We start from the raw sequence: 114,341 nt of genomic DNA on the forward strand, positions 1-114,341 counted from the left end.
GCCGTGCCGTTGGCCCAGGCCGCCCACTCGGGGGAGACCCGCACTTCCGGCGGCAGGCCGAACACGGAGCCTCCGGGCGTCGCCCGGTGGGGTGCGGCCTGGGCCCGGGCCACCGCGACGGGGCGGCGCAGCAGGGAGGCCACGGCCACGGAGGCGTTGTCCACGATCCGGTTCACCGCCATGTCGGCGGCCCGGCGGTCGAGGGCGGGGGGCCGCTCGGTGCCGGTGGCCGTCTCGGCCAGCTTCCAGGCGAGCTGTTCCTCGCGCGGGAGACGGTCGGCGCTGGGATGGACGCGTACCTCGTGCTCGATCACGGAACTCCTCGGGTGCGGAAATCGTCGGGTGCGGAAATCGTCGGGTGCGGAAATCGGGCGCTTCGATGTCTCACCCTTTCCCGCTTTCGGAGCCGGGTCGACCGCTCCAACCTGCGGAATCACTCCCGGGGAATCCTGCGAATCTGCGAATCTTGCGAAAGAGGCGAGTGCTACCTTCGCAAGAGAGGACCAGGTGGAAAGGGACGCTGTCGCCCATGGGACGTACGGTCGGACGCAAGATCTACGCCCACGCGAAACTGCGCAGACTGCGGCGCGAGCGGGGCATGAACCAGGTGGAGCTGGCCCGCGCGCTCGACCTGTCCACCAGCTACCTCAACCAGATCGAGCACAGTCAGCGGCCGCTCACCGCACCCGTCCTGCTGAAGATCGCGGAGGTGTTCGGGGTCGACCCCGAGTTCTTCTCCGAAGCCCATGAGGAACGCCTCACCACCGATCTGCGGGCCGCCCTCGCGGACGAGGCCGGCGGGGTCTCGGTGGCCTCCCAGGAGATCGCGGACATGGCCCGGGACCACCCGGACATCGCGAAGGCGCTCGTGGCGCTCCACCACCGCTACCGCGACGCGGCCGAGCAGGCGGCCGCCCTGGCTCCGCCGGGAGACTCGACCGCCGCGGTGCGCGCCGAACCGCACGACGAGGTAAGGGACTTCTTCTACGCCCACCACAACCACTTCGACGAGCTCGACACCGAGGCGGAAGCCGTCGCGGCGAACCTGCGCGGCGGCTCCGTGTCCCGTACCGCGGACCGTCTCGCGGAAGTCCTCGCCACCCGGCACGGAGTGACCCTCCTCGACGGCGCCCCCGACCGCTCCTCGGACGCCCGCCGGTTCGACCGCGACCGGGGCCTCCTGTTCCTGTCGCCCTGGCTGACCGACGCGCAGCGGGCCTTCCAACTCGCCACCCAGCTGGCGCTGCTGGCCCACGGCCCGCTGCTCGACTCCCTGGTGGACGACACCGACTTCGACTCCGAGGCATCCTCGGGGCTGGCCAGGGTCGGGCTGGCGAACTACTTCGCGGGCGCCCTCCTGATGCCCTACGGGCCCTTCCGGGCGGCGGCCGAGGAACTGCGCTACGACATCGAGCTGCTCCAGGCCCGCTTCGGGGTCGGTTTCGAGACGGTCTGCCACCGGCTGAGCACCCTCCAGCGCACCGGGCAGCGCGGGGTGCCGTTCTCGTTCCTGCGGGCCGACCGGGCCGGGAACATCTCCAAGCGGCAGTCCGCGACCGACTTCCACTTCTCCCGGCTCGGCGGCACCTGCCCGCTGTGGACCGTCTACGAGGCGTTCTCCGCCCCCGGCCGGATCCTCACCCAGGTGGCCGAAATGCCCGACGGAAAGAGGTACTTCTGGATCGCGCGGACCGTGACCCGCGGCGCCCACGGCCATCGCGCACGACGGGCCGAGTTCGCCGTCGCGCTGGGCTGCGAGCTCCGCCACGCGTCCCGGCTCGTCTACGCCGAGGGCCTCGCGGTGGCGGATCCGTCGGCCGCGACCCCGATCGGCCTCGGCTGCCGGATCTGCGAACGCCGCGACTGCGCCCAGCGGGCCAGGCCGCCGGCCGGCGGCCGGCTCGCGGTGGACCCCGACCGTCAGACGTACGTCCCCTATCCGGTGTTCACGGGCGGATGATCTCGAATCGCCGTCCGATATCTGGAACGCTCTGCCCATTCTTTAGTCCGGCCGCCTAGTGTGGACCTCGCAGCTGGTTCGCCCCCGTCCGCCAGGCGGGAGGCGTCGTAAGAGGGAACCCGGTGGGAATCCGGGACTGCCCCGCAGCGGTAAGTGGGAACGACCGCCGTCATAAGCACTGGGACCGGAACCGGTCCTGGGAAGCGACGGCCAGTAGGTGTCTGCCCGAGTGGCCGGCGTGCCCATGAGTCCGAAGACCTGCCCGTTGCCCGAGCGCGAACGATCGCGCCCGGTTTCCCGGTGACCTCGTGGGCGGGTCGGCGTGCTTTCAGGCGGATCCTCCCCGTCGCGTACCCGTACGTACGTGACCGGCGGTCCGCCCGTTCCGGCACCCTTCGCGCCTTCGGCCCCCACCGGGTCCATGGAGACACGCTCGCGAAGGAGAGTTCCGTGACCACCGAGTCCGCAGCCGCGGCAGTACAGGCCACCGTCCACGGCTACCCCCGCCAGGGTCAGAACCGCGAACTGAAGAAGGCGATCGAGGGCTACTGGAAGGGCCGCGTCACCGCGGACACCCTCCGGGAGACCGCCCACGAGCTGCGCCGGGCCAACCGGGCCCAGCTGGCCGAAGCCGGCATCACCGAGGTTCCGACCGGGGACTTCTCGTACTACGACCACGTCCTGGACACCACGGTCATGGTCGGCGCGATCCCCACCCGACACCGGGCCGCCGTCGAAGCCGACGCCCTGGACGGCTACTTCGCGATGGCGCGCGGCACCCAGGACGTGGCCCCGCTGGAGATGACCAAGTGGTTCGACACGAACTACCACTACCTGGTCCCCGAGCTCGGCCCCGACACCGTCTTCACCGCCGACTCCACCAAGCAGGTCGCCGAACTCACCGAGGCCCTCTCCGCGGGGCACGCAGCCCGGCCCGTGCTGGTCGGCCCGGTCACCTACCTGCTCCTGGCCAAGCCCGCCCCGGGCGTGGCTGCCGACTTCGAGCCGATCACCCTGCTGGACCGGCTGCTGCCCGTCTACGCCCAGGTGCTGGCCGAGCTCCGCGCGGCCGGTGCCGAGTGGGTCCAGCTGGACGAGCCCGCCCTGGTGCAGGACCGCACTCCGGCCGAGCTGAACGCCGCGGCCCGCACCTACCGGGAACTCGGCGCCCTCACGGAACGCCCGAAGCTGCTCGTCGCCTCGTACTTCGACCGGCTGGGTGAAGCGCTCCCGGTGCTGGCGAAGGCCCCGGTGGAGGGCCTCGCCCTCGACTTCACCGATGCCGCGGCCGCCAACCTCGCCGACCTCGCGGCGGTCGGCGGGCTCCCGGGCAAGCGCCTCGTCGCGGGCGTGGTCAACGGCCGCAACATCTGGATCAACGACTACCAGAAGTCGCTGACCACGCTCGGGACCCTCCTCGGGCTCGCCGACCGGGTCGACGTCTCCGCCTCCTGCTCCCTCCTGCACGTGCCGCTGGACGCCGGCGCCGAGCGCGACATCGACCCGCAGGTGCGGCGCTGGCTCGCCTTCGCCCGCCAGAAGACGACCGAGATCACCACGCTCGCCCGCGGCCTCGCCCAGGGCACCGACGCGATCACCGCGGAACTCGCCGCGAACCGCGCCGACCTGGCCTCCCGCGCCACCTCTCCGATCACCCACGACCCCGCGGTACGGGCCCGCACCGCGGCGATCACCGACGCGGACGGGCGGCGCCCCCAGCCGTACGCCGACCGCGCGGTCGCCCAGCGCGCCCACCTGGGGCTGCCGCTGCTGCCCACCACCACGATCGGCTCGTTCCCGCAGACCGACGAGCTGCGCGTAGCCCGCGCCGACCTGCGGGCCGGGCGCATCGACACCGCCGGCTACGAGGAGCGGATCAAGGACGAGATCCGGGAGGTGCTCGCGTTCCAGGAGAAGACGGGCATCGACGTGCTCGTGCACGGTGAGCCCGAGCGCAACGACATGGTCCAGTACTTCGCCGAGCAGCTGACGGGATACCTGGCGACCCAGCACGGCTGGGTCCAGTCCTACGGCACCCGGTACGTGCGCCCGCCGGTCCTCGCCGGGGACATCTCCCGTCCGGAGCCGATGACCGTGCGCTGGACGACGTACGCCCAGTCGCAGACGGGCAAGCCGGTCAAGGGCATGCTGACCGGCCCGGTCACCATGCTCGCCTGGTCCTTCGTACGCGACGACCAGCCGCTCGGCGAGACCGCCCGCCAGGTCGGACTGGCCCTGCGCGACGAGGTGAACGACCTCGAAGCGGCCGGAACCTCGGTGATCCAGGTCGACGAGCCCGCCCTGCGCGAGACGCTTCCGCTGCGCGCCGACGGCCACGCCGACTACCTGGCGTGGGCCACGGAGTCCTTCCGGCTGACGACCTCGGGCGTGCGGCCGGAGACCCAGATCCACACCCACATGTGCTACGCGGAGTTCGGCGACATCGTCCAGGCCATCGACGACCTCGACGCCGACGTCATCAGTCTGGAGGCCGCCCGCTCCCACATGCAGGTCGCGACCGAGCTCGCCGAGCACGGCTACCCCCGCGAGGCCGGCCCCGGCGTCTGGGACATCCACTCCCCGCGCATCCCCTCGGCCGCCGAGGCGGCGGCCCTCCTGCGCAAGGGGCTGGAGGCCATCCCGGCGGAGCGGCTCTGGGTCAACCCCGACTGCGGTCTGAAGACCCGCGGTTGGACCGAGACCCGCGCCTCTCTGGAGAACCTCGTCGCAGCGGCTCGCGAGGTCCGCGCGGAGACCGGCACCACGACCGTCTGATCCGCGTTCGGGTCGGAACATCCCCGACCGATGTTCCGACCCGAACGCGGGGACGTTCCCCCACACATGTCACAAAGGAGAGTGCGGTGACTGCGAAGCCCGCAGCCGCGGCAGCCGTCGTGAGCGCCGTCGACGGTCTGCCCGACTGGGACCGCTGCGCGGTCATGGGTGTCGTCAACGTGACCCCGGACTCCTTCTCGGACGGGGGCCGGTGGTTCGACACGGCCGCCGCCGTCAAGCGCGGCCTGAGTCTGGTGGCCGACGGCGCCGACCTGGTCGACATCGGCGGCGAATCGACCCGTCCCGGCGCCGCCCGCGTCGACGAGTGCGAGGAGGTGCGCCGGGTCGTTCCCGTCGTGCGGGGGCTGGTCGCGGAGGGTGTCCTGGTGTCCGTCGACACCATGCGCGCCGCCGTCGCCCGGCGGGCGGTCGAGGCGGGCGCGGTCCTCGTCAACGACGTCAGCGGGGGCCTGGCCGACCCCGCCATGATTCCGGCCGTGGCGGCCTGCGGCGTCCCCTTCGTCCTCATGCACTGGCGCGGATTCAGCCACGACATGAACAGCCGTGCCGTCTACGGGGATGTGGTGGCCGAGGTCGTCACGGAACTCCGCGACCGCATCGACGCCGCGGTCGCCGCGGGCATCGCCCCGGAGCGGCTCGTGGTCGACCCGGGACTCGGCTTCGCCAAGGAGGCACGGCACGACCTCGCCCTGGTGGCCGGGATGGCGGACCTGCGGGCCCTGGGGCGACCGGTCCTGGTCGCCGGTTCCCGCAAGCGGTTCCTCGGACACGTCCTGGCGGACGCGCACGGGACGCCGCCCCCGGCCCACCACCGGGACGCGGCGACGGCCGCGCTGTCGGCCATCGCCGCACACCAGGGCGCCTGGGCCGTACGCGTCCACGACGTACGGGCGACGGCGGACGCGGTCAGGGTCGCGCGCGCCGTCACCCCGTCGACGCGGACAAGTCCCAACAAGGAGACCGGCGTTCATGCGGGTTCTATGCTTGGGTTGTGACAAGCGAAGGCCGAGAGAGCGACGCCGGATCGGCTTCCGGCGCGAACGCCTACATCGGACGCGCCTGGCTCGTGGACGCGGTCGGGGAGTGGACGGCCTCAGGAGCGCGGCACTTGCTCCTCACCGGAGGGCCGGGAACCGGCAAGTCCGCTGCCGTCGACCACTTGTGGGGCAACAGCGGCGGCTGCGCCGCGGTGCACCGGTGCCGCGCCAACGACCGGCGGACCTGCGACCCGGTGCGGTTCGCCGAGTCGCTCGCCGAGCAGTTCAGTGCGTCCTTACCCGGGTTCGCCGACGCGCTCATGCGGGTCAGCACCGAACTGTCGGGACGCCAGGGCGAGGTGCGCATCGAAGGGTCCGCGTCGGCCGAGACGGTGTTCCCCGGGGGAACCGTCATCGGCGTCAAGGTCACGATCTCCAGCGTCTCCGCCGACGAGGCGTTCGACAGGCTGGTCCGCAGGCCCCTCGAACGGCTCGCGCCGGACCCCTGGCCCCTCGTGGTGATCGACGCCCTCGACGAGGCGCTCACCTACCGGACGCACCGGACCATCGCCGAGCTCGTCCTGGACGCGGTGGACGGGGTGCCCCTGCGCTTCGTCGTCACCTCTCGGCCCGACCAACGCATCGTCCGGGCCATCGAGGCCCGAGAGGACGCGGTCGCGCTCGATCTGGTCGCCGACGCACCCGATCCCGACGCCGACCTGGCGGAGTACGCCCTCCACCGGCTGTCGGCCGCCATCGGGGACCCCGCCGAACGCGAGGCCCTGGCCCTGCGGCTGGCGTCCGGCGGCGCGGGGAACTACCTGTACGTCTACCACCTCACCCAGGAGCTGATCACCGGCGTACGCGACGCCGGCGCACTCGAAACCGGGCCCGCTCTGCCCGGCGACCTCGAGGGCGTCTACGAGCAGTTCCTGCGCCGCGAGATCCGGCCGATCGGCAACACGGCCGCGGAGGAACGCTGGCGCACGCAGTTCCGGCCGCTCCTGTCCGTTTTGGTCGCGGCCCAGGGGGACGGCTTCACCACCCCGCAGCTCGCCGAGATCCTCGACGAGACCGCACGGACCACTCAGGACGCCGTCCAGGACCTCGGCCAGTACCTGGTAGGGGCCCCGCGCGGCCCCTGGACGCTCTTCCACCGCTCGTTCGCCGACTTCCTCCTGAAGGGTCTCGACCCGCGCCTCGACGTCGCGGAAGGACACGAACGCATCGCCGCCCACGCCTTCGACCAGTGGGAAGGCGCCTGGGCCGGCTGCGACGACCCGTACTACCTGGGGCATCTGCCGCACCACCTGATGACGGCCCTGGAACAGCCGGACCTGACCCGTTCGCGCGCCCGGACCCTCCGCGACCGGCTCTACGGTCTCGCGTGCTCCGCGGAGTTCCTCGCCGGTCAGCGGGCCGCGGCGCCCCACCGTGAGCCCCACCTGGGCACCCTCGCCCTCGCCCTGGAGTCCTCTCTCCGCGTGGGCGAGTACGAACGGGTCACCGCCCTGGCGCTCGCCTCGGCCCGCGCCCAGATCGAAGCCGACGCCCTCACCCCCACGGAGGCCGCCCTCAGGTGGGGTGTCGAGGCCGGAGCCGCCAAGGCGCGCACCTATCCCCAGGACGTCTCCCTGGTCTGGCATCTGCTGATCCTGGCAGCGGTCGGCTCCCGGGATCCCGGCAACCTGCCGCAGGTGGTGGATCTCGTACGGCGCTCCGGATTCGGTGTCATCGACCCGACCTGGTCCTCCTCCGTGGCAGCGCTCCTCGCCCCGCTGATGCCGGAGATGGACTTCGAAGGATGGAAGGCGATCCTCGACATCGCCGACGATGAACTGCTCGGATACCTGGCGTTCTTCCTGAGCGAGAGCGACAGCGGGGATCTGTGCATCTTCCCTGTTTTCAAGGTGCAGGAGGCGATCGTCCGGGCCCGGGCCGCCATGGAGGTCGTCTCACAGCTGGCCCTGGCCGGAGAAGACCTCGACGACCTGCCCGAACTCTGCGGGTACGTGATGGATGCGCACGAGTCCCACGAGCCCCACACTCGGGAAGGGAACCCGCACAAGTCCTATCTCTCCATGCCGGAGGTGCCCAATTCCGTCCTCGTGACAGAAGCCGCGCGGGGTCGATTCGATGTCGTGTACGCCGAGTTGACCGATCCCGTGCACAAGTACCACTACCGGCTTGACGCGAACGGGGTCTTCCTCGCCCGGATCGTCGAGGCGGCGGTGAGCGGCGACAACGAGGCGGCGTCCGTGCGGGAGCTGGGCGAACGGCAACTCGCTGACGGCACGGACCCGTGGGCGAGCCTGTACTACGCGAGGTTCCTCTTCGGCAAGGGGGACCCACGCGCGCACCGGTTCCTCGACCTGGCGGTCGAACGGGCCGACGCAGGCTTCGACGACGACTTCATGTGGGAGATGTACCGGGGGCACGTCGATCCGTTCCACGGTCCCTGCGACGTCGGTTTCAGGCTCGCGCTGATCCGGACGTTGTGCTCGTCCGGACGGTTGACCGAGGCCAGAGCCCAGGCCGATCAGATCATCGAGGCGGACCCCGCCGAAGTCGTCCGGGCCTTGTCGTACGTCAGTCGGGCGGAGACGGACACGGACCGGGCGGACGAGATCCTGGAGTCGGCGCGGCAGACCGCTGCGGCCGTGCCGGGCGACCTTCGCACCCAGGCGATGCTCGTCCTCGTCGACGGCGATCACGAGAGGCTGACGGGTGCGGTCGCCCGTTCCCTGGTGCGATCCCACGGCACGTCCATGGACTCCGCGGCCCTGTCGTGCCTGGCGTGGGCATCGCACGTGCGCGGCGACCGCGAGCGGGCGGCGTTGCTGGCCGGGCGGGCCCACGAGATGTTCACGGCGAAGCCTCAGAAGCGCCGCCTGCCGCGGACCAGGGACCGCATCGTCAAGAACCTCCTGCGCGCCCGGCGGCCGGACGAGGCCCTCGCGGTGCTCCGGACTCCGACGACGCATGTCGGCTCGATGCTGCTCCGTCTCCGGCCCGATGTCCGTCGAGATCTGATCCTGGGCGGAGAGCTCGAGGAGTTCGACCTGTTGGGCGGCGCCCAGGGCGAGTCGGACGAAAGGGCCACCGCATACCACTCGGCGCTGCAGGCGCAGGCCCTGACGGTGTGCTACCTGCGCGCCAAGGGCGATGTCGAGGGAGCCTCCCGCACCGCCGCGGCCGCTCGCCCCGGGCTCACCACGATCGTCGAAGCCCTGGAGGAAGAGGCACGGCACGGTCCGCGGAGCCACCTCGATGCCACCCTGAGCTACGGCAGCGAAGCCGAGGCCGCCCACGTGGCCATGTCCGCCATCGATCTGGGCGAGCCCGAGCTGGCCCGGACCTCCTTGCAGATCATGGAAGGCTGGGCCGGTCGGGCGCGATGGGCGGCGGCCGGCTGGGATGCCTTCCGCGGGTACTACGCCCGCGACGTCGAACACCTGCAGGATGACGACGCCACGCTGCACCGCGGGTCCCTCCTGGCCGCACAGCTGGCAGAGGCCCATCACCACGCGGGCGACACCGAACGGGCGAAGGCCTCGTTCGCCGAGGCCGAGCAGTGCGCATCCGGGATGACCGATGCGCACTGGCAGGCGAACACCTTCCGGTACATCGCCGAGACGGCGGCCCGGGCGGGCTGGTACGCCGAGTTGCGCGGGCTCCTGCCGTCGGCGACGCAGGTCCGCGGCGCCGCGCTGTCCTCCGTCGCCGAGATCCTCGTGGTGAAGGCGCTGAACGGCGACCGCGAGGCCAGGGACGAGTTCGACGCCCTCCTGCGGTCACGGACCCTCGCCAACTTCGACCACCCGGACCTGTTGAGCCTGCTGGCCGTCCTCAGCCGGGATCCGGCGGTCGAGGACCTGCTCCTCGCCGCCTTCCCGGATTCCTGAGCCTCGTCCCGGTCCCGGACGGGACCGGGACGAGGCTCAGGTGTCAGCCGATCTCACCGACGTCCAGACCGATGGCCTGCCCGCCCTGTTCGACCGAGTCGGCGCGCACGGTGCCCTTGACCGTGCCCGAACGCACGGCACGGGCCCGGACCGCGGCCACGTAGCCGCGCACCTCCTTGACCGAGACTTCACCGGTCAGGTCGATGGCGGTCCCCGCCGTCGACTCGCCCTTGAAGACGATCGGCTGCCCGTAGATCGATTCCAGGGTGCGCCTCAGGGCGTCGACCAGCTCGACGGTCGAGGCGTCGCCCGGGTCGATCTCGTCCACGCCCTGGCCGTACTCGCTGAGCGCCTGCCGCAGCTGCCGCAGCTCCGGCTCCAGCTCCCCGGCGCGTTCCAGGTCCACGCGGAGCGGCGCCGCCTGCGGGCGCTCGAACAGCTCCCCGGGGAGCTCGACGGCTTCCGCTCTGCGTTCCCTGCGCTGCCTCAGCACCTCTCCGGCCTGGACATAGAGGAACTTGACCCCCTCGCTGAGCGCGAGTGCGCCGAGGGCCGCCAACGTGATGGGATCCGGCAAGAGTTCACTCCCTTTCGGATGGATGCGCCCATCCTCCCCCGCCCGCACCCCGGGCATGCCGAAACGTCCGAACGCGGCAGGGCGGCCTCGGCGTCGTCGAGGTACATGTGCACCCCGTTGTAGATCACGTCGCCGGCCACCACCAGGCCGAGGTCCGGCACGTGCAGCACCGCGCTGCCGTCGCGGTCCGCGTGCCCCACTTCGACGATGTCGAGGTCGTGTCCTTCGAGGCACGCCCGTGCGTATAGCGATCGCTTTACTTCACGAGATCCAGGCCACGCCCACCCCGTCGGATGTAAAGCGCTCGCTATACTTCCGGGTATGGGGGCATCGACATCAACCGCGGGGGCGGCCCGTGGCGGGCGCGGGGCGCGTGAGCGGATCCTGCGGGCCGCGGAGGAGCTCTTCTACACGCGCGGTATCCGTGCCACCGGTGTGGCGGCCCTCATGGAGGCCGCGCACGTCTCGCCCCGGACCTTCTACGCGCACTTCCCGACCAAGAACGCGCTGGTGGAGCAGTATCTCCGGCGATTCGAGTCGGAGAACCCGATCGCCGCTGAAGCGGAGCTGGACCGCGCCGACTTGGCCCCGGCCCGGCGACTGCTGGCGATCTTCACCCCGGTCGAGGGCGACGCGTCGACGCCCATCCGCGGATGCCCCTTCCACAACGCCGTCGTCGAAGGCGCCGGCGAGCTCCCGGAGGTCGCCCGCCTTGCGCAGCGGCACAAGCAGGCTTTCCGCGATCGCCTCGTGGCCGTCGCCGCGGAGGCCGGAGCGGCCGACCCGGAGGCCCTCGGCCGGCAACTCGCCGTGATCTTCGAAGGGGCGAATGCGCTGGCGGCGTCCTGCAACGACAACCGGGTGTTCTCCGATGCCCGGCGAGCCGCCGAGACGCTCCTGGCCGCTGCCCTGGGCCTCGCGTCCGGAGGGTGACCCGGGGCGGCCGGCAGACCCCGCCGCACCCAGCGGTCTAGCATGAAGAGCGAGACTTCATCCCCAGGCCCGGGCCACAGCGGCAGGGAGGCCGGTATGGCGTTCGACACGGCTGGTTTCGAGCAGGTGGACGGCGGCCGTTACATCCCCATCTCCGAGCACGGCCTGATCGGCGATCTCCGTACGACCGCCCTGGTCGGCACGAACGGCACCATCGACTGGTACTGCTGCCCGCGCTTCGATGCGCCCAGCGTCTTCGGGTCCATCCTCGACGCCGACCGCGGCGGGTCGTTCGAGTTGGCCGCCGAGGTCCCGAGCCGCACCAGACAGTTCTACTTCCCCGACACGAACGTGCTGATCACACGGTTCTTCGCCGCGGACGGGGTGGCGGAGATCCAGGACTTCATGCCCGTGGTCGACGAGTCGCGCGAGGCGGCCCGGCACCGGCTGATCCGGCGGGTGATCTGCGTCCGCGGAACCCTCCCGTTCAGAGCCCGGATCGCCCCCCGCTTCGGCTACGGCGCCGAAGCGCACACCGCGCACCTCGAAGGCCACACGGCGGTGTTCCGCTCCCCGTCGCTGACGCTCGCGCTGACCGCGACCGCCCCCCTGGAGAGCGACGGCCTGGACGTGTGGTCGCACTTCAAGCTCCTCGAAGGCGAGTCCCACGTCTTCGCCCTCGACCAGATCGGCGACGGCCTCCCACCCCGGTCGTGCCCGCGCGCCGAGGCGCAGGAGCAGGCCGAGGCGACCGTCCGGTTCTGGCGCCACTGGCTGGCCGGCTCCCGCTACCACGGGCGGTGGCGGGAGATGGTGAACCGCTCCGCGCTGGTGCTGAAGCTGCTCACCTACGCGCCCACCGGTGCGATCGTCGCCGCGCCGACCACCAGCCTGCCCGAGCAGATCGGCGGCGAGCGCAACTGGGACTACCGCTACGTCTGGGTCCGCGACGCCGCCTTCTGCGTCTACGCGATGCTGCGCCTGGGCTTCACCTCGGAGGCCGAGGCGTTCATGGGGTTCATCTCCGAGCGGGGCATCCTGCGGGGCACGGGGGAGACCGGCCCGTTGCAGATCATGTACGGCATCGACGGGCGCACCGACCTGCCCGAATACGAGCTTTCGCACCTGGAGGGATACCTCGGCTCCGCACCGGTCCGGGTGGGCAACGCCGCCACCGGCCAGCTCCAGCTGGACATCTACGGTGCCCTGATCGACTCGATCTACCTCTACGACAAGTGGGGGCAGCCGATCAGCAGCGACCGCTGGGACGAGGTCGGTGCCGTGGTGGACTGGCTGTGCGAGCACTGGGACCAGCCCGACGAGGGGGTGTGGGAGACCAGGGCGGGCCGGCGGAACTTCGTGTACTCGCGGCTGATGTGCTGGGTGGCGCTGGAACGGGCGATGCGCATGGCGAACCGCCGTGGTCTGCCGGCGGACCTGCCCCGCTGGCGGGAGTCCCGGGACGCGATCTACCGGCAGATCATGCGGCGCGGCTGGTCGACCGAGCGCGGTGCGTTCGTCCAGGGGCTGGACGACCACGTGCTGGACGCCTCGCTGCTGATGATGCCGATGGCCAAGTTCATCTCGCCCACCGACCCCAAGTGGCTCTCCACCCTGGACGCGCTCACCACGGACCTGGTCTCCGACTCGCTGGTGTACCGGTACGACCCGACCGCCAGCCCGGACGGCCTGCACGGCCCCGAGGGCACCTTCTCGATCTGCTCCTTCTGGTACGTGGAGGCGCTCGCCCGGGCAGGCCGGCTGGAGGAGGCCCGGCTCGCCTTCGAGAAGATGCTCACCTACGGCAACCACCTCGGGCTGTTCGCGGAGGAGATCGGGCCGACCGGAGAACAACTGGGCAACTTCCCGCAGGCCTTCACCCACCTCTCGCTGATCAGCGCCGCCTTCAACCTCGACCGCGCGCTGGGCTGACACGGCATCACCGCCGGGACGTGAACGACGGGAGTTCGACATGAGCGAAGAGCTCGACTGGAACGCGAAGACCATCGCGGAGTTCCGGGCGAACGAGGGCAGGGTCGGCGGGGCCTTCGAAGGCGCTCCGCTGGCCCTCGTCCATCACCGAGGCCGCAAGAGCGGGCAGGAGCGGGTCAGCCCGATGATGTACCTCCCGCACGACACCGACCCGGACGTCGTCTACGTCTTCGCGAGCAAGGCCGGAGCACCGACCGACCCGGACTGGTACCGCAACCTGATCGCCGCCGGTGAGGGCGCCGTCGAACGGGGCACCGAGACCTACCGGGTGACCGTCCGCGAGGTGACCGGCGCGGACCGCGACCGCATCTACGCCGAGCAGGCGGGGCGCTACCCCGGCTTCGCCGAGTACGCACGCAAGACCGCCGGCATCCGCGTCATTCCCGTGCTCGAACTCCGGCGGGCGTAGCCCACACCCTGCGGAGCGGGGAATCCCGTGCGGCTAATCTCGGCCATGGCGTGAATTGGTACTCACCGAAAGACCGAGGAAGTATGGCTACTCGTTTCTCCGCGGCGCGACGCCGTGGGAGAGGGCCCAGGCGCGCGCTGAGGGCGGCTCCGGCAGTACGGGCCGTGGTGGCCGTCGTCCTGGCAGCGGGTGCGCTCAGCGCCTGCGCCGCCGATGAGGAGGTTCTCCAGTACGGGACCGATTACGGCAATCACGAACCGCTGGGCGTCGTCGGCTATCCCACCTCCGACTCGCTCCGGATCACGCAGAAGCTGATCTGGCGGCTGTCCGACGGCCGGACCGACGAACTGGAGTCGCTCGCGGCCGATGCCGACGACGACGCGGTGAAGGGTGAGGTCGAGAAGACCGCGCAGAACTGGATCCAGGCCTTCGGGAAGGGGGCCGGGGGAAAGGTGACCGCGGAGTTCTACGACGAGGGGTCCGTGCGGCAGCTCGTCGTCGTGTACTTCCACGACACCGCACAGATCAAGGGGTTCTCGGTCCGCCTCACAGGCCCCACCGGGGAGGGCGGCTGGCGCGTGACCATGCGCGAGCCGGACCCGAAGGAGGTCGCGGTGGTTCCCGACTGGATTCCGAGGACACCCGGGGGCCTCGGCTCGAAGACACCACTGTGAGATGGCCCTGGATCCCGCGCCGGCTTACTGGGGGCACCACGTGTGGTGCTTCACCGCGCCTGCGAGGCGGCCGTAGTTCCAGGCCGCGTCGAACATCCAGCGCCCGCGCCCGGCGGCGGTGGCCAGGTGCGGCACGCGCAGGGCCAGGCGCGCCCAGGTCCGCGCCTCGCCGGCCAGGCTGCCCGGCGGGATCCCGAGGTGACGGTACTGGGCGTACAGCCGGGCGTAGGAGCGCCCGTAGCCGGACCGCTGCCTTGCCAGGGCGCGGAGGTCCCCGCGGAGCCGGTAGTGCATCACGGCGTCGGGTGCGTAGGTGAGGGAGCGGGAGGCGAGTTGGGCGCGCCAGCAGAACTCGACGTCGTCGTGGCTGCCGGTGTAGGCCTCGTCGAAGCCCCCGAGGTCGCGGTAGACGGATGTGCGGACACCGAGGTTCGCCCCGGTCGCGTAGGGCAGGAAGCGCATCGTCACGGGAAGGGAGTGGAGTTCCGGGTCACCGCGCCAGGCACGGACCGCCGGCGGGTTCAGACGCGTGAGATCCAGCCGTCCTCCCACCACGTCGGCCCGCCCGAGTGCTTCGACCATTCCGGAGATCCAGCCCGGGGCGGCCTCGTCGTCGCAGTCGCAGAACAGCACCACGTCGCCGGTCGCGGCCCGCACCCCCGTATTGCGGGCGTAGCCGATGCCCGCTCGGGCGTGGGCGTCGACGAGCCGGACGAAGGCGTGGCGCCCGGCCCAGCGCCGGGCGATCGCCGCGGTGGCGTCCGTGGAGCCGTTGTCGGCGACGAGCACCTCGTAGGGAGCGGCGAAGTCCTGCGCGACCAGGGCGGCGAGCTGGGCTTCGAGGTACGGGGCCGCGTTGCGGGCGGGGATCACCACGCTCGCCGTGGGCCGGGCCGTCATGCGGACAGCCATTTCTCGAGGGACGTGGCGAACCAGGCATGGCCCTCTTCGAGGGGGTGTCCGCCGGGGCCGCGGGCGAGACCGTCGGGCATTTCCAGGAACGAATGGCCGGGCCGGGGCGGCAGTCCGCCCCAGACCGTGTCCTCGCGCAGCATGCGGGTGAAGGGCCGGGCGAGGTCCGGAACCGTCCCGGTGAGCGGGAACGCGAAGGCGTACCGGGCGTGGAAGCCGCCTTGCCGGAGGAAGGCGTCCAGCAGTGCCCAGTCGAGGAAGAAGTTGGCGAGCTGGCCCTCCTCGGACCAGAGGTGATCGTAGAAGGCGCGGGACGGCTTGTGGCCGGCGTCCTGCCGCCAGGGGCCGATCCGCTGCCATCCGCGGTCGCCGGGCCCGTCGGCCGGTCCGGTGCGGACCTCCGGTTTCTCGCGGGGCGCATGGTATTCGTGACGCGAGGACTGGGTCCATGCCAGGAGCACCATGACCTCCTGCGGCCGGAGCCGGCGCTCGGCGCAGACGTCGGCGAGCCGGGCCGCGGTGCTTCTCACGACGCGCCGGTTGGACGAGCCGTCCCGCGCCAGGTTGAACACGTCGATCCCCAACGCTGTCCCCAGGAGGGTGGGCCACGCGTGGGACGCGGGATCGGGCAGTTCCTCGCCCCGGGTGCAGCTGCAGCCGTTGGTGACCAGAAGCTTGACCACGGGTGTCCTCAGTAGACGGGAAGGCCGGTGTGCCCGGTGAACCTGCGCACGTCGTCGGCGGAGTTCAACAGGGGTTCTCCTCTTCCGTTGAGACTCGTGTTGAGCAGGACCGGGCAGCCTGTACGCGATTCCCATTCCTCCAGCAGTGCGTACAGGCCGGGGTGCTGGGCCCGTTCCACCGTCTGGACCCGGCTCGTGCCGTCGTGGTGCACGATCGCCGGGTAGTCGGCCGGCGACCGGCACTGGGCGGTGAACTGCATGTACGGAGAGGCCGCCACCGGAAGATCGAACAACTCGTGGGCCCGTTCGGCCCTGACCACCGGCGCGAACGGGCGGAAGCGCTCCCGTCCTTTGATCTCGTTGACCTTGTCCTTCATTCCGGCCGGGCGGGGATCGGCGAGGATCGACCGGTTGCCCAATGCCCTCGGGCCGAACTCGCCCCGGCCGTTCGCCACGCCCACCAGACCGTTCGTGCCGAGCTCGCGCAGCAGCTCGGCCACGGGGTAGTCCCCTGCCAGGGGCGTGCCCAGGTACGGGCCCGGCCAGGCCAGCGTCTCGCCGCTCACGGCGGCCACGGCGCCGATGCTCGACCCCGCGTCACCCGGGGTGGGGAGGATCCAGACGCTGTCGAAGCCGGCCTCGCGCGCGAGCAGGCTGTTCGCCACGCAGTTGAGGGCGAGGCCGCCCGACAGGACCAGGTTGCGCGAACCGGTCTGCTGCCCGGCCCAGGTGGCGGCGCCGAGCAGCACGGTCTCCACGACGCGCTGCACGCTTGCCGCGAGGTCCGGGGCGGCGGCCCCGGGCAGCCAGTCGCCGATGCCGCGGTGGACGTTGCGCTTCAGCCGGAACGTCGGCGGGGTGAGTTCCACCAGGTCTTCCAGGATGGCGTCCACGTGCAGGGGCCGTCCGTAGGCGGCCATGCCCATGATGATGTACTCGTCCTCGTTCGGCCGGAATCCACAGCGCCGTGTGAAAGCGCTGTACAGCAGCCCGAGACTGTGGGGATACGACCGCCGGTGGAGGGTGGACAGAGGTCCGCCCCGGCGGGCGTGCCCGATCGTGAAGGTCCGGAACTCGCCGATGGAGTCCGCGACGACGACCGCCGCCTCCTCGAAGGAGCTGGTCGCGAAGCCGGCTGCCGCGTGGCTGCTGTGGTGGTCCGCGTAGGCGATCTCCGGGAGGGGGAACGGCAGGCGCAGGGCTGCCAGGTAGCGCCGGGGGAGGTCCGACGCGGATGCCGCGTGGTTCCATTGGCCCGCTCTGACATGGCGCAGCTTCTTCAGGAGGGGACGCTCGTACCAGGCGATCCGGTCCGGTGGGCCGAAGGCCGCCGCCTCGTCGAGCAGGTCCGCGTGCAGAAAGGGGTCGTTCCTCCTGCGGGAGTAGCGGTCGGAATGGCCTGCGAAGACGACCCGTCCGTCCTCGACGACGGCCAACGACGCGTCATGTGACAGGGCGGATATCCCCCAATAGCGCATGGCCCTCCCTTGAAACCGGGAACCCGCAACCTGGAACCCCGGACGGCTGCCTATTTGTACAGAAACGGGTCGTTCCGTCGCAGCTTTCGCCGACGCATCCTGCGCCGGAAGGGCTCGGTGATCCACGCCAGGAGTCTGCTCATCGGCACCTCCGCCTGAGTCCCCGGGACGGGCCTCCCTCCCCTACCCCATCGAACGTTCATCCATGCGCGCCCCAACGGCACCCGTCCGCCGCCGCGTGCGGTGTGTACAGCTCGCGGAGGGGCGGGGATACTCCTCCGGGGCCCACACGGAGGTGCAGCGTTTCCGATGCCGAGGCAACGATTTCTGCAAGGCCACCGCGGGCAGGGCGCGCTGCGCGTCGTGTACGTCACCAACCAGATTCCCCTGCCGGCCCACAGCGGAGGGCAGTTGCGCGAGGCGGAACTGCTGAAACGGATCGGCCGGACCGCCGATGTCGATCTGTTCGTCCTCACCGAGCACTACGACCGCGACGCCGCCAACGCCCCTCTGATGACATCGCTGTGCACCGGCGTATGGGTGCACGAGAGCACGACACCGCTCGGAGCGAGACCCCCCGGCACCGTCCCGGAGAGGGTGTGGCGGTACCAGTCACCCGCATTCGACGCCTGCCTGCGCGATGCCCTGGCGTCTCGTCACGCCGACATCGTGCACGTCGAGGGGTACTTCCTCGCCGAACACCTGCCCCGTGATCCGGCCCTGCCGGTGGTACTCGTCGAGGAGAACATCGAGTACCTGATCGACCGCCAGGTCCAGGCCGACGGCGGGCGGGACGCCGCCTCGTGGCAGGCCGCACGGGCCAGGGAGCTGCGCGCCTGGGCCGGGGCCTCGCTCGTGGGCGGCGTCTGCGAGGAGGACGTGGCGGTGATGGTACGGGACGTGCCGGACCTGCCGGTCGCCGTCATGCCCAACGGAACCGACCACCTGGCGCGCACCGCGTTCCCCCGCGAGCACAGGGCCGAGGGCCGGCACGTCGCCTTCATCGGGAACTACACCTGGGCTCCCACGCTCCAGGGGGCGTGGAGCCTCGTCCGGGAGATCTGGCCGCGGGTGCACGCGCGCATGCCGGCCGCCCGGCTGTCGCTCGTCGGTGCCGGGATGCCGGATGATCTCCGCGCCGCCGCGCCGGCGGCCGGAGGGGTCACCGTGGTCGGGGAAGTGGCCTCCGTCCTCCCGACGCTGGAAGCCGCCGACGTGTTCGTGTGCCCTGTGTGGACGGCCTCGGGAGTCAAGGTCAAGATGATCGAAGCCATGGCCGCCGGATGCCCGGTGGTCTGCTCCCGCCCGGCACTGCGGGGACTGCTCCCCGCGGCCCGGACGGCGGTGGCCGTCGCCGACGACCCCCGGAGCATGGCCGACGCCATCGTCGCGCTGCTCCAGGACCCGTACGGAAGACGGCGGCTGGCCGCTCGTGCGGTACGGGCACTGGACTCGCTGCCGACCTGGGACCAGGCGGCGGAGACCCTGCTCCGGAACTGGCTGTGCCTGTCGGCAGCGGGTTCGGTCCGATGAGGATCGCCCTGCTCACGCTGCACACTCCGCTGAACTTCGGGTCGGCGCTCCAGGCGTACGCGCTGTGCCGCATCCTGCGCGAGGACGGCCACGACGTCCGGCTGGTGGACTACCACCGACCCGGCGAGCGCGGTCTCGCCCTGGCCGGGAAACGCTTCACCGACGGGGACCACGTCCTGCCGGTGCGGCTGTGGAACGTCGTCGATCGCGGCAGGGAAGCCGCCGTGGCCCGCCGCCGCTTCGCCGCCTTCCAGCGCCGGACCACGCTGACGCGTCGCTACACCAGCCCGGAGCAACTGGCGGCTCGTCCCCCTGTGGCGGATGCCTACCTCACGGGCAGTGACCAGGTGTGGAACAGCCTCTACAACGGAGGCGTCGACCGTGCGCTGTACCTCGACTTCGGACCTCCCGCCCTCCGGAGGGTGTCCTACGCATCGAGCTTCGGCCTGGACGCGATCCCGGACGCGGAACGGGAGATCACGCGCACGCTGCTCGCCCGCTACACGGCCGTCTCGGTGCGCGAGCGCGGCGCGGTGGACATCGTGCGGGGGCTGGGCGTGACGGAGTGCACGCAGGTCCTGGACCCGACGCTGCTGTTGTCCGGCGGCCAATGGGCGGACATCGCGGAAGTCCGCCGTGGTGTGCCCGAACCCTACGTACTGCTCTACTCGGTGGAGGAGGACAGGATGGGGGAGGCGTTGCGGATCGCGCGACACGTGGCACGGCAGCACGGTCTCCCGGTCGTTCAGGTCACCTTCGGCGGTCGCCGCAGGAGGATCCGCGGAGTCGACCGGACGTCCTACTTCACCACCCCGCAGCAGTTCCTCGGCCTCTTCCGCGGGGCCGGCTACGTGGTCACCAGTTCCTTCCACGGAACCACCTTCTCCGTGAACTTCAACAAGCCCTTCGTGTCCGTCGCCCCACCGCTCTTCGCCTCACGGGCCGAGGACTTCCTGGCATCGGTGGGGCTGTCCGACCGCTTCGTCACGGACGGGAGCCGTGAACTGCCACCGCACGACATCGACTACGCCCCGGTCAACCGGGCACTCGACCACCTACGGAACCACTCGCGCCGCTACCTCAAGGCGGCGCTGCCGGAGCCGGCACGGAACTGAGCCGGGGGAGAGGAGCACGGAAAGCATGGGACGGATCCTCGTCACCGGAAGCCGAGGTCTCATCGGATCCGCGCTGGCCAGAGCCCTGACCCGGGCCGGCCACGAGCCCGTGCCCTACGATCTGGCGGCTGACCGCCGTCAGGACGTCACCGATCCGCGTGCGCTGAGCGAGGCCGTGGCGGGCTGCTCGGGCATCGTGCACCTCGCCGGCGTCTCACGGGTCGTCTGGGGGGAGCGCGACCCGGCCCGCTGCCGACGGGTCAATGTCGACGGCACCCGCAACGTGCTGACCGCGGCGGCGAACGAAGCGGGCACGCCACCGTGGGTGCTGTTCGGAAGCAGCCGCGAGGTGTACGGCCAGGCCGCTCGTCTCCCCGTACTCGAGTCGGCTCGGCACGCTCCGCTCAACTGCTACGCCCACTCGAAAGCGGAGGCGGAGTCCCTGGTGCGAGCCGCACGCGCGTCGGGGCTGAGCGCCTCCGTCGTGCGGTTCTCCAGCGTGTACGGGTCGACGGCCGACCACACCGACCGCGTCGCCCCCGCCTTCGCCCGACTGGCGTCGCAGGGCACCACGCTCCGGGTGGACGGCGGCGACACCACCCTGGACTTCACGCACCTGGACGACGTGGTGGGCGCCCTCGTGCGGATGACCGAGATCCTCTCCGCGGGCGACCGCCTGCCGACGCTGCACCTGGTCTCGGGCGACGGGACCAGGCTGGCCGAACTGGCGCACTTCGCCGTGGCCACCGCGGGCGGTGGCCGGGTGACCCTGGGCCGGCCCCGCACCTACGACGTCGAGAGGTTCGTCGGAGACCCGGACAGGGCCGAACGCGTCCTCGGATGGAAGGCGCGGGTGGGTATCGAGGAGGGCATGCGACGGCTGATCGAGGCCTTCGCGACTCCTGGCGGGTCCGGACCGGGGGAGAGCCGGTAACCCGGGGACCCCGACCCGTACGCGTACCCGTAGCCGTACCGGGCTACTTGGAGGGGACGGCGTCCTTCGGGGAGGTGTGCCAGTTGGTGACGACCGGCTTGTCGACGGTGATGGTGGCGACCGGGAGGGAGACCGGGTCGGGGTCGTTGGCGCCCACGGCGACGATGATGCTGTCCAGTTCCTTGCCGCCGTTCGCGCTGGTGGTCTTCGGGTTCACCCCGGCGTAGGCGGTGGTGTTCCCGCTCAGCGTGATCTGCTTGCCGACGACCTGTTCCGCGGGACCGGCCTCCGTGCCGTCCGAACCGAAGGCGACGACGGGAAGGGCGGCGGGCAGGACACAGGTGATCCCGGGCTTCGCCTTCGCGGTGATCAGGATGTATCCGCCGGCCTGGGTCTCGGACTTGGTGCTCCAGGAGATGTCGTTGGCGCCGCAGACCTGCCCGACCGGCTTCCGCTCGCCGTCGCCGGTGTCGGCCCCGGAGCCGGCCCCGTCCTTGGTGCCCTTGGCGGTCGCGGTCGGCGAGCCGGACGGGGCGGCCGCGCCGGCGGACGCAGTGGCGGGCGCGGAACCCTGCGTGCCGCCGGCGCCCGGGGCCGCGTCCGAAGCCGCGTCCGTGTCCTGGCATGCCGTCAGCAGCATCGCTCCGCCCATGAGGGCCGCGGTGACGAGGAAAGCCTTACGACGGTTGCCAGACATGAGATGAGTCCCCTTTTGAGGTCCGTGGTCGCGGCCGGAGCGGTTCGGCTCCGGTACTGCTCGATCACTATGAGGGGACCGCGAGCCGCGGGGATACCGGCGTCTTCGTTCCAGGACAACGCTGTCGCAGATCGGTGACATGATCGCGACGAGCGCCGTCGGCTGGCCCCAGCCGTAGAGGCCGGGGGCTGCGGATGTGGCGCCGGTTGAGCGCGACGAGAACCAGGGGCGCGACGAGGTACAGCTTCGTGGTCTCTCTCCTGCGCGCCGGACCCGTGCCGGACGCCGACGAGATGATGTCAGCCGCCCGTGGAACGCCTTCACCGCGGGCCTGTGATCCCGGGCGAACGGCGACATGGGCAGACCCGACGCGCGCCGGTGCCGGCCTCGGTGGGTGTGTGGCCGCCGAAGGTCGTCGAGGACTTCGTCAAGTAGCCGGCACCGGGGCGTGCGGGGCGTGCCGGGGCGCGCCTTGAGAGACGGGCCCGGCCGCCCCGGCGGCCCCCGCCGACCAGGCCGCGGGAGATCGCCGAAGGCATCGACGGGCTCCACCGGCGTGGGTGGCACGGCGTCGGGCGCGGGCGGCGCCCACGCCAGGACGGAGTTGAGCGCGTGCAGATCACACACCCAGTCCAGCAGCTCGTGCCCGCCCGTTTCTCCGACCGACACCACGACACCACCCCTCACCTGGTCACCAGGGTTCCGAGGCTACGGATGCCGGGCTAGTGAAACTCGTAGGGACGGGAGCCGGCGGCCGGGGGACGGACCGGCCTAAGGCCTGTCTGATAACTGATCTTGTGGCAGGTCGAGGTGAGTTGCCGCAGGTGGATGGGCGTGACCTGCCCGAGAGATATGGGCCGTGGCAGACCGTCTGGTCGTACGCCGCCGCGGACGACCACGGAGTCGTCGAAATCCGGGATGAAGAGTGACATGGCGGCTCCTGGTGCTCCTGGTGCGCGGATGGCGGAACACCCCAGTCGATCCCCCCAGGGCGCGCCGCGCACGCCCCGGACGGCCGTGTGTCAGCTCGGGCGCTCGTAGTTGGTCAGGACGCAGCCCTCGACCTGGGCCTTCTCCAGCCGGTAGCCGGCCGGCGCGGTGAAGCCGGTCTCGCAGTTCAGGTACAGGAACTGGAGCTGGTGCAGCCCGCGGCGGACGTTCGCGTTGTTGGTCTCCACGGCGATGTTCGTGCCGACCAGCAGCTTGCTCGCAGTGGCCTTGAGGCGCCCGTCGTCCTTCAGGTCGGCCAGCTGTGCCGCCTTGGCCTTGGTCTGGAGGGTCTTCATGTCGGAGACGGTGTCCAGCCAGTTCAGGTTGTGCGCGCGCTGCTCTCCGCCGAGCTGGCCGCAGACCGCTCGCTGCTTGACGCCCCAGGCGCTCGCGGGGCCGTCGACGACCGGCATGTAGTCGATCGACTGTACCTGCTCGTCGGTGACCTTCATGCTCGTGCAGTCGACCGTGTGCGGGCTGACGAGCTGCTTCAGCTCGGCGATGCTGCCGGCGCTCGGCAGGCCCAGGCTGCCGGTGGAAGGCTGGCCCGGCTTCGCCGCTCCCTCGGTGGAGGGGTCGCGGACCGCCCCGCGGTGGGGACTGCCCTGGCCGTCGGGGCTGTTGACGTAGTCGGTGAGGAAGCAGCCCTCGACCAGGGCCTTCTCCTTCTTGAACCCCTCCGGGACGAAGACGTCGGGGTTGCAGCTCAGGATGCGCAGGTCGGAGTTGGGCGGGTCGACCAGGGACACGGCGGTGGCGGTCTTGAGCGCGGTCAGGGCGAAGGTCTTGCCCACGACCGTGCGGCTGGCGAGGTCGGTGTCGCCCCGGCCCTCGGCTAGCAGCTTCGCGGCGTGGTCCTTGGCGGCCTGCTGGAAGGCCTTCATGTCCGGGGTCAGGAAGAGGACGATCTCGCCCCGCGCCTTCTTGTCCGTGCAGACGCCGCGCTCCGTGATGCCCCAGTCCCCGGCGCCGATGAACCCGCTCAGCGGCACCCGGCTGTCGTTCGGGTCGGTGCTGAGGTTCTCGCAGGACGTGTACTGCTGTACGTGGGCCTGCGCCCCGGCCAGCGTGGCGGCCGTGGGGGAGGCGGGGGCGGCGCCCGGAGCGCTCGCGGAGGGGCTCGCGGCGGGCGGGCCCGGCTTGGGGGAGTCCTCGCAGGCGGTGGCGAGGGTGGTGAGCGCGGCGAGGGCCGCGGTCGCGGCGGATATCCGCTGGAGGCGCATGGGTGTCTTCCGTCGGCTGGACACGGCACGGGGGGATGGCGTGCCCATGCTAAGGCCACCTGTCTGGAAATTGATCTTGTGGCAGGTCGAGGTGAGTTGACGGAGGCGGCGTGGGAGTGGATGGAGCCCTTGTTGCCGCAGGTGGATGGGCGTGGTCGGCCGTGGCGTGATCACCGGCAGGTGGTCAATGGTGTGCTGTGGCGTTTGGACCGGGGCTCCGTGGCGTGACCTGCCCGAGCGGTATGGGCCGTGGCAGACCGTCTATTGCGGCGTCGGGGCATCGCCGTCACGATCCCCGAGCGCCGCGACCAAACAGCCAACCGCCGGCGCCGAGGGTGCCTCGGCGGCCGGCCGCCCGCCTTCGACAAGGAGCTCTACCGCGACCGCAACGTGGTCGAACGATGCTTCGCACGCCTCACGCAGTTCCGCGCGATCGCGACGAGATTCGACAAGCTTGCCGACCGCTACCGTGCCGGCGTCGTCCTGGCCTCGCTGATCCTCTGGCTCCGCGAACCAGCCCGTGATCATTTGTCAGACACTGCCCAGAGCCGTTCCAGCGGCACGCCCGCGTACGCCTCCCGCAGCGCGGTGACCACGGGGTCGTCGGTGCGGAAGACGACATCGTCCACCGACGCCACCGAGCGCACCCCGATGGCGGTGTTCGTGGCGAACGCGGCCCGCATCGACCGCAGCAGACGGTCCGTCACCGGCGCGGTGACATGCCGGCCGTGCGCCGACCGGAGCAGCCGCATCGTGACCCCCTGCAGTACGTCGGCCTCGGGCCACACCACGGTCCCGGCCGCGTCCACGAAACCCACGTTCCAGGTGCAGCCCTCGGAGACCAGCCCGTCGGCACCGGTGAACAGCACGTCGTCGAACCCGGCGAGCCGCGCCGCACGCCGCAGCCGCAGCTGCCCGAAGAGTGCCACGTGCTTCACCGCGGGCGCGTCACGGTGGTACGTGAGCCGCTGCACCCGCAGCGGGCCCCCGGCGCCACCCGCGGGCCGCGTGGTCACCAGTACGCAGGGCGAGGCTTCCCGCTCCGGGGCCGCGAGGTCCAGCCCCGGAGAGAACACCGTGACGCGGGCGGTGCACCGTCCGGCGAACCCGCGCACTTCCCGCCGTACGCACTCCCGCACCCAGTCGGGATCCAGCTCGGCGCCGAAGACCGTACGGCAGTCACCGACCAGCCGGTCGAGGTGCAGCGCGAGCCCGCGTACCGCACCGTCCTCCACGACCATGGTGGTGAAGTGCCCGTAATTGGTGAGCGCCAGGGCCTGCAGGTCGGCGATGCCGACGGGGGACCCGTTCAAGGTAGCCATGCCCGCAGTCTGCCGCCGCAGGCCTGGTGAATCGCCCAGGTTGCACGGCGCAGCGCAGCGCCGCCGACCCTACTTGGCGTCGATCTCGGCGATCAGGCCCTCGACGAGGCCCTGGATCTCGTCGCGGATGGGGCGGACGGCCTCGACGCCCTGTCCGGCCGGGTCCTCGAGCTGCCAGTCGAGGTAGGTCTTCCCGGGGAAGTACGGGCAGGCGTCGCCGCAGCCCATCGTGATGATGTAGTCGGAGGCCTGGGCGGCCTCGGGGGTGAGGACCTTCGGCTTCTGGTCGGAGATGTCGATGCCCAGCTCGGCCATGGCGGCGACGGCCGAAGGGTTGATCTGCTCGCCGGGCACGGAGCCGGCGGAGCGGACCTCGACGCGGTCGCCCGCGAGGTGGCGCAGGAACCCGGCCGCCATCTGGGAGCGGCCCGCGTTGTGGATGCAGACGAACAGGACGGAGGCTGCTGGGGTGGAGGGCATCTGTTCTTCCCTTGGTTCTTGCTTGGGCGAGGTGACCGATAGGTGACCGAGAGGCGACCGATGTGAAAGTATCAGCAGATGCTGACATCAGTCGACACTGATCTGATGCGGGTGCTGGCCGACCCGCTCAGGCTCCGGATCGTGACCCTGCTCGCCCACGAGACGCTCTGCACCACCCACCTCGTGGAAGAGACGGGGGCCAAGCAGACGAACCTCTCCAACCACATGAGGGTGCTGCGGGAGGCCGGGGTCGTGGACACCGAGCCGTGCGGGAGGTTCACCTACTACCGCCTGCGCCCGGAGGTCATCGAAGCCCTCGCCGGCCGGTTCGCCGCCCTGGCCCAGACCGCCCGCGTCACCGCCGAAGCGAACCTCAAGCGCTCCTGCCCGTAGCTTTCGCACTCCGCCTCACCTGCCCCCGAGGAGAACCAGCCGTGACCGCAACCCAGCCCGTCGGCACCCCGATACCCGCCGACGTGCCCCAGCCCGCGCCCGGCGCGACCCCGCCCCGCTCCCCGCTGATCGCCCGCGCCGCCGCCGAGCTGGTCGGCACCGCGGCCCTCGTGGCGGTCGTCGTCGGCTCGGGCATCCAGGCCACGCAGCTCACCCAGGACGTGGCCCTGCAACTGCTGGCCAACTCCACCGCCACGGTCTTCGGGCTCGGCGTCCTCATCGCGCTCCTCGGCCCGGTCTCCGGCGCCCACTTCAACCCGGCCGTCACGGTGGCCGAGTGGTGGACCGCCCGCCGCGGCGGCTCCGGCGTCACCGCCCGCGAACTGGCCGTGTACGTGCCCTCGCAGATCCTCGGCGCGATCGCGGGCGCGATCCTGGCGGACGCGATGTTCGGCGAGCCGCTGGTCAAGTGGTCCACCCACGACCGCTCCGCCGGGAACCTCCTCCTCGGCGAGGTCGTCGCGACGGCCGGCCTGATCCTGCTCATCTTCGGCCTGGCGCGCACCGACCGCCTGCGCTTCGCCCCGATCGCGGTGGCCTCGTACATCGGCGCCGCGTACTGGTTCACCTCCTCCACCTCCTTCGCCAACCCGGCCGTCACCATCGGCCGCGCCTTCACCGACACGTTCGCGGGCATCGCCCCGGCCTCGGTGCCCGGTTTCATCGGCATGCAGCTCGTGGGCGTCGTGCTGGGCCTGGCCCTGGTGGCGGTCATCTTCGTACGGCGTCGCCAGACGACCTAGTGCCGTATCCGACAACGTTCGCCTTGTCCCAGGGTGATGTTCGTGAGGGGGCGGTTCAGGTTCGGGGCGCGATTTCTTCGAGGTCGTCGATGGTGCCGGACATGACGGCCCGGATGTGTTCGGTGAGGTGTTCTGCGGGCCAGTCCCACCAGGCGAGGGCGAGCAGGCGGGCGATCTCGTCGTCGTTGTAGCGGGTGCGGATGAGTCCGGCCGGGTTGCCGCCGACGATGCCGTAGTCGGGTACGTCGTCCACGACGACCGCGCCGGAGGCGATGATCGCGCCGTGCCCGATGCGTACTCCGGGCATGACCATGGTGTGGTAGCCAAACCAGACGTCGTTGCCGACGACGGTGTCGCCCCTGCCCGGCAGGCCGGCGAGCAGGTCGAAGTGCTCGCTCCAGGAGCCGCCCATGATGGGGAAGGGGAAGGTCGAGGGGCCGTCCATCCGGTGGTTGGCGCCGTTCATGATGAACCGCACCCCAGTGCCCAGCGCGCAGAACTTCCCGATGACCAGTCTCTCGGGCCCGTAGTGGTAGAGGACGTTGCGGGTCTCGAACGCGGTCGGATCGTCGGGGTCGTCGTAGTAGGAGTACTCCCCGACCTCGATCAGCGGCGAAGTCACCAGAGGCTTGAGCAGGACCACCCGCGGCTGGTCGGGAAACGGGTGGAGCACCGTCGGGTCCGCAGGAAGGCGGTTCATGGGAGTCGCTCTCGGTCGGCAGCAGCGGTCGAATGCCCCCATTCTGCGCATGACGCACGGCCACTCCGACGCCATGCCGCCAACTTCCCGCCCCGGGGCTCGCACGCTGCAAGAGGCCACTTGGACAGGGAAAACGCAACTTCGACACGGCCCGCAGAGGCAGCTACCTTCACCTGGTCCTCGGCGATCGCCCACGGTCGCACAGGAGTTCCCAGGGAGACGCATGCCCCATCTTGCTCTGTACACATTCGGCGTCCTGAAGTTACCTCTCGCCGATCCCGCACCCCTCACGCGCGAGTTCTACGACACGGGTGAGGCCGTCTACCGGAAGATCGGTCAGCACCCCGGATACCTGGGGCGTGCCGAACCGGCAGGCACTGACCGGGGCATGCTCTTCGGGGCGGACTGGGGCGCATGGGGAGAGTTCGCCGTACCGACCTGGTACGACAAAGGCCGTACGGTGGACACCACCGCCCTGGCCACGACCCTCTCCCTCTGGACCGACCTGCGCCCCGCCTTCGACGCCGTCTACACCGGTCTGCACCGTGAGGCGCTGAACAGGCGTTACGACTGGTTCGAGAGGACCGGGCAGCCGAATTACGTGTGCTGGTGGGTCTCCGACGGCGTGATACCCACCTGGCAGGACGGGGTTTCCAGGCTGGAACACCTCCACGACCACGCCTCCGCGCCGCACGCCTTCACCTTCCACCACTCGTTCGCCCCGGACGGAACTCCGACCAGCATCAAAGACACCGGGCCGAAGAGCGATCACGTTCACTGACACGGAAGCCGGCACTGGGTTCGCCGGGGCGAACGCCGCCTGGTACGGCACTAGGATCACGGGCATGCCCATCCGTTCGGCCCGGCGTCCGCAGCCGGCGCTCACCGCCCTCCTGGCCGGTGTCCTGCTGCTGTGCGCGTACTTGATGGCAGGGCCCGGCCATGCGGACATGATGCGGCGCATGCCCGCCGCGACGGACGGCATGGTCACCGGTTCGGGCATGCCCGCGATGGCGAACGGCTCGGGCCCTTCGCACGGGTCCGTCATCGTCTCGGATACGGGCGGTGACAGCTGCCCGGCGATGGCCATGGAATGCCCGCTGGCCTCCGCCCAGTCCCCGGCTCCCGTGGTCTTCGCCGGCCCCGGCGCCGCCCTCGGAGCGGAGGCGCCCGTGGGCGCCGCGCGGTCGGCGCGGCCCGCGCGCGTCTCCTGTGCCTGGCCGCGGGCCCCGGATCCCGTCGCACTCCTCTGCGTAAGCCGGACCTGAGCAGCCCGGCCACCCGCCCCGTGCCTTGAGGAATCCTCACGGACCCTTGGCCGGCGGGTGTCCTGCCATGTCCTCACTCCGGCTTCCCCTTTCGCAGAGGAGAGCTCTTCTCCATGGCTTCCACCAGCACCCTCTTTCTCGCCGGTGTCACCACCGGTCTCTTCGCGGGCGGCGCCTCCTGCGCCGCCGTCCAGGGCGGTCTCCTCGCCGGCGCCGTCGGCCGCCGCACCACCGCATGGCCGGCCGAAGCGCGGGAGCGCAGCGGGCTGTTCGCGCCCGTGACCGCGTTCCTCGGCGCCAAACTCGCCTCCCATGCCCTGCTCGGGGCCCTACTCGGGCTCGTCGGCGCCGCCGTCCAGCCCGGCCCGCAAGCCCGCGCGATCCTGCTCGTCGCCAGTGCCGTCCTGATGGTGGTGTTCGCGCTCGACATGCTCGGCGTCCGGGCCGTGCGGTACCTGGTGCCGCGGCTGCCCGCCTCGTGGGGGCGACGGGTGCGCCGCTCGGCGAAGTCCACCGCCGTCACCACCCCGGCCGTCCTCGGCTTCCTGACCGTCCTGATTCCCTGCGGGGTGACCTTGAGCGTGGAGCTGATCGCCGTCACCTCCGGCTCCCCGTACGCCGGGGCGGCGGTCATGGCCGGCTTCGTCCTGGGCACCGGACCGCTCTTCGCCGTCCTCGGCTTCTTCCTGCGCTCGGCCGCCAAGCTGTGGCAGGGCCGCCTCACGTGGGTCACCGGCGTCGTCGTCCTGCTCGTCGCCCTGTGGACCCTCGGATCAGGACTGCGTCTGGGCGGCTGGTGGCCCACAGCCACCCCGCAAGCGGTCGCCGCGAGCGTTCCCGCGGAGACGGTACGGACGGCCCCCGACGGCACGCAGACGATCACCGTCCAGGCCCGCACCAACTCCTACACCCCTGCCGCCGTCAGCGCCCGGGCCGGGGTGCCCACCAAGCTCGTCGTCGCCACACACGGCACGAACGGCTGCGTCCGCTCCTTCGTCGTCCCCGACCGAGGCGTCCAGGAAGTCCTGCCCGTCACCGGCGAAACCGTCATCGACCTCGGCACTCCCAAGACCGGCACCCTGTCCTTCACCTGCGGCATGGGCATGTACGGCGGCCGGATCACCTTCCACCACCCCGACCAGACCCCGGAGGCCGCCAAGTGAGCACCACCCGCATGACCTTCGCCATCACCGGCATGCACTGCAACAGCTGCGGCCTGCTCATCGACGACGAAGTCGAGGAACTCCCCGGCGTCACCGCCAGCACCACCGACGTACGCACCGAACGCACCGTGGTCGAGTGCGCGACGCCCGTGGACCCGGATCAGGTGATCGCCGCCATCACCGAAGCCGGATACCAGGGCCGCCACCTCGGCTGAACCTCCCAGGGCCTCGTCCGGCTCGGCAGGCCGGCCGCGGCCGTCGGGGTCCTCTACTCGGGCGAGGCGTTCAGCTGATCCGCGGGCTGCGGCGCTCCAGCAGGACGACGTCGCGCCACACGCCCCGGTGGTGCCCGATCCGCTCGCGGGTGCCTATGACGCGGAAGCCGGCCCGCGCGTGGACGGCGAGGCTGGCGGTGTTCTCCGGGAAGATCCCGGACTGGATCGTCCAGATCCCGGCGGCCTCGGTCGACTCCACGAAGGCCTTCAGGAGCCGGCCCGCGACACCGCGGCCGCGGGCGGCGGGGTGGACGTAGACGGAGTGTTCGACGACTCCGGCGTACGCGCGGCGGTCGGAGACCCTGGTGGCCGCGATCCAGCCCAGCACCGTGCCGTCGGCGTCGAGTGCGGCGAAGCGGTGTTCGGGCAGCTTCGCGGCGTCGAACTCCGCCCAGGTCGGGGCCGTGGTCTCGAAGGTGGCGTTGCCCTCGTCGATACCGGCCCGGTAGATCGCCAGGACCTCGTCCGCGTGGACGCGGGTCAGTGGTGCGATGGTGACGGTGCCAGTGGTGGTCATGCGGTGGCCGGGTGGGTGAGGAGTCGGCCCATGGCCGCGAGGACGGACGGCTCGACCCGGTAGTAGACCCAGGTCCCGCGCCGCTCGGAGGACAGCAGCCCGGCCTCGCGGAGCTTCTTCAGGTGGTGGGAGACCGTCGGCTGGGAGACGCCGACGTCGGAGATGTCGCACACGCACGCCTCCCCGCCCTCATGGGATGCCACCAGGGAGAACAGCCGCAGCCGCACTGGATCGCCGAGGGCCTTGAACATGATCGCGGTCCGCTCGGCTTCCTCGGCCGTCAGCGGACGCTCCGACAGCGGCGGGCAGCACGCCGCCGGAGTTTCCGACGGGGGCAGTGACAGCGGCAGCGGCAACGCCTTCGTGGTCATGCGTCCATCATCCCTACAACTTCGACAGATGTCTATGTTGACGAACGTCGATATCTGGTGTCACGCTGGAATCCAGGACATCGACAACTGTCGAATCAAATGGGAGCCCCGTCGTGAACACATCCACCGAAGTCCTGCCCGTCGTCGTCATCGGCGCCGGCCCCGTCGGACTCGCCGCAGCCGCCCGCCTCGTCGAGCGGGGCATCGAGCCCCTGGTGCTGGAAACCGGGCCCGCCGCCGCGACCGCGGTGCGGGCCTGGTCGCACGTACGGCTGTTCTCCCCCTGGGGCGAGGTCGTCGACCCGGCCGCCGAGAAGCTCCTCGCGCCCACCGGCTGGGTCAGGCCCGACCCGGTCACCTATCCGTCAGGCGGGGACTGGGCGGAGCGCTACCTCCAGCCCCTCGCCGACGTACTCGGCGCGCACGTCCGCTACGACGCGACCGTCACCGGCGTCTCCCGAGCCGGCCGCGACCGCGTCGTCGACGCCGACCGCGAGAGCCGGCCCTTCGTCGTCCAGTACGAGACGGGCGGCGGACGGGAGCAGCGGGTCCTGGCGCGCGCCGTCATCGACGCATCCGGTACCTGGTCCACTCCCGGCCCGGCCGGCGGCAGCGGACTGCCCGCCCTCGGCGAGAAGGCGGCCCAGGACCGGATCTCCTACCGCGTCCCCGACCTCGACGACCCCGCCGTCCGGGCCCGATATGCCGGCAGGCGCACGGCCGTCATCGGCTCCGGCGCCTCGGCCTTCACCGCACTCGCCTACCTCGCCGATCTCGCCACGAACGAGGAGCGGGGCGCGGGAACGCACGCGGTGTGGATCCTGCGCCGAGGGATCTCCGGCTCCACCTTCGGTGGCGGTGAGGCCGACCAGCTCCCCGCCCGTGGCGCCCTCGGCCTCGCTGCCAAGGCCGCCGTGGACGGCGGGTACGCGGACGCGGTCACCGGATTCCGCACCGACGCCATCGAACGCGACGGCGACGGACGCATGGTGCTCGTCGGGGACGACGGCCGCCGCCTGGACCCGGTCGACGAGATCATCGCCCTCACCGGCTTCCGACCCGACCTCTCCTTCCTCGGCGAGCTCCGCCTCGGGTTGGACGCGCGCCTCCAGGCCCCGACCGCGCTCGCCCCGTTGATCGACCCCAACCGGCACTCCTGCGGCACGGTCTCCCCGCATGGCGTGCACGAGCTCTCCCACCCAGACAAGGGCCTCTACCTCGTCGGCATGAAGTCCTACGGCCGCGCCCCCACCTTCCTGGCCATGACCGGCTACGAACAGGTCCGCTCCATCGCCGCGCACCTCGCCGGTGACCACGAGGCCGCCGGGCGCGTCGAACTCACCCTCCCCGAGACCGGAGTCTGCGGCGGCGCCGGCCTCTTCGACCAGCCCGAAGCCGCGGATGACACCGGCGGCGGCTGCTGTGCGGCCCCGGCCACGCTCACCGTCGGCGTCGGCGCCCCGACCCGTTCCGGCGGCTGCTGACCGAAGCGACCGCGCGCGCCCGGGCGCGGGGCCGGGGAACGGCTGCGAACGTGCGCGGACGTCGGCTACCTTCCCGGGGTGGAGCACCAGGACGAGACCAGGGCGGCCTACGACGGGGTCGTCGAGCTGTACGCGTCGTTGTTCGCCGATCGGCTGGAGACGCAGCCGTTCGCGCGGGCCATGATCGGCACCTTCGCCGAGCTGGTGCGCGGGACGGGGAACCTGCGGACGGCCGACGTCGGCTGCGGTCCCGGACATCTGACGGCCATGCTCCACGAGTTGGGCCTGGACGCCTTCGGGCTCGACCTCTCCCCGGCCATGGTCGACCACGCCCGACGGGCCCATCCGGCGCTGCGGTTCGACGAGGCGCGGATGGAGGCCCTGCCGGTCGAGGACGGCGCGCTCGGCGGCGTGCTGGCCCACTACTCGATGATCCACACCCCGCCCGGGGAGCTGCCCGCGCTGCTCGCGGAGCAGGTGCGTGCCCTGGCACCCGGAGGCCTGCTCCTGGTCTCGTTCTTCGGCACGGACGGCCCGGACCCGGTCCGCTTCGACCACAAGGTGACGCCCGCCTACAGCTGGCCGGTGAACCGCTTCGCCGAGCTGCTGGCCGACGCCGGCCTCGTCCCGTTCGCCCGACTTCTCCACGACCCGGCCTCCGAACGGGGCTTCCTGGACGCCCACGTGATGGCCCGGCGCGGCCAGGTCGTCTCCGGTGGGTCGTGGAATCGGTTGGGCGTGGGCGAAGTCGTGCCGCGATGATGTGCGGGTGTTCCACGAAGATCTCAGCGAGTACGACTACCAGGACGAGGATGCGTTCACGGACAGGGAGTCGGGCTTCTATGCGCTGTGGTATCGCCCGGCGTACACCCGCCTGAACGTCGGTTGGCTGGAAGCCGGCAAGCCGTACGCGACGGGGACCGTCCCCACAGCGTTCGTCGAGAAGCTGAAGGCTGTTCAGGAGGTCCAGTGGATGAACGTCTGCCTTGGCGTCCACGAGTGCGACCTGTGTCCTGAGGACGAGGCTCCGGAAGGGAACGGGGAGGTACGGATTCCGGGCGGGCCCGGAATCGCTTATGCCGCTCCGTTCCTGATCACGCACTACGTCACCGCCCACGGCTACCGGCCGCCGCAGCCCTTCGTGGATGCCGTTCTCGCTGTCGATATCGACGCATGGGCCGCCGCACGGTGGCCCGACGTCCCCTTTCCCTGGGTTCCGGATGACGTGGAACGCATGCTGGAGTAGCGGTGAGCGAGGGTTACGTGGGCCCGGTACTTCCTTGCCTCGCGAGGAAGTACCGGGCCACGGCCGGGCTGCTACTTCGGCATGAGGACGGTGTCGATGATGTAGACGTTGGCGTTCGCGGTCTTCACGTTGCCGCACACCACGGCGGCGGTGCCGTTGACCTTGTAGGCCTCGCCGGAGCCCTTGGTGGTGACCATGCCCTTCTGCAGGGTTTCGAAGGAGCCGTTCTCCAGCTGCTTCGGGGTCAGCTCCTGGCCGACGACGTGGTAGGTGAGGATCTTGGTCAGCAGCTCCTTGTCGGCCAGGACCTTGTCGAGGTCGGCCTTCGGGATCTTCGCGAAGGCGTCGTTGGTCGGGGCGAAGACGGTGATGTCCTTGGCGTTGTTCAGGGTGTCCACGAGGCCGGCCTGCTTGACCGCGGTGACCAGGGTGGACAGCGCAGGGTTGTTGGACGCGGCGGTGGCGACCGGGTCCTTGGCCATGCCGTCGAAGGAGCCCGCCCCCTCGCGCGGTACGCCGGCACAGGCAGGGCCGAAGGGCTGGTCCGCCGTCATCGCGTCCCCGCCGGGGGTGCTCTCACCGGTCTCGGACGAGTTGCCGGCGGTCGCGCCGGGCGCGGTCTTGGTGTCGCTGGAGGCATCGGAGCAGGCGGCCAGGGAGAAGGGCAGCAGGACGGCTGCGGCCACGGCGATACCGGCACGGCGGATCTGAATGCTGTTCATGATCGGTTGCTCCTTGGGAGAAGGTTCGCATTGATGCGGTGGTCGGTGGTCGGTGGTCGGTGTTCGGTGGTCGGGGGGTTCTTGCCGGACCGCGCGTCGGGTGAGGCCGGTCCGGTGGTCTCAGGGGACGGTGACGAAGACGCTGTGCCAGCCGCTCGCCCCGTCGGGGATGGTCCGGGCGCGCTGCTCGGTCTGGACCGCTCCCGTGCCGTCGATGGCGCGGACTGAGAGGGTGTGCCCGCCCGTGGTGGCCTGCCAGCGGTGGGACCACTGGCGCCAGGTGTCGAGGCTGTCCTGGGCGGCGAGGTCGGCCTCCTGCCAGGGCCCGTCGTCGACGCGGACCTCGACGCGGGTGATGCCGCGGTGCTGGGCCCAGGCGACTCCGGCGATCACGACGGTGCCGACGGCGGGGCGGGCGAACGGCTTGGGGGTGTCGATGCGGGACTGGGTCTTGATCGGCGCCCGGCGGGCCCATGCGCGTTTGACCCAGTACGGGTCGTACGCGTCGAACGTGGTGAGCTCGATGTCGGTGATCCACTTGCACGCGGAGACGTATCCGTACAGGCCCGGGACGAGCATCCGGACGGGGAAGCCGTGGTCGAAGGGCAGGGGCTCTCCGTTCATTCCGACCGCGAGCATGGCGTCGCGTCCGTCCATGACGTCTTCGACGGGGGACCCGAGCGTCATGCCGTCCACGGAGCGGGCGACCAACTGGTCGGCCCTGCCGCCCTTCGACGGCGGCTTGACACCGCATTCGGACAGCAGGCCGGCCAACGGAACACCGAGCCAGCGGGCGTTGCCGACGTACGGGCCGCCCACCTCGTTGGACACGCAGGTGAGGGTGATGTCCCGTTCGATCAGCGGGCGGGCCAGGAGCTGGTCGAGGGTGTAACTACGGGGGCGGGGCACGCCCTTGCCGTGGACGCGCAGCGTCCAGGTGCCGGCGTCGACCTTCGGGACGACCAGGGCGGTGTCGACGCGGTAGAAGTCCCGGTTGGACGTCGTGAAGGCGCCGATCCCCGGAACCTTCAGCTGCGCCCCGGACGGAACCGGGGGAGCCGGTGAGGCGGGGGCGGGCAGGGTGAGACGGTCGCGGGAGGCGAGGGCGCCCCGGCCGCGCTGCCCGGACAGCGCGCGGCCCAGCGCACCTGCGCCGGTGGCGGCCACGGCCGTCGCGGTCGCCGCGGTGAGGAACCCCCGCCGGCTCCAGCCGCCCCCGGTGCCCTCAACACCCGACGGGGAGCCGGCGGGGGTGGCTTTGCCCGCCAGGACGTACAGGACGGCAGCGCCCGCGAGCGTGCCGACGAGCGAGGGCAGCACATCGGCGGCCCCTTCGGAATCGGGCCTGCTCAGGGCAGCGGCCGCGCCGACCAGCCCGAACACCAGCACCCCGGCCGCCCCCGCACGCCGATACCGCAGGGCCAGAACACCCAGGGCGACCGCGAACAGGGCCAACAGGAGCAGGATGCCGAGCTGGAGGACCAGCTTGTCGTTCTCGCCGAAGGTGCGGATCGCGAAGTCCTTCACCGCGGCCGGGGTCCGGTCGATGACGGCGCCACCGACCACCGTCACCGGTCCGGCGGCCGGCCGCAGCAGGCCGGCGACCAGCTCGGCCACGGCCAGCGCGGCGAACCCGGCCAGAAGCCCGGCCAGCGCGCCACGAGCGGCGCGGACGATGGTGGTGCGGAAGCTGCTCACACCCCGCATTCGGCTCCGCCCACCCGGCGGATTGGTCTGTCACCCGAACGAGTGGCGGCCCCCGCTGCGAAGGCCGTCTGGGCTTGACTGCGGGGTCCGCCTCAACTCCACCTCAGGCACAGTTGGTTGTCCATCCGGCGGCGGCACCCGTCGCTCGCGGTCGACGCCAAATGGAATCCAGCCACCATCTGGCCGGCAGTCGGCTGCGTCACGTCACGGAACCGGGAGATGGTGAGGTCCGTACCGGAGGCTGGTGGTGACTCCACCCGGCTGTGACCGGCTCGCTTCACGGAGGGCACGTGCCGCAGGACATCGAGTTCCACCTCCCCTTCCCGAGCTCCGTCAGCCCGGATCTGGAGGGCGCGCGGCAGCGCAATCCGGCGTGGGTGCGGCGGATGGGGCTGGTCGGGGAGGGCCGCTCGATGGAGTGGTACGCGTCGTGGGACATGCCGCTCCTGGCCGCCCACGGTTTCCCCTACGCCCAAGGCCCGGCCCTGGACGTGTGCACGGACGCGATGGCGTTCTTCTTCGTCTTCGACGACCAGTTCGACGGTCCGATCGGTCGGGACCCCGCCCGCGCCGCGACCGTCTGCCGGCAACTGATCGACATCGTGCACGGCGCCGCCCCGGCCGCGGGGGCGGATGCGTGCGCGGTGGCGTTCGCCGATCTCTGGGCGCGTTGCGGCGACGGCGCGCACCCGGGCTGGGTGGCCCGTACCGCGCACGAGTGGGAGTACTACTTCGCCACCCAGGCTCACGAGGCGATCGGCCGGCTCCGCGGCACTCCCGCCGACATGGAAACGTACCTGCAGGTCAGGCGGGGCATAGCCGGCACCGATCTGCCCCTGTCCCTGGGCGAGCGGGCCGCCGGCATCAGCGTCCCCGCTGCCGCCTTCCACAGCCCGCAGCTGCGCATCATGCGCCAGGCCGCCATCGACGTCACCTTCATGTGCAATGACGTCTACTCGCTGGAGAAGGAGGAAGCCCGCGGCGACATGGACAACCTCGTCCTCGTCGTCGAGCACACCCGGCGGTGCACGCGCGAGGAAGCCATCGCGGTCGCCCGCCGAGAGGTCGAGGGGCGCGTCGAGCGGTTCCGGGAACTCGCCCGCCAGGTCCCGGCCATGTGCCGACAGCTCGGTCTCACCAGCCGTGAGCGTACGGCCGTGGCCACGTACGTCGAGCTCATGGGGGCCTGGATGAGTGGCTACCACGCCTGGCAGACCCAGACCCGCCGCTACACCGGCGCACTGGAGACCATCCCCCACACCGGACCCGGCCACTTCGACGAGATCCTGGGAAAATGAGCGGCCAGGACCCCCTGGTGGCGATCGGGGGAACACGGCTTGCTCAGATGCAGACAATGTCCACCCATCCGCGAGCACTTCCGCTACGAAGTACGGGCAGAGATCCATACGGCCCTGTGGCGGGTCCGTCCCACCGGGGCGGGCCGGACCGCTCGAGGAGAAGGACTGCCATGCGATGGACACCCCACCCCGGGGCGGCCGGCCCCGGCCGCCCCTTCGCCTGGTCGCGACGGCCGGAGTCCGCCCGGTGAACCAGCCCCTCCCGTCCGGTGCCGCGGCGCACTCCGGCCGCGGTGACCTCGCCGACCTCGCCGGGGTCATGGAGAGGGTCGCCCACGGTGACAAGGAGGCCTTCTCGGCCCTCTACGACGCCCTCGCGCCCATGGTCTTCGGGATCGTGGTCAGGGTCGTGCGCGACCGGGCCCAGTCGGAGGAGGTCGCGCAGGAGGTGATGATCGACCTGTGGCGGCAGGCCGCCCGCTACCGGCCGGAGTCCGGCAGTGTGAGCACGTGGGCGGCGACCATCGCCCACCGGCGGGCCGTCGACCGGGTCCGCTCGGCGCAGGCCGCCGCCGACCGTGAGCACGCCCAGGCCGCCCGCGAGCACCGTACGGCGTTCGACGAGGTCGCCGAGCAGGTCGAGACCCGCCTGGAGAGCGAGCAGGTACGGCGCTGCCTGCGTGGCCTGACCGAGCTCCAGCGCCAGGCCGTGACCCTGGCCTACTACGGGGGCCTGACCTACCGTGAAGTCGCCCAAACGCTTCGCACGCCGCTTCCGACCATCAAGACACGCATGCGCGACGGGCTGATCCGGCTTCGCGACTGCATGGGGGTGACCGCGTGAAACACCACGCAACCGATGTCCATGACCTGGCCGCCGCGTACGGGCTCAACGCCCTGGACACCGAAGAGCGCGAGGAGTTCGCCGCGCACTTGCCCGGGTGTGAGACATGCCGGCAGGACACGGCCGACTTCGAGGCCACCGCCGCACGTCTGGCGGCCGCCGCGGCCCAGGCCCCGCCGGCCGCGATGAAGCAGTGGACGATGGCGACCATCGACGGCGTCCGCCAGCTCCCGCCCCGCGTCCCCGCGACCTCCCCGGTCTCCTTCCGCGGCCTGCTGCGCCGCAAGGCAGTCCCCCTCGCCCTGGCCGCCAGCCTGGCTGCGGCCGCGTCGTTCGCCGGCCTGGCCGCCTGGCAGAACCAGGAGAACCGGGAGCTCGAACAGCAGGCCCGGCAGAGCGAGCAGCGGCTCGACGCCGTGACTACCGTTCTGGCCGCTCCGGACGCCCGCACCGTCCACGGCCGGGCCGGCAACGGAGCCCTCACCACCGTCGTCGCCTCCGACCGCCAGAACAGGGCCGTCTTCACCGCCACCGGCCTGCCCGCCCCTGCCCAGGGCAAGACGTACCAACTGTGGCTCGACCACGGCGGAACCATGAGCCCGGCCGGATTCATCAGCCAGGACGGCACCGTCCTGCTCGACGGAAACACCGCCGACGCGCGTGCCGTCGGCCTCACCCTCGAACCCGCCGGAGGATCCCCGCAGCCCACCACCAACCCCCTGCTCCTGATGTCCATCCGCGCCTGAACCACCGTCGCGCCGGGCGGCGAAGGCGCCTTGCCAAGCGAGTAGTTAGCTGCCATATTACTTACATGACGCGGAATGAGGTCGACGGCGAGCTCCCCACCCTGGACCAGGCGAGGCAGCAGATCGAGCACTACGGCCTGGAGGTCGATCCGCAGGCGGTACTGGTCGCGGTGCGGCTGATCTCCGCCGGCGCGAGGGTGGGACGGGCGGCCGAGGCGCACTTCGCCCGGTTCGGTCTCTCGACGGGGCGCTACCGCCTGCTCGCCGACCTCGAAGCCCACGGCGGGGAGAAGTCGCCTTCGCGCCTCGCGGTCGACCTCGACGTCTCCAGGGCCACGGTCACCGGCCTGCTGGACGGCCTCGAACGCGAGGGCCTGGTCGCCCGGCGCCCGTCCGCGGAGGACGGACGCGGCACGGTGGCCATCCTGACGGCCCGCGGTGCGCAGCGCCTGCGCGATCTGGCACCCGAGCATTTCGGGCGGCTGGAGGCGATGGTCGGCGGGCTTTCCGTCGAGGAGCGCGCGGTGTTCCTCGATCTGCTCGCCCGCGTGGTGCGCGGCAGTGCGGCCCTGGCCGCCGACTGATCCGACGCGCGGCCGGTGTGGCCCCGCCCCTCCGGGCAGGGCCTTTCTTTTGCCCCGATAGTTAGCCAGCTAATTACATTCCCTACCTCACACGAGCGAGAAAGAGGCCGGCATGCCCGCAACGAAGGAAAGAACCAGCCGAAGCCGGGCGACTCCCCGGCCGTTCGTCCTGTGGCGCGAAGTGCTGACCGCCTACGCCGCCCCCGCACTGATGGCGGGCACCGCCGGAGTCCTCACCGGGCAGCGGGACCTGGCCGTGGCCGCCTGCACCTCCATAGCCGGCACCTCCGCCATGGTGGCGTTCCTGGTGGGTACCTGGCTGCGGCACGGCGGGCGGCCCCGACGGTGGACCATCGCCGTACCGGGCGCCGCCCTCACCCTCACCCTCGTCATCGCGGCCACCGGTACGGCAGCCCTGCTCGGGTGGTTCGCCGCCCAGTGGCTGCCCGCCCACACCCCCGTGCCCGCGACCGCCCGGCTGGAGCGGCTGCGCATCGACCTGCCCCTCTCCGCGGCCCTCGCCACCACCATCGTCACCCTGCGCTGGCGAAACACCACCGCCGGGCAACCCACCAGGAAAGAGGACACCCGATGATCGTCGTCATGGGAGCGACCGGAGCAACCGGCAACGCCCTGCTCCACAGCCTCCTCGCGCTCGGCACCCCCGTCCGGGCACTGACCCGCACCCCGCACGAGCCGATCCCCGGCGTCACCGGCGCACACCGCCCGCCCCTGGAAGTCCGGTACGCCGACGCCCGGGACCCCCACTCCCTGCGCACCGCCTTCGAGGGCGCGAGCCAGCTCTTCCTCGCCATGGCCAACAGCCCCGCCCAGGTCGAACTTGAAACCCGCGTCATCGACACGGCCGCCGACACCGGCATCGAGCACCTCGTCAAGATCTCCGCACCCGCCGCCGAACCCGACTCCCCGGTCGCCATCTCCCGCGGGCACCATGCCGTGGAGGAACACGTGCGGGCACTCGGGATGAAACACACCCTCCTGTACCCCTACGCGTTCATGCAGAACCTCCTGCGCCTGGCGCCGACCGTCGCCCAGGGCGTCATCCTCGGCGCGATGGGTGAGGCCCCCTGCAACTACGTCGACTGCCGGGACATCGGCGATGTCGCCGCCGCCGCGCTCACCAGACCCGACATCGCGGGCGGCAGCTACGTCCTCACCGGGCCGGAAGTCGTCTCCCACCCCGAACTCGCCCAACGGTTCAGCACATTGACCGGTCGTCGGGTCCGCTACGTGAACCTCGCCCCGGACGAGTTGCGCGCCGACCTCATCCACCGCGCCCACATGCCCGGCTGGCTCGCGGACCACGTGACGGAGATCCAGGAACTCGCCGTCGCCCGGCCCGAAACCCCCACCGATACCGTCTCCCGGATCCTCGGCCGCCCGCCCCGCACCCTCGACGCCTTCCTCCACGAAAACCGAGACCACTTCGGCCGCTAGCCCGACGGCCCACCCGACCCGGTGCCCGACCCGACCCGACCCGGGCCGGGCACCCGAGGCATCTCGGCCACGTCAGTGGTGACGGGCGAGTTTGACCGCGGAGACGAGGAGGACCAAGGCCAGCAGGGGGATGAGTACCAGGTCCGGGAACACGCCCAGGAGCAGCCCGCCCAGCACCGCACCGGCGACGGAACCCGCGACCATGACCAGGGTGAAGCGCAGGTTCGCGCCGAGCACCGCGAAACTGCCGTCACGGCTGTAGCGGGCGAAGGCCACGAGCATGGTCGGCAGGGACACCAGCAGGGAGAGGCTTCCGGCGGTCTTGATGTCGACCCCGAACAGCAGCACGATCGTCGGGATCAGCAGCTCGCCTCCGGCCACGCCCATGATCGCCGCGACCACCCCGATGCCGAACCCGGCCACGACCCCGCACGGCACCTGCGCCCACAGCGGCAGGGCCAGCGCGTCCAGGGGGGTCGTGTGCGTGACCACCAGGGCGGCCGCCATGAGCACCATCAGGGCGGCCAGCACTTTGTAGAGGGTCGCGCTGCGCATGCGTACCGCCCAGGTCGCTCCGACCCAGGCGCCCAGCAGGCTGCCGGCCAGCAGGTTGACCGCGACGGGCCAGCGTGCGGCCACCTCGGCGGCGGGGACCGCTGCCAGCCGGGCGGGCAGCGCGACCAGGACCACGACCAGGCTCATGGCCTTGTTCAGGATGACGGCCGAGAGCGCGGCGAACCCGAAGAGGCCGATCAGCAGGGGCAGGCGGAACTCCGCGCCGCCCAGCCCGATCATCCCGCCCAGGACGCCGATGGCCGCTCCCGCACCGAACACCACGGGTGTCGAGTGCTTCGAGCGGAGGGGAACGAGGTCCTGGGCGGCGGTCACGCCGGGCATCCTCGCCGGTGGCAGCCCCTGCCCGCTACGGCACGGTGCCATCTTCGGGTGAAGGCACCGGGTGTCCCCTCAGGCTTGGTCCGGACGTCCGAGCAGCGGCAATGCCGTCGCGGCCACCGGCGGGGGCCTGCGGCTGAGCCGTGCTTCCGGGGGTCAGGGTGTTGCCGAGCGGGCCTCCCGGGCGTCGCCGAAGTCCCACAGGCAGACCACGGAACGGTCACCGCCGGTGGACCGGACCGGGGCGTTCACCTCGGACAGGAACGAGGTCAGGTACGGCTGCCGGCCCGCCCACCGGGCCGCGAACCACGAGCCGACGTCCTCGCGCAGCAGCAGCTCGGCCATCGGCGGGCTGCACACCGCGAGGACGTCGCCGGGCAGCGTGGTCAGCCGGGCCCAGCCGACCCGCGCGGCGTCGGCGGGCAACCGCAGGGTGCGGTCGGGGGCCGACTCCCCGGGCGTGAACACCGCGCTCCACGCCCCGTCCCGCAGCCGCAGCAGCGCGCCGTCACCGACGCCGAAGGCCAGGTGCTCGCGTTCCCGGCCGTCGCCCAGCCGGGTCAGCAGCCCGGTCAGTGCCACCTCGATCGCCGCGTCATCGGCCTCGCCCCCCGGGCCCTCGCCCCGGGTGACCAGGCGCATCGAGTGCGCGACGCCCTGCAACGCCGTACGCAGCAGGGCACCGAGGGCGCCGTCGTCGCCGTCGGGCCGGTACAGCTCACGCCCCAGGCCCTCCCCGTACCGGCCGACCTGCGCGGCCAGGCTCCGGCAGGCGCGGTCGGCCGCCGACTGCGACCAGCGGCCGCGCGGGCTGCCTGCCGCCACCGCGCTGAGCAGCGTCGGCGTGGGGATCTCCTCGGCGAAGCGCAGGAGGACGGAGTCACGCCGGTGTTCACCGTCGTGCCGTGCGCGGTCGCCGCGCGCCGACGCGGCCCGCACCACCACCGGCCCGAGGTCGGCGCCGTCCACGCTGCTGTCGGCGGTCGTGTCCCGGCCCAGCGGCAACTGCCGGGGGATCGCCGGGGAGACGGGCTCGGGGCCCAGCGGACCCTCCGCGTGGGCCTCGGCATCCGCCAGACGCCGCTCCAGCTCGTGGATCCGGGCCAGGGCCTGGGTCTGGGTGTCGTCGCGTTCCCGTGAACGCCGTCGCACCTCTTCCTCCCGTTCCCGCAGCCGCGTCAGGAGCTCATCCCGTTCCTTGCGCAGCGCGAGGGCCTCCTGCGCGGCGGCGGCCGCATCGGCCGCCTGGGCCTGCGCCTCCGTGAGCAGTCCGCGTACCCGGCCGAGTTCGAGATCGCGGCCCTGCATCAGGCCGGTCGCGTGGTCCGCGGCCTGGCGGGCCTGCTCCAGCTCCAGGCGGGTGCTCTCCAGCGCGTCCAGGGTCTGCGGTGCGTCCCGCACCGTGATGGTCGGGGACAGGGGGAGGGGCAGCGGCCTGCGCCGCAGAACGGTCAGCCGCGCCGTGAGCGCGATGTTCGCTACGACGGACAGCACCAGGAGGACGATCAGCCAGGTCGTGGTGGTCATGGCGAAGAAGCTCCCCGAGAGTCGAACGGATCCTTGGTGTCGGTGTCTGTGCCAGCGCTGGTGGAGGTCTGTGCGCCGGGTGGTTCGAAGCTCCGTACGGCCCGCTCCGCCAGCGGCCCCGCGGCAAAGACCTCCAGCTCCTCCCACAGACGCTCGGCGTCGTTCTCCCCGGCCCGGGCCGGCCGCGCGCCCGCCGGACGGCGGCAGTCGAGCCGTACGCCGTGGAGCGCCGCACGGAAGCGACGCCGCGTCAGCTCCCCTCCGGTGCGGGCCACCCGGTCCAGCGCGGGCCCCAGCACCGTGTCGCACAGCTCCGGCATCCCGGACATCGCCCAGTCCGCCCGGGCCTGTTCCAGCGCGGTCGCGGGCCGGCCCCGCGGCCGGCGCAGGATCCGCAGCGCGTGCTCGGCCTCCGCGACCGCGACGGCGTGTACGGCCAGGTCCCGCGCCGCGGGCCCGACGGTCACCGGCGTCCGGCCGCGCAGCCAACTGCCCAGCGCGGCCGTCGCCTCGGGGCCGCGCCGCCCGGCGGTGGTCGCGACGAGCACCACCTCGGCCCGGTCCCCGCCCGGCCGCCCCCGCTCCAACAGGGTCCGGAACAGGGCGGGCAGCGGCTCCCGGCCCGCCAGCGCGGTGTCCGGGGCGGCGGCCAGCACCAGGTGCGCGGCGTCCAGCACCTCCGCCAGGTGCGCCGACGGCCCGCCGCCGGGCGGTACGGGCAGGTCGGTCACCTCGATGCGCGGGCGCCCGCGGCCGTTGACGTCGGCGCCCGCGCCCGGCCAGGGCAGCGGGTCACCGTGGAACAGGAACGGGAGGCGCACCGGGACCTCCACCACCGCGCGCGCCGGTCCGGGAGCCGGGCCGGCGCCCGCCGCCGTGACGTCCTGGATGCGCCGCCAGGCCCGTTCCACCGCCTCCTGGCCCACGTACCGGGTCCGGAAGAACGTCCGCTGCCGCTGCGCCGCCCGCACGCGCAGCCAGGCGGCCGTGCCACTCCGTGCCAGTTGCGCCCGGCCGAGGTGCTCGGGCCGGGCCAGCAGCGCCCTCGCCAGCCGGTTCAGCGCCCGCACCTGTGCCTCGGTGAGCCGCAACAGGGGCAGGTCGGCGGGCTCGTGGACGTACGTGAGCGGTACGAGGTCGCCCGCGCCGGGCGGTCCCGGCGGGCGGACCCCGGTCAGGAGCGGCACCAGCCGCTGAAAGGAAGCCGGGCCGGAGCCGGGGCCGGGGCCGGCGTCCGCGCGCAACACCGCCACGCGCACCGTGACGAGCGGCCCGCCGGCCCCGTCGCGCGCGGCCGCGTCGTACACGGCCGCGATGTCGGCCACGAGCTGCGGCGAGAGCCCGTTGCCGCGCCCCGTCGCGGACGCGCCGAGCAGCTCGCCGACCTGCCGGGCCCGGCGGTCCGCGCCGGACGGTCCCGTCCCGCCGGCGCTCACGGGGCGGCCTGCCGTCCGTACTGCGTCACCGGGCGGATGACGACCCGGCCCTTGCGCTCGTTCCTGGTGTAACTGCTCTTGGGCTTCAACGGCGTCCACACCACCCACTGCACCAGCGGCTCCTCGGCCTGGCCGACGCCCGGCACGGTCTGCTTGACGGCGTACGACTCGAGGTCGTGCTTGCGCCACTGGCCGACGGGCTTGAGTACGAGTTCGTACCCGGCGCTCTCGGCCAGCGGTGCGAGGATCCGCGAGACGGCGGTACGCCACTGCCACCACCAGCTGCCCGGGGCGGCGGGCCGTTCGTGCACCAGCCCGCCGAGGACCATGTCGAGGTTGTGGGCGGCGCCGAGCCGGCCGTCGGCCGGCCAGCCGCTCGCCTGGGACGAGCCCGCGCTGCCGAGCAGCCGGTCCAGGTGCTGGCGGTAGCGCACCCGCTCGTCCTGCGGAGCCAGGCTGGACGGCTGCTCCTCGACGAGCGCGGCGACGTGGAGTTCGGGGTCCAGTTCCACGAGGCGGAGCGCCTGGTCGGCCCGTACGGCCCACGCCAGCCGGGGGTCCATGGACGGCAGGTCCATGACGGCGCCGGCTGTTGTGCCGAGGCTCAGCAGGACCTCCGCGGGGACGCGGGAGGCGGCGGTCCGGGGGGACACGATGGTGAGCGGGACGCGTTCGGCCGGGTAGAGGCCCTGCGGCAGGCCGGGCACGATGACGTCCGGATCCGCGGAGTCCTCGGCGGTGACGGCCAGCCCCGCGGCCGCGGCGGCCTCGTCGGCCCGCGCCCGCCATTCCGTGCGGGGGGCGGCGGGCAGCCGGAGCAGGGCCATGTGGACGCGCTGCCAGGTGGCTGCGATGCGGGCGGAGGCGGGGGCGGTGGCCGGGGGGCCGGCCGTGGCGGACTGCGGCGAGCGGGGCAGGTAGCGGATCTGCTCGGCGAAGAGTTCCGCTTCGAGCAGGCCGAGGGCCTCGGCGAAGCCGGCCAACGGGTCGGGGGCGGGCTCTGCCTTGGCCGGCGCCCCGGCCTCGCCGCCGGTTCCGGTTCCGGTCGTGCCCGGGCGGGTCGGGGCATTGCCGGTCGTTGCCGGCTCCGTTCCGTTGACTGCGGTGGCCGTCCCGCCGGGTTCGGCTGCCGCCGCGCCGGCCGAGCCCGTTGCGGAAGGGCCCGTCGGGGCCGGCCCGGCGGCCTGGTCGGTTGCGACCTGTCCCAGGGGGCCTGGACCGGTGTTGCCGGGCTGCGACTGCGTCGTGCGTGCGGGGTCGGCCCCCGAGGCGCCCGTCCCGCCGGTACCGCCCGCCCCAGTCGGGGCGCGGTCGGGATCGGTGCGGTCCGGATCGATGCGGTCCGGATCAGTGAGGTCCGCCGCGGCCGGCGGGCCGGCTGCGGCCGACGGCAGCTTCGCCCCGGGGCGGGCCACGGCTTCGGCGGCACCCGCCAGGCCCGCGGCAGGACGGTCCACCGCGGCGACCACCCCGCCGCCAGGCGGCGGACCGGCGGCGGCTGCCGCCGCCCACAGGGCGAGCTGCAGTGCGGTCCGTGCCGCCTCGAACTGGTCGAAGAGCTCCTTCGCGTCGTTCGCGTACGGCGGCTGGTGGCGGCCCGCCTGCCCCAGCTCCTCCCAGCACCGGTCCAGCGCGCCGAGCATCGCCTCACGGCACTCCGACGGGGTGGCGAGCACCACGGCCGCCGCCTCCGCGAAGCCGCTCAGCGGCGCCCACACCGCTTGCGCGCCGGCCGGTACGCCTTCGTCCGCGCCGCTCATCAGTGCCTCCCGCTGTTCGGGTCCCAGTGGTGGTTGAAGTCGCTCTGCGGCGGATCCATCCGCCGCCCCAGCACCCGCCCGGGATACCGCTGCACCTCGCGCAGCGTCTCGGCGGGCACGTACGGAACCACGCCGCGGTGCACCCGCAGCCGTCCCCGGGCGTCGAGGGTGGCGTGGTGCCGGCCCTGCTGCGCCGCGCTCAGCCGGCCCAGGAACACCGGGTCGCCGTCGCCCCGGTCCAGGTGGAACTCGTACGTGTAGGTGTGGTTGGCCTCCAGCGGCGGGACCGGGATCGCCGCGACCCGGCCCGGTAGCGGCAGCTCGTCGGCGTCGACGGTTTCGTGGAAGGACTCCGGCAGATAGCCGGCGGCAGCCGACTGCCGGCCGTCGTCCCCGAGGACGACGGTGACTCCGGTGGCGCCGGTGGCAGCGGCCGGCTCCGTCGCCGGGAACACCTCGGCCAGCTGCCGCACCCCGTTCTCGTCCACGCCCGTCGCGACGCAGATCCGGCCGGGCACCGAGCACTCCGGCAGCTCCGGGTCGAAGGACAACCCCGGTACCAGCCCGTCGAGTTCCAGCCCCAGCCCGCCGACCAGCAGATGGGCCGGACCGTTGCACAGCAGGATCGACGCGACCAGCCGGTGGTCCATCTCGATCTGGTAGCGGACCCCGCGGCCGCTGCCGCTCGGCGGGCGCCACACCGAGGCGAGCGGGTCGAAGCCCTCGTCCTTCGCCGTCAGCGCGAGGTCGAACACCCCCCACTGGATGGAGTCACCGGAGCCGATGTCGCGGTGCAGCTCCACGACCCGGCTCAGCGCGTTCCACCCCGTACGCACCCCCAGCCGGCCCGAGGAGTCCAGCTCGATGAAGGGATCGCCCGCCCACAGCAGCGGATTGACCCGGCCCATCTGCCCGACCGGGCCGAAGTCGCAGGGCAGGCTGGAGAACAGGCCCTGGAGCCTGATGTCCAGATCGCTCATCCGGATCGAGCCGCCGGTGCGCCCGCTCTTGCTGTTGTTGTGTTCGATCTGCCCGGCCCGGTTGCGGACCGAGTGCGCCCACGCGGCCCCCAGGGAGGTGGCCTGCTTGGCGAACTCCCGCTCGACCGACAGCTCCGTGGCCTCGTGCCAGCCCAGCCCGGCCCTGCCGTCCGCCTCGTCCTGCCGCAGTGCCGCGACGACCTGCTCCTGGATCTGGTCGAGGGCGCTGGTGCGCCCCGACAGCACCACCTGGTCGAGCACCGGCTCCGGCAGCGGGTCCAGGCCCTGCTCCGCGCGCTCCGCGTTCTCCTCGTGGATCCGGCGGAACGAGCCGCGCACCAGATCGGCGCCCAGCTTCGCCGCCCGCCGCAGCACCGGCCGCATCAGCTTGCGGAACTCGCCGGCATCGAGGGTGATCGGGCCGCTGACCGTACCCAGGGAGTGCGGCGCGGCCCGCAGGATCGCGTCCACGTCCTCGTGCTTGAGGACGGCGTCCGTGGCGCCCGCCGCTCCCAACTCCCGCTTCTTGCGCTCCGCGAGCCGCCACAGCAGCCGGAAGCGGGTGGAGCGGGCCTCCCGCTCGGCCGGGTCGCCCACGCCGGCCCAGTCCGTGGGCAGGCACTCGGACAGGATCTGGCGGATGTCGTCGGCGACGATCGTGTCCAGCTGGTCCGCGGCCTGTTCGGTGACGGTCTCGGCGAGCGCGCGCCGCTCCACCCGCGCGCCCTTGCCCGTACCCGTACCCGCCGCATCGGCCGCCGTGCCCGTGCCCGTCGCATCCTGCGAGCCGTCGTGCGAGCCGTCCTCCTGCTCCTGGCCGGGCGAGCGCAGCTCGTCCACCAGCCGGGCCTTGATCCAGTACAGCACCTGGAGCGTCAGCAGGTCCCCGCCGAGCCGCTCGTGGCCCGTGGAACCCAGCAGCTCCGGCTCCAGCCGGTAGTCGCGGCCCGCGACGAACTCCTGTTCGCCGGTGAGCTTCGGGGTCTGGTCGACCAGCGTCAGCCGCAGCAGCGCCACGTCGGTGGTACCGCCCCCGATGTCGATCACCAGCATGATGCGGTGCCAGGTCGGCGGATCGTCCCCGACCCGGCGGCACCGCGCCCGCAGCGCCTCCAGGCCCGCGTTGAGGTTGTCGGTCAGGTCCCGCATCAGGAAGTACAGCCCGGCGGCGAGGCCCTCGTCGTAGTCCATGACGGTCATCGGGCCGCCCAGAGCGTGGCTGACCAGCTCCCTCAGCCGCTCCTTGACCTCGGGCAGGACCGTGGTCGGATACGTCACCACGACCGTCGGCACCCGGCTGATCGTGCCCAGCGCCGGGTTGTACGTGGTCGCCTCGGCGCCCTCCACCAGCAGCCAGTACATGTGCTGCGTGAGGTGGTCGGCGGACAGGTCGCTGCCCGCCACCGGCTCCGGCTTGAGCTGGAGAGCGGCCCGCTTGATCCCCGTCAGCCCGCGGGTGTCGTCCCCGCACAGCTCGAAGCGGCGCGCCCGCGGGTCCTCGGGCACCTCCCCGCCGGGGTACTCCCGCTCCCGCTCCCGCATCGCGCTGGCCGGGGCGTGGGTGCGCTGCCCGGTGCCGTCCGGGTAGTCGACGGGCCGGATCCCGTGCCGTTCCAGCGGCGGAGTGCCGATGACCGTCGCATAGCCGGCGTGCAGCCGCCGGTTGAGCCACTGCCGCAGCTCCGGGTCCGCCTGCTCACGGATGCTCTCCACCCGCAGCATCAGCGCGTCGGCGGCGTCGGCGTCCGCGACCCGCGCCAGTGCCGCGCTCCCCGTGATCCCGGTGCTGTCCCGGCGCGGCAGCGTGACGGTGCCCGCGAGCAGCGCCCGTACCTCCTCGCGCCAGGCGGGCGGCGCGTCGGCGGGCGGCCCCAGCAGCTCCTCCAGCATGGCGGACAGGGACCTCGCCTGGGCCGGGTCGACCAGCCGCTGCTTGACCTTCTTCTCGTCGTGCAGGGTCGCGGTGGACGCCGTCGTGCCGAAGTCCACGACGACGAACTCGTGCTGGTGGCTGCTGCCCGCCAGGTCCCGCAGCGAGAGGTACTCGTCCTCCTCGGGCACCTGCGGGACCGGGCCGGGCTCCTCGCCCGGCGGCGCGAACTCCAGCATCACCGCGCCGTGCGCCGTCTCGGCGCCCTGCGAACCGGCGTAGTCGACGCTCCAGTAGACGTCCAGCCGCAGCGGCTCGCCGTCCGGCGCCGCCGCCGGCCCGGTGTCGGGATGCACCAGGGCCGTGGGCAGCAGCGCGTCGGAGGACAGCGTCCGCGGCCCGTCCACGGTGATCGGGGCGAACTCCTGCGGCACCCAGCAGGCCTGGAGCGCGTAGGCCAGCTGAGCGGGGATCAGGCTCCCGCTCTCGGCCCGGATCTCGATCCGGGCGGGCAGGTGGACCGTGACGACCGCGCGGCCGCCCGCCTCCTGCTCCTGCTCCAGCACCACCTCGGGCAGCGGGATGCCGTCCGGGCCGGCGTAGAGGCGGAAGTGCTTGCGGCCCAGCGCGACCACCCCGGAGGCGGCGCCGGTGTGCGGGGCACGGAAGGTGATGTTCAGTGCGGCGCTCATGTCAGTCGGTGCTCCAGGCTCGGATGAGGACGTCGATGGGCTGGTCGGGCTCGGCTCCGTCGTCGTCGCCGTCGTGCGGTGCGGCGGAGGAGGCGAAGGACGGACGCGGCGGCCTCACTTCCGTCTCCTTGGGCAGGTACTCGCCCGCCTTCGTGTACAGGTCGACGAGGTCCTTCTCGATCAGGGCGAGGGCGCGCCCCAGGTACTCGGTGACCATCCGGGCGGCCGCGTCCGCCGTGTGCTGGCGCAGCTGCACCACCAGCAGCGGATGCCGCTCGCGCTCCTCGGACTGCGGGTCGAGCAGCGGCATCCGGTGGTGCCAGGGCAGGGCGTGCGGGGAGCGGGCCGGGAACCGGGCCTCCTGGTCCCCGGGGGTGGGGCCGGGGGAGGAGAGCAGCTCGGTGATCCGGTCCGTGGCCGTCACCGGATCCAGCGCCGTCCACAGGTGGTCCAGTTGGTCGTCGGCCTTCTGCGCACTGCCGCGCAGCCGCGTGAACAGCTCGCTGAGCGCGGCGTCGGTGGCTCCCTCGGCCATCCAGGCACGCAGCGGTGCGAACTCCTCGCGCCAGTACGCCGCCCAGTTCTCGAACCAGGTACGCAACTGGTCGCGGCCCTCGTCGGTACGGCGGTCGACCAGCGAACGGAACTTGTCGAGGAAGGTCTCCGAGGAGTCCGCGGAGGCGCCGTCGGTACCGGTTCCGGTGCCCGCCGGCGTGGCGGCGGCCACCGCCGCGCGGCCCGGACGCTGCTTGATCGGGATGCCCTCGCTGGACGGCGGCTCGCTGCGGGGCACCAGATGGTGCCGGTCCCGCTCGGCCCGGCCCAGCAGCTCCTGCCACTCCCGCCAGTCGAACACCTCGTCGCGCACCGCCTCGGCGGTCTCGTTCCGCCGGGGCGGCCGCCCGCCCCCCTCCTGCGCGTCGGGCCCGCCGTCCGGCCCGCCCGGCAGGCCCCCGTCGCGCAGCGCGTGCAGGGCGGGCAGCATGCGGTCGAGCAGCCTGCGGAACTCCGTCAGCCTCTGCGACAGCTCCCGGTACTCCTCCGACCGGCCGCCGCCTCCCGCCCGCCGCACATGCCCGCGCAGCACGGTGAGTTCGCGCGCCAGCTTGTGGTGCGAGCTCTGCGCGCGCTCCAGCTTCTGGGCGAGCCCGTGGCGCCGTACGTGGTTCTCGATCAGCGTGCGCAGTCGCGTGATGCCGCCGTCCTCGTCGTACGCGCGCAGCCGCGGCGTCCACGCGTTGGCCGGTTCGGCCGCCGCCAGCCGGGCCGCGATCGGCTCCCACCGCCGGGTGCCCGGCGGATCCAGGTCGCGCAGCGCCGCGCTGATCCGGTCCCGGGTCTCGAGGGAGGTCGCGGTGTACGAGAGCTCGTGCGCGCGGATGGCGCTGACCGAGGACACCACGACGATGCCGTCCTCGCGCTGCGCCACGAACTTGTTGCCATAGACGTGGACGCCGTTGATCTCGGCGGCGTGCGGCAGCAGCTTCTCCAGCGGCAGCGGTCCGTCGGGGTACTGGCTGAGCGCCGGCGGCTTCGCAAGGTCGAAGGCGTTGGCGGCGACCAGGGCGGCACTGGCCAGCGCCTGCGGCTGCCGCCCGTCCTCGGTCAGCATCTCCCAGAACGCGGAGGCGCCCTTGGACTCCGCCCGCGAGGCGCTGAGCACCAGCAGGATCGTGTGCACGTTCACCAGCTCGCGGCGGCTGAGGAAGGTGTCCCGCCCGTACGAACCCGCCGCCCCGATACCGGGGAAGTCCAGCAGCCGTACGGTGTGGTCCTCGGCCGTGAGCCCGCCGATGTCCCAGTGCTCCGGGGACAGCGAGACCTGCTGCGTCACCCGCTCGATCAGCGGGAAGGCCCGGCGCAGCGCGTCCGGCGCGGTCTTCTCCTGCTTCAGCTGCGCCATGTCGAAGGGCTGCACGGTCCGCTTGGGCGGCGTCTGCGGAGTGCGCCGGGCCGCCTCCAGTACCAGGGCCGCGCGGATCGACTCCGTGGCCACCCCGATGGGCTTGCCCAGCAGGTCCCGCTGGCTGAGGGCGGCGTCCCGGATCCGGCACAGCTCGGTGACGGCGTCCCGGTGCGCCGCGGAGATCGTCTCGTACGCGACCGGGCCGGTGGCCGACGGCCACAGCCGCGGGTACCAGGCCTCGAAGGGCGCCCAGCCGCGCGGGTCGGTGACCGGGTTGTAGCCGCCGAGCATCTCGCCCGCGCCGAGCTTCGGCTGCTTGGCGTCCAGAGTGGCGACGAGTTCGCCGAGGATGGCGCCCACGCAGGCGGCGAGCTGCTCCTCGTCGAGGAAGGTGATGTCGGTGGTCGACGCGACGGCCGTCGCGCTGCCCGGTGCGCCGCGCGTCAGCTCCAGCACGGTGATGTTGCCCGTACTGGGGGCGGCCTCGACGGGCAGCAGGTCGGGCTTGCCCAGCAGGGTGCCGAGGAGGAGGGACTTGCCGACGGAGTACTCCCCGACCACGCCGATGGTGACCGGCGCGTCGAGCCGGGAGGCGAGTTCGCCGGCCAGTGCCTGGACACGGTCCCGTGACGCGTGTGCCTCGGGTGTGTCGGGGACGTCCTGCTCGCTGAGCATGGTCAGGGTCTGCTGGGCGAAGAGCCGGAGGTCGGTGAGGCTCAGGTTTTTCGTCGTGGAGGTCACAGCGATCCACACTCCGTCGAGGCTGTCGGGCCGTTGGGCCGTTGGGCTGTCGGGCTGTTGAGGGGGTGTCCGGGGTCAGGACAGGAGGAAGAAGAGCTCGATCCGCGCGGTGCCGGAGGGGATGCCCTGACCGCTGTCGTGATAGCCGCGGATGATCTTCTCCGAGTACGGGGGGAAGAACTGCGGTGCGGCCTGGGGCAGCAGCTTGGCCACCGCCGTGGCGTACGTGTCGCTGCGGCCGGTGTCGACGGAGCCGGCGGAGCCGGAGCCGGTGCGGACGGTGCCGAAGACCATCACGAAGGCCGCGGTCCGGCCCTCGTAGCGCTTGATCTCCTGGGTGATCTGCCGGGTGAGTTCGGCGGTCTCGGAGGAACGGCCCGAGATCAGGGCGTCGGGGTCGAGGTGGATGCCGACGGAGACGGTGACCGGGTCGAGCCCGCCGGGCCGGGAGGTGTCCGAGGGGGTGGGGGAGGGGCTGCGGCCCGGATCCGCCGTGGTCGTGGTCGTTGGCGTCGGGCCCGGGTTCGGGTCCGGTGCGGCGGCCGGCACCTCGCTGCCGAGCACCACGAGCACGATCACCAGCAACAGGTCCGCGAACAGCCACCCGGCGAGGTAGGTGCCGCCCGGACGCCCCGCGTCCCGGCTCACCGCGCCCCCTCCCCGTCTTCCCCGCCCCGCGCGCCGTCGCGCTCCCACCCCGGAGCCCCGCCCCGGTCCAGGTCGGGGCCACCTGCGGCGAGCGCGTTCTGGCCGGCTCCAGCCGTGTCGTTCCGGCCTTGGCCGGGGGCGTCCGCGCCATGCGCGTTCCGGCGCGCATCCGCCGTGTCGTTCCGGTACTGGCGGGGGTCGTCTACGCCGTGCGTGTCCCGGCCGGCAGCTTCCGTGTCGTTCCGGCCTTGGTCGGGGGCATCCGCGCCATGCGCGTACCGGCCCGCGTCCGCCGGGTTGTCCGGGGCCTGGTCCGGGGCGGCTGCGCCGTGCCGGGTGGGGGCGGGGTCGGTGACGGCGAGACCCGCCTCGCGGAGGGCCTCGGTGAGGGTGCGGAGCGTGTCGTGGAACTCCGTCACCGCGGCGCTCAGCTGGGCCTCGTACAGCTGGCGACCCGCACGCAGATCGTGCTGCGTCGTCTGCTGGGCGGCCACGGCGTCCCGCAACTCCTCGATGCGGTCGGCCAGTTCGTCCGAGACGGCGCGAACCTCCTGGCGCAGCGAGGCCGCGAGGGCGGCGACCGCCAGCTCGTAGGCCATGCCGATCCGCTCGGCCCCCTCGGACGCGGAGGCCTCCAGCGAGGCGGGCAGCGTGGTCAGCGAGCGGTCCAGGCCGTGCACGGCCGAGCCCAGCAGCTGCGTCGACTCGGCGAAGGACCCGCGCGCCGCCGTCAGCGCCTCGCGGACCTCCTGGCCCACCCGGTCCATCGACTCGGCCGCGTGCCCGGCGGCGGTGGACTCCCGCTCCTCCGCCGCCACCGCGACCGCGTCGAACCGGGACGCTACGGACTCCCCGGCCGCGCCGATGAGTTGCGCCGCGTCCCGTCCGGCCGTGACGAACGATTCCGTGACCGACGTACGCAGGGCGGTGACGGCCGCGTCGACGCTCTCCGCCAGCAGCCGGCTCCCGGCGGCCACCTCGTCCGCCGCCGCCGTGGCGCTCTCCACCGACGTACGCATCTGCGTGGTCCCCGAGCGCAGCGCGCCCGCCGCGGAGTCGAGGGCTGCCGTGGCGACGACGCTGCGGCCGGCCGCGCTGTCCGCCTGGACGACCAGGTTCCGGGCGCTCTGCTGGACGGTGGCGGCCTGGCTCAGCAGGTCACGCAGCCGCTCGGCCGCGCCCTGGAGTTCGGCCGTGAACCGTCCGGGCGAGGCCGCCGCGGCGCCGGCGGCCAGCGCCTGGGTCTGGGCGAGCGCCCCGGACAACCGCTGGGACAGCAGCCGGCGTTCGCTCTCGTCTCGCTCCTCCCAGCGGTGCCGCAGCATGGTGGCCGTGGCCAGCGCCGACAGGGCCAGGACCGTCCACAGCGCCATCATGTCGAAGCGCAGCACCGGCCACAGCTGTCCGTCGAAGCCCTGCTGCCACAGCGTCAGGAACGAGCCCTGTGCCGTGCTGCCCGCGTCCCGCATCCGCTGGTACGCCCAGGCGGCGGCGCCGAGCCCGAACCAGGTGATCAGCAGCGGTACGAACACCAGAACCGTGGGCAGGACGCCCAGCCTGCGGCCCCGCGCGGCGTCCTTGTCCGGGCCCGGGGCCAGGGCGTCGGGCCCGCCGTACGCCGCGACCAGGCCGCCGCCCGCCCAGACCTCCAGACCGGAGCCGCGCGCCACCGCCTCCGCCAGCTCCCGCAGCGCGGTGCTGTGGGAGCCGGCCCGCGGGTGGGCGGCCAGCTCCCGCAGCTCCGCGGCCAGCGCCTGCGGATCCCGATGGGTCGGGCCCGGTATGACGGACGGCCGCGCCGGCGCCCGCCCCCGCGCGCGCCGGAGAGCGCGTTCGAATGTGCCTCTGCTCACTGCACCAACCCCCCAAGCGCGTTGGCTGTCGCGGACCACTGTCGCCGGGGGAGCGCCACGAGAATTGGTCAGGTGACGCATTTTTGGACACGGTGCGGGCCGATGTGAGCCTGGTGCGGTCCGAATGCGGTCCGATTGCGGGGCGGGGCGGGGGAGGGCCGGGGGAGGGCCGGGGAAGGGCCGGGGAAGAGGGCTCAGCCCGTCTCGGACAGCGGATCGTCCTCGTCCGGCGCCGCCGCCGGCGCGGGCGCGGGCGCCGGGCCGTGTCCGGCCAGCGGTGCGCGGTAGGGCCCGGTGGACGGTTCGGCCCGTGGCGGGCTCGGTTCCAGCGGCGGCCGCTTGGGCCGGGGCGGCCGGGGTCCGCGCGGGGTGGGGACCCCCGGGAGCAGGTTCTCGGCGGCCGGCCAGCCGCTCTGCCCCGCGATGGCCCGCAGGATGCCGGGCTCGCGGACGATGACCCCCCGGTACTTGGTGGCCACCGCACCGGCGGCGCGCAGGCTGCGCAGGGCGCGCTGCACGCTGGCGTCGGAGATCCCGGCGAGGGCGGCGAGGTCCGCGTGGCTCAGCGGTACGTCGATCCGCAGGCCCTCGGGGACGGTGCGCGCGTAGCTGCGTACCAGGTTGTCCAGGGTGCGGGCGAGGCGGACCGTGGCCGTGCCGCTGCTGGAGTCGATGCGGTGGCGCGTGGCCCCGCGCAGCTTGCCCGCCACCGACCGCTGTACGACCTCCGACGCGGTCGGGCTCTCCCGTAAGAAGGAGCGGAAGGCGGCGGCGGTCAGGACCCGGGTGACGGTGGGCCGGACCGCGACCACGGTGGCGGACCGGGGCTGGCCGTCCAGCGCGGAGATCTCGCCGACGATTTCGCCGTGCACGCGCAGGGCCAGCAGTACGGTGGCGCCGTCCTCGGCGCCGCCGAAGACCTTCACGCAGCCCGAGGTGATCAGCAGGGCCGTCGTCTCGGGGCCTCCTTCCCTTATGAGGGCTTCCCCGACGCCGTACGTGACGACCCGGCCGAGGCCGATCAGCGTCTCGCGGTCGTCGGCCGCCAAATTGGCCATGACTGTGCCCCGGGGCCAACGACTCATCGCGGTCGTGTGGTTCCTGGAGCTGGACTGGGTGTGTGTACGCATGGGAGCCCCCCTCGGCTTTCACGCCCGCTCGTGCACGGGCGGTGCCAGTGCGAGGAACTTAACGCACGCGGAAGTTGTCCGGGGATGAGATGGACAGACCGGATCAGGTAGCGCGCCGGGCTGGTGGAGCGAGACATTCCCCATCTGCACCACAGACCACAGTCGACCTCAACGTGCCTACTCACCAGTCAAGTTGTTGCGGCCGTAGGCCCCTCCGACGCCTTCGGTGCCGCCGGATCCCCGCAACCCGGGCGTGCGCTCGCATTCCCTCACCTGACCGGTTCTCGACTGCCGCCCTCCGCCACGATGAGGCTCCCGGCGCGGGGAGCGCCGGGCCAGGGAGCGGGACGACGTCACCCAGGGGGAGTCGTGGCCAACGGCAGGGGCACCGCCCGTGCGGGGCGAGGGGAGCGGGAGTGGTCGCTCGCCGTCGACTTCGGCACCTGTTTCACCACGGCGGCCACGTTCGGGGACGAGACCGCCGAGGGTGCCGTCGGCCCCCGCTCCCTGGAAATCGAGAACAGCCGCTGCCTGCCGGCCCTGGTCTGCCTGGACGACAGCGGCGCCCTCCTCACCGGCCGCGCCGCGCAGCAGCGCGCGGCACACCACACCGACCAGGCCGAACGCGCCCCCAAGCGGGCCCTGGCCCGGCAGTCGGCGGTGCTGCTGGGCGGCCGGACCGTCCCCGCCGCCGAACTGGCCGCCGCGGTCCTGCGCCGCGTGTACGCCGAGGCCCGCGCGGCGCACGAGGGCCGCGCGCCCTCCCGTACCGTCCTCACCCACCCCGCCCGCTGGGGAACGGCCGAACGCGGCAGGCTCGCCGACGCCGCCGCCCGCGCGGGCATCGCCGACCCCGGCTTCCTGCCCGAACCGGTGGCGGCCGCGCTGCACCACGGCCAGGTCCACGCGGTGCCCGAGGGCGGCGCCGTCGCCGTCTACGACCTCGGCGGCGGCACCTTCGACACCGCGGTGCTGCGCCGTACCGCCCGCGGGTTCGACACCGTCGCCATCGGAGGTGACCCCTACCTCGGCGGCGAGGACCTCGACGAGTGCCTGCGCGACCTCCTCGCCGAACGGGCCGCCGACCGCGACCCCGACCCCTGGCACGCCCTCTGGGACGACCCCGGGCCGCCCGCCGCCGCCCAGCGGGCCGCGCTCGGGCGGGAGCTGACGGCGGCGCGCGAGGCCCTCTCGCAGACCGGCTCGGTGGACCTCGCCGTGCCCGGCTACCCGCAGCCGTTCCTGATCCGCGCGCACGAGTACAGCGCCGCCGCCGAGCCCCTGCTCACCCGCAGCTACGAGCTGCTGGCGGCCACCATCGCGGACGCCGGGCTCGACCCCGCGGACGTGCACGAGATCGTCCTGACCGGCGGGGCCAGCCGCACCCCCCGGGTGTCCGACCTGATCGCCGAGCGGACCGGCCGGCTGCCGCTGCTCACCGCCGACCCCAAGTCAGCCGTCGTCCTCGGCGCCCTGGCCGACCTGCCGGCGACGCGAACGCCCGGATCGACGGAGGCGGCGCGGCCGCCGGACGCGGACGGCGATGCGGCGGCCCCGGGCGGGCGCGTCCGGCGTTATCTGAACCCGGACGGGGACCTGGGCTTCCGCTTCGTGCCGCACTCCTGACACCGACATCCCCGACACCGACATCCCCGACCACCGCCTCCCTCACCCACCCGTACCCCTGACCCACCCGTATCCCGTACACCCGCCCTTCCCACGACGCCGAGGGAGCCCGATGGACATCGTCATGCTGGGCCACAGCGCGGCAGGCAAGACCACCTACGTCTCACTCATGTACGCCGCGATGCGTGACGGCATCCAGGGCTTCAGCCTGCGCACCGACGACCTGCACGTCCACGGCGCGCTGACCTCCGCCGCCGAGTCCGTGCTGCGCGGCCGTTACCCCGGCATGAGCAGCAGGCGCCAGGTCTTCGACTTCGTCCTGCAGTACCAGGGCCGCGACGTGCTGCCCTTCCGCTGGCGCGACTACCGCGGCGGCGCCCTGACGGAACGCCAGGCCGACAGCCCGCAGGCCGGGCAGCTCCAGCAGGACCTCGTCGAGGCCCAGGGCATCGTCGTGTTCGTCGACGCCCACCAGCTCCTGACCGACAGCGGGTCCCACCGGTACACGCGCCGGATGACCGTCCTGGTGCAGCGGGCGCTGGAGGCCCGCGGCGACCAGCTCACCCCGCTCGTCCTCGCCTTCACCAAGAGCGACCTGCTCGACCTGGACCGGCCGGGACTGCTGGACCGGCTCGTGGAGCCCTTCGACGCCCTGATCGCCGGAGTGGCCCGGACCCAGCACCTGCGCGGCGCCGTGGCGCTGGTGGCCTGCGGCCCCGAACCGGTCAACGTGGCCGTGCCGGTGCTGTGGAGCCTGCACTACGGGATCGTCGGCCGGGGGCTGGCCCTGCACTCCTCCATCGAGGACTCCCTCACCTCCGCCCGGCGGGCCGCCGCCAACGACACCGCCTGGGACCGGATCTCCAGCTGGTGGAAGGAGGAGAGCTCCTGGGCCGAGATCAGCGCCCGTCACGAGCGCGCCGCCCAAGCCGAGTACGAGCTCCTGGAGCCCCTCTTCGAACCGGCCGAACGCCTCGCCGGCCTCCTGGAGGGCGTCCCCTGCTTCTGAGCCCGTTGCCCTCGAACCCGTGTCCGTCCCGCGCCACCGAAACGGGAGAACTCCACGCATGAGCGACCACCGGATCACCATGACCATGCTGGGCGCCACCGGCTCCGGCAAGACCACCTACCTGCACGGCATGTACGCCACCCTCTCGATGGGCCTGCGCGGCTACTTCATGTACGCCACCGACCCGGACACCGACCTCGACCTCGCCGAGGCCTGGGAGAAGCTGTGCGCCGACGGCAGACTGCCGGCGCCGAACAACGAGGACCCGACCGACTACGAGTTCGTCCTGCGCCACGGCGTGACCTCGCTGGTCGACTTCGACTGCCAGGACTTCCGCGGCGGCGCGGCCACCCAGCGCGGCGGCGAGGGCGCCCCCGCCGACATCGCCACCCTGACCGCACGCCTGGAGCGCTCCGACAGCATCTTCCTCGTCCTGGACGGGCAGCACGTGGGCCGCTGGGTCGCCGACGACACCCCGGCCCACCTCAACCCCGCCGCCGACCCCATGAAGATCGCCCGCTTCTCCCGCGCCATCTCCAACGTCTGCGACCAGCGGCGGCAGCGGGGCGAGCCCTCGCCCTCGATCGTCGTGCTGGTCACCAAGGCCGACCTGCTGGGGACGATCTCCGGGCTGCCCACCCACGAGGCCCTGGAGAAGACCGCGCGCAACCTCTCCAAGCTGGTCAAGGTCATCGACTCCGAAGGCGTCACGGCCATGCTCTGCCCCGTACAGCTCGGCAGCTTCGGCGGCGCCTCGCCCGTCACCGTGGACCCGACGCTCGTCGACCCGCAGAACCTGCACCACCCCATGATCTTCGCCCTGTTGCACTACCTCGACGAGGGCATCGTCCGCCACGGCGAGGAGCACGTACGCGCCGTGGAGCGGCAGCTCGACGAACAGGCGCAGGAACTGGCCGGGTTGCGCAGCGGCGGCAAGATCAGGAACTACTTCAAGAAGGGCGAGATCAACCGGGTGGACGCCGAGATCGCCGCCGGCCGCGAACTGCACGGCGAGGCGCAGGCCCGGGTCACCGCCGCCCGCGTCCGCGCCGAACAACTCGTCGAGGAGCTGCGGTACATGCCCATCTACCGCTCCGGCAAGCTCCAGATCGGCTGACGGCGATGTCCACGGAACACACCGAAGGGCACGGCGGCCCCGGACCGCAGCCGGGCGGCCGCTGGTCGGCCGTCGTCTACGGCCGTACGTACCGGATCGACCGCTGGTGGCGGGCGCTGCCCGACGGGGCGACGCCCGGGGGACCACTCGGACGCACGGTCCTCGCCCTGGTCGCCGGCGGTACGCGGCTCGACGACGCGCCCCGCTTCGTCCTCTACCGGGGCAGGTACGGGGTTCTGGTCGGCGTCGCCTGCCCGGTGCCGCTGCTGGGCCCCGAGATGGCGCACGACGAGCACGGCAGGCCGCTGTACGGGTTCGTCGGCTGGCACCACCCGGACCGGGCAGCCGCGCACGACCTGCCGGGCCTCGACGAGTTGGAGGCGTCGTTCCCGCACTGGGCGGGCGCCACCTACCGGACCTGGGCCGCCCCGGTCTGGGACGTCGCCCTGGCATCGGACGCGCAGACCCTCACCAGCACCGCGGCGGCGGCGCCCTGGGCGGAGCGCGGGCGGCCGGCCGACCCCGCCGCCGCGCGGCACTGGCTGCCGGCCCTTCCCGCGGACGTCCACCTGCTGCCGGCGGGGCACGCACACGGCCTGTGGGACGCCGCCCTCGCCGCCGGGCCGATGGCGGACTGCGTCCTGACCACCGGCTGGCAGCGGTCGCGCGACGCCCGCGAGCCGGGTCTGACGCACGCCTGCTGCGCGGACGTCACCGCGTACCGCCGTACGCCGCGCACGGCGGCACCGGCCCCTCCGGCCCCTGCCCACGCCCCTGCTCCGGCCGCCGCCGCGAACCCGAAACCGAAGCCGGCGCGGGGGACGGAGCGCCGCCCCCGGGAGGAGGCCCGGAAGAGCTTCCGGGCACGGGCGAACGAGGTCTGGCGGTCCGTGGTCGACGGGGACCGCTCCGACGAGCGGCCACCGGCCCCGCGCCCCCGGCCCGCGCCGCAGCACCGTACCGTCCGTCGTCCCGCCGACACCGGGTCGTACCTGACGGGCAGCGCGGCGTACGAGCCGGAGCCGCCCGCCCCGGGTCTCCTCGGCCGCCCCCGCGAGGTGGACGCCGAACAAGCCTCGTTCGAAGGCTACTTCGGCGCCTTCGGCACCCCCGCCGCCGATGCCGGCACCCCACCCGCCGCCGGCTCGGCTCCCGGCTCGGCTCCCGGGTCCGATACCGGTTCCGGTGAGGTCCCCGGCCCCCGTACGGCCAACAGCCCGGGCGGCGGCGCAACTCCCGCCACCGGCGGGCCGGCGGGCCGCGACGCCCGCCCCGGCACGCCTTCCGGCCCCGGTGGCCCGGCCGGGGCGTGGGGCGCCCTCGCCCCCGACGCGGGCGGCCGAGCCGGCACCGGCACCGGCCCCGGTGCAGCACCCGCCGCCGGCGCACAGGACGCCGCCGGCCCCGCTGCCGACCCCGACCCCGACCCCGACGCCCCATCGGATTCCGGCCCCGGCGACCCGCACCGCTCCCACCCAGGAGGGTCCGCATGACCGACAACCACCCTGCCCACCCCCGCGCCGCCGAGGTGCTGCGCCTCGTCGGGGACGCCGCCGTCCTCCTCGACCGCGCCGCCCGCTCCGACGCCGCGGACGGCTCCCACGGCTCGTCCCCCGACGGCGCGCCCGTCTCCCCGGAACTCGCCGCCGCCGTCCGCGCCGAGGCGGCCCGCATCCGGTCCGGCGCCGCCTCCCTCGTCGTCGTCGGTGAGAAGAAGCGCGGCAAGAGCTCCCTGATCAACGCCCTGATCGGGCACCGGGGCCTGCTGCCCGTGGAGGTCGACGTCGCCACCGGCGTCCACCTCGTCGTCCGGCACGCCGAAAGGCCCACCGCCGTCGCCCACCTGACCGGCGACTCCGCCCCGCTCACCGTCGATCCGGCCGACATCGCCGAGTACGCGGCCGTCGACCCCGTCACCCAGACCGCCCGCCGCGACGACGTCCACCACGTCGAGGTCGGTGTCCCCGCACCCCTGCTCGCCTCCGGGCTGACCCTCGTGGACACCCCCGGCGTCGGCGGGCTCGTCGCCGGCCACGCCCGGATCACCATGGCGACCCTCTCCCAGGCCGACGCCCTGATCTTCGTCGTCAACGGTTCCAGCGAGCTGACCGCGTCCGAACTCCGCTTCCTGGAGCAGGCCACCGAACGCATCGCCGAGGTGGTCTTCGTCCTGACCCAGACCGACAAGTACCGCGAGTGGCCCGCCGTACTGGAACGCAACCGTGCACTCCTCGCCGAGCACGCCCCCCGCTACGCCGCCGCCCCCTGGTTCCCCGTCAGCAGCCGGGCCAAGGAGGACGCGGACGCGGCGACCGCCGCCGGTGACCGGGAGACCGCCGCGCGCCGCCTGGAGGCCAGCGGCTTCGGCCCGCTGACCGAGGCGCTGTCCGGCCGGATCGCCGAGGAGGCCGCCGGGCTGCGGCTCGCCAACGCCCTGCACGTCACGCTCTCCGTGCTCGCCCCGCTCGCCGCCGTACAGGAACGCCGGCTGCGCTCCCTCGCCCAGGACCCCACTCTCCAGGAAGAGGTACGCGGCCACCGCGACGCCCTGCGCGCCCTCCAGCGTTCCGACGCCACCTGGCGCGGCAACCTCCGCCAGGCGGCTCGGGAGCTCGAACGCAGGCTCCGCGTCGGCTTCCAGCGCAACGTCAACGACCTGCGCCAGCTCGCCGAGGAGAAGATCGCCGCGTCCTCGGGCCCCGACCTCGCCACCGAACTGCCCCGGGACCTGGAGGCCGGCGTCGAGGCCATCTGGCTGGACCTGGACAATGCCACGCGGGACGGCGTCGCCCGGCTGGTCGCCCTCATGGAGCACCAGTGCCGGCTGGACGCCGGTCCGGCCGTCGCCGAACTCGCCCTCGCCCGCCCCGAACGGCTGGACGCGCTCCCCACCCTGGTCAGCACCGGCCACGACAACAGCGGCGCCCTCGCCCTCGTCGAGCGGGTCATGCCCGCCTGGGGCGCGGGCGGTCTCGCGGCCACCGTGACGGCGCTGGCCACCGGCGGGGTCCTGCTGCCGCTCGCCGCCGGATTCGGCATGATCGCGCTGCTCTCCAACCGCCGCAAGCGTCGTACCGACCTCGGCCGGGTACGCGGCGACGCGATGCGCTACGCACACCGCATGGTGGCCGAACTGACCACCGAGATCCCGCCGGAGATCACCCGCACCGTCGACGACGTCAGCGAACGCATCGCCTCCCGCATCACCGACCAGGTCTCCGCACAGCGCGCGCTCCTGGAGGGCGAACTGGAAGAACTCCAGCGCAACCTCGCGGCCGACCGCGAACAGCTCGCCAAGGAACGCGAACGCGCCCGGCGCCGCGCGGCCGCCCTGGGCGAGCTGATCACCCGGGGCCGTGATCTCGCCGCCGCCATCGGCCACCCGGCCGCCGCCGCGGCCGCCGCCGCCGTCCCGGAGCCGAAGCCGGACTCCGCATGACCGCGGGCCGCCCCGGCGGCCCGGCCGCGGTTTCCGCGGACGCCCCGCGCCGGGCCGCAGGCCCATGGGCGCTGCCCGGCGGGTCCGGTGCCGTCGTCGGGGCCGGGTCCGGGGTGCTTGCGCTGCCCGCGGCCCTCGGGCGGGTGGTCGCGTGACCGCCCCCGCCGGGGTGTCCGCGGGTGAGCTGTGCGGGCGCGTCGACGCGCTGTGCGGGGCCGCCGCTCCGTACCTGCCGCCCGACGCGCCCGTCGCCGCCGTGCTGGCCGCCGTACGGCTGCGGCTGGCCGAACCCGGCCTGCGCATCGCCGTCGGCGGCCGGATGAACGCGGGGAAGTCCACCCTCGTCAACGCCCTGCTCGGGCGCCGCCTGGCCGCCACCGGGGCCACCGAATGCACCACGCTGGTCGCCTGGTTCCGCGGCGGTGTGCAGAACCGCCTGGAGGTACGCCGGACCGACGGCCGCCGCTACCACGTACCCGGCCGCCCCGGTGGCGGTGTCCCCCGCGACCTGACCCTGCTCGGCTCGACCCGCGAGGAGATCGAGGAGATCGTCGTCGAGACCGCCGGCGGCCAGGACCCGGACCGCCCGTGGATGCTGGTGGACACCCCCGGCATGGACACCCTCAGCGGACTCGACGGCATCGCGCTGCGCGCGCTCGGCGCCGCCGACGCGCTGCTGTACGTCATGCCGCACCCCGGCGCCGGGGACGCGGAGGCGCTGGAGGCGCTGCGCCGCCAGGCGCACGACCGGATGACCGCCCTCAACGTCGTCGGCGTCCTCAGCCGCATCGACGAGCTCGGCGACGGTACCGGCGACCCCTGGCCCCGGGCCCGCCGCGTCGCCGCCACCTACACCGCCCGGCTGACCGGCCTGCTGTCCGGTGTCGTGCCCGTGGCGGGGCTGCTGGCGCAGACGGCGCTGGGCGAGGAGTTCACCGAGGCCGACGCCGCCTTGCTGCGGCGGCTCGCGACCGCGCCGCGCGAAGACCTGGACAAGGCGCTGTACTCCCCGCAGGAGTTCCTGCACTGGGCCGACGGTCCCCTCGACATGCCCGGCCGCGCCCGGGTACTGGACCTGCTGGGCTGCTACGGCATCAGCGCCGCCGTGGACGCCGTACCCACCCTGGCCGGTCCCGGCGCCCGGCCCCTGCTGGCGGCGCTGCGCGAGGCTTCGGGCATCGACGCGCTCGTCGACGAGATCCGGCAGCGCTTCGTCGCGGCCGCCGACCGGCTGCGGGCCGCCGCCTCCCTCGGCCTGCTCGACGAGGCCGCCCGCATCGCGCTCGGTGACGTCGCCCTCGCCCCGGCGGCCCGCCGCGCCCTCGACGACCTGCGCGCCGGCGTCGCCGCCCTGCGCCGCCACCCGCTGCTGCGGCAGACCGAACTCGCCCCGGCGCTGGCCGACTTCGCGGCCGGGCGGCTCCGCCTGTCCGGGCCCGACACCGAGGCCCTGCTCCGCCTGGCCACCGGCACGACGACGGCCGCCTGCCTCGGCCTGCCGGAACCGACCCCCGGTACGACCGCATCGGGATCGGCATCGGCCTCGGCATCCGCGCACGCGGCCCGTACGGCAGCCGAGGCGGCGGCCCGGTGGCGGCAGCTGGAATCGGGGCCGTCACGGGTCCTGCAACGCCACGCCCGCACGGCCCGCGAGCTGTGCGAGGAGCTCTACTTCAGGGCCGCCTCGACCTGATCCTCACCACCGGTCATGGCCGTGGTCGTCGTCCCAGTCCGCCACGGGATGCGGGTCGGGCTCGTGGCCGTTCTCGCCGTGCACGTAGTCCGAGACCGAGGTGTAGCCCGTCCCGTCGGCCGACTCGATCACCTCGTTCTCGGAGAGGTGCCCGTCGTCCCAGGTCTGCTCGCCCTCGTGGCCGTCATGGCTCATGTCCGCCAACTCCTCGCCGATCCGCTGGACGTGTTCCTCGTGCTGGTCGTGTTGGTCGTGCGAGTCCGTGGTGTGGCCCTCGGGGTCCCGCTGGTGCTGTGCCCTGACCAGCATGTACGTCCCGGACACGCCGAGGGCGGCGCCGCCCGCCCGTACACCGCGGCCGCGCCGGGCCGCACGCGCGCCCGGCGGGGGAACCGCCACCCCGAGGGGAGCCGTACGGCCCCGGGGCAGCACACTGATCCACGCGTCCGAGGAGAACCGCTTCTCCGGGATGTCCACCCGCACCGGACGGAACGCCGAGCCGGTCAGACCGCCCGCACCGGTCGCGAAGGTGTCCGCGTACAGGTCGGCCGACACGATCAGCGCCATGTCGCTGCCCGCCGACTCCGCGAGCGCCGTACGCAGTTCCGCGGAGTCCAGCAGCCGCGACGCCAGCTCCACCGACCAGGCGACGAAGCCCAGCGGCGCCCGCTGCACCGACCCCTGCGCGAGCGCGGCGCGCAGTCGGATCTGCTCGTCGGCCGCCGCCCGGGCGTTGAGCACGGGCAGCATGTCCCGCAGCCCCTGCACCAGTCCGGGCACGGCCTTCGCCTCGTCCACCCCGGCGGGCAGCAGGAGCAGTTGACCGTCGCCACGGTCCTGCCGCTCGCACCCCTGCCAGCGCACTCCGCCCCGCTCACAGGCGTAGTCCAGCGCGTGGGCGACCCCGTCCTGCACCCGCATCTGGGCCTGATGGCTGCGCCCGCTGTACTTCTCCACGTCCACGATCAGACACAGTCGGCGCTGTCTGCCGCCCTGTGCGCCCATCCCGCGGCCCGCCATCGGCACCCCCCACATCGAGCGTCCGGCAGGCCCAGGCTAGCGCCCCACCACGACCCTGCGGAGCCCTTTCGCCCCAGGTGCCGCCGGGCCGTATCCGAGCAGGCTCAGCGCGACCGCGCACGCCGAAGGCGCGGTGCAGGAGGCGGCGTTGACCGCATTGCGGCGCATCGGGGACGTCCGGGACGGCGCGGCCCGGGCGAAGATGGCCCAGGTGCTCACCGCTACCGCCACGCAGGCGCACGACGACGCGTCCGTGCGCGTGGAGCAGAGCAGGCCGCGGCAACGGGGGTCCAGAGGCTGCGCGTGGTCTTCCCCCGCCCGCCGCGGAACGGATCCCGCCCCGGGCGCCGGCTCGCCCGCGCGGCTCAGCGCCGGCCGAGGACCGCGTCCAGTCCGAACTCGAACCGGTCGTCGAAGGAGTCGGCGGCGAGGTGGTCGAACGTGCGGTGGAGGGCGGGGTGGCTCGCCTCGGAGACCGCCTCGGCCAGCCGGTTGCCGAGGGGCTGCCGCGCGGCCGCCTGCTCCTCCTGGGTGAGGCCCAGGGTGAAGTAGATGGCCGCCCATGTGGTCCAGGCGGCCTCCCGCTCGCTCCGGCCGCCGTCCAGGAGCGAGCCGACGATCGCTTCGGCCAGGCTCAGGGTGTGCGGTTCGGCGGCGTAGGTGCCGACGACCAGGGCCGCCCCGTCCCGGTGGGCGAGCAGGGCGCGGCGGTAGCGGCGGACCAGCTCGCCGGCGCGCCGGTCCGGCTCCTCGGGCAGGCCGTCCAGCGGGACCTCGCCGACCACCGCGTCCGCCATCAGCTCCAGCATCCGGGCCTTGGTCTTCACGTGCCACAGCACGGTGTTCATCCGTACGCCGAGCCGCTCGGCCACCGCCCTGGTGGACAGCGCCTCCAGCCCCTTCTCGTCCAGCAGTTCCAACGCCGCCCGGATCACGCTGCCGGGTTCGAGCCTGCCGCCCGCCGCTTGCCTGTTGGTCATTGACCTAGTTTACTGCGGACAGAGGTTGTTGGTCACTGACCAAGGAACTGGGGAGCAGTCATGGAACACCAGCATCAGCAGCAGCACGTCCTCATCGCCGGCGGCGGCCCCGTCGGCCTCTGGCTCGCAGCCGAACTCCGCCTCGGCGGGGTCCCGGTCACCGTCATCGAACCGCGCACGGAGATCGACCAGCGCTCCAAGGCGCTCACCATCCACCCCCGCACCATCGAGGTCCTGGCCTCGCGCGGGGCGCACCGGCCCTTCCTCGCCGAGGGCCTGCGCATTCCGAACGGCCACTTCGCCATGCTCGACACCCGGCTCGACTTCCGGGACCTGGACACCCCGTACCCGTACACCCTCTTCCTGCCGCAGGCCCGTACCGAGGAACTGCTCCAGGAATTCGCCCTCTCGCTGGGGGCGACCATCCTCCGCGGGCAGCGCGTCACCGGGTTCACCGAGGGCCCGGGATCGGTGACCGTCCGGGTGGAGGGACCGCAGGGCCCGTACGAGACGCGGGCGGCGTACCTCGTCGGGTGCGACGGCACCCGCAGCACCGTGCGCACCGCCGCCGGCATCGACTTCCCCGGCACTCCGTCCACGGTCGTCGGCTGGCTCGGCGACGTCACCCTCGACGACCCGCCGCGGACCGGCTTCGGCGCCTTCACCCGCCACGGCGGGGTGCTGATCGCCCCGCTGCCCGGCGGGCGCCACCGCATCGTCGGCGTCAGCCCCGACAGCCTCACCACCGAGTGGCCCGGCGACCTCACATCGGAGGAGCTGCGGCAGAAGGTCACCGCCGTCACCGGCGAGGACTTCGGCATGCGCGATGCGTCCTGGCTCTCCCGCTTCGGCAACGCCACCCGACTGGCCGCCGCGTACCGCCGAGGCCGCGTCCTGCTGGCGGGCGACGCCGCCCACCAGCACTACCCCGCAGGGGGAGTGGGCATGAACGTCGGCATCCAGGACGCGCACAACCTCGGCTGGAAGCTGGCCGCGACCCTCGGCGGCCGGGCGCCGGACGGCCTGCTCGACACCTACCACACCGAACGCCACCCGGTGGGCGTCCAGTTGATGGAGCACAGCCGCGCCCAGACCGCGCTGATGACCACCTTCACCCCCGAGGGACTCGCCCTGCGCTCCCTGCTCGACGGGCTGATCGCCACCGGGCCGGATTTCGGCCGCGCCCTGTCCGAACGGCTCACCGGCCTCTCCGTCCGCTACCCCGCCGCCGATCCCGGGGCGCACCCGCTCACCGGCACCCGCGCCCCCGACCTGGCCGTCACCGGCACGGACCGGGGACTGCTGACCCTCCTGCGCCCGGACGCGCACCTCCTGCTCGACCTCACGCCCTGCGGCACGCTCGGCGCCCGCCTGTCGCGGCCCGGAGCCGCCGTCCACACCGCGGCGCCCACCCCGTTGCCGGCCGCCTGGAACGGGGTACGCGCCGCACTCGTCCGCCCCGACGGCCACGTGGCCTGGGCCGGGACCGACCAGGACGACGACCAGCTGGCCGCAGCCGCGAACGAGGCCGTCTCCGCGACCGGTCTTCCCGTCCCCGTGGAGGAGGCGGTGTGACGACCGTCATGCGCCGCGGATCGAACCTCCGCCCGCCCACGCTCCGGCCCGGTCCCCGTGGCGCATTCGGGCGACCCGGGCGCGGTGAGAGCGCTCCCGAGGACCACCGACGGCTGCCCGGCCTTGACCGAGCCGAGCAGCTGGACGAGGCCTCGGTAGCTCAGCCGTGCCCGGTACTCGACCCCCGTGGCGGCGAGGCTCCCGGAAGAGGCCTAATCCTGCTTGATCGCGGAGATGTCGAACTCCAGGACGACCTTGTCGCCGACCAGGACGCCGCCGCCTTCCAGGGCCGCGTTCCAGGTCACGCCGTACTCCTTGCGGGAGATGCTCACCGATCCCTCCAGGCCGACGCGCCGGTTGCCGAAGGGGTCGACCGCCGTGCCCGTGTACTCGAAGTCGATGCTGATCGGGCGGGTGGTGTCCTTGATGGTCAGGTCACCGGTGACGCGGTACTCGGTGCCGGAGAGCGACTCGACCGCGGTGGTGCGGAAGGTGATGTCGGGGAAGTGGGGAACGTCCAGGAAGTCGTTGGTGCGCAGGTGTTGGTCGCGCTGTTCGACACCGGTGTCGATGCTCTCGGCCTTGATCACCAGCTGGGCGGTCGAGCGGGCCGGGTCGGCGCCGTCCAGGTGGGCGGTGCCGTCGAACTGGTGGAACGCGCCGCGGACCTTGGTCACCATGGCGTGGCGGGCGATGAAGCCGATCCGGGTGTGGGCGGGGTCGAGGACGTAGTCCCCGGTGAGCTCGGCGAGGGCGGGGGACGTGGTCAAGGGTGCCTCCGTAGGGCCTGCATCCCGGCGGCGGTCCGCCCGGGATTGTCTCCCGGGCCACGCTAGGGCGTGATCGGTTCGAGGCGCGGCCTGACGCACGGGGCGGCGGCACAGTGCACCCAGCCGATCGATCCCGCGGCGAGACCGCCGCGGGCCGGGGCCGCGCGGACCGAGGCGCTCGGCTCCCTCGCTCCACCGCCCTCGGCGCCATGGCGGGGACGGTGTGGCCCGTGTCCCCGCCATGGCTTCAGTGGCCCAAAAGCCTCAGCTCACGCGTTCGATGCGTGCGCGGCGGATGAGGTTCTTGCCGGGCTCGCGGACCTTGTCGAAGGCTGCGTTGTTGAGGAGGACGCAGCTGCCTGAGGGACCGTTGACCGTCACTGTGGTGGCTTGGCCGTTGTCGAGGTTCGTGACCTTCAGCTTCGTGCCGACGGGGAACGTTCCGCTGGTCGCCGCCGGGGCGCCGGCCTCGCCCGACAACGTCACCGTCGACCCCGGGCACACCACCTCACCGGTGGCCGGCGGCGCCTGGCCACCCGCCGCACCGGATGCACCCGCCGCACCTGTCGTGCCCGATCCGCCTGTCGTGCCCGCCCCACCTGTCGTGCCCGGCGCGCCCGCGGCCGGCGCGCCGCCGCCGCCCACCCGCTCGACGCGTGCGCGGCGGATGAGGTTCTTGCCGGGCTCGCGGACCTTGTCGAAGGCCGCGTTGTTGAGGAGGACGCAGCTGCCTGAGGGACCGTTGACCGTCACCGTCGTGGCTTGGCCGTTGTCGAGGTTCGTCACCTTGAGCTTCGTGCCGACGGGGAACGTCCCGCTGGTCGCCGCCGGCGGCCCCGCCTCGCCCGACAACGTCACCGTCGACCCCGGGCACACGACGTCGGGGACGGAGGCATTGCCGGTCGCCACTGTCACGATGACGCCTCCGGTCACCAGGGTTCCCGTGGTGACAGAGAGCACGAGCTTCTTCATCACACTCATAGTCCGTTTGCGGGACATTGACACTCCTCGATCCGATGGACGCTGTCTCCCCCGTCCTGCATACGCCCGGCGCCACACGCCAGTTCATTCCTTGTCGCGGCATTACAAATCCGGCGGTGCGGAGGTTTCGGAGTGCTGCGCATGGAATGCCGCAGCGGCTGGAGGCTCGTGGAGTACGTTCAAAGACGCAGGTGGACGCCGTCCCGCTGAAGGCGATCGACGCGTGCAGCGTTCAGGCCGACCCTCTTGACCGACGCGGGAACGAGAAGACCGCAGGCAGCCTTAAGGTTCGGTTGATTCCCCCTTAATGCTCCGCCGGACTTCCGCGCATTCCCGTCGATCAGGCAAGCGGCAGGTTCTGTTCGGACCAGACGGTCTTGCCGCCCCTGGTGTAGCGGCTGCCCCAGCGGTGCGATAGCTGGGCGACGATGTACAGGCCGCGACCGCCTTCCTCGGAGCTCCTCGCACGCCGCATCCTCGGCTGCGTATTGCTGGCGTCCGAGACTTCGCACGTCAGGGTGTCCGCCCGGATCAGGCGGAGGCGGACCGCGCCGCCCGCGTGGCGAATGGCGTTGGTGACCAGCTCGCTGACGATGAGCTCCGTGCTGAAGGCCAGCTCGTCGAGGTCCCAGGCGGTCAGCTGGTCCAGGACGAGATGGCGCGCGTCACCGACGACCGCCGGGTCGGCCTCCAGCCACCAGGTCGCGAGGGAGCCGGGATCCACCGCCCGGGTACGGGCCAACAGGAGGGTGACGTCGTCCCTCAGCCTGCCCGGCGGCAGCCCTTCCACGATGTCGTGCCGGGCCTGACGCAGCGGCCGGCCGAGTACGTCCGCGCGCAGCAGCCGTTGCGCCAGGTCGTCCATGCCCTGGTCGATGTCCCCCTCGCCGCGCTCGATCAGGCCGTCGCTGTACAGGGCGAGCACGCTCCCCGGCGGCAGTTCGCGTTCGACCGGCTCGAAGGGCCAGCCGCCGACCCCCAGGGGCGGGCCGGGGCTCAGTTCGACGTACTCCACCGTGCCGTCCGGGCTGACCACGGCCGGCGGCGGGTGCCCGGCGCTCGCCATGACGCACGTTCGGGTGACCGGGTCGTAGACGGCGTACAGGCAGGTGGCCCCGGCCGGTCCGCTGGGCACCGGTATGCCCGCGTCGGCGTCGTCCGGGTCGTCGCTCTCGGCCTCGGCGGCGACCTGGAGCACCATGTCGTCCACGTGCGCCAGGAGTTCCTCCGGTTCCAGTTCCAGGTCCGCCATCGCGCGTACGGCGCTGCGCAGGCGGCCCATCATGGCCGTGGCGTGCAGCCCGTGACCGGCGACGTCGCCGACCACCAGGGCGACCCGGGCCGACGACAGCGGGATGACGTCGAACCAGTCGCCGCCCACTCCGCTGTCCGCGTCGGCGGGCAGGTAGAGACCGGCGGCCTCCAGCGCGGGCCGCTCCGAGGTGGCCGGCGGCAGGAGGCTGCGCTGCAGGCCCACGGCGGTGCGGCGTTCCTTGGTGTACCGCCGCGCGTTGTCCACGGCGACGGCCGCACGGGCGGCGATCTCCTCCAGCAGGGCCAGGTCGTCCTCGTCCGGTGGGGGAGCGTCCCCCGTGCGCCAGAGGGTGAGCCTTCCGAACCTGATGCCCCGTGCGCACAGCGGCGCCGTCATCGCCGAATGGGCACCCGGGACGGTCGTGGCCCACTCCGGGGCCGCGTCGTCCCCGGGCCCGGTGGACCGGGTTCCGAGGCTGGTGATCAGCTCTCCCCGGCACCCCCGCTCCTGGGGCGCGACCGTTTCGGGCCCGCCCGCCTCGGTCCCGCCCGCCTCGGTCCCGCCCGGGTCGGGAACGGCCGCGGCGAGAGGAGCGGGGAACTGGGCCGTCCCCGTACGCAGCGCCGCCGATTCCGCTCCGGCGACGGCCAGCCGGATCAGGGGCAGCGTGAGCCGCCCGTCAGCGGGTGGTTCACCACCGGTCAGAACGGTCTCCGCGAGATCCACCGCCGCGCAATCGCCGAACGCGGGCGTCAGGACCTTGACCAGGTCCTCCACGGTGCGCAGGACGGACAGCGAACCGCCCAGCGCTCCGGTCGCCCGGTACAGCAGGTCCAGCCGCCCACGCGACCGCTCGTGGTCGGTGACGTCGGTGAACACCGCCGCCACACCCATCGGATGCCCGTCGGGTTCCTGCAGCCGGAACGCCTGGATGGTCACCACCCGGCCGCCCCTCGGGTCGTCCAGGGTGCGCACCGTCGTGTTGAGACCGACCAGGGGGATCCCGCTGCGCATGACCTCCCGCAGCCGGTCGTCGATGATCCGCGCGTCCTCCGCCCACAGGAAGTCGGCCAGGCGCCGGCCGGACAGGTCGATCGGCACCCCGGTGTACGGCAGCAGGTGCGAGTTCGTCCGCAGCAGGCGCAGGTCCGCGTCGAAGACGGCCAGGCCCACGCGGCCCTGCAGGAACAGTTCCTGCGTGAAGGCATGGTCCTGCCGCCAGCGGGCGACCAGCTCCAGCGGTGCGCCGAGTACGAGGCAGCGGGCCGTGCCCTCGCGAGCGCCGTCGTTCAGCGGGATGACGCGCAAGCCGATCTCCAGCTCACGTCCTGAGCCGTGCCGCAGCGTGGCCCGGCCCTCCCAGCCCACCGGGCCGTCCTGGCCCTGCCGGTCCGCCCAGTCCTCCCGGCCCTCCTGCCGACCCTGCCCGGCCTGGGCCAGCACGGCTTCCCAGCTGCCGGCGTCCGCCAGGAGGTCCCGTGCCGGCCGGCCGCACACGTCCGCGGACCGGCGGTCGAGGAGGGCTTCGGCCGCCGGTGTCCATGCGAGGACCGTCCCCGCGGCGTCCAGCAGTGCCGCGGCCGTGTTCGTGGCAGCGAAGGGATAGTCCTGGTCGCTCTCGGTGGCGCGCATGCGTGCCCATCTCGTCCGCCGGTCCCGCTGCCCTCATGCTGATCGATGTCCGGAACGGGAGCCAGAGGCGTTGCGCCATCCGGATCCGCTTCAGGCGTCGGTCACAGTGTCCCGCGAGTGCGCCCCGGGCGGGAAGGCCGGCGTCGAGGACGCCGGTCCCGCCCGGGGCGCAGACCCGGATCCGGAAGAGACGGCCTACGGGCAGCTGATGCGGGCGTCGCCCGGGTCGGTCGTGCAGGTGTCGGTGCCGAGGCCGCCGTTCGCCGTGTCGTTGCCGGCGACGGCGTCCACCGTGTTGAGCCGGTCGTTGCCGTAGTACCCCAGCAGGGTGTCGTTCCCGGCGCCGCCGACCAGCGTGTCGTCGCCGTAGCCGCCGTCGATGTTGTCGTTGCCCGCGCCGCCGTGGACGGTGTCGTTGCCGTAGCCCGGGCGGATCGTGTCGTTGCCGCCGAGACCGCAGATCACGTCGGCGAAGTAGCCGCCGTTCAGGGTGTCCGCGCCGCTGGTACCGATGATCGTGCAGCCGCGGGCGTTGTTCACGGTGCTGTTCGCCGTGGCCCTGTCGTTGCCGGGCACCGGGTCGGTCTCCGCCGCGTCCGCCGTGGCGGTGTCGGAGAGGGTGCCGGTGCTGCGGGGCTCGGCCACCACGGTCACGGTGGCGGAGGCGCCGGCGGCGAGGGTGCCCAGGGTGCAGCTCGCGCTGGTGGCGGTCCTCGTGCAGCTGCCCTGGCCGGGCACGGCCGACAGGATGGTGCCGCCGGCTCCGGTGAGGGTGTCGGCCAGCGTGACCGCCGTCGCGGGGGTGGTGGTGCTGGTGTTGCGCACGGTCACCGTGTAGGTCGCCTGGTCGCCGATGCTGACGGTGCCGGGACCGGACACGGTGACGGCCAAGTCCGCACTCGGCGGAGGCGGCGGAGTGGTGCCGCCGCCCTCGTACCCGACCAGCGCGAAGTCCTCGCCCGCCCCGCCGCCGCCTGCGGCGACGAGCCTGCCGTCGGGCAGAAGCGCCACCGATTGGGCCAGGTCGGCGCCCCCGAGGTTCGTGGCGACCGAGCCGTCGCCCCCGCCGAAGCCCGTGTCCAGGCTGCCGTTGGTGAGGTAGCGGGCCAGCGCGAAGTCGCCGTTGCCGCCACCGACGGCGACGAGCTTGCCGTCGGACTGCTGGACCACGTCGTACGCCGAGCTGCCGCCCTGGGGCCCACCGAGGTTGGTGGTCACCCTGCCGTCGCCGTCGAAGGTGGTGTCGAGGGTGCCGCCGGCGTTGTAGCGGGCCAGCGAGAACACACCCGCACCGGAGCCGCCCACGGCCACGATCCTGCCGTCGGCCTGCACCGCCACGTCCTGGGCGGTGTCCATCGCCGCCAGGTCGGTGGTCACCCTGCCGTCGCCGCTGAAGCTCGTGTCCGGACTGCCGTCGGCGTTGTACCGGGCCAGCGCGAAGTCCCGTACGAGGCCCTCGGTCGTGTCGCCGGCGGCGACGATCCTGCCGTCGGCCTGCAGGGCCAGACCGTACGCCGTGCTGCCCTCCTGGAGACCTCCGAAGTCGGTGAACACCTTGCCGTCGCCGTCGAAGGTGGTGTCCAGGCTGCCGTCGAGGGCGTTGTACCGGGCCAGGGCGAACACCCCGCCGACCCCGCCGGCGGCGACGATCTTGCCGTCGGCCTGCACCGCCACGTCGGAGCCCTGGTCGGCGCCACCGCCCCCGAAGTCGGTGACCGCCTTGCCGTCGCCGTCGAAGGTCGTGTCCAGGCTGCCGTCCGGGTGGTAGCGGACCACCGTGAACCAGGCGATGCCGCCTTCGAGGTTCTCGCTGATGCCCACGACGACGATCTTGCCGTCGGCCTGGAGGGCGACGCCGTTGGCCGTGTCGGAGCCGCCCGCGATGTCGGTGGACACCCGTCCGCCGTTGCCGAACGTGGTGTCGAGGCTGCCGTCGGCGTTGTAGCGGACGGCCGCGAAATTGCCGATGAAGTCCGATGCGTCACCGCCCACGGCGACGATCTTGCCGTCGGGCTGCACCACCATGTCGGCGGCGGCTTCGGAGGCGCCGAGGTCGGTGGTCACGATCCCGTCGCCGCCGCCGAACGTGGGATCCGGATCGCCCGGGGCGGCCAGTGCCGCTCCCGGCAGGGCCACAGCGAGCGCCAGGCCGAGGGCCACCGCCACGCCGATCCGGTCGGCGCGGCGCCGGCGGCCGCCTCGCGCGACTCGTCCTCGAACCCTGCGCGCACCCCATGTGAATGTCGACATGCAGACCCCTCTGCCGCTGCTCGCCCTGGCTCGGTCACCCTTCGTGACGGGCCACAGCTTCCGGCCACTGCCGCGGCGGCACCTCGGCGGCTCGCCGGACGCGCACCGCCGGAGGCGGCGGTTCCACCCGACCGCCGTACAACGCCCAGGGCGCCGGCTGCCCGGCGGGTGTGTCGAATGGGTCGCTCCAGGCACGGAGTTGACGCTGGTGTGCCGCAGCCGCGACACCGCCGTGCGTCTCCGGACGGGTTTCGGTTGGCGGTGATGACCAGCTTGCCCCGGACGTGCCCGCGAGTGGACACCATGCTCAACGCGGTCCCGAAGGGCGACCCCGCGTGGGTCCGGCGTGACCCCGATGGTGCGTGTCACTCCCTCTCGCTAGTCGGTATTGCTAAGTACCGGTACCCGGCGTTACGTTGTACCGGTAGTCGGTAGCACTGAATAGCTCGGGGAGGAGGTGTTCCATGGTCGAGCTGGTCCACGCGGGGGTGCCGGATCGCGGATGTCCCGCCGGCCTGCCTCCTGCTCCCCGCTCATCGCCCGCGCAGAAGAGCAGTACTCAACTCATTGATTCGCTCGACCACTTCAATCCATCGAAACGGGAGGGCCCATGCCTTCATTTGTCATGCCCACATCCAAGCGCGGTGGCGGTCGCCCGTCGCCGGCCGCCGCCGTCTCCGCCGTCGGGCTGCGCAAGTCGTACGGCGACAAGCTCGTGCTCGACGGAGTCGACCTGACCGTCCCCGAAGGAACGGTCTTCTCCCTGCTCGGCCCGAACGGCGCGGGCAAGACGACCGCCGTGAAGATCCTCTCCACCCTCGTCTCCGCCGGTCCGGGCACCGGTGAGGTCCACGTCGGCGGCCACGATCTGGCCGCCGCCCCGCAGGCGGTGCGGGCCGCGATCGGTGTCACCGGGCAGTTCTCCGCGGTGGACGGGCTGATCACCGGCGAGGAGAACATGCTCCTGATGGCGGACCTGCACCACCTGTCCAAGCGCGAGGGACGGCGGGTCACGGCCGAGCTGCTGGAACGCTTCGACCTCGTCGAGGCCGCGAAGAAGCCCGCCTCCACCTACTCCGGCGGCATGAAGCGCCGCCTGGACATCGCGATGACCCTGGTCGGCAGCCCGCGGATCATCTTCCTCGACGAGCCGACCACCGGCCTCGACCCGCGCTCCCGGCACAACATGTGGCAGATCATCCGCGAACTCGTCACCGGCGGCGTCACCGTCTTCCTCACCACCCAGTACCTGGAAGAGGCCGACGAACTCGCCGACCGCATCGCCGTCCTCAACAACGGCAAGATCGTCGCCGAAGGCACCGCCGAAGAACTCAAACGACTCATCCCCGGCGGACACGTCCGCCTGCGCTTCGCCGACCCGGCCGCCCACCGCGCCGCCGCCCTCGCCCTCCCCGACACCACCCGGGACGACGAGGCCCTCTCCCTCCAGATCCCCAGCGACGGCAGCCAGCGCGAACTGCGCACCCTCCTCGACCGCCTGGACTCCGCCGGCATCGAAGCCGACGAACTGACCGTCCACACCCCCGACCTCGACGACGTCTTCTTCGCCCTCACCGGCAGCACCCACACCGCCGGCGCCCACACCATCCCCAACCAGCCCAGCCAGCCCAACCAGGCCAAGGAGAACCTCCGATGAGCTCCCTCACCCTCGCCCTCCGCGACTCCACCACCATGCTGCGCCGCAACCTCCTCCACGCGTGGCGCTACCCGTCCGGGACCCTGAACCTGCTGCTCACGCCGATCATGATGCTGCTGCTCTTCGTCTACATCTTCGGCGACGTGATGAGCGCCGGCATCGGTGGCGGCGGCGCCGACCGTTCCGACTACGTCGCGTACATCGTCCCGGGCATCCTGCTGATGACCATCGGCAGCACCGTGATCGGGGCCGCGGTCTACGTCTCCATGGACATGACCGAGGGCCTCATCGACCGCTTCCGGACGATGGCGGTCTACCGCGGCTCCGTGATCATCGGGCACGTCATCGGCAGCGTGCTGCAGTCGATCGCCAGCGTGGTCCTCGTCGGCGCCGTCGGCGTGGCCATCGGCTTCCGTTCCACCGACGCCACGGCCCTGGAGTGGCTGGCGGCGCTCGGGCTGCTCGCGCTGTTCGCCCTGGCGCTCACCTGGATCGCCGTCGGCATGGGCATGGCCAGCCCGAACCCCGAGGCGGCCGGCAACATGGCCATGCCGCTGATCCTCCTCCCGCTGATCTCCAGCGCCTTCATCCCGGCCGACACCATGCCGGGCTGGTTCCAGCCGATCGCCGAGTACCAGCCCTTCACACCGGCCATCGAGACCCTGCGCGGCCTGCTGCTCGGCACCGAGATCGGCAACAACGGGTGGATCGCGATCGGCTGGTGCGTGGCCCTGATCGCGCTCGGCTACCGCTGGTCGATGGCGCGCTTCAACCGCGACCCGGAATGACCGCGCGGGCTCCCTCCCGCAGCTCCTCCGGCTCGTCCCGTTCCGGTGGCCTACGGGGTGGCGGTGGGCGGGAGGGAAGGCCAGGGTGCGGGGCTGCTCGAGGGCGAGGGCCGGGAGAAGTCGTACGGCGCCGGGCTCCACGGGGTGGTGGCGGGCGTGGGCGAGGGCTTGAAGGGTCCGGCCCGGTTGGCCATGAGGAACGCCCTGGTCGTCAGGGCTGCGTCAAAGATCGACTCGCGTGCGGAAGGAACCCGTCAAGGAGTGCTGTCAGGGTCGTCGGCCGGGCGCAGAGTGGTGGGGCGACGGACCGGGAGACGGACCGGCGGCACGCGGCACGTGGCTCGTGGGCGGTGACCTGAACATCGCCCGGAGCAGCAGCACATGGTCCCACCGTGGGGGTACGGACCGGTGCCACCGCGTGCCGGTCATCTGTCGCACAACACATGAGCCGTCCGGCTCTCCGGTGTGGGGATACCGGGGGCCGGGCGGCTCGAGTGTGCTGCCCGAGCGTGCGGTTCGCATTGACGGGCCCTTGGCGGCGGCTTGACGCGGCTCGTACGCCGCCGTCAAGAAGGTGGCAATTCCCCGGACCGGATGGCGGATGCCTCCGGAACGGGCAGTAGCTTCCTGCCTGTTGCGCCGCCGGGGAAGATCGAATGTCCATAGGACGGCCGAGGGGGTCGATGGAGACAGTCCCCGGCGGCGACACCCACTCGCACCGCTTCACCCGCACCTGCCCCTTGCCCGAGGGGGGTGCCCAGCCGAATCCACGAGCCAGAAGGTCGCTTCATGTCTCCCGCCACCGCGCACCACGTTCCTCCGGGTCTCGGGACCCCTCCGCGGACTCCGGCCGACCGGCCGTCCCGGAAACGTTCCGGTCAGGTGAACATGCTGGAGCCGGAGCTCCTGGCGGCATCGGCCTGGGAAGCCGTGGGCAAGCTCCACCCGCGTGAGCTGGTGAAGAAGCCGGTGCTGTTCGTCGTCGCGGTCGGATCCGTGCTCACCACGCTGTCGGCGCTCATCCACCCGTCCGTCTTCACCTGGGTGATCAGCGCCTGGCTCTGGCTGACGGTCCTCTTCGCCAACCTCGCCGAGGCGGTCGCCGAGGGCCGCGGCCGCGCCCAGGCGGCATCGCTGCGCAAGGCACGGACCGACACGGTCGCGGTCCGCCTCGAACACTGGACGTACGGGACGAACCTGCGCCACGCCGAGACCGAAATGGTGACCCCCGCCGAGCTGCGGCCCTTCGACTTCGTCCTCGTCGAGGCGGGGGAGCTGATCCCCGCCGACGGGGACGTGGTCGACGGAGCGGCCATGGTGGACGAGTCCGCCGTCACCGGTGAATCGGCGCCCGTGCTGCGGGAGTCGGGAGGCGACAAGTCCGGGGTCACGGGCGGTACGACCGTGCTGTCCGACTCGATCGTCGTACGTGTCAGCTCGCGCCCCGGCAACAGCTTCATGGACCGGATGATCGCGCTGGTCGAAGGCGCGTCCCGGCAGAAGACGCCGAACGAGATCGCACTGAACATCCTGCTGGCCGCCCTCACGGTGATCTTCATCCTGATCGTGGTCAGCCTCCAGCCGATGGCCTCGTACGCGGGCGCCGCCCAGTCGACGACCGTGCTGGTCGCCCTCCTCGTCACCCTCATCCCCACGACCATCGGGGCGTTGCTCTCCGCGATCGGCATCGCGGGCATGGACCGTCTCGTCCAGCGCAACGTCATCGCGATGAGTGGCCGCGCCGTCGAGGCGGCCGGGGACGTGAACACCCTCCTCCTCGACAAGACCGGCACCATCACCCACGGCAACCGGGAAGCCGGGGCCTTCATCCCGCTCCCCGGAATCGACCAGATCAAGCTCGCGGACGCCGCCCAGCTGTCCTCGCTCGCCGACGAGACCCCCGAGGGCCGGTCCGTCGTGGACCTGGCGCTGCGGTACGGGCTTCAGCCCGTCGCCCGGGAGACCCTGAGCAACCCCCTCTTCACCGAGTTCAGCGCCCGCACCCGCATGAGCGGCATCAACCTGAGCTGGGACAACGGCGCCGGCTGCGCCATCCGCAAGGGCGCGGTCAAGCAGGTCTGCGAATGGGTGGAGGCCCGGGGAGGGACCGTACCGCCCGAGGCCGTCGCATGGTCGGCCTCCGTGTCCGAGTCCGGGGGCACCCCGCTGCTGGTGGCGGTCCACGACTGGGACGGGCCGCGGGTCCTCGGCATCATCCACCTCAAGGACGTCGTCAAAGAGGGCATCCGGGAGCGGTTCGCCGAACTGCGCAGCATGGGTATCCGTACGGTCATGGTGACCGGGGACAACGAACTGACGGCCCGGGCCATCGCGCAGGAGGCGGGCGTCGACGAGTACCTGGCCGAGGCCACGCCCGAGGACAAGATGGCCCTCATCCAGCGGGAGCAGGCCGGCGGCAAGCTGGTCGCCATGACGGGTGACGGTACGAACGACGCCCCGGCGCTCGCGCAGGCCGATGTCGGTGTCGCGATGAACACGGGTACCTCGGCCGCCAAGGAGGCCGGGAACATGGTGGACCTGGACTCCAATCCGACCAAGCTCATCGACATCGTGGAGGTCGGCAAGCAGCTCCTCATCACCCGAGGAGCCCTGACCACCTTCTCGATCACGAACGACGTCGCGAAGTACTTCGCGATCATCCCCGCCATGTTCGCCGCCGCCTACCCGGGGCTCGGCGCGCTCAACATCATGGGGCTGAGCAGCCCGACTTCCGCCATCACCTCGGCGATCATCTTCAACGCCCTGATCATCATCGCGCTGATCCCGCTCGCCTTGCGCGGCGTCCGCTACAAGCCCGCCTCCGCGCACGACCTCCTGCGCCGCAACCTCGGTGTCTACGGCCTCGGCGGCCTCATCCTGCCGTTCATCGGCATCAAGGTCATCGACCTGGTGGTGTCCACCATCCCCGGCCTCGGGTGAGGACCGCGGTCATCGGGTGAGACGGACCGGCGGTGTGGGGCGCGCCGGTCCGCTCCTCACTCCCGAGGTCCGTCGGACGGTGCCCGCAGCAGCCGGTCCAGCTCGTTCCCGGCTTCCTCGTACCCGGCGTCCGAGATCCGTTGCAGCTCGCGCAGGTCGCCGGAGGCGACCGCGCGGCGGGTCAGCAGGAAGCCGGCGCGAGCGGACCCCTCGTCCAGGAGTTCACTCAGCTGGTCGACCTCGTCCTCCGCGTCGGCCAGGTCGGCCAGCCGGTCCAGGGCAGCCTCGTTGCCTTCGTCGGCCAGCTCGCGCAACGTCTCACGATCAACATTCATGTGTGCCATGGCCCCATGCTGCAACCCTGCCCCAGGGGAAGGGTCAAGTGGGACGATGGTGGGATGATCACCATTGGGCAGCTGGCCGGGTACGTCGGCGTGTCGGTCAAGACCATCCGCGTCTATCACGACAAGGGCCTGCTTCCCGAGCCCGAACGTGACGCGTCCGGCTACCGGCGGTACGGCGCCCAGGACGCCATCGACCTGATCAAGATCCGGACGCTCGCCGAATCAGGCGTCCCGCTGGCCCGCATCCGGGACCTGCGCGCGGCGACGCCCGAGGAGTTCGGGCAGGCGCTGCGCGAGATCGACGACGAGCTCAGGGTGCGCATCCGCGGCCTGCGGGCCACACAAGGGCGCCTGCGCCGGCTCGCCGCCGGGCGTCTGGCGCCCCTGCCCGAGGGCGTCGCCACCCATCTGGAGCACCTGGCCTCGTGGGGGTTCACGCCTCGCTGGGTGGACCTGCAGCGCGACCTGTGGATCCTGGTGTTCGCCACCCATGCGGAGCACGCGGACGCACTTTTCCGCGATCAGGCCCGGACCTTGGCCGATCCGGAGCCACGGCAGCTCTTCCTCGACTACGACCGGGCGTACGACCTCGACGTCGACGACCCCCGCGTCGAGGACCTCGCCCACCGGATCGCCGCGGCCACCCGGGCCCGCTACGGACCCGACGAACCGGCCTGGCTGGGAGCGGAATCCGACATCCCCGCCCTCGTCCAGGGCACCGTCAACGAGTCCTCCCCGGCGTGGCGGCGGCTCGACACGCTCATCCGCGCAGAACTGGCCCGGCCCGCAGCTCCCGTTCGGCGACCACCCGGAACGGGTTCGGCGGGCGGCCGGTGAGGCGCTCGACGGTGTCGGTGGTGCGGTCCTCGGCCCCCTCGGCGATGGCGCGGTCCATCGCGGCCAGCATCGCGGCGAACTCCGCCGGTATCACCGCGGCCAGCCGGTCGCGCATGTCCTCGTAGGCCAGGCGGTGGTGGACCACCGGGCGGCCGGTGACCTGGGTGACGATCGCGGCGATGTCGTCGTGGCCGAGTGCCTCCGGGCCGGTCAGGACCAGGTCGGCGTTGGGTGCCCGGTCGTCCGTCAGGGCGCGTACGGCGACGGCGGCGATGTCGTCGGCGTCGACGAAGCCGACCCGGCCGGTCCCGGCCGCCGTCCGGATGAGCCCTTCGGCGCGAATGCTGTCGGCGTGTGCGTGCGTGCCGGTGAAGTTCTGCATGAACCAGGAGGGCCGCAGGACCGCCCACTGCTCGAACAGGCCGGGCAGCGCCCGGTGCACCGCCCCCACCGCCGGGCCGCCCTCGGGGATGGCCGAGGAGCTGAGGAGGACGGCGCGGCGTACGCCGGCGGCGCGGGCCTCCCGGAGGAAGGGCAGCATGACCGCGGCCGGGTCCGGATCGCCGACGGGCGGGACGAGGTAGGCGCGGTCGACCCCGTCGAGGGCGTCGCCGAAGGTGGTGGCGTCGTACCAGTCGAAGCGGACCGGGTCCGCTCCCGGGAGCGGGGTGGCTCGACGGCCGGCCGCCCGGACCCGGTGGCCGGCGGCGATCAGCTGCGCGGCGGTCCGGCCGCCGGTGGTGCCGGTGGCACCGATGACCAGGGTGGTTCCGGTGGGGTTCATCGGGCGCCGCTCCCCGTGAAGTCCGTCCCGGCCGCCTGGACGGCGAGGGGGTTCCAGTAGTCGCGGTAGGAGGTGAACCGTCCGTCCCGGACGGTCACGACGGCGATGTACGTCATGTCGAAGGGGCTGTCCGTCGCGACGAGGCGGCCCACACCGCGCATCTCGACCACGATGGTCCCGGCCTCGGTGCTCTCGTGGATCCGTACGTCGGGGAAGTCGTGCAGGTCGATGTGGTCGGGGTAGTCGCGCATGTAGGCGGCGATGGCTTCCCGGCCGTCCAGCCGTGCGGGCCATCCCGGGGGAGCGAAGGGGAACTCCATCACGCCCTCGTCGGCCCAGAGGCCGACCCAGCCGGGAATGTCCTTGGCCAGGAGCAGGCGCAGGCCGTGGCGGTACAGATCCGCCGGTGCGGTGGTCGTGGGCATGGGGGTACTCCGTCCCGTACGATACGGACCAGCGGTCCGTTTCTTCGGTGAACGATACGGACCGCCGGTCCGCATTGCAACCGGAGGAATCGATGACCGAACAGCGCAGCCCCCGCAAGGACGCGGCCCGCAACCGGGCAGCCGTCTTCGCCGCCGCCGACGAGCTCTTCACCCACTGCCGGAGCCCCGAGGACGTGACGATGGCCGATATCGCGGCAGCGGCGGGCGTCGGCAAGGGAACGCTCTTCCGTGCCTTCGGCGACCGCACCGGGCTGATCGGCGCGCTGTACGAGGCACGGCTCGAACCGGTCAGGAGCGCCGTCGAGGACGGTCCGCCACCGCTGGGGCCCACCACCCCGCCGCGCCGGCGCGTGCCCGCCCTGCTGGACGCCGTCCTGTGCTTCAAGCTCGACAACCGCCACCTCGCGCTCGCCCTGGAGGGAACCGGCGCGGACAGCCCCTACCGGACGGCGCACTACGAGCGGTGGCACGCCCTGCTCCGGGACCTGCTGGAGCAGATCCCGGGCCCGGCCGACACCGGCTTCACCGCCCACGCCCTGCTCGCCGCCACCCGGGCCGACCTCGTCGCCTACCTGGTCGGAGACAAGGGGGTGCCGCGCGAGGAACTGCGCGCGCAGCTGGCGGAGTTCACTGCCGGGGTCCTCGACACCCGCACGCGACGGGACTCGTCCGACGCACCGTGACGCCGGCGCGCGGGGAGCCGACGCACCGTGACGCCGGCGGCCGGGCACGGCGCCCCTCGCGGAGTCACAGCCGCCAGTACGTACCCGTACGGGAGTCGACGTGCACCACGTGCCGGCCGACGCGCACCACGTGGTGGTCAGGGCCGGACCAGGAGCCGGTGACACCGTCGGCGCCGGGCAGCGGGGTCCAGACCTCCAGGAAGGTGCCGCCGTCCGGGTTGGTGCCCCACTCGACGAGGTCCGCACCCTCCCGCCGGAAGGTGCCGGTGTCCTCGCCGGGCTCGCCCGTGACGTGGTGGAAGCGCACCCGGGAGCCGTCGAAGGACGTCGTACCGGCGAAGCCCCGGCTGTCGGCGTAGTACGGCCCGGCCTGCAGCCACACCACTTCGTCGTCCTCGATCAGGGGCCCGCCGTCGCGGCTGATGCCGCGCCGCAGCCAGGCGCCGTACTCGGGCACCGGGATGCCGGGTCCGCCCGGGACGGGACCCGCCGGCACCGGCTCAGGCGCGGTCATCGGCGGCGGGGTCGTCCACGGCCAGCAGCGTCAGCGGTACGTTGCCGCGTACGGCCTGGGAGTAGGGGCAGACCGCGTCCGCGCGGTGCAGCAGCGGCTGGAGGTCCACCGCCCGCCACCCCGGCAGGCTGACGGTGAGGGCCACCGCGAGGCCGTAGCCCGCGGGCGTGTCCGTGGTGCCGAGCCGCACTTCGCAGGCCACGCGCGCGGCGGTGGCGTCCGCCCCGAACTCGGCGGCGACCTCCGCGAGCGCGGAGGTGAAGCAGGCGGCGAAACCGGCCGCGAACAGCTGCTCCGGGTTGGTGGTCCCGGGGACCTTCTTGCGCGGCGGGGCGAGGCGGACGTCCAGGCGCCCGTCGTCCGTGCGGACGGACCCGGTACGGCCTCCCGCGGCATGCGCGGTCGTCCGGTACAGGCTGCTGGTGAGTGGCACGGTCATGGCGTTCGGCCCATCCTGCTCGACGAGGACGCTGCCCGGGTGCGGACAGCGTAAGGCGCTGCTCGTGCAGCATCTCGCGCGTCGTCGTGCGTGACCGGGTACGGCGCATCTCGTCCGGGGCCTTGGAGCCGGCCGCCGGACAATCTAGCAACGGAGGCGTTCGGCCGGCGCCCCGCCCGCGGTGAGGTGCCTCACCCGCGGCCGGCCCCGTCACGATCCGGGGGCGCGGGCCGGCGCCGGACGCGGTACGCCCCGGGAGGCATGCCCTCCCACCGGGTGAAGGCGCGGACCAGGGCCGTCGCGCCGCTCAGGCCGACGAGAGGGGCGATCCGGTCCAGCGGCAGGGGCGTGGTCTCCAGCAGCCGCCTGGCCCGGCCGTGTCGGGCCGAGTCGAGGAGGGCGCGCCACGACGTGCCCTCGGCGTGCAGGGCCCGGCGCAGGGTCCGGACGCTCAGGCTGAGCTCCTTGGCGGGGCCCCCGGGGCCCGCGTCCTCGAGCGCGGCGTGTTCCAGCCACTGCCGCACGTGCTCGGCCACGGTCGGGGCCGCGGACAGCCGGTGCAGGAGCCGGTCGGCGTAGGCCCGGTGCAGGGAGTTGAGCGCCGGATCGTAGAGGGGGCGGCGCCGGTCGAGGTCCTCGTCGGCGACCGTGATCGCGGTCTCCGGGGAGTCGAAGGTGACGGGGCAGCCGAAGACGCGGGCGTAGGGCTCGGCCGAGCCCGCCCGGGGGTGGGCGAACGACACGGCCAGGGGCGCCCAGTCGTCGCCGGCGATCCAGCGGGCCGCCCGCACCATGATGCTGACGACCGCCTCCACCTGCTGGGGGTGCATGGTGGCCGGGGCGACGGTCGGCCGGTAGCGGATCCGGCCGACGCCCCCGCCGCGGTGCAGGGTCACCGTGCCCGCCTGGCTCACCAGCGGGTGGTAGCGCTCGGCCGCCCGCGCGGCGTCCGCGAGGCTGGCGCAGGTGAGGACGAGGTGACCCAGGATGTGCAGGCCTTCGGGCCGGATGCGGGCGCCCACGAGGAGCCCGGTGTGCGGGCCGGCATCCCCCGCGTCGAGCACCGTGTCCCAGAGCGCGCGCATCTCGCCGTACTCCAGCCGGTCCGTGGGCAGGGCCCAGGAACCGGACGACCCGCTTTCGCCCTCGGCCGTCGCGTTCAGGACGGCGAGGGCGTAACACGCGGTGACGGAGGGCGACTCGGTGGCGGACACGGCCGCCAGTCAATGCGGGCACACCATCCCCGTCAACACCGTCCGGGGGACGCCAGCGGCGGATGGGTCCGGAGAACGGGTCCGGGGAGCGGGTTCGGGGAGTCAAGGGATTGGCCGCCGGAGTCAATGACGGCGCCGCAAACCGCTCCTAAGGTCGGCCTTCGGACACCGAGGGAGTACACCGTGATCCTCTTCCTGCTTCCCGCAGGCGACTACGACCCCACCGAGGCGGCGGTGCCCTGGGCCGCGCTGCGGGACGCCGGCTTCGAGGTGCGGTTCGCCACCCCCGGCGGGAAGGTCGCGCTCGCCGACCCCCGGCTCACGGACCTCGGGTTCTCCTGGCTGTCGCCCTGGCTGATGACCCGCCGCGCCGAACTGGCCGCCTACCGGCGCCTCACCGAGGACCCCCACTTCCTCGCCCCCTCCTCGTACGCGCAGTCCGCGGAACACGCGGAGTCCGCAGCGTCCGCGGAAGCGGACCCGGCCGCCTTCACGGGCCTTTTCGTACCCGGCGGCCACGCCGCGGGCATGCGGACGCTGCTCGAGGACGCCACCGCCCAGCAGCTGTTCGCCCGGCTCTTCACCCGGGGGCTGCCGGTGGGAGCGGTCTGCCACGGCGTGCTGCTCGCGGCCCGGGCCAAGGATCCCGCCACCGGGCGCTCGGTCCTCCACGGCCGGCGGACGACCGCTCTGACGTCCCTGCTGGAGCTGACCGGATGGAACCTCACCCGGCTCTGGCTGGGGCGCTACTACCGCACGTACCGCACCACCGTGCAGCAGGAGGTCACCGCGGCGCTCGCCGACCCGCGCCACTTCCTCGCCGGCCCGCCGCTGCCGCTGCGCGACACCGCCGCCCGGCCCGGACGCGGCTTCACCGTCAAGGACGGCAACTACGTCTCCGCGCGGTGGCCCGGCGACTGCCACCGCCTGGCGGCCGACTACCTGGCCCTGGTCCGCGCCCATGCGGCGGGAGCGGTGCACCGGGCGGGTTGAGCCGGACGAGGGGGTGCCCCCGGCACGTGCGGCCCGGGGGCACCCCTCAGGACCCGGCGCGTTCGAAGGTCCGGAGCAGGTCCGCCGCCACGCTCAACGCGATCGTGGCGGGTTCCTTGCCGGCGATCCCGGGGATTCCGATCGGGGTCTTGATCCGATCGATGGCGGTGGTGTCGTGGCCGCCCTCGGTGGCCAGGCGCCGGCGGAACCTCGCCCATTTGGCGGCCGAGCCGATCAGCCCGATCGAGCCGAGACCGGCGGTGCGCAACGCGGCGTCGCACAGCGCGGCGTCCTCGGCGTGATCGTGGGTCATGATCAGTACGTGGGTGCCGGGCGGCAGCTCCCCGAGCACCTCCTCCGGCAGCAGCGGGGTGTGGTGCACGTGGATCTGCGCCACCGCATCCGCGAGCACGCCGAGCCGTTCGCCAGTGAGCATGTCGGGGCGGGAGTCGATCAGGTGCAGATCGAGGTGCTGGCGGGCCAGGATGCGGGCCAGCTCCAGACCGACGTGCCCGACGCCGAAGACCGCCACCGCCTCGACCACCGGCAGCGGTTCGAGCAGGACGGTGACGGCTCCGCCGCAGCACTGCACGCCGTGGGGGCCGGTGACCTTGTCGTTGAGGGCGAACTCCATGAGTTCCGGCTCCGGGCGGGCCGCGCCGGTCAGCTCGCGCGCCCGGTCGATGGCGACGGCCTCGATGTTGCCGCCGCCGATCGACCCCCAGGTCTCGGTCCGCCCCACGAGGAGCTTGGCCCCGGCCCGGCGGGGCGCATGCCCGCGGACGGTCGCCACGGTCACGAGCACGCCGGGTTCCCGGCGTTCCCGCAACCGCGCGACCGCGGCCACCCACGTCATGTCAGGCATGACTCAAGGCACTTGCTCCGGCGGGGACCTCGCCGGCGCCGGGAGCGCGACCGTCGTGCCGCGCACCGCCCCCGCGGACCGCTTCGATCGCCCAGTACACCGCCTCCGGTGTGGCGGGGGAGGCGAGTTCCACGCTGACTCCGGCGGGCCCGAATTCCCCGGCCGCCTGCCGCAGGGCTTCCCGCACCGAGAACGCCAGCATCAGCGGAGGCTCACCCACCGCCTTGGACCCGTAGACCGCGCCCTCCTCGGTGGCGTTCTCCAACAGCCTGACGTGGAACTCCTCGGGCATCTCCGAGAAGCTCGGCAGCTTGTACGTGCTCGCGGCCTGGGTCAGCAGCCGGCCGCGGTTCGGCCCGTCTCCGGCGTCCCACCGCAGGTCCTCCAGCGTCAGCCAGCCGGCGCCCTGCACGAACCCGCCCTCGACCTGACCGATGTCGATCATCGGGGAGAGGCTGTCGCCGACGTCGTGCACGATGTCCACCCGACGGATCCGGTACGCGCCGGTGAACCCGTCCACCTCCACCTCGGTCGCGGCGGCGCCGTAGGAGAAGTACTTGAACGGGGAGCCCTGGAAGGCCTTCGCGTCCCAGTGCAGGCCCTCGGTCCGGTAGAAACCGGCCGCCGACAACTGGACCCGCTGGAAGTACGCGGTGCGCACCAGCTCGTCCCAGGCCAGCTCCTTGTCGTTGCCGAGGACGCGCGCGACGCCCTCGACGATGCGCACGTCCGAGGCGTTCGCACCCAGCTGGGTGCCGGCCACCCGCGACAGCCGCTCGCGGATCTGCTCGCAGGCGTTCTTCACCGCCGCGCCGTTGAGGTCCGCCCCGGCACTGGCGGCGGTGGCGGAGGTGTTGGGCACCTTGTCCGTGCGGGTCGGGGCCAGCCGCACCTTGTGCAGCGGGATGCCCAGCGTGGTCGCGGCCACCTGGAGCATCTTGGTGTGCAGGCCCTGCCCCATCTCGGTGCCGCCGTGGTTGATCAGGACCGAGCCGTCCTTGTAGACCAGCACCAGCGCGCCGGCCTGGTTGAAGGCGGTGAGGTTGAACGAGATGCCGAACTTGATCCCGGTGATCGCGAGCGCCCGCTTGGTGTGCGGGTGCGCGGCGTTGAAAGCCGCGATCTCCTGCCTGCGATCGGCGAGGGCGGCGTCCTCCCGGACCTGCCGCCAGACGGTGGAGATCCGTTCGGGGTGCAGGACCGGCTGTCCGTACGGCGTCGACTGGCCCTGCCGGTAGAAGTTGCGTTCGCGCAGCTCCATCGGATCCAGGCCGAGCAGCGGAGCGCACCGGCCCATGATGTCCTCGATCACCAGCATGCCCTGCGGTCCGCCGAAACCGCGGAAGGCGGTGTTGGAGACCTTGTTGGTCCTGGCGATGCGTCCGGCGATGCGCGCGTGCGGGATCCAGTACGTGTTGTCGATGTGGCACAGCGCGCGGGCCACCACCGGCTCGGACAGGTCCAGGCTCCAGCCGCCGTCCGCGGTCAGGGTGGCGTCCAGGGCCTGGATGTGGCCCTCCGAGTCGAAGCCGATCTTCCATGTGGCGTGGAACCCGTGGCGCTTGCCCGACATGGTCAGGTCCTGGGTCCGGTTGAGCCGCACCCGGACCGGCCGGCCGGTCAGCCTCGCGCCGAGAGCGGCGATGGCTGCGAACCCGTGCGGCTGCATCTCCTTGCCGCCGAAGCCGCCCCCCATCCGCAGGCACTGCACGGTCACCTCGTGGCTGTGCAGCCCGAGGACGTGCGCGACGATCTCCTGTGTCTCCGAGGGGTGCTGGGTGCTGCTCTGGACGAACATCTGCCCGTTCTCGTCGACGAGGGCCAGCGCCGCGTGCGTCTCGAGATAGAAGTGTTCCTGATCGGAGAACTGGAACTCGCCGGTGAACACGTGCGCGGAGTCGGCGAAGCCGGCGTCGACGTCACCGGTCACCATCACGGGCCGGGCGCCGTGGAAACTCTCCGCCGCGATCGCCTCCCGCAGCGTGATCACGGAGGGCTTCTCGTCGAGTTCCACCTCGACGGCCGCCGCCCCGAGCCGGGCCGCCTCCAGGGTCTCGCCGAGCACCCAGGCGACGGCGTGGCCGTGGAACATGACCTCGTCGGGGAAGAGCGGTTCGTCGTGCTTCATGCCGGCATCGTTGACGCCGGGTACGTCGGCACCCGTCAGCACGCGGACCACACCGGGCACGGCGAGCGCGGGCCCGGTGTGCAGCGCGGTGATCCTGCCGTGGGCCTTCATGACCTGGACCGGGTGGGCGTGCAGGACGTCCTTGGTGCGGTGGACCAGATCGTCGGTGTACAGCGCGGCGCCGGTGACGTGCAGGTTGGCGCTCTCGTGTGGCATCGAAAGCCCGACGACAGGCTTTTCGGGGCGCTCGGACAACTGGCTCATGACGACACCGCCTCGGTGGTTCGCGCGTACAGCTTCAACAGGCTCTGGCCGAGCATCGCGGAGCGGTAGCCGGCGCTGGCGCGGTGGTCGTCCATCGGGGTGCCCTCGTCCCGCAGCACCCGGGCCGCGGCCTCGACGGTCTCCGCCGTCCACCGCTCGCCCTCCAGGGCCGCCTCGGCGGCGAGGGCGCGGATCGGGGTGGCGGCCACGCCGCCCAGGCCGATGCGTGCCTTGCGTACGGTCCCGTCCTCGATGTCGAGCGCGAAGGCGACCGCCACGCTGGAGATGTCGTCGAAGCGCCGTTTGGCGATCTTGTGGAAGGCCGTGACCGGCGACAGCGGCAGCGGGACGCGCACCGCGCGGATCAGCTCGCCGGGGCGGCGCACGCTCTGCCGGTAGCCGGTGAAGTAGTCGGAGAGGGGGACCTCGCGGTCACCGTCGACGCCGGCGAGCACCACCGACGCCTCCAGCGCGAGCAGGACCGGCGGGCTGTCACCGATGGGGGAGCCGGTACCGAGGTTGCCGCCGAGGGTGGCGCTGTTGCGGATGAGCCGGGAAGCGAACTGGGGGAACAGCTCTGCCAGCAGGGGGACGCCGCCGTCGAGGCGGCGTTCGATCTCGGTGAGCGTCTGCGCCGCCCCGATCTCGATGTGGCCGGACTCGACGCGCAGTTCCCGCAGTTCGGGCAACCGGTCCACAGCGATCACACAACCGGCGCGTCGGGAGCGGATGTTCACCTCCACGCCCCAGTCGGTGCTGCCGGCGACGACCACCGCGTCGGGCCGCTCGCGCAGCAGCCGCAGCGCATCGGACAGGGTGCCCGGCCGCAGGAACGCGCTGTCGTCCCGGGTGTATTCGGTGGCGACGGGTGCGGGCGGGGACTGCTCGCGGCGCTGCGCCAGGGGGTCGTTCTCGGCGGGCGTGCCGACGGCGAAGGCGGCATCGCGGATCGGGCGGTAGCCGGTGCAGCGGCACAGGTTTCCGCTCAGCGCGTGCAGATCGAAACCGTTCGGACCGTGCTCGGAGTCGGTGCCGTCGGCCGCGGCTCCCTCCGCCTTCGGGTGCGCGCAGCGGTCGGGCCGGTAGTACTCGGAGGCCATGCTGCAGATGAACCCCGGTGTGCAGTACCCGCATTGGGAGCCGCCGCGGACGGCCATCTCCTCCTGTACGGGGTGCAGTACGGCCGGCTCGCCGGACGCGCCGGCGGTGGCGAGGCCTTCGGAGGTGATGACCTCCTGGCCGTCGAGCGCCGCGACCGGGACCAGGCAGGCGTTGACCGCCACCCAGTCCGTGGGCTTGTTCACCCCGGGCCGGGCCACCAGGACCGAGCAGGCGCCGCACTCACCCTCGGCGCAGCCCTCCTTGGTGCCGGTCAGTCCGCGCTCGCGCAGGAAATCAAGCACCGTGGTGTGGGGTGCGGCCGGTGAGATCGGTGCTTCTTTCCCGTTGACCGTGATAATCGCCATGTGCAGGAGCTTTCTCTCTTCGTGGTCGCGGCTCGGCAGACCGGAGCGCGACACATCGGCACACAACGAAGTGCCGTGAGTGATGACAGAGATGAGAAGGTGCCGGGGCCACGAGCGGGCACGCCGGTGAGGGGGCTGTTCAGCAGCCGTGTGCCACACGACCCGGAGCCCAGGCGATCTGGTGTGCGGGGCGAGGCAGTTCGGAGAGGGTCGACATCCGGCTTCGCCTCCTTCCAGCAGCTCATGGGCGGGTGCGGTCGAAGCTACGTTGCCGCAGGTTGATCGGTCAAGCCGCTGTGGGTCGATTCCACGAAGGCCGGCCACTTCGTGCGGCGGGTCTTCGTACGCGCAACCAGTTGTGTTCTCATCGGGCCCGCTGCATCCTTCCCGTCACGCTCACCTCACGCAGCGTAGTGGCGCCCGGCCCTCCGGACCGCGTTCCGACTCGCCCGAACCGTCCCGGTCGCGACAGCATGGAGAGAGAGGGCGCGCCGCGGGATGTCCTCGGCAGGAGGCGACACGGACGGTGACCAGACATCGCTTTGCGTTCTGCGGGGCCGAGCTCGCCGCTGTCTACGTGGTCGCCGACCAGGAAAGGGAACTCCATCTGGCCGAGCTGACCGGAAACCGCGGGGTTCTCTACGGGCTGCCCGCGATCCTTGCCGTGGCAGGCCATTCGCCCGCCGCCAACGCCTTCCGCTCCGGCCGCCCGCTGTGGCTGACGCCCAAGGAACTCGCCGAGTTCATCGAGGACGACCCCCACCACTTCCCGACCCGGGTCCGGGACGGCGCCCCCCAATCGCCGGCCAGGATCTCGCTGGGCGCACTGCCGCTCGGCCACGGCGACCAGGAGCTCGGGTGCCTGATCGTCGCCGGCGAGGTCGGGGACGGCTTCAGCGCCGACGACCGCAGCCTCCTGGAGCTCTACGCCGATCAGGTCGCCGCCGGACTCGAATCGGTCGCCGCCCGTTTCGCCGGGCGCAAGGCCCCGCAGGCGCATCTGGGCCAGTCGCTGGTGCCCGACCAGGGCGGCGCGTTCATCCTGGAGCTGGCCACCGGCCGCATGGAGGCCCACGCGCACGTGCTCGAACTGCTCGGTCTGCCCCCCGAGCAGTTCGACGGGCAGGTGGAGACCCTCCTCGCCTGCGCCGTCCCCGACGACATGCCCGCACTCATGGCCCTCGTGGAACCGGACCGGCTGGCCGCCGCGGCCGGACAGCAGCTGGCGTTCCGCATCCGCCGCCCGAACGGCGAGCTGCGCTGGCTGGGACTGCGCTGCCGCGTGGAGGTGGACTCCGCCGGCACACCCCGGCGCGTGCTGGGCGTGGTGGCCGATGCCACCTATCTGCGCCCCAGCGCCGACGAGGTCTCCGTCGTGCAGCGGCTGTCGGCCACGCTGGCGGGAGCGGCCACCATCCGCGAGGTCAGCAGGCTGGTGGTCGCCGCCCTGCGCGAGCCGCTCGGTGCCTGCCGGGTCGCGGTCGGCGAACTGGAACTCGAACGGCTCAGGGTCACCGCCCTCGACCCTCCCGAGCCCGACGCCTGGCCCGACGTCTGGCGCGCGGAATGGCGGTCCGAGTGGCCCGACGTGTCGCTCAGCGACCTGCCCACCCTGGAGAGCGCGCTGCGCGGCGGACACATGAGCCTGTGGCCGCCGGGCGCGGACCTCGAACCCGGTCTGCTGGGCGTCGGGCCCGGTGGTCTCGCGGTGCTGCCGCTGCCCGCCGAAGGCCGGATGGTCGGCGTGTGCCTGGTCGGGTGGGACACGGAGCACCGGTTCGGACCCGAGGAGCGGTCCCTGCTGACCGCGGCCGCGGGGCTGGTGGGGCAGGCGCTGGTACGCGCCCACGCACTGGACGCGGGGCACGAACTCGCCACCATGCTCCAGCGCAGCCTGCTGCCCCGTAAGCTCCCCGAGCTGCCGGGCGGGGTGGCCGTCGCCCGCTACCTGCCCGCGACGGCCGGCCTCGAGGTCGGCGGCGACTGGTACGACGTCATTCCGCTCGGTGACGGACATGTGGCGTTCGTCATCGGAGACGTACAGGGGCACAGCGCGGGAGCCGCCACCATCATGGGCCAGATGCGGACCGCGGTCAGGGCCTACGCGGTGGAGGGCCACCCGCCCGACGTGGTGGTCGCACGGGCCAATCGGCTGCTCGTCGGCATGGAGACCGACCTGTTCGCCACCTGCGGGTACGTGGACCTGGACATGGAGGAGGGCATCGCCCGCGTCGTACGGGCCGGCCATCTCCCGCCGATCCTGCGCCATCCCGACGGCGTCACCGAGGAGATGGTGGTCGAGGGCGGGCCTCCCCTCGGCGTGCTGGAAGAGGCCGAATTCCCCATGACCGAGACCGGATTGCTCCCCGGGACCCTGCTCATCCTGCTGACGGACGGTCTGGTCGAGTCCGCCAGGCTGCACGTGGAGGAGGGCATGCGGAGGGTCTGCGACGTGGCCGCCGAGGCCGACCCGGTCGATGTCGGAGGACTGGCCGACGAGTTGGTCATGCGCGTGGGCCGCCGCGACGACGACGTGGCGTTGCTGCTGCTCCGCTACGACGGCACACGCGGCCGGCCGAAGCGGAGCCACTGGACGGTGTGGCGGCTGCCCAAGGCGGTCCTGCACGCGCGCCGGTTCACCGCGCGCACCCTGCGGACCTGGGGAGTGGTGGAGGAGCTCGACACGGCGCTGCTGATCGTGTCCGAGCTGGTCACCAACGCCGTCGCGCACACTCAGGGAGAGGTGGGGATGGATCTGACCCTGTCGGCGGACCGGCTGCGGATCGCCGTGAACGACGCATCGCCGCGCAGCCCCGTCAAACCGGTGTCGGTGAGCTGGGAGGCGACCGGCGGTCGCGGGCTGCTCATCGTCGAGGCGACGGCGATGGCCTGGGGTTCGGTCCCGCTCAGCGGCGGCAAGCAGGTGTGGGCCGAGATCCCCTGGCGTCCCGCGGAACCGCCTCAGTGAGCCTGCTGCTGCCCCGGCGGCGTGTCCCCGGCCGGGGGCGTGCCGGGCGCGAAGCGGACCGGGGCCTGGAAGCGGGCCTTGCGGGCGGCGCGGCGGAAGACGGTCAGGACGGCCGGGCCGGCCAGGCAGATGCAGACGAAATTGGTGACGGCGCGGCCGGTGTCCCAGCCGAGGGACGTGGCCAGGTCGAAGGCGAGGTAGCGCTGGAACTGCTCGGTGAAGGGGAGCCCGGGGAGGTAGGCGATGGAGCTGTTCGGATCGAGGGAGAAGGGCCAGAAGGAGAGGTTGAGGAGGAAGCCGAAGAGGTAGCCGGACACCGAGCCGTAGCCGGCGAGCAGGGCGACCTCCCGGCGCCCCGTGGCCTTCGGGAGGAAGCCGGCGAGCATGCCGACGAAGGCGCAGCCGAACATCTGGTACGGCATCCAGGGTCCGACCCCGCCCGTGATGAGGGCGGAGGCGAAGAGCGAGGTGCAGCCGAGGGTGAAGCCGAAGCCGGGGCCGTAGACGCGGCCGGCCAGCACGAGGATGAAGAAGACCGTCTCGATGCCGGCGGTGCCCGCGCCGAGGGGGCGGATCGCGGCGTTGACCGCGGACAGGACGCCCAGCATGGCCAGCGCCTTGGAGTTGATGCCGCCCTCGGCGATCTCGGAGATCACCACGCAGAGCACGATGACGAGCAGGACGCCGAAGATCAGGGGCGGCGCGTAGTTCGAGCCGAATTTGCCCGGGGCGACGAGCAACGGCCAGAAGAAGGCGACGATGCCGAGGAACGCGGCCATGGCGATGACGATCCCGGCCCGGGCCCGGATGCGGATGGCCGCGGTGTACGTGCTCACGCGTGCGGGTCCGTTTCGTCGGCGGGGAGTACGGCGGCCAGCTGGTCCACGGTGAGGAAGGGCAGCGGGGCCAGGATCTTCGCGGTCTGCGGGGCGAAGACGGGGGAGGCGACGATGACCTCCGTGGTGGGGCCGTCGGCGACGATGTCGCCCTCGGCCATGACCACGACGCGGTCGGCGGCCCGGGCGACGAACTCCACGTCGTGGGTGGAGATCACCACGGCCCGGCCCTCGGCGGCCAAATCGTCGACGATGCGGATCAGTTCGCCCTTGGCGCGGTAGTCCAGTCCGCGGGTGGGCTCGTCCAGCAGCAGCACCCGGGGGGCCGCGGCCAGCTGGATCGCGAGGACGAGGGCGAGCTTCTGCCCCTCGGACAGGTCGCGGGGGTGGGTGGTGTCGGGGATGCCGGGCGCCAGCCGGTCCAGGATGGCGCGGGCCCGGACCCCGTCCGCGCCGACGCCGGACTCGGTGTCGGCCTGGTCGAGTTCCTGTTTCACCGACTCCAGGTAGAGCAGGTCGGTGGGGGTCTGCGGGACCAGTCCCACCAGCTGCCGGGCGTCCGCGGCGGACAGCTTCTGCGGATCCTGCGGCTTCGGGCCGCCGGGAGCCGCGACGGCCACCGTGCCGGCCTTGCGCGGCCCCGAGCCCTGCAGGGCCCACAGGAGGGAGGACTTCCCGGAGCCGTTGCGGCCCATGAGCGCGGTGATCTCCCCGCCGTGCAGGTCGAGGTCGACCTCGCGGACGGCCGGCACGCCGTGGTAGGTGACGGTGATGCCGCGCGCCGTGAGGAGCTGCGTGCGGTCCGCGGCGGCGGCGGGCCGCACCGGCGGGGGAACCGAGCCGGCCAGTCGGGAGCGCAGCGGAGCCGCGGCCCGGCGGGCGTCACGGATGGAGAGGGGCAGGGGGGTCCAGCCGGCGGCGCGGCCCAGTTCCACGATGGGCGGCGCGATGGACGACGTACGGAAGATCTCCGCGGGCGGACCGGACACCACGCGGCCGTCGCCGGGGAGGTGGATGACGCGGTCGGCGTACTGGACCACGCGCTCCAGGCGGTGTTCGGCGAGCAGCACGGTGACCCCGAGGTCGTGCACCAGGCGGGTGACGGCGGCCAGCACCTCCTCGGCCGCGGTCGGGTCCAGGGCGGAGGTCGGCTCGTCGAGGACGAGGACCCGCGGGTGCGCGGTCAGGACGGAGCCGATCGCCACGCGCTGCTGCTGGCCGCCGGAGAGCTCGTGCAGGGCGCGGTGGCGGAGGTCGGCGAGGCCGAGGAGGTCCAGCGTCTCCTCGACGCGCTTGCGCATGGTGGCCGGAGGGACCGCCAACTGCTCCATGGCGTAGGCGAGTTCTTCCTCGACGGTGTCGGTGACGAAGCCGTCGAGCGGATCCTGCCCCACGACGCCGACCACGTCGGCGAGTTCGCGGGGCGGATGGTCGGCGGTGTCGCGGCCGTCCACGAGGACCCGGCCGAAGAGGGTGCCGCCGGTGAAGTGCGGGACGAGGCCGTTGACGGCGCCGAGCAGGGTGGACTTGCCGACGCCCGTGTGGCCGACGACGAGGCACAGTTCACCCTCCTCGACGGTCAGGTTCACGTCCCGCAGCACCGGCTCGTCCGTGTCCTCGTACCGGACGGTGACCTGGTCGAAGTGGATCACTTGGGTTCCTCGGTGCGCTGTGCGGGGACGGCCGGGTGGACGGGAGCAGGGCCGGCCGGTCGGGCGGCTGCCGTCGGCCGGGCGGGGGCGGTCGGGGGCGGCGCCAGGAAGCCCGCGGTCCCGGCGAGGAGGATCGCGGCGGCGGGCACCAGCGGCAGGGTGGGCCAACTGAGCGGGTAGATAGACGGGTTGAGCTCGGCTGCGTTGAATCCGGCGTTGCTGAAGAGGAGTACCGCCGACAGGACGCCGCAGCCGGCGACGGCCCACTCCGCGGCCCGCCAGGGATCGGGCCGGTAGGTGGTGCGGGTGATGCGGCGCCCCCCGAGGCGCAGTCCCGCGAAGCACAGCAGCGCGCCCGCGCCCATCGCGGGCAGCCCGAGCAGCTTCGGCGCGGTGGCGTCGAGGAGACCGTACGCCCCGGCGCACAGGCCGCACATGCCGAGCAGCATGAGGGCTCCGGTCAGCCGGCGCGAGCGGCGGGTGGCGGTGCCGGCCCGGCCGTAGCCGCGGGAGTCCATGGCGGCGGCCAGGCGCAACGAGCGCTCCAGGGCGTCCTCCAGGACGGGGACGATGATGCCGCGCAGGGCGCGCAACCCCTTGGTGCGGCCCGCGCGGAGCCGGCGGGCCCGGTGCACCCGCTGGACGCTCTGCACCAGTTGGGGCGCCACGCTGATGGACACCGTGACGGCCACGCCCAGTTCGTACAGGGCGCCGGGCAGGACGCGCAGGGCCCGCTTCGGGTTGGCGAGGGTGTTGGCCGCGCCGATGCAGCACAGCATGCAGGCGAGCCGGAGACCGTCGGTCGCGGCGGAGAGCAGCGCCTCCAGGGAGACGGGGCCGCCGAGTTGGATGCCCGCGTACCAGTCCGGGGTGGGGATGTGCGGCAGGGAGAAGAGGAAGTGGTCGCGCGGGGTGATGCCGGTGGCGAAGACCGCGCGGAAGAGCACGCGGATCGCGACGACGGTGAGAGCGAGGTAGAGGTAGTACTTGAAGCCGCGCGCCCAGGGGGCCTCGGTGCGGCGCATGGTGATCACGTAGCCGAGGACCGCGAGGACGAGGAACAGCAGCAGCGGGTTGTTGGTGCGGCTCACCGCGGTGGCCAGGGCCAGCGCCCAGATCCACCAGGCGACCGGGTGCAGGGTGCGGGGCAGACGGCGGCCGCCCGCGTCCGGCGCGGGGCCGGACGCGGGCGGCCTGGCCGCTGCCGCCGTGGCGGTGGTGCGTGACACGCGGCTACTCCGTACGACGGCGGCGCTTGGCCGCGTACACGGCGGCGGCACCGATCAACAGCACCAGCGCCCCGGTGGCGACGGCGGGCAGGTACGAGCCGACGTCGTGAGCGGCGTCGGCGGCGGGCGCCGCCTCGACCACCTCGGGGCCGGGCGCGGGCGCCGCCACCGCGGGAGCGCTGGACGAGGGCGACGCGGAGGGCGTCGGCGAGGCGCTCGCGGAAGGGCTCTCCGACGGCGAAGGGCCGGGCGGCGTCGTGGCCGGCGCGGGGTCGGCCGGCAGGGGGTTCTCCGGCTTCGGGCCCGTGTTGACGTTCGGAGGCAGGGGCGCCGCGGTGCGGGTGTCCTTCGGGGCCGACTTGTCCCCGCCGGTCGGCTGGGCGTTCTTGGCGCGCAGCTGGTCGGGGGTGACCGTGGGCTTGCCCTCGGTGCCCTCGATGTTGGTGCCCCCGAAGATCCACAGGTCGACGCTGCCGGGCTTCGGCTTGTACAGCATCGCGCCGAGCTGGCTGTACTCCCACGTGTTCTGGCCCGGATTGGCGTGCCAGTACGACCAGTAGGCGGAGGCCGGCGGGGTCAGGACGCAGTCGTCCTGCTGCGGGGTCGGGAACTGCTTCCCGCCCTGGTACCCGCTGTAGCCGATGCGGCAGATGAAGGCGGGGCCGTCGTGGCCCGTGCCGGTGGTGGCCCAGCCGCCCTGGTTGAGCAGCTCGTAGCCGGTGGTGGGCGTCGTACCGCAGGAGCGGTAGACGGGCCCGCCCCAGCGGCTGAAGTCCACGGCGAGGACGGCACCGGAGGAGGTGGTGCACTGGCCCATCGGCTGCGGGGACGCCCCGGCCGGGGCCGCGGTGGCGGCGAAGGCCGCCACCGTCAGCCCGAGCGCGGCGGCCGTACGGGACAGGGCGCGCACGAGGCGGCCGGTCATGCCTCGCCTCCGGTGGTGGTACGGCGCTTGCGTGCCGCGCGGGTGATGCCCCAGCCGCCGAGGACGAGGGCCACGGCCGCGGCGGCGATTCCGCCGACCTGGGCACCGGTGGAGGCGAGGCCGCCACCGGCCGAACCGGAGCCCGTACCGCCGGCGCTCTCGCCCGGGGTCACGATGACGGGCGCCGAGGGGGAGCCGGAGGGCTGGACCGAGGTGGTGGGGACGGGCTGCGGGGTGGTGCCGTCCAGGCTGCGGGTGAGGGTGGCGAAGGAGATGCCGGTGGCCCCGCCGACGGCCTGGGTGGAGGCGCGGACGTCGGATCCGGGCTGGCCGCCCTTGGCCACGTTGAATCCGCCGTCGCCGTTCTGCTGGGAGGCCAGGAACGTGCGGGCCTTGGCGATGCGGTCCGCGTACCTGGCGCTGTCCAGGGACATGCCCTGCACGGCCAGCGCCGCCGAGTTGACGGAGTTGCCCGAGGCGCCGGGGAAGCCGCCGTCCTCCTTCTGCTGCGTCGCCAGCCAGGCCAGCGCCTTGTCGACGGCCGCCTGCGAGGCGGCGTCCGGGAGCAGGTCGAGGGTCATCGCCGCCATGGCGGTGGAGTCGACCTCGGCCTGGCTGGGCTCGCCGATCAGGCTGGGCCAGGCACCGGAGGGCTCCTGGAGGCTCTTCAGGTAGGCGATGGGCTCTCCCGCGGCGGCGCTCTCGCCCGCGCGGACCTGCGCGATGACGCCGAGGGACTGGGAGAAGACGGACGTGGCGTTGGTGTAGGCGCCCTTGTCGGCGCAGGAGCGGTCGGGCTGGGCCGACTTGGCCGGGCACACGGCCTTGGCGAGCGCGGCGATCAGGTCCTGGCCGCCGAAGGCGCGGGGGTCGCGGCCGACGGCCTGCGCGAGGAGGGCCGTCTTGCCGATGGAGCCGCCGCCGGCGTACTTGGTGCCGATCAGGGTCCAGTCGTGCACGCCGCGGCCCTTGCCGTCCTTGCCGCCCTTGTCGAGGAAGTCGACGATGTTGCGCAGGGTGGTGTTGTCCTCGCCGGTGGCGGCGAGCGCGTAGGCGCCGTCGATGGTCAGGCCGTAGTCGGCGAAGCCGCTGCCGGGGCTGTTCTCGTAGTACCGGCCCTGGATCAGCCGGCTGTGGTCGGTGAGGTAGGCCGTGCCCTTCTTCAGGTCGGGCCCGGCACCCGGCACGGGCTTCGTGGGGTCCGGGGACGGCTTCGGCGGGTCGGACTTCTTCGTGGTGAGCGCGACCAGATCGGTCTTCGCGCCGGCGATGGTGGCCGCGGTGGTGGCCATCAGCACGGGGTCGGTGTCCGGATCCTCGAACGTGAAGGCTCCCACCGGGAGTTGCTCCCGGGACAGCCAGGAGACCGCGGCGTCCGCGAAGAGCGGGTCACCGAGCGTACGCAGGGCCTGGGCGGCCAGGCCGGTAGCGAAGGCGCTGCCGACCGTCGTGTACGAGGCGGCGGGCAGCGACCCGGTCGGGGCCTGAGCCTTCTTCAGGTACGCGCGGCCCTTCTCCACGACGGGGTCGTGACCGCCGGCCCGCTTGAGGGCCAGGGTCATCAGCCCGGTGGCGCCCGCCTCGCTGTCGCACCAGTCGCCGGCGCGGAGCAGCATGCTGCTGAATCCGCCGTCCTCGCACTGGAACGCGGTCATCCGGGCCACGGCGTCGGCGGGCGGTGTGACACCGCCGTTCACCAGGGCGATCACGGCCAGGGCCTGGCCCTCGGCCTGGTAGGGGGTGCGGAAGTCGCCCTTGGTCATGCAGCCGGGGACCGGCTCGGGGGCTTCGACGCCGCTGGTGCAGACGTACTTCACGAGGTCGCCGAGCAGGTCGCGCCCGCCGAAGGCGCGGGGGTCCTTGCCGGTGGCCTCGGCGACGAGCGCGAGCCGGGCCGCGGCGGTGGCGTCCGGGGCCTGGTCCTTGCCGGCCGGGTACGCGTACGCCTCCGTGTGCGCGGGGGTGGCGAGGAAGGCGGCGGCCTTCTGCGCGGCCGGACTCTTCGGGTCGACCGCGGCCAGGGCGTAGATCACCTCGGTGGTCGCCGGGTAGTCCGTATCGGTGGAGTCCGCCTTGAGGACGCGCTCGCCTTCGATCAGCTTCCCGGTCAGCCAGCGGGTGGCGGCGGGGAGATCGACCGCGCCCGGCGGTACGTCCGGCGGCTTCGGGCCGGTGGGGTCCGGCTTGGGGCCCCCGCCGCCGGCCCGCACGTCGTCGGGGGAGAAGGTGGGCTTGCCGGAGGTGCCGCCGACATCGGTCCCGCCGAACACCCAGGCGTCCACGTCACCGGGCTTCGGCGCGCGGGACTTCGCGCCGAGGGAGCTGTAGGTCCACTTCTGGTCGCCGGGCGAGGCGTGCCAGTACGACCAGTAGGCGGTGGCCTTCGGGGTGAGGACGCAGTCCTCCTTGTCCGGAGTGGGGTACTCCGTCCCGGAGTTGAAGGTGCCGAACCCGAGGCGGCAGATGAAGGCGTCACCGTCGTGCTGGGTGCCGACCGTGGTGAACCCGGCCGTGTGCAGCAGCTCGTAGCCCGTCGTGAGGGTGGTGTCGCAGCCCCGCTCGACCTTGCCGCCGAAGGGACCGAAGTCGACGGCCACGACCGCGCCGGTGGTCGCCGTGCACTGCTCGATGGGGTCGGCGTTCGCCGAGGTGGGCGCCGTGAGGAACGCCACCCCCGCACCGAGGGTCAGGAACGCCGCGGTCGCCAGGGACAGCAGCCGCCGTCTGGTGTGCGTACGCCGTTCGTCCCGCTGTTCGGTCCCCACCGCGGCCCTCGTCTCTGCCGGGCGGCTGCGTGCGTGGCGATGCGCCCCCCGGCACGGCTGGGCCCGCGGGGAGCGGTGACGACCACGCCGTAGTCCGCGACGGCGTTCTCCGTACAGATGACTGCACACCAGGTGTTCCGACTCGCCCGGCGGGTGCCGGGCCTACGGTTGCGGGTCAGCGCCGGACTTCGACCGGCTTCCCCTGGTGCTGAGTTCTTGTCAGCGGAGTGCAACACGGGCCGAGGCAGGGCGTCAAGGTGGCGTGTGTCTCACCGCATCCCGTCGTTCGCATCCCTGTTGGGACGGCTGGCGGACCCCTGATCACTCGGGTAGCGTCCAGGGCTGCCACATGGGGGAACCTGGTGAGAATCCGGGGCTGACGCGCAGCGGTGTGGGACGGCGGGGGCCGTTCCCGAGCCCGAATGCCCACGCGGCAAACGCAGCACCGAGAAGCCGTACCACGCGTTCCGGACGGCGGCCTCCGCCATGTCCGCCCGCGTCCCAACGGGCCGGGACGGAGCAGGGACCGGCCGGCGTCCGCCGATTCCAGGAGCAGGCCATGTCCCGTCCCCGTACCTCCCGCCGTCTCGCGCTCGCGGTGCCCGCCGCGTTCGGCGCCTTCGCCCTCACCGCGCTGCCCGCCTTCGCGACCTCGACGCCCGCGCAGATCGCCACGTCCAAGACCAACGGCGTCGCCTACCTCAAGTCCCTGCAGGCGGCCGATGGTTCGTACGCCGGCGCGGGTCTGTCCAACGAGTGGGCGTTCAGCGCCTTCGCCGCGGCCGGTACGGCGGTCGTCGACGTCGCCCCGGGCGGTGACACGACGAAGAACGCCCGAACCGTCTACCGCAACCTGATCGCCACGTCCGGCTGGCCGTCCGCCACCCCGGTCGTCACCGACTACGAGCGCGGCACGCTGAACGCGTACGCGGCGGGCGTCGACCCGGCGCGCGTCTCGGACTCGAGAAACCTCATAGCGAACGTCTACTCCTACTGGCAGACCGCCGAGGCGGGCTACTTCGGACCGTCCGGCAACTTCAACGGCACCGTCTTCGCGGCCCTTTCGCTCGGCGGCGCCAAGACCCAGGCGGGCGGCACCCGGATCCCGCAGGCGCTGACCGACTCGATCGTCACCCGCATCCGCGCCAACCAGCACAACGACGGCGGCTGGACCTTCAGCAAGGCCGAGGGCAACCCCACGGCCCTGGCCGCCGCGGGCGACGTCGACATGACCGGTGCGGCGATGGCGGCCCTCTGCGTCTCGGGCGTCCCCAACACCGACGCCGACGTGGTCCAGGCGAAGAACTTCCTCAAGGGCAGGCTCGCCACCACCGGCGCCTTCAACTCCATGTACGGCGTCAACACCAGCTCCAACGGCTGGGGCGTCGCCGGGCTCAACGCCTGCGGCATCAACCCGCAGACCGGTGACTTCCTCACCGCCTCCAACAAGACCCCGATCGACTTCCTGCTCGCCAACCAGTACAACCCGGGGGGCGGCTTCAAGTACAAGCCGGCCGACACCACCCCGTCCCCCTACTCCTCCATCGACTCCCTGCGCGCCGTCGCCGGGGGCGGCTTCACCGCCGCCCCGCCGGTCCCGGTGACCCCCGGCGCCCCGCAGTGGGTCGCCCAGTCCACCTTCACCGCCGGTACGGCCACCAAGCTGGCCCTCACCGTCGACGACGGCGCCGGCGGCCTGAAGGTCTGCTCCGTGGCCTTCACCCCGACCGGTACGACCACCACCCTCGGGGACGTCCTGAACGCGGCCACCACCGCGGCCACCCCGGCCGGCTGCGTCACCAGCGTGACCCCCTCGTCGGGCACCGGCACGATCACCGCCGTCAACGGCAAGGCCAACAGCGGCTCCAACACCTGGAAGGTCAGCGTCGACGGCTCCGCCTTCGCCGGCGCCGTCCGCAACAAGGTGATCAACGTGGGCGACACCATCGCCCTGCGCTGGGGCGCCTGACCCCTCCCGGGTGCGTGGCCCCGTACGGAGCCACGCACCCGGCGTCAGTCGGCCCGCAAGGCCGCGGGGAAGGCCGCCGGAGAGCGCTGCTAGGCGAGGGCTTCGAAGGAGGCGACCAGGTCGGCGGGGGAGGGCAGCGCGGATATCTCGGCCTGGGTGGTGGCGGCGGCCTTGCGCAGGTCGTCGTCGGTGAGGAGCCGGCCGAGCAGGTCGGCGTCCACGCTGTCGCCGCTCGCGCGCAGGGCGAAGCCCAGGCCCGTCGCGGCGTCGACGTTGATGAAGTGGTCGGCGCCCTGCGGGAGGATCAGCTGGGGGACGCCCCGGGCGGCGGCGGTGAGCATCGTGCCGGAGCCGCCGTGGTGCACGACCGCGTCGGCGGAGTCCAGCAGCTGGGCCAGCGGCACCCAGGGCAGGGGGCGGACATTGGCGGGGAGGGTGCCGAGCGGGCTCAGGTCGGTGTCGCCCACGGCGAGCAGGAACTCGGCGTCGACGGAGGCGGCTTCGGCGATCACCCGGCTGATCGGGTCGACGCCCGCGAAGGTGGTCACCACCGTACCGAGGGTGACGGCGATCCGGGGCCGGGAGCCCCGGGCCACGAGATCGCCGGGCACCGTGCCGCCGCCGTTGTACGGCACGTAGCGGACGCGCAGGCCCGTGCCGTCCCCGCCGAGGGAAGCGGGTACGACGTCGACGACGGTACGGGTCGCCGGGCCTTCGAGCTCACGGGTCCGGTACTCGTCCACCAGGACGCCGGCGAGCCGGCCGACCATGCCGAGCCCGGACAGCACGCCGAAGTTGTGCACCACGGCGGGTATGCCGAGGGCCGCCGAGACCAGGGGTGCGGCGGCCTGGAAGGAGTCGTGGACGATGAGGTCCGGCTGCCAGGCGGTGGCGAGCGCGAGCAGGCCGTCGATGGTGACCCGGCTGTGTTCCGCGAAACCGACTGTGGCCCGCCGCTGGATGTCCTCCGGGCTCCTGCCTTCCGTGAGGAACTGCGGCTCGGTGTCGTCCGAGGCGCGCCGGAAGGCCTCCGTCAGCGTCGAGCCGTCGCCGATCTCGACGGTGGGGATGCCGGTCTGCCGCAGCTGGTCGAGCGGGGTCGAACCGGCGAACAGCACCTGGTGCCCGGCGGCCTGGAGCGCCTGGGCGGTGGGCACCATCGGGAACAGGTGGCCTGCGGCAGCGGGTCCGGTGAACAGTACGCGCACGGCGTTACTCCTTGCGTGGAGCTCCTTGATTCTTCTTCCAGACCGTCGAACGCGCGTGCCGCTGTGTCTGTTTCCGCTGGCATGGGCGAGTTTCAGCCGATTCCGATGCGCCCGGACCCGGTGGATATCGTGGGCGTATCGAAAATCGCATACGCCCCCGCAACGGCCCTCCGCCTCCAATGAGGGGCATGAACCACACCGCATCCCTGTCGGCGCCGTCCCGCCGCGCGCGCCAGGCCGTGCTCCTCGGCCTGACGGTCCTCGCCGTGGCGAGCGCCCTGTTCTCCGTACGGCGGCCGCTCATGATGTCCGCTCCGACGTGCATGGCCGGGCGGTGGCACGGCTGCTTCGACACGTTCAACGGTGTGGTGCTGATGACGCTGGTCGGGCTGCCGTTGGCCGTGCTGGTGGCGTGGGCCCTGGCCCGGCGTCGGCGGGCCGCCGGCGTCGCCTCGCCGTGGCGGATGTCGCTGGCCGAGGTGGGCATGGTCCACGGGACGGTGCCCTTCGTGTGGATGACCATGATGCCGGGCTCGGGGGCGGGCGTCGTCCCCGGCCGGGTGAGCCTGGTACCGCTGCGGGACCTGGTCACGATGGGGGCGCTCGGGACCGTCGGCAATCTGCTGGTTTTCGCGGCGCTGGGGTTCTTCGCCCCGATGCGGTTCGCCGCACTGGCGTCCGTGCCGCGGATCCTGGTGCTCGGGGCGGGCTGCTCGATCCTGGTCGAGAGCGCACAGTACGTCCTGCGGCTGGACCGGGTGTCCTCCGTGGACGACGTCCTGGTCAACGCCGCGGGCGCCGCACTGGCCGCGCTGGCGTCGCGCCGCTGGTGGCGCAGGCCCTCGCGCACGCCTGCGCAGACGTCGGCGACCTGTCCTGTTGCCTAGGCTTCGTCCATGCGCGTACTGATCGTGGAGGACGAGCCCTACCTGGCGGAAGCGGTCCGCGACGGGCTGCGGCTGGAGGCGATCGCCGCCGACATCGCCGGAGACGGCGACTCGGCCCTGGAACTGCTCAGCGTCAACTCCTACGACCTCGCGGTCCTCGACCGCGACATCCCCGGCCCCTCCGGCGACGAGGTCGCCCGGCGCATCGTCGCCTCCGGCAGCGGCATCCCGATCCTGATGCTCACCGCCGCCGACCGGATCGACGACAAGGCTTCCGGGTTCGAACTCGGCGCCGACGACTACCTCACCAAACCGTTCGAGCTGCGGGAGCTCGTCCTGCGGCTGCGGGCACTCGACCGCAGACGCGGGCACGCCCGGCCCCCGGTCCGCGAGATCGCCGGACTGCGGCTCGACCCCTTCCGCCGGGAGGTCTTCCGCGACGGACGCTACGTCGCGCTCACCCGCAAACAGTTCGCCGTGCTGGAAGTCCTCGTCGCCGCCGAGGGCGGGGTCGTCAGCGCCGAACAGCTGCTGGAACGGGCCTGGGACGAGAACGTCGACCCCCTCACCAACGCCGTGCGCATCACCGTCTCCGCACTGCGCAAACGGCTCGGCGAACCCTGGGTCATCGCCACCGTGGCCGGCGTCGGCTACCGCATCGACACAAGACCGGAGACCGGACACGAGGGGGCGGACCGTGGATAGGGCACGCGGGCTGAGCGTCCGCTCCAAGCTCACCCTCAGCTACGCCGGATTCCTCATGCTCGCCGGCGTCCTGCTGCTCGCCGCGGTGTGGGTGTTCCTCCTGCGCTACGTCCCCGATCGCGCGCTCATCGTCCCCGGCTCCACCGGCAACCCCACCCACGGCGTCTTTCCCGTCCGGTCCAACCTCCTGCGCGTGTTCGCCCCGAGGGCGGCAGCGGTACTGGTCCTCCTGCTGGTGCTCGGCCTCGTGGGAGGGTGGCTCCTCGCCGGCCGGATGCTCGCACCACTGACACAGATCACGGACGCGGCGCGGAAGGCCGGGACCGGATCGCTGTCCCACCGGATCCGCATCAGGGGCCGCCAGGACGAGTTCCGTGAACTCTCCGACGCGTTCGACCTGATGCTCGAACAACTCGAGTCCCGGGTCGCCGAGCAGCGGCGGTTCGCCGCGAACGCCTCCCACGAACTGCGCACCCCCCTCGCCATCTCGCGGACGCTCCTCGACGTCGCCCGCAAGGACCCCACACGGGACCGGGACGAACTCATCGAACGCCTGAACGCCGTCAACACACGGGCGATCGACCTCACCGAGGCCCTCCTGCTGCTCAGCCGCGGCGACCGCGGGAACTTCCGCCGCGAGAGCGTCGACCTCTCCCTCATCGCCGAGGAAGCCGCCGAAGCGCTGCTGCCCCTCGCCGAACAGCGCCGGATCACGCTCGACGTGACCGGCGGGGCGGCCCGGACCGGCGGCTCCGCGGAGCTCCTGCTGCGGATGGCGACGAACCTCGTCCAGAACGCGATCGTCCACAACCTCCCCGCCGGCGGCACGGTGACGGTCCACACCGAGGCGCACGGCGACACGAGCGTGCTGCGGGTCGAGAACACCGGCCGTCCGCTCCCACCGGAACTGGTACCGACCCTCGTCGAACCCTTCCAGCGCGGAACGGAACGCGTACGCACCGACGAGCACGCCGGCGTCGGCCTCGGCCTGGCCATCGTGCACAGCATCGTCCGCGCCCACGACGGGACCCTCGACCTGGTTCCCCGCCCCGCCGGCGGTCTCCTCGTCACGGTCCGGCTCCCCGGCACGCCGTAGGTTCGCGGCTCTCCGGTACGTCAGGGGCGCCGGCGGGTGTTGAGGCGGGCGGCCTGGCGGGTGAGGTGATCGCGCTCGGCGGTGTTGGGGGCCTTCCGGGCCGCCTCGGCGTACAGGCGCGCTGCCGTCGCCAGGTCGCCGTCGCGCTCGTGGAGGTACGCCGCCACCGCCGCGTGGCGGGGCAGGGCCTCGTCCAGCGCCGCGAGCGCCGCCAGGCCGGCGCGCGGTCCGTCGGCCTCGCCCACGGCCACCGCGCGGTTGAGCCGGACGACCGGGCTGTCGGTCAGGCGCGCGAGCTCGTCGTACCACTCGACGATCTGCACCCAGTCGGTCTCCTCCGCGGTCGGCGCGTCGGCGTGGAGTGCCGCGATGGCGGCCTGGGCCTGGAACTCGCCCAGCCGGTCGCGGGCCAGGGCCGCCTGCAGGATCGCGACCCCCTCGGCGATCGAGACGGTGTCCCACCGCCCCCGGTCCTGTGCGGCGAGCGGCACCAGGCTGCCGTCGGGCGCGGTCCGGGCGGCGCGCCGGGCGTGGTGGAGCAGCATCAGGGCGAGCAGCCCGGCCACCTCGGGGTGGTCGATCGCGGCGGCGAGCCGGCGGGTGAGCCGGATGGCCTCGGCGGCGAGGTCCACGTCGCCCGAGTAGCCCTCGTTGAAGACCAGGTAGAGGACGCGCAGCACGGTGGCCACGTCTCCGGGCTGGTCGAAGCGCACGCCCGAGACGGTGCGCTTGGCCCGGCTGATGCGCTGGGCCATGGTCGCCTCGGGCACCAGGTAGGCCCGGGCGATCTGGCGGGTGGTCAGCCCGCCGACGGCGCGCAGCGTGAGCGCGACGGCGGCGGACGGGGACAGGGACGGGTGGGCGCACAGGAAGTAGAGCTGGAGCGTGTCGTCCGCGGCGGGCGCGGGGCCGGGCGCCGGCTCCTCCTCGACGAGGTCCTCGCGGCGACGGCGGGCCGTGTCCGCCCGGGTCGCGTCGAGGAACCGGCGCCACGCGACGGTGATCAGCCAGCCCTTCGGGTCCCGCGGCTGGTCGTCCGGCCAGACGCGGACGGCCTCGACCAGCGCGTCCTGTACGGCGTCCTCGGCCGCCGCGAAGTCGGCTCCGCGGCGGACGAGGACGGCGAGCACGCTCGGGGTGAGGCTCCTGAGCAGGACCTCGTCCATCAGTGGCAGGACTCCGCGATGGTGGGGGGCGCGGCCAGGAACGGGCGCAGCTCCAGCCACTCGTGGATCGGCTCCCCGCCCGCGCCGGGGGCCGCCGACAGCTCTCCGGCCAGCTCGACGGCGCGCTCGTAGCTGTCGACGTCGATCACCATCCAGCCGGCGATGAGGTCCTTGGTCTCGGCGAACGGGCCGTCGGTGACCGGCGGCCGGCCCTCGCCGTCGTAGCGGACCCACGTCCCCTCGGGGGCGAGCGCCTGACCGTCGACGAACTCGCCGGTCCCCTCCAGCCGGGTGGCGAAGTCGCGCATGTACTGCACGTGGGCCGTGATCTCCTCCGGCGTCCACTTGTCCATGGGGACGTCGTTGGCGGCAGCCGGGGCGCCGCGGTAGTGCTTGAGCAGCAGGTACTTGGCCATCGTGGTTCTCCTCGATGCGGTGCGACCCATTGTGGTCGCCTTCACCCCTGGGACGGAGCCGGTCACGGGTTCTCGACATCCTCGCCCGAATTCTTTCTTCCGGCTTTCCAGGCCCTGCGGGTCAGGCAAGATCCGGAAGAGACGGCCTAGCATGCGGGGATGGAGATCAGCGGGGGTCGGGTGCCGGTCCACTACGTGGCGCACGGGACCGGTCGCCCCGTGGTGGTGCTCCACGGCGCCGGAGTCGACCACCGTGAGACCGAGGCCTGCTTCGAGCCGGTTTTCGAGGGCGCCGCGGGGCTCCGGCGGATCTATCCCGACCTCCCGGGAATGGGCCGGACGGCCGCCCCCGACACGCTGCGCGGCGCCGACGACGTGCTCGACACGCTGCTCGCCTTCGCCGACGAGGTCACGAACGGGGTCCCCTTCCTCCTCGTCGGTCACTCGGCGGGTGCGTACTACGCGCAGGCGATGGCGGCGAGGCGAGCGGCGCAGGTCGCCGGTCTGGCGCTCGTCTGCCCGCTGGTGCCGGGAGTGCGCGACGTACCGGAGCACCGTGCCGTCGTCGGATCGGGAGAGCTCGGTGACGACGTCTTCCGGAGCTACTTCGTGATCCAGACCCCGGAGATGCTCGATCGGTACGAGCGGTACGTGGCCCCGGCCGCCGCGCTCGTCGACGAGGCGGCACTGGAGCGCATCGGCGAGCGGTGGGCCCTCACCCCCGATCACGCGCCCGATCACGCGCCTGGTCATGTGTCGGCCTATGCGGGGCCGACGGTGGTGGTGGCGGGACGGCTGGATTCCACGGTCGGGTACGCCGCCGCCGTCGGCCTCCTCGACCAGCACCCGCACGCCACGCTCGCCGTGGTCGACGACGCGGGACACGCCCTGCCCCACGAGCAGCCGGACCTCCTGCGCGCCCTCCTCGCCGAGTGGCTCGTGCGCGCCGAGCGCTGACCAGGTCGGCGGTTCGCGCCCGGCCGGGCGGAGCGACGCCCGTTTGACACGGTCCGAAGGGGTGGGAGGGTGGTAGGTGGGGTCATTCCCGGGAGGTTCCGCATGGCATTCGGTTGGGCATGGGATTCCCTGGCACGGCAACTTCCGCTCAGGCTGACGGCCGGCGCGTTCTTCCTGAGCTCCGGCCTCTCGAAGCTCGACGCGGACGAGGCCACCGCCGAGGGACTGCATCAGTTCGCGGCCGGCACCTACCCCTTCCTGGGTGAGCAGGACGCCCGGAAGTTCGTCCGGCTGCTCTCCGCCGGGGAGCTCGCCATCGCCACGGCGCTGCTCGTGCCGGTCGTCCCCGCCGCTGTCGCGGGGGCCGCGGTGACGGCCTTCTCCGTCGGCACCCTCGGGCTGTACCTGCGGACGCCGGGGATGCGGGAGGAAGGCAGCCTGCGCCCCACCGAGCAGGGAATCGCGCTGGCCAAGGACGTATGGCTGCTGGGCATGGGCGTGTCCCTCCTCGTCGACGGCGTCAACGGACACTGCGGTCACCGTCACGGCTGTCACGGCTGTCACCGGTGACATCGATGACGCCGATGACGTTGACGACACACCACGCGCACGTCGGCCGGGAGCACGCATGGCCGTGACCAAGTGGTTCTTCGAGCCCGGCCATACCGCGGCGGAGTTCCGTGCCCGGCACATGATGGTCACCCACGTGCGCGGGCAGCTCAAGAACGTGCAAGGCCTGCTGGAGTTCGATCCCGACAAGCCGGAGGAGGCGCGGATCGAGGCGACGGCCGACGCGACCCAGGTCTACACCGGGCAGCCCCAGCGCGACGCGCATCTCCGCAGCGCCGACTTCTTCGACGTCGAACACCATCCGACCTGGACGTTCGTCGGCTCGCGCGTACTCCAGGTGAGCGGCACCGAGTTCGAGGTCACCGGCGACCTCACGGTCCGCGGTGTGACGCGTCCCGTGACCTTCGACGTCACCTACCTGGGACAGTGGGACACCCCGTGGTGGGAGGAAGGGCAGGACCTCGGCCCCCGGCGGCGCGCCGGTTTCACCGCCACCACGCGGATCAACCGCCATGACTTCGACGTGAGTTGGAACGACGCGGTCGACCACGGCGGGGTGGTCGTCAGCGCGATGGTCGATGTCGTGGTCGACGTCGAGGCCGTCCTCGGTCCCGGCGAAACGGCCGCCTGAGCGGCGGGCCGGCCCGTAACCCGGCGTTACCCGGCGTTCGCCGCGGATTCCCGTCCGTTTCCCGTCCGTGCGGTTGCGGGCGGCCGAGCGGACGGGTGTCCACGGTGCGGGCGACCGTTTGACCGGCTCGCACCGCCCCGGCTATGTTGCGCGCCATGTATCGATCCGCGCTTCTGACGACACGGGGTCATGTCGACCTGAAGCGTGTCTGCTCCGCAGCGTGTCAGTGGTCCTGACCGTACGGCGACCGCGCGGATCCCTCGTCTTCGTCCTGCCCGGCAGTGGGCCCGGAGTCTGAACTCCCGCAGTGTCCCCGCGCTCTGGTGCACAGTGCTCCCTCCGTGGAGCTTCCTCCGCACGCCCGCGCCCGGACTCGCCCGCCCGTCGCGAGCGGGATCCGGCGCCCGGGTGTCGCGTGCCGCCGCACAGGACCTGGAAGGCCCCAGTGGACCGATCGAAGACCTCAGCCAACCGCCTTTCCCCGTTGCGCCGTTCCGACATCCCGCCGGCCGGTGCGAACCCGCTGCGGAGAGTGTCCGGTACCGGAGCGGTGCTGGGGGCCGTCCTCGACCACGGCCCCGTCGCCCGCAGCACCGTCGCCCGGCTCACCGGACTCTCGCCCGCGGCGGTCAGCGGGCACTGCGCGGCCCTCCTGGACAGAGGACTGGTGCGGGAAGGCCCCGAGACCGCGGGCCCCCGGGGGCTGGGCCGCCCGTTCATCCCGGTGGAGATCGACACGAGTCGCTTCCTCGTCGCCGGGGCGCACATCGCGGTTCCCCATACGACGCTCTCCCTCATGGACCTCACCGGGCGGATCGTCGCGGAGGAGCGCCGGCCCCACGAGGGCACCGAACCCGGCCGGGTGCTCGCCCGGGTGGCCGCCGGGCTGCCCCGGCTGCTGGCCGCGCACGGGTCGGGGCGGACGGCCCTCGCCCTCGGCGTCGCCACCGGGCATTGGGTCGACCCCGAGGCCGGCACCGTGGTGCACCACCCCCAACTGGGCTGGAGGGGCGTCCCCGTGCGCGACGAGCTCGCCAGGACGGCCGGTGTGCCCGTCCACCTCGACAGTCATTCGCGGGCCCTCGCGCGCGCCGAGCAGCTCTTCGGCGAGGCGGCCACCCGCCGCAGTGCCGTCGTGCTGTTCGTCGGCAACGTCGTCGACGCGGCGTTCGTCACCGCGGGAGCCGTGCACCAGGGGCCGCGCTTCGGCGCGGGCAACGTGGCGCACCTGCCGGTGGGCACCGCCTCCTCCGGCGCGTGCTGCACCTGCGGTACGGCCGGGTGCCTCCAGTCCGGGGTCTCGGAGTCGGCCATGGTGCGCCGCGCAGCCGAACGGGGCCTGCCCGTGGCCGGGTTCGCCGAACTGCTGGACCTCGCCGTCGCGGGTGACCCCGTGGCGGCGGAGTTGTTCCGGCAGCGGGCCAGGCTCACGGGCCGGGCGGCCGCGGTGCTGCTGGACATGTTCGACCCCGAGGTGCTGGTCGTGGTCGAACCGGGAACCGGCCGACTGCCCGCGGCCATGGACGAGTTGCGGGCCGAGGTCGAGGCGCGGTCCGTGGTGTGCGACGATGCGGCCCGGTCCGTGGTGCCGAGCAGCTTCACCGGCTCGGTGCTCGCCACCGCCGGCGCGGCCGTCGCGCTGGGCGCCCTGCACGACGACCCGCTGGGTCCGTGGCCCGCACTGCCGGCCGTGTCCTGACCCGACGCCGCGACCTCGGGAAATCGACTTAATTCAGAAAGTTGCATTGTTGACCGGCCCGTTCCCCGAAAGGGAGGATGGATTCATGAGAAGCCCGCAGAGGAACCGACGGTACGCGCACCGCTCCTGTTGTTGACGTGAGAGCCGGCGGCGCTTCCACTGCCGTCATGACGCGCTGCGCCCTTCCTTTCGCGGCCTTTCCCCGGCATTCCTGAGCTCGACCGGTCCGTTCCGGTCCGTGCTGTGCCGCACCCATTTCGCCGTGATCCGCTTCCTGCTGCCCTTTTCCGTACCGCCGATTCCGGCGGGCGCCGCGCAAAGGCAGCGGGCGACACCATTCACCCTGG

At 72.7% G+C, this 114,341-nt stretch carries 94 protein-coding genes, 2 pseudogenes and 4 riboswitches (1 of these 100 running past the window's edge); of the genes and pseudogenes, 50 read left to right on the plus strand and 46 right to left on the minus strand.

The window, feature by feature from the left end:
• A protein-coding gene (locus ACFYZ4_RS31780) for an MmgE/PrpD family protein (RefSeq protein WP_390785465.1) crosses the window boundary here: on the minus strand, positions 1-314 show its 5' portion. 1,207 nt of this gene lie to the left of the window's left edge; 314 of the gene's 1,521 nt are visible here — the first part of the coding sequence; its start codon is at positions 312-314; the stop codon falls past the left edge of the window.
• Positions 315-529: 215 nt separating this feature from the next.
• Between ACFYZ4_RS31780 and ACFYZ4_RS31785 the strand changes: the two genes are divergently transcribed.
• From ACFYZ4_RS31785 to ACFYZ4_RS31800, 4 genes are all read left to right on the plus strand, one after another.
• Positions 530-1,960, plus strand: coding sequence for a short-chain fatty acyl-CoA regulator family protein (locus tag ACFYZ4_RS31785; RefSeq protein WP_390785466.1), 1,431 nt, complete (start codon positions 530-532; stop codon positions 1,958-1,960).
• Positions 1,961-2,017: 57 nt separating this feature from the next.
• A riboswitch (cobalamin riboswitch) is annotated at positions 2,018-2,241 on the plus strand.
• 169 nt (positions 2,242-2,410) lie between these two features.
• Positions 2,411-4,735: a 5-methyltetrahydropteroyltriglutamate--homocysteine S-methyltransferase gene (metE, locus tag ACFYZ4_RS31790; protein ID WP_390785467.1), complete on the plus strand. Its 2,325-nt coding sequence runs from the start codon at positions 2,411-2,413 to the stop codon at positions 4,733-4,735.
• A 164-nt stretch (positions 4,736-4,899) separates the two neighbouring features.
• Positions 4,900-5,751 carry a dihydropteroate synthase gene (gene folP / locus ACFYZ4_RS31795; RefSeq protein WP_351298692.1) on the plus strand — a complete coding sequence of 284 codons (852 nt, stop codon included), beginning with the start codon at positions 4,900-4,902 and terminating at the stop codon, positions 5,749-5,751.
• Positions 5,748-9,638 carry a hypothetical protein gene (locus ACFYZ4_RS31800; protein WP_351298689.1) on the plus strand — a complete coding sequence of 1,297 codons (3,891 nt, stop codon included), beginning with the start codon at positions 5,748-5,750 and terminating at the stop codon, positions 9,636-9,638. Before folP ends, ACFYZ4_RS31800 begins: the two co-directional genes overlap by 4 nt.
• A 43-nt stretch (positions 9,639-9,681) precedes the next feature.
• On the opposite strand, the gene ACFYZ4_RS31805 is transcribed toward ACFYZ4_RS31800, so the two are convergent.
• Positions 9,682-10,215, minus strand: a complete 534-nt coding sequence (locus ACFYZ4_RS31805; RefSeq protein ID WP_384345539.1) for a hypothetical protein — start codon at positions 10,213-10,215, stop codon at positions 9,682-9,684.
• A 107-nt stretch (positions 10,216-10,322) separates the two neighbouring features.
• Here ACFYZ4_RS31805 and ACFYZ4_RS31810 point away from each other — a divergent pair, with 107 nt between their 5' ends.
• The 5 genes from ACFYZ4_RS31810 to ACFYZ4_RS31830 all read left to right on the plus strand — a co-directional run bounded on the left by ACFYZ4_RS31810 (position 10,323) and on the right by ACFYZ4_RS31830 (position 14,223).
• Entirely contained in the window at positions 10,323-10,463 is a 141-nt protein-coding gene (locus ACFYZ4_RS31810) for a hypothetical protein (RefSeq protein ID WP_390785468.1), read from the plus strand.
• A 73-nt stretch (positions 10,464-10,536) separates the two neighbouring features.
• Positions 10,537-11,148, plus strand: coding sequence for a TetR/AcrR family transcriptional regulator (locus ACFYZ4_RS31815; RefSeq protein ID WP_390785469.1), 612 nt, complete (start codon positions 10,537-10,539; stop codon positions 11,146-11,148).
• A gap of 96 nt (positions 11,149-11,244) precedes the next feature.
• The gene (locus ACFYZ4_RS31820) at positions 11,245-13,080 is read left to right on the plus strand and encodes a glycoside hydrolase family 15 protein (RefSeq protein ID WP_351290815.1); all 1,836 of its coding nucleotides are present in this window, start codon (positions 11,245-11,247) and stop codon (positions 13,078-13,080) included.
• A gap of 40 nt (positions 13,081-13,120) precedes the next feature.
• Positions 13,121-13,549, plus strand: coding sequence for a nitroreductase family deazaflavin-dependent oxidoreductase (locus ACFYZ4_RS31825; RefSeq protein ID WP_351290817.1), 429 nt, complete (start codon positions 13,121-13,123; stop codon positions 13,547-13,549).
• A gap of 164 nt (positions 13,550-13,713) precedes the next feature.
• Positions 13,714-14,223 carry a hypothetical protein gene (locus ACFYZ4_RS31830; RefSeq protein WP_351290819.1) on the plus strand — a complete coding sequence of 170 codons (510 nt, stop codon included), beginning with the start codon at positions 13,714-13,716 and terminating at the stop codon, positions 14,221-14,223.
• Positions 14,224-14,247: 24 nt separating this feature from the next.
• Here the strand turns inward: ACFYZ4_RS31830 and ACFYZ4_RS31835 are convergent, their stop codons facing one another.
• Genes ACFYZ4_RS31835 through ACFYZ4_RS31845 form a run of 3 tightly spaced genes read right to left on the minus strand, consistent with a single transcriptional unit; the run spans position 14,248 to position 17,296 of the window.
• Positions 14,248-15,135, minus strand: coding sequence for a glycosyltransferase (locus ACFYZ4_RS31835; protein WP_351290821.1), 888 nt, complete (start codon positions 15,133-15,135; stop codon positions 14,248-14,250).
• A complete protein-coding gene (locus ACFYZ4_RS31840) occupies positions 15,120-15,818 on the minus strand; it encodes a DUF6071 family protein (protein ID WP_390785470.1) in 699 nt (232 codons plus the stop codon). The genes ACFYZ4_RS31835 and ACFYZ4_RS31840 overlap by 16 nt, the downstream gene beginning before the upstream one ends.
• A gap of 8 nt (positions 15,819-15,826) precedes the next feature.
• Complete coding sequence (locus tag ACFYZ4_RS31845) at positions 15,827-17,296, minus strand: carbamoyltransferase (protein WP_390785471.1); 1,470 nt, start codon at positions 17,294-17,296, stop codon at positions 15,827-15,829.
• Between the two features lie 309 nt (positions 17,297-17,605).
• On the opposite strand from ACFYZ4_RS31845, the gene ACFYZ4_RS31850 reads away from it, so the two are divergent.
• The 3 genes from ACFYZ4_RS31850 to ACFYZ4_RS31860 are packed head-to-tail and all read left to right on the plus strand — an operon-like array spanning position 17,606 to position 20,878.
• On the plus strand, positions 17,606-18,829 hold the full coding sequence (locus ACFYZ4_RS31850) for a glycosyltransferase (RefSeq protein WP_390785472.1): 1,224 nt from the start codon (positions 17,606-17,608) through the stop codon (positions 18,827-18,829).
• On the plus strand, positions 18,826-19,944 hold the full coding sequence (locus tag ACFYZ4_RS31855) for a polysaccharide pyruvyl transferase family protein (RefSeq protein ID WP_351290829.1): 1,119 nt from the start codon (positions 18,826-18,828) through the stop codon (positions 19,942-19,944). The genes ACFYZ4_RS31850 and ACFYZ4_RS31855 overlap by 4 nt, the downstream gene beginning before the upstream one ends.
• 25 nt (positions 19,945-19,969) lie before the next feature.
• The gene (locus ACFYZ4_RS31860) at positions 19,970-20,878 is read left to right on the plus strand and encodes an NAD(P)-dependent oxidoreductase (protein ID WP_351290831.1); all 909 of its coding nucleotides are present in this window, start codon (positions 19,970-19,972) and stop codon (positions 20,876-20,878) included.
• Between the two features lie 43 nt (positions 20,879-20,921).
• Here the strand turns inward: ACFYZ4_RS31860 and ACFYZ4_RS31865 are convergent, their stop codons facing one another.
• Positions 20,922-21,575, minus strand: coding sequence for a DUF4232 domain-containing protein (locus ACFYZ4_RS31865; protein ID WP_351290925.1), 654 nt, complete (start codon positions 21,573-21,575; stop codon positions 20,922-20,924).
• 1,022 nt (positions 21,576-22,597) lie between these two features.
• The gene (locus tag ACFYZ4_RS31870; RefSeq protein WP_390785473.1) at positions 22,598-23,788 is read right to left on the minus strand and encodes a hypothetical protein; all 1,191 of its coding nucleotides are present in this window, start codon (positions 23,786-23,788) and stop codon (positions 22,598-22,600) included.
• Between the two features lie 78 nt (positions 23,789-23,866).
• On the opposite strand from ACFYZ4_RS31870, the pseudogene ACFYZ4_RS31875 reads away from it, so the two are divergent.
• Positions 23,867-24,325: pseudogene (locus tag ACFYZ4_RS31875) on the plus strand (transposase); the annotation flags it as partial.
• Here ACFYZ4_RS31875 and ACFYZ4_RS31880 read toward each other — a convergent pair.
• Positions 24,313-25,110 carry an aminotransferase class IV gene (locus ACFYZ4_RS31880; protein WP_390785474.1) on the minus strand — a complete coding sequence of 266 codons (798 nt, stop codon included), beginning with the start codon at positions 25,108-25,110 and terminating at the stop codon, positions 24,313-24,315. The pseudogene ACFYZ4_RS31875 and the gene ACFYZ4_RS31880 sit on opposite strands and share 13 nt — an antisense overlap.
• A gap of 69 nt (positions 25,111-25,179) precedes the next feature.
• Positions 25,180-25,590, minus strand: a complete 411-nt coding sequence (locus tag ACFYZ4_RS31885; RefSeq protein ID WP_384345503.1) for an arsenate reductase ArsC — start codon at positions 25,588-25,590, stop codon at positions 25,180-25,182.
• 78 nt (positions 25,591-25,668) lie between these two features.
• Here ACFYZ4_RS31885 and ACFYZ4_RS31890 point away from each other — a divergent pair, with 78 nt between their 5' ends.
• Positions 25,669-25,983 (plus strand): ArsR/SmtB family transcription factor, encoded by a 315-nt coding sequence (locus ACFYZ4_RS31890; protein ID WP_390785475.1) that lies wholly within the window; start codon positions 25,669-25,671, stop codon positions 25,981-25,983.
• Positions 25,984-26,024: 41 nt separating this feature from the next.
• Positions 26,025-26,786, plus strand: coding sequence for an aquaporin (locus ACFYZ4_RS31895; protein ID WP_390785476.1), 762 nt, complete (start codon positions 26,025-26,027; stop codon positions 26,784-26,786).
• Between the two features lie 55 nt (positions 26,787-26,841).
• Here the strand turns inward: ACFYZ4_RS31895 and ACFYZ4_RS31900 are convergent, their stop codons facing one another.
• The gene (locus ACFYZ4_RS31900) at positions 26,842-27,486 is read right to left on the minus strand and encodes a CatB-related O-acetyltransferase (protein WP_390785477.1); all 645 of its coding nucleotides are present in this window, start codon (positions 27,484-27,486) and stop codon (positions 26,842-26,844) included.
• A 223-nt stretch (positions 27,487-27,709) separates the two neighbouring features.
• Between ACFYZ4_RS31900 and ACFYZ4_RS31905 the strand changes: the two genes are divergently transcribed.
• The 4 genes from ACFYZ4_RS31905 (at position 27,710) to ACFYZ4_RS31920 (ending at position 30,132) form a co-directional block, all read left to right on the plus strand.
• Positions 27,710-28,267 (plus strand): DUF3291 domain-containing protein, encoded by a 558-nt coding sequence (locus tag ACFYZ4_RS31905; RefSeq protein WP_390785478.1) that lies wholly within the window; start codon positions 27,710-27,712, stop codon positions 28,265-28,267.
• A gap of 64 nt (positions 28,268-28,331) precedes the next feature.
• On the plus strand, positions 28,332-28,754 hold the full coding sequence (locus ACFYZ4_RS31910; protein WP_390785479.1) for a hypothetical protein: 423 nt from the start codon (positions 28,332-28,334) through the stop codon (positions 28,752-28,754).
• A gap of 113 nt (positions 28,755-28,867) precedes the next feature.
• Positions 28,868-29,917, plus strand: coding sequence for a sulfite exporter TauE/SafE family protein (locus ACFYZ4_RS31915; protein ID WP_390785480.1), 1,050 nt, complete (start codon positions 28,868-28,870; stop codon positions 29,915-29,917).
• Complete coding sequence (locus tag ACFYZ4_RS31920; protein ID WP_351290851.1) at positions 29,914-30,132, plus strand: heavy metal-associated domain-containing protein; 219 nt, start codon at positions 29,914-29,916, stop codon at positions 30,130-30,132. The genes ACFYZ4_RS31915 and ACFYZ4_RS31920 overlap by 4 nt, the downstream gene beginning before the upstream one ends.
• Positions 30,133-30,202: 70 nt before the next feature.
• On the opposite strand, the gene ACFYZ4_RS31925 is transcribed toward ACFYZ4_RS31920, so the two are convergent.
• Complete coding sequence (locus tag ACFYZ4_RS31925) at positions 30,203-30,709, minus strand: GNAT family N-acetyltransferase (protein WP_390785481.1); 507 nt, start codon at positions 30,707-30,709, stop codon at positions 30,203-30,205.
• A complete protein-coding gene (locus ACFYZ4_RS31930; protein ID WP_351290855.1) occupies positions 30,706-31,080 on the minus strand; it encodes a metalloregulator ArsR/SmtB family transcription factor in 375 nt (124 codons plus the stop codon). The genes ACFYZ4_RS31925 and ACFYZ4_RS31930 overlap by 4 nt, the downstream gene beginning before the upstream one ends.
• Before the next feature lie 113 nt (positions 31,081-31,193).
• On the opposite strand from ACFYZ4_RS31930, the gene ACFYZ4_RS31935 reads away from it, so the two are divergent.
• The 3 genes from ACFYZ4_RS31935 to ACFYZ4_RS31945 all read left to right on the plus strand — a co-directional run bounded on the left by ACFYZ4_RS31935 (position 31,194) and on the right by ACFYZ4_RS31945 (position 33,810).
• Complete coding sequence (locus ACFYZ4_RS31935) at positions 31,194-32,564, plus strand: NAD(P)-binding domain-containing protein (protein WP_390785482.1); 1,371 nt, start codon at positions 31,194-31,196, stop codon at positions 32,562-32,564.
• 78 nt (positions 32,565-32,642) lie between these two features.
• Complete coding sequence (locus ACFYZ4_RS31940; RefSeq protein ID WP_390785483.1) at positions 32,643-33,326, plus strand: class I SAM-dependent methyltransferase; 684 nt, start codon at positions 32,643-32,645, stop codon at positions 33,324-33,326.
• A gap of 7 nt (positions 33,327-33,333) precedes the next feature.
• A complete protein-coding gene (locus tag ACFYZ4_RS31945; protein WP_390785484.1) occupies positions 33,334-33,810 on the plus strand; it encodes a hypothetical protein in 477 nt (158 codons plus the stop codon).
• Positions 33,811-33,881: 71 nt separating this feature from the next.
• On the opposite strand, the gene ACFYZ4_RS31950 is transcribed toward ACFYZ4_RS31945, so the two are convergent.
• Together ACFYZ4_RS31950 and ACFYZ4_RS31955 are read right to left on the minus strand one after the other, a co-directional pair.
• The gene (locus ACFYZ4_RS31950) at positions 33,882-34,532 is read right to left on the minus strand and encodes a fasciclin domain-containing protein (RefSeq protein WP_390785485.1); all 651 of its coding nucleotides are present in this window, start codon (positions 34,530-34,532) and stop codon (positions 33,882-33,884) included.
• A 120-nt stretch (positions 34,533-34,652) separates the two neighbouring features.
• Entirely contained in the window at positions 34,653-36,239 is a 1,587-nt protein-coding gene (locus ACFYZ4_RS31955) for a molybdopterin-dependent oxidoreductase (RefSeq protein ID WP_390785486.1), read from the minus strand.
• Positions 36,240-36,529: 290 nt separating this feature from the next.
• Here ACFYZ4_RS31955 and ACFYZ4_RS31960 point away from each other — a divergent pair, with 290 nt between their 5' ends.
• From ACFYZ4_RS31960 to ACFYZ4_RS31985, 6 genes are all read left to right on the plus strand, one after another.
• Positions 36,530-37,537, plus strand: coding sequence for a terpene cyclase (locus ACFYZ4_RS31960; RefSeq protein ID WP_390785487.1), 1,008 nt, complete (start codon positions 36,530-36,532; stop codon positions 37,535-37,537).
• A gap of 247 nt (positions 37,538-37,784) precedes the next feature.
• On the plus strand, positions 37,785-38,381 hold the full coding sequence (gene sigK, locus ACFYZ4_RS31965) for an ECF RNA polymerase sigma factor SigK (RefSeq protein WP_351290869.1): 597 nt from the start codon (positions 37,785-37,787) through the stop codon (positions 38,379-38,381).
• On the plus strand, positions 38,378-39,127 hold the full coding sequence (locus tag ACFYZ4_RS31970) for an anti-sigma factor (protein WP_390785488.1): 750 nt from the start codon (positions 38,378-38,380) through the stop codon (positions 39,125-39,127). Before sigK ends, ACFYZ4_RS31970 begins: the two co-directional genes overlap by 4 nt.
• 65 nt (positions 39,128-39,192) lie before the next feature.
• The gene (locus tag ACFYZ4_RS31975; protein ID WP_351290873.1) at positions 39,193-39,711 is read left to right on the plus strand and encodes a MarR family transcriptional regulator; all 519 of its coding nucleotides are present in this window, start codon (positions 39,193-39,195) and stop codon (positions 39,709-39,711) included.
• Between the two features lie 112 nt (positions 39,712-39,823).
• On the plus strand, positions 39,824-40,306 hold the full coding sequence (locus ACFYZ4_RS31980; protein ID WP_390785489.1) for a hypothetical protein: 483 nt from the start codon (positions 39,824-39,826) through the stop codon (positions 40,304-40,306).
• Positions 40,303-41,169, plus strand: coding sequence for an NmrA family NAD(P)-binding protein (locus ACFYZ4_RS31985; RefSeq protein ID WP_390785490.1), 867 nt, complete (start codon positions 40,303-40,305; stop codon positions 41,167-41,169). Before ACFYZ4_RS31980 ends, ACFYZ4_RS31985 begins: the two co-directional genes overlap by 4 nt.
• A 72-nt stretch (positions 41,170-41,241) precedes the next feature.
• Here ACFYZ4_RS31985 and ACFYZ4_RS31990 read toward each other — a convergent pair whose 3' ends face one another.
• The 9 genes from ACFYZ4_RS31990 to ACFYZ4_RS32030 form a co-directional block, all read right to left on the minus strand.
• Positions 41,242-42,057 carry a sulfite exporter TauE/SafE family protein gene (locus ACFYZ4_RS31990; RefSeq protein WP_390785491.1) on the minus strand — a complete coding sequence of 272 codons (816 nt, stop codon included), beginning with the start codon at positions 42,055-42,057 and terminating at the stop codon, positions 41,242-41,244.
• A 162-nt stretch (positions 42,058-42,219) separates the two neighbouring features.
• Positions 42,220-43,590, minus strand: a complete 1,371-nt coding sequence (locus ACFYZ4_RS31995) for a hypothetical protein (protein ID WP_390785492.1) — start codon at positions 43,588-43,590, stop codon at positions 42,220-42,222.
• Positions 43,587-45,026 carry a hypothetical protein gene (locus ACFYZ4_RS32000; protein ID WP_390785493.1) on the minus strand — a complete coding sequence of 480 codons (1,440 nt, stop codon included), beginning with the start codon at positions 45,024-45,026 and terminating at the stop codon, positions 43,587-43,589. Before ACFYZ4_RS32000 ends, ACFYZ4_RS31995 begins: the two co-directional genes overlap by 4 nt.
• Positions 45,023-46,786, minus strand: coding sequence for a hypothetical protein (locus ACFYZ4_RS32005; protein ID WP_390785494.1), 1,764 nt, complete (start codon positions 46,784-46,786; stop codon positions 45,023-45,025). The genes ACFYZ4_RS32000 and ACFYZ4_RS32005 overlap by 4 nt, the downstream gene beginning before the upstream one ends.
• Entirely contained in the window at positions 46,786-50,328 is a 3,543-nt protein-coding gene (locus ACFYZ4_RS32010; protein ID WP_390785495.1) for a hypothetical protein, read from the minus strand. Before ACFYZ4_RS32010 ends, ACFYZ4_RS32005 begins: the two co-directional genes overlap by 1 nt.
• Position 50,329: 1 nt before the next feature.
• On the minus strand, positions 50,330-52,975 hold the full coding sequence (locus ACFYZ4_RS32015; protein WP_390785496.1) for a hypothetical protein: 2,646 nt from the start codon (positions 52,973-52,975) through the stop codon (positions 50,330-50,332).
• 75 nt (positions 52,976-53,050) lie between these two features.
• Positions 53,051-53,623, minus strand: a complete 573-nt coding sequence (locus ACFYZ4_RS32020) for a hypothetical protein (protein WP_390785497.1) — start codon at positions 53,621-53,623, stop codon at positions 53,051-53,053.
• Positions 53,620-55,476, minus strand: coding sequence for a hypothetical protein (locus ACFYZ4_RS32025; RefSeq protein ID WP_390785498.1), 1,857 nt, complete (start codon positions 55,474-55,476; stop codon positions 53,620-53,622). Before ACFYZ4_RS32025 ends, ACFYZ4_RS32020 begins: the two co-directional genes overlap by 4 nt.
• 194 nt (positions 55,477-55,670) lie before the next feature.
• Entirely contained in the window at positions 55,671-56,534 is an 864-nt protein-coding gene (locus tag ACFYZ4_RS32030; RefSeq protein WP_390785499.1) for a Crp/Fnr family transcriptional regulator, read from the minus strand.
• Between the two features lie 441 nt (positions 56,535-56,975).
• Between ACFYZ4_RS32030 and ACFYZ4_RS32035 the strand changes: the two genes are divergently transcribed.
• The 6 genes from ACFYZ4_RS32035 (at position 56,976) to ACFYZ4_RS32060 (ending at position 65,490) form a co-directional block, all read left to right on the plus strand.
• Complete coding sequence (locus ACFYZ4_RS32035; protein WP_390785500.1) at positions 56,976-58,232, plus strand: Hsp70 family protein; 1,257 nt, start codon at positions 56,976-56,978, stop codon at positions 58,230-58,232.
• Between the two features lie 112 nt (positions 58,233-58,344).
• The gene (locus ACFYZ4_RS32040; RefSeq protein ID WP_351290899.1) at positions 58,345-59,241 is read left to right on the plus strand and encodes a hypothetical protein; all 897 of its coding nucleotides are present in this window, start codon (positions 58,345-58,347) and stop codon (positions 59,239-59,241) included.
• A gap of 58 nt (positions 59,242-59,299) precedes the next feature.
• Positions 59,300-60,358, plus strand: coding sequence for a hypothetical protein (locus ACFYZ4_RS32045; protein ID WP_390785501.1), 1,059 nt, complete (start codon positions 59,300-59,302; stop codon positions 60,356-60,358).
• Between the two features lie 5 nt (positions 60,359-60,363).
• Complete coding sequence (locus ACFYZ4_RS32050; RefSeq protein WP_390785502.1) at positions 60,364-61,851, plus strand: hypothetical protein; 1,488 nt, start codon at positions 60,364-60,366, stop codon at positions 61,849-61,851.
• Complete coding sequence (locus ACFYZ4_RS32055) at positions 61,848-63,797, plus strand: dynamin family protein (protein WP_390785503.1); 1,950 nt, start codon at positions 61,848-61,850, stop codon at positions 63,795-63,797. Before ACFYZ4_RS32050 ends, ACFYZ4_RS32055 begins: the two co-directional genes overlap by 4 nt.
• Before the next feature lie 151 nt (positions 63,798-63,948).
• A complete protein-coding gene (locus ACFYZ4_RS32060; protein WP_390785504.1) occupies positions 63,949-65,490 on the plus strand; it encodes a GTPase in 1,542 nt (513 codons plus the stop codon).
• 3 nt (positions 65,491-65,493) lie between these two features.
• On the opposite strand, the gene ACFYZ4_RS32065 is transcribed toward ACFYZ4_RS32060, so the two are convergent.
• The gene (locus tag ACFYZ4_RS32065) at positions 65,494-66,510 is read right to left on the minus strand and encodes a hypothetical protein (protein WP_390785505.1); all 1,017 of its coding nucleotides are present in this window, start codon (positions 66,508-66,510) and stop codon (positions 65,494-65,496) included.
• 365 nt (positions 66,511-66,875) lie between these two features.
• The gene (locus tag ACFYZ4_RS32070; protein WP_384348960.1) at positions 66,876-67,490 is read right to left on the minus strand and encodes a TetR/AcrR family transcriptional regulator C-terminal domain-containing protein; all 615 of its coding nucleotides are present in this window, start codon (positions 67,488-67,490) and stop codon (positions 66,876-66,878) included.
• Positions 67,491-67,550: 60 nt separating this feature from the next.
• On the opposite strand from ACFYZ4_RS32070, the gene ACFYZ4_RS32075 reads away from it, so the two are divergent.
• Positions 67,551-69,065 carry an FAD-dependent monooxygenase gene (locus ACFYZ4_RS32075; protein ID WP_390785506.1) on the plus strand — a complete coding sequence of 505 codons (1,515 nt, stop codon included), beginning with the start codon at positions 67,551-67,553 and terminating at the stop codon, positions 69,063-69,065.
• A gap of 212 nt (positions 69,066-69,277) precedes the next feature.
• Here the strand turns inward: ACFYZ4_RS32075 and ACFYZ4_RS32080 are convergent, their stop codons facing one another.
• The 4 genes and pseudogenes from ACFYZ4_RS32080 to ACFYZ4_RS32095 all read right to left on the minus strand — a co-directional run bounded on the left by ACFYZ4_RS32080 (position 69,278) and on the right by ACFYZ4_RS32095 (position 75,953).
• Positions 69,278-69,835 carry a YceI family protein gene (locus tag ACFYZ4_RS32080; RefSeq protein ID WP_390785507.1) on the minus strand — a complete coding sequence of 186 codons (558 nt, stop codon included), beginning with the start codon at positions 69,833-69,835 and terminating at the stop codon, positions 69,278-69,280.
• 639 nt (positions 69,836-70,474) lie between these two features.
• A pseudogene (locus ACFYZ4_RS32085) lies at positions 70,475-70,717 on the minus strand (hypothetical protein); the annotation flags it as partial.
• A gap of 439 nt (positions 70,718-71,156) precedes the next feature.
• Positions 71,157-73,703 (minus strand): SpoIIE family protein phosphatase, encoded by a 2,547-nt coding sequence (locus tag ACFYZ4_RS32090; protein ID WP_390785508.1) that lies wholly within the window; start codon positions 73,701-73,703, stop codon positions 71,157-71,159.
• Positions 73,704-73,898: 195 nt separating this feature from the next.
• Positions 73,899-75,953 (minus strand): calcium-binding protein, encoded by a 2,055-nt coding sequence (locus ACFYZ4_RS32095; RefSeq protein WP_390785509.1) that lies wholly within the window; start codon positions 75,951-75,953, stop codon positions 73,899-73,901.
• Positions 75,954-76,563: 610 nt separating this feature from the next.
• Between ACFYZ4_RS32095 and ACFYZ4_RS32100 the strand changes: the two genes are divergently transcribed.
• The 3 genes from ACFYZ4_RS32100 to kdpB all read left to right on the plus strand — a co-directional run bounded on the left by ACFYZ4_RS32100 (position 76,564) and on the right by kdpB (position 81,338).
• A complete protein-coding gene (locus tag ACFYZ4_RS32100; protein WP_390785510.1) occupies positions 76,564-77,610 on the plus strand; it encodes an ATP-binding cassette domain-containing protein in 1,047 nt (348 codons plus the stop codon).
• A complete protein-coding gene (locus ACFYZ4_RS32105) occupies positions 77,607-78,398 on the plus strand; it encodes an ABC transporter permease (RefSeq protein ID WP_384348977.1) in 792 nt (263 codons plus the stop codon). The genes ACFYZ4_RS32100 and ACFYZ4_RS32105 overlap by 4 nt, the downstream gene beginning before the upstream one ends.
• A gap of 789 nt (positions 78,399-79,187) precedes the next feature.
• The gene (gene kdpB, locus ACFYZ4_RS32110) at positions 79,188-81,338 is read left to right on the plus strand and encodes a potassium-transporting ATPase subunit KdpB (RefSeq protein ID WP_390785511.1); all 2,151 of its coding nucleotides are present in this window, start codon (positions 79,188-79,190) and stop codon (positions 81,336-81,338) included.
• Between the two features lie 56 nt (positions 81,339-81,394).
• On the opposite strand, the gene ACFYZ4_RS32115 is transcribed toward kdpB, so the two are convergent.
• A complete protein-coding gene (locus ACFYZ4_RS32115) occupies positions 81,395-81,682 on the minus strand; it encodes a hypothetical protein (protein WP_351300861.1) in 288 nt (95 codons plus the stop codon).
• Positions 81,683-81,736: 54 nt separating this feature from the next.
• Between ACFYZ4_RS32115 and ACFYZ4_RS32120 the strand changes: the two genes are divergently transcribed.
• Positions 81,737-82,519: a MerR family transcriptional regulator gene (locus tag ACFYZ4_RS32120; RefSeq protein ID WP_351300864.1), complete on the plus strand. Its 783-nt coding sequence runs from the start codon at positions 81,737-81,739 to the stop codon at positions 82,517-82,519.
• On the opposite strand, the gene ACFYZ4_RS32125 is transcribed toward ACFYZ4_RS32120, so the two are convergent.
• Both ACFYZ4_RS32125 and ACFYZ4_RS32130 read right to left on the minus strand, forming a co-directional pair.
• On the minus strand, positions 82,443-83,303 hold the full coding sequence (locus ACFYZ4_RS32125) for an NAD(P)H-binding protein (RefSeq protein WP_351300867.1): 861 nt from the start codon (positions 83,301-83,303) through the stop codon (positions 82,443-82,445). The two genes, ACFYZ4_RS32120 and ACFYZ4_RS32125, sit on opposite strands and share 77 nt — an antisense overlap.
• The gene (locus ACFYZ4_RS32130; protein WP_351300870.1) at positions 83,300-83,728 is read right to left on the minus strand and encodes a nuclear transport factor 2 family protein; all 429 of its coding nucleotides are present in this window, start codon (positions 83,726-83,728) and stop codon (positions 83,300-83,302) included. The genes ACFYZ4_RS32125 and ACFYZ4_RS32130 overlap by 4 nt, the downstream gene beginning before the upstream one ends.
• Before the next feature lie 92 nt (positions 83,729-83,820).
• On the opposite strand from ACFYZ4_RS32130, the gene ACFYZ4_RS32135 reads away from it, so the two are divergent.
• Positions 83,821-84,432, plus strand: a complete 612-nt coding sequence (locus ACFYZ4_RS32135; protein WP_351300873.1) for a TetR/AcrR family transcriptional regulator — start codon at positions 83,821-83,823, stop codon at positions 84,430-84,432.
• A 64-nt stretch (positions 84,433-84,496) separates the two neighbouring features.
• Here the strand turns inward: ACFYZ4_RS32135 and ACFYZ4_RS32140 are convergent, their stop codons facing one another.
• The 3 genes from ACFYZ4_RS32140 to ACFYZ4_RS32150 form a co-directional block, all read right to left on the minus strand.
• Positions 84,497-84,946 (minus strand): hypothetical protein, encoded by a 450-nt coding sequence (locus tag ACFYZ4_RS32140; protein ID WP_351300876.1) that lies wholly within the window; start codon positions 84,944-84,946, stop codon positions 84,497-84,499.
• Entirely contained in the window at positions 84,933-85,385 is a 453-nt protein-coding gene (locus ACFYZ4_RS32145; RefSeq protein ID WP_351300879.1) for an Ohr family peroxiredoxin, read from the minus strand. Before ACFYZ4_RS32145 ends, ACFYZ4_RS32140 begins: the two co-directional genes overlap by 14 nt.
• A 75-nt stretch (positions 85,386-85,460) precedes the next feature.
• A riboswitch (guanidine-III (ykkC-III) riboswitch) is annotated at positions 85,461-85,518 on the minus strand.
• A gap of 58 nt (positions 85,519-85,576) precedes the next feature.
• Positions 85,577-86,599 (minus strand): AraC family transcriptional regulator, encoded by a 1,023-nt coding sequence (locus tag ACFYZ4_RS32150; protein WP_390785512.1) that lies wholly within the window; start codon positions 86,597-86,599, stop codon positions 85,577-85,579.
• Positions 86,600-86,782: 183 nt separating this feature from the next.
• Between ACFYZ4_RS32150 and ACFYZ4_RS32155 the strand changes: the two genes are divergently transcribed.
• Positions 86,783-87,592, plus strand: a complete 810-nt coding sequence (locus ACFYZ4_RS32155; protein ID WP_351300885.1) for a type 1 glutamine amidotransferase domain-containing protein — start codon at positions 86,783-86,785, stop codon at positions 87,590-87,592.
• Between the two features lie 46 nt (positions 87,593-87,638).
• Here the strand turns inward: ACFYZ4_RS32155 and xdhC are convergent, their stop codons facing one another.
• Genes xdhC through ACFYZ4_RS32170 form a run of 3 tightly spaced genes read right to left on the minus strand, consistent with a single transcriptional unit; the run spans position 87,639 to position 92,321 of the window.
• Entirely contained in the window at positions 87,639-88,448 is an 810-nt protein-coding gene (xdhC, locus tag ACFYZ4_RS32160) for a xanthine dehydrogenase accessory protein XdhC (protein ID WP_390785532.1), read from the minus strand.
• Position 88,449: 1 nt separating this feature from the next.
• Complete coding sequence (xdhB, locus tag ACFYZ4_RS32165; protein WP_351300888.1) at positions 88,450-90,849, minus strand: xanthine dehydrogenase molybdopterin binding subunit; 2,400 nt, start codon at positions 90,847-90,849, stop codon at positions 88,450-88,452.
• On the minus strand, positions 90,846-92,321 hold the full coding sequence (locus ACFYZ4_RS32170) for a xanthine dehydrogenase small subunit (protein ID WP_390785533.1): 1,476 nt from the start codon (positions 92,319-92,321) through the stop codon (positions 90,846-90,848). Before ACFYZ4_RS32170 ends, xdhB begins: the two co-directional genes overlap by 4 nt.
• 520 nt (positions 92,322-92,841) lie before the next feature.
• On the opposite strand from ACFYZ4_RS32170, the gene ACFYZ4_RS32175 reads away from it, so the two are divergent.
• A complete protein-coding gene (locus ACFYZ4_RS32175) occupies positions 92,842-95,283 on the plus strand; it encodes a SpoIIE family protein phosphatase (RefSeq protein WP_351300891.1) in 2,442 nt (813 codons plus the stop codon).
• Here ACFYZ4_RS32175 and ACFYZ4_RS32180 read toward each other — a convergent pair.
• Genes ACFYZ4_RS32180 through ACFYZ4_RS32200 form a run of 5 tightly spaced genes read right to left on the minus strand, consistent with a single transcriptional unit; the run spans position 95,277 to position 102,690 of the window.
• Positions 95,277-96,119 carry an ECF transporter S component gene (locus ACFYZ4_RS32180; protein ID WP_390785513.1) on the minus strand — a complete coding sequence of 281 codons (843 nt, stop codon included), beginning with the start codon at positions 96,117-96,119 and terminating at the stop codon, positions 95,277-95,279. The two genes, ACFYZ4_RS32175 and ACFYZ4_RS32180, sit on opposite strands and share 7 nt — an antisense overlap.
• The gene (locus tag ACFYZ4_RS32185; RefSeq protein WP_384349088.1) at positions 96,116-97,771 is read right to left on the minus strand and encodes an ABC transporter ATP-binding protein; all 1,656 of its coding nucleotides are present in this window, start codon (positions 97,769-97,771) and stop codon (positions 96,116-96,118) included. The genes ACFYZ4_RS32180 and ACFYZ4_RS32185 overlap by 4 nt, the downstream gene beginning before the upstream one ends.
• Positions 97,768-99,000 carry an energy-coupling factor transporter transmembrane component T gene (locus tag ACFYZ4_RS32190; RefSeq protein ID WP_390785514.1) on the minus strand — a complete coding sequence of 411 codons (1,233 nt, stop codon included), beginning with the start codon at positions 98,998-99,000 and terminating at the stop codon, positions 97,768-97,770. The genes ACFYZ4_RS32185 and ACFYZ4_RS32190 overlap by 4 nt, the downstream gene beginning before the upstream one ends.
• A 4-nt stretch (positions 99,001-99,004) precedes the next feature.
• A complete protein-coding gene (locus ACFYZ4_RS32195; RefSeq protein WP_390785515.1) occupies positions 99,005-99,925 on the minus strand; it encodes a hypothetical protein in 921 nt (306 codons plus the stop codon).
• A complete protein-coding gene (locus tag ACFYZ4_RS32200; RefSeq protein WP_390785516.1) occupies positions 99,922-102,690 on the minus strand; it encodes a prenyltransferase/squalene oxidase repeat-containing protein in 2,769 nt (922 codons plus the stop codon). The genes ACFYZ4_RS32195 and ACFYZ4_RS32200 overlap by 4 nt, the downstream gene beginning before the upstream one ends.
• Positions 102,691-102,799: 109 nt before the next feature.
• A riboswitch (cobalamin riboswitch) is annotated at positions 102,800-102,937 on the minus strand.
• 68 nt (positions 102,938-103,005) lie between these two features.
• Positions 103,006-103,139, plus strand: a riboswitch (cobalamin riboswitch).
• A 110-nt stretch (positions 103,140-103,249) separates the two neighbouring features.
• On the opposite strand from ACFYZ4_RS32200, the gene ACFYZ4_RS32205 reads away from it, so the two are divergent.
• Positions 103,250-104,659 (plus strand): hypothetical protein, encoded by a 1,410-nt coding sequence (locus ACFYZ4_RS32205; protein ID WP_390785517.1) that lies wholly within the window; start codon positions 103,250-103,252, stop codon positions 104,657-104,659.
• An 89-nt stretch (positions 104,660-104,748) separates the two neighbouring features.
• Here ACFYZ4_RS32205 and ACFYZ4_RS32210 read toward each other — a convergent pair whose 3' ends face one another.
• Positions 104,749-105,867 (minus strand): nucleotide disphospho-sugar-binding domain-containing protein, encoded by a 1,119-nt coding sequence (locus ACFYZ4_RS32210; protein WP_390785518.1) that lies wholly within the window; start codon positions 105,865-105,867, stop codon positions 104,749-104,751.
• A gap of 188 nt (positions 105,868-106,055) precedes the next feature.
• Here ACFYZ4_RS32210 and ACFYZ4_RS32215 point away from each other — a divergent pair, with 188 nt between their 5' ends.
• From ACFYZ4_RS32215 to ACFYZ4_RS32225, 3 genes are read left to right on the plus strand one after another with little or no spacing between them, the layout of a single operon-like run.
• Positions 106,056-106,754 carry a VanZ family protein gene (locus ACFYZ4_RS32215; RefSeq protein ID WP_390785519.1) on the plus strand — a complete coding sequence of 233 codons (699 nt, stop codon included), beginning with the start codon at positions 106,056-106,058 and terminating at the stop codon, positions 106,752-106,754.
• 9 nt (positions 106,755-106,763) lie between these two features.
• Positions 106,764-107,459, plus strand: a complete 696-nt coding sequence (locus ACFYZ4_RS32220; protein WP_390785520.1) for a response regulator transcription factor — start codon at positions 106,764-106,766, stop codon at positions 107,457-107,459.
• Entirely contained in the window at positions 107,452-108,555 is a 1,104-nt protein-coding gene (locus ACFYZ4_RS32225; protein ID WP_390785521.1) for a sensor histidine kinase, read from the plus strand. Before ACFYZ4_RS32220 ends, ACFYZ4_RS32225 begins: the two co-directional genes overlap by 8 nt.
• Positions 108,556-108,575: 20 nt before the next feature.
• Here ACFYZ4_RS32225 and ACFYZ4_RS32230 read toward each other — a convergent pair whose 3' ends face one another.
• Both ACFYZ4_RS32230 and ACFYZ4_RS32235 read right to left on the minus strand, forming a co-directional pair.
• Positions 108,576-109,721, minus strand: coding sequence for an RNA polymerase sigma factor (locus ACFYZ4_RS32230; RefSeq protein WP_390785522.1), 1,146 nt, complete (start codon positions 109,719-109,721; stop codon positions 108,576-108,578).
• Positions 109,721-110,137: a YciI family protein gene (locus ACFYZ4_RS32235; protein ID WP_030722205.1), complete on the minus strand. Its 417-nt coding sequence runs from the start codon at positions 110,135-110,137 to the stop codon at positions 109,721-109,723. The genes ACFYZ4_RS32230 and ACFYZ4_RS32235 overlap by 1 nt, the downstream gene beginning before the upstream one ends.
• Before the next feature lie 159 nt (positions 110,138-110,296).
• On the opposite strand from ACFYZ4_RS32235, the gene ACFYZ4_RS32240 reads away from it, so the two are divergent.
• The 4 genes from ACFYZ4_RS32240 (at position 110,297) to ACFYZ4_RS32255 (ending at position 113,994) form a co-directional block, all read left to right on the plus strand.
• A complete protein-coding gene (locus ACFYZ4_RS32240) occupies positions 110,297-111,094 on the plus strand; it encodes an alpha/beta fold hydrolase (RefSeq protein WP_390785523.1) in 798 nt (265 codons plus the stop codon).
• Between the two features lie 102 nt (positions 111,095-111,196).
• Entirely contained in the window at positions 111,197-111,664 is a 468-nt protein-coding gene (locus ACFYZ4_RS32245; protein ID WP_390785524.1) for a hypothetical protein, read from the plus strand.
• Between the two features lie 58 nt (positions 111,665-111,722).
• Positions 111,723-112,295: a YceI family protein gene (locus tag ACFYZ4_RS32250; RefSeq protein ID WP_390785525.1), complete on the plus strand. Its 573-nt coding sequence runs from the start codon at positions 111,723-111,725 to the stop codon at positions 112,293-112,295.
• 445 nt (positions 112,296-112,740) lie between these two features.
• Positions 112,741-113,994 carry an ROK family protein gene (locus ACFYZ4_RS32255; RefSeq protein WP_390785526.1) on the plus strand — a complete coding sequence of 418 codons (1,254 nt, stop codon included), beginning with the start codon at positions 112,741-112,743 and terminating at the stop codon, positions 113,992-113,994.
• The last annotated feature ends 347 nt before the right edge of the window (positions 113,995-114,341 follow it).

Origin of the sequence: Streptomyces sp. NPDC001513, assembly GCF_042894695.1 — a bacterium.
Lineage (GTDB): Bacteria > Actinomycetota > Actinomycetes > Streptomycetales > Streptomycetaceae > Streptomyces.

Excerpts from the sequence above, each read along its gene's own strand:
- ACFYZ4_RS31870 (WP_390785473.1), bottom strand. The coding sequence starts at position 23,788 with ATGCGCCTCCAGCGGATATCCGCCGCGACCGCGGCCCTCGCCGCGCTC.
- ACFYZ4_RS31915 (WP_390785480.1), top strand. The coding sequence starts at position 28,868 with ATGGCTTCCACCAGCACCCTCTTTCTCGCCGGTGTCACCACCGGTCTC.
- ACFYZ4_RS32130 (WP_351300870.1), bottom strand. The coding sequence starts at position 83,728 with ATGCCCACGACCACCGCACCGGCGGATCTGTACCGCCACGGCCTGCGC.
- ACFYZ4_RS32215 (WP_390785519.1), top strand. The coding sequence starts at position 106,056 with ATGAACCACACCGCATCCCTGTCGGCGCCGTCCCGCCGCGCGCGCCAG.
- ACFYZ4_RS32115 (WP_351300861.1), bottom strand. The coding sequence starts at position 81,682 with ATGGCACACATGAATGTTGATCGTGAGACGTTGCGCGAGCTGGCCGAC.
- ACFYZ4_RS31890 (WP_390785475.1), top strand. The coding sequence starts at position 25,669 with ATGCTGACATCAGTCGACACTGATCTGATGCGGGTGCTGGCCGACCCG.
- ACFYZ4_RS32140 (WP_351300876.1), bottom strand. The coding sequence starts at position 84,946 with ATGACCGCGCCTGAGCCGGTGCCGGCGGGTCCCGTCCCGGGCGGACCC.
- ACFYZ4_RS32145 (WP_351300879.1), bottom strand. The coding sequence starts at position 85,385 with ATGACCGTGCCACTCACCAGCAGCCTGTACCGGACGACCGCGCATGCC.
- ACFYZ4_RS32135 (WP_351300873.1), top strand. The coding sequence starts at position 83,821 with ATGACCGAACAGCGCAGCCCCCGCAAGGACGCGGCCCGCAACCGGGCA.
- ACFYZ4_RS31950 (WP_390785485.1), bottom strand. The coding sequence starts at position 34,532 with ATGAACAGCATTCAGATCCGCCGTGCCGGTATCGCCGTGGCCGCAGCC.
- ACFYZ4_RS32235 (WP_030722205.1), bottom strand. The coding sequence starts at position 110,137 with ATGGCCAAGTACCTGCTGCTCAAGCACTACCGCGGCGCCCCGGCTGCC.
- ACFYZ4_RS32205 (WP_390785517.1), top strand. The coding sequence starts at position 103,250 with ATGTCCCGTCCCCGTACCTCCCGCCGTCTCGCGCTCGCGGTGCCCGCC.
- ACFYZ4_RS31785 (WP_390785466.1), top strand. The coding sequence starts at position 530 with ATGGGACGTACGGTCGGACGCAAGATCTACGCCCACGCGAAACTGCGC.
- ACFYZ4_RS32220 (WP_390785520.1), top strand. The coding sequence starts at position 106,764 with ATGCGCGTACTGATCGTGGAGGACGAGCCCTACCTGGCGGAAGCGGTC.
- ACFYZ4_RS31955 (WP_390785486.1), bottom strand. The coding sequence starts at position 36,239 with ATGCGGGGTGTGAGCAGCTTCCGCACCACCATCGTCCGCGCCGCTCGT.
- ACFYZ4_RS31835 (WP_351290821.1), bottom strand. The coding sequence starts at position 15,135 with ATGGCTGTCCGCATGACGGCCCGGCCCACGGCGAGCGTGGTGATCCCC.
- ACFYZ4_RS32040 (WP_351290899.1), top strand. The coding sequence starts at position 58,345 with ATGGACATCGTCATGCTGGGCCACAGCGCGGCAGGCAAGACCACCTAC.
- folP (WP_351298692.1), top strand. The coding sequence starts at position 4,900 with ATGGGTGTCGTCAACGTGACCCCGGACTCCTTCTCGGACGGGGGCCGG.
- ACFYZ4_RS31815 (WP_390785469.1), top strand. The coding sequence starts at position 10,537 with ATGGGGGCATCGACATCAACCGCGGGGGCGGCCCGTGGCGGGCGCGGG.
- ACFYZ4_RS31850 (WP_390785472.1), top strand. The coding sequence starts at position 17,606 with ATGCCGAGGCAACGATTTCTGCAAGGCCACCGCGGGCAGGGCGCGCTG.
- ACFYZ4_RS32095 (WP_390785509.1), bottom strand. The coding sequence starts at position 75,953 with ATGTCGACATTCACATGGGGTGCGCGCAGGGTTCGAGGACGAGTCGCG.
- ACFYZ4_RS32050 (WP_390785502.1), top strand. The coding sequence starts at position 60,364 with ATGTCCACGGAACACACCGAAGGGCACGGCGGCCCCGGACCGCAGCCG.
- ACFYZ4_RS32075 (WP_390785506.1), top strand. The coding sequence starts at position 67,551 with ATGGAACACCAGCATCAGCAGCAGCACGTCCTCATCGCCGGCGGCGGC.
- ACFYZ4_RS31905 (WP_390785478.1), top strand. The coding sequence starts at position 27,710 with ATGCCCCATCTTGCTCTGTACACATTCGGCGTCCTGAAGTTACCTCTC.
- ACFYZ4_RS32125 (WP_351300867.1), bottom strand. The coding sequence starts at position 83,303 with ATGAACCCCACCGGAACCACCCTGGTCATCGGTGCCACCGGCACCACC.
- ACFYZ4_RS32090 (WP_390785508.1), bottom strand. The coding sequence starts at position 73,703 with ATGCGCGCCACCGAGAGCGACCAGGACTATCCCTTCGCTGCCACGAAC.
- ACFYZ4_RS32005 (WP_390785494.1), bottom strand. The coding sequence starts at position 46,786 with ATGAGCGGCGCGGACGAAGGCGTACCGGCCGGCGCGCAAGCGGTGTGG.
- ACFYZ4_RS31820 (WP_351290815.1), top strand. The coding sequence starts at position 11,245 with ATGGCGTTCGACACGGCTGGTTTCGAGCAGGTGGACGGCGGCCGTTAC.
- ACFYZ4_RS31975 (WP_351290873.1), top strand. The coding sequence starts at position 39,193 with ATGACGCGGAATGAGGTCGACGGCGAGCTCCCCACCCTGGACCAGGCG.
- ACFYZ4_RS32030 (WP_390785499.1), bottom strand. The coding sequence starts at position 56,534 with ATGGCCAATTTGGCGGCCGACGACCGCGAGACGCTGATCGGCCTCGGC.
- ACFYZ4_RS32100 (WP_390785510.1), top strand. The coding sequence starts at position 76,564 with ATGCCTTCATTTGTCATGCCCACATCCAAGCGCGGTGGCGGTCGCCCG.
- ACFYZ4_RS32070 (WP_384348960.1), bottom strand. The coding sequence starts at position 67,490 with ATGACCAACAGGCAAGCGGCGGGCGGCAGGCTCGAACCCGGCAGCGTG.
- ACFYZ4_RS32195 (WP_390785515.1), bottom strand. The coding sequence starts at position 99,925 with ATGACCGGCCGCCTCGTGCGCGCCCTGTCCCGTACGGCCGCCGCGCTC.
- ACFYZ4_RS32120 (WP_351300864.1), top strand. The coding sequence starts at position 81,737 with ATGATCACCATTGGGCAGCTGGCCGGGTACGTCGGCGTGTCGGTCAAG.
- xdhB (WP_351300888.1), bottom strand. The coding sequence starts at position 90,849 with ATGAGCCAGTTGTCCGAGCGCCCCGAAAAGCCTGTCGTCGGGCTTTCG.
- ACFYZ4_RS31855 (WP_351290829.1), top strand. The coding sequence starts at position 18,826 with ATGAGGATCGCCCTGCTCACGCTGCACACTCCGCTGAACTTCGGGTCG.
- ACFYZ4_RS32045 (WP_390785501.1), top strand. The coding sequence starts at position 59,300 with ATGAGCGACCACCGGATCACCATGACCATGCTGGGCGCCACCGGCTCC.
- xdhC (WP_390785532.1), bottom strand. The coding sequence starts at position 88,448 with ATGACGTGGGTGGCCGCGGTCGCGCGGTTGCGGGAACGCCGGGAACCC.
- ACFYZ4_RS31880 (WP_390785474.1), bottom strand. The coding sequence starts at position 25,110 with ATGGCTACCTTGAACGGGTCCCCCGTCGGCATCGCCGACCTGCAGGCC.
- ACFYZ4_RS31925 (WP_390785481.1), bottom strand. The coding sequence starts at position 30,709 with ATGACCACCACTGGCACCGTCACCATCGCACCACTGACCCGCGTCCAC.
- kdpB (WP_390785511.1), top strand. The coding sequence starts at position 79,188 with ATGTCTCCCGCCACCGCGCACCACGTTCCTCCGGGTCTCGGGACCCCT.
- ACFYZ4_RS32105 (WP_384348977.1), top strand. The coding sequence starts at position 77,607 with ATGAGCTCCCTCACCCTCGCCCTCCGCGACTCCACCACCATGCTGCGC.
- ACFYZ4_RS32250 (WP_390785525.1), top strand. The coding sequence starts at position 111,723 with ATGGCCGTGACCAAGTGGTTCTTCGAGCCCGGCCATACCGCGGCGGAG.
- ACFYZ4_RS32010 (WP_390785495.1), bottom strand. The coding sequence starts at position 50,328 with ATGAGCGCCGCACTGAACATCACCTTCCGTGCCCCGCACACCGGCGCC.
- ACFYZ4_RS32230 (WP_390785522.1), bottom strand. The coding sequence starts at position 109,721 with ATGGACGAGGTCCTGCTCAGGAGCCTCACCCCGAGCGTGCTCGCCGTC.
- ACFYZ4_RS31825 (WP_351290817.1), top strand. The coding sequence starts at position 13,121 with ATGAGCGAAGAGCTCGACTGGAACGCGAAGACCATCGCGGAGTTCCGG.
- ACFYZ4_RS31860 (WP_351290831.1), top strand. The coding sequence starts at position 19,970 with ATGGGACGGATCCTCGTCACCGGAAGCCGAGGTCTCATCGGATCCGCG.
- ACFYZ4_RS31885 (WP_384345503.1), bottom strand. The coding sequence starts at position 25,590 with ATGCCCTCCACCCCAGCAGCCTCCGTCCTGTTCGTCTGCATCCACAAC.
- ACFYZ4_RS32245 (WP_390785524.1), top strand. The coding sequence starts at position 111,197 with ATGGCATTCGGTTGGGCATGGGATTCCCTGGCACGGCAACTTCCGCTC.
- ACFYZ4_RS31845 (WP_390785471.1), bottom strand. The coding sequence starts at position 17,296 with ATGCGCTATTGGGGGATATCCGCCCTGTCACATGACGCGTCGTTGGCC.
- ACFYZ4_RS31865 (WP_351290925.1), bottom strand. The coding sequence starts at position 21,575 with ATGTCTGGCAACCGTCGTAAGGCTTTCCTCGTCACCGCGGCCCTCATG.
- ACFYZ4_RS32065 (WP_390785505.1), bottom strand. The coding sequence starts at position 66,510 with ATGGCGGGCCGCGGGATGGGCGCACAGGGCGGCAGACAGCGCCGACTG.
- ACFYZ4_RS32055 (WP_390785503.1), top strand. The coding sequence starts at position 61,848 with ATGACCGACAACCACCCTGCCCACCCCCGCGCCGCCGAGGTGCTGCGC.
- ACFYZ4_RS31930 (WP_351290855.1), bottom strand. The coding sequence starts at position 31,080 with ATGACCACGAAGGCGTTGCCGCTGCCGCTGTCACTGCCCCCGTCGGAA.
- ACFYZ4_RS31980 (WP_390785489.1), top strand. The coding sequence starts at position 39,824 with ATGCCCGCAACGAAGGAAAGAACCAGCCGAAGCCGGGCGACTCCCCGG.
- ACFYZ4_RS31910 (WP_390785479.1), top strand. The coding sequence starts at position 28,332 with ATGCCCATCCGTTCGGCCCGGCGTCCGCAGCCGGCGCTCACCGCCCTC.
- ACFYZ4_RS31900 (WP_390785477.1), bottom strand. The coding sequence starts at position 27,486 with ATGAACCGCCTTCCTGCGGACCCGACGGTGCTCCACCCGTTTCCCGAC.
- ACFYZ4_RS31985 (WP_390785490.1), top strand. The coding sequence starts at position 40,303 with ATGATCGTCGTCATGGGAGCGACCGGAGCAACCGGCAACGCCCTGCTC.
- ACFYZ4_RS32240 (WP_390785523.1), top strand. The coding sequence starts at position 110,297 with ATGGAGATCAGCGGGGGTCGGGTGCCGGTCCACTACGTGGCGCACGGG.
- ACFYZ4_RS31995 (WP_390785492.1), bottom strand. The coding sequence starts at position 43,590 with ATGACCACCACGACCTGGCTGATCGTCCTCCTGGTGCTGTCCGTCGTA.